The organism is Gaoshiqia sp. US2 (assembly GCF_059705485.1).
In genome coordinates, this window is sequence record NZ_AP048550.1 from 3,690,540 (window position 1) to 3,805,882 (window position 115,343).

Genomic DNA, 115,343 nt, shown 5'->3' on the forward strand with positions numbered 1-115,343 from the left:
TTCTTCGGAATACCCGCTGCCATCACCAAAATCCCAATAAAAGGAAGATGCGCCCCTGCTGGAATTGGAAAAGCTAAAAAACGGATCTGTAATGATTCGTTCGGTCTGGTCGGGCTCAAAACCGGCCAGAGGTTGCGGATATACGTAAACGGGATCTTCGAGCCAGGCGATATCCGGGCAACCCGTTACGGCGGAAGTGGTCCTGACGTATACCGGGAATTCGGCATCAGGCGTTGTAAACGTATGGACCATTTCGGCATCTCCTGAAATATTTTCTCCCTGGCTGAAATTCCATGAGTAGCTTAGTTCATCCACCTGTTCCTTTGGCGAAGCGGTAAAAACCACCGCCAGGGGAGAACAACCGACCAACTGATCTGCCGCTATGCTTACCCAGGGTTTTCGTTTGAATGAAAAATACGCCGTTTCGCTTGCGCAACCATACAACGAAATGACTCTGAGTCCGACTGTGCTTTGTGGTTTGTTTTGCAGGCTGATTGTCAACGGCCCGGCTGTTTGTCCCGGATCCTGTATAATTTCGGTTGCATCCAGCGACGACAAGTCCCAATAGTAAGTATCCTGATTATTTCCGCTACCGGTATAGTTCACTTCAAACTGATGCGGGTAACAGAATCCGGGATCGATATCTGTTTCGACCGTAGGAATTGGCCTCACTTTGATGAAATCTTCAATCAACCCAAAATTTTCGCATCCCTCGGCCGACCGGATCCAAAGCCCGACATCATAAAATCCGTCATCGCGGTAAGTATGTTCAGGGCTTGAAGACCCGCCGGTCTGATTGTCGCCAAAATACCAGGTATACTGGTCGATCGGTTCAGTGGTTTCCGCTTCAAACCTCACGGCTAACGGCTCACAACCATCGGTATAATCGGCCTTGATTTTCAGGTTCGGCGTAATTTTGATATGTTCCCACCTGATCTCGCTCGAACAGCCGTTTTCGCTCACCATAAGGCCTAATTCGCGTTTATCCGACTCTCCGTAACCCAAATTGATCACGGTTTCGGCCAGTCCGATTCCGGAAGCGTACAAGGTATCGGGAAAATACCAGTTATAGCTGGCCGACGATGTGGCATCGCCCAGGTAATGCACCTGAAGGTTATAACCATAACAGGCCATGGAATCAACACTGAAACCGGCATCCGGAATTTTATTAAAATGCAGCCAAAGAGAATCTTCCGTCATGCAGCCGTAGTCGTCGGTTACCCGGGCAAAAACCTGGTATGCTCCCCGGGAAGCCGCCTGTACAGGCGATTGCGTAGCCTCCGGCAAATCAATGGTTAAGCCGGGGGTTTCTGACCACCAGAAAACCGCCCCTTTATCTTTTTCGATTTTCAGTTCTCCATGCAATAAGCCGCAATACAAGGTGTCGGTACCTGTCAGGTCAATTTCAGGGTATTCATGCACCCTTACCCCGATCGCATCCGAGGAAGAACAGGCATACTCGTTGGTTACGTATACCTGGTAATAACCGGTCTCACCGGTCTCCAACACCTGCCCGGTATAGCCGGTATTCCACAGGTACGATGCCTGGGTTCCGGCGTCAAGTCTGACCGATGCTCCCGCGCACAGATGAACATCGTCACCCAAATCAATCACCGGAACCGGTTTAACCTGAAGTTTAAAAAAAGCCGAGTCAACACATCCGTCATAATGCGCCATAAGCTTATAATTGGTTGAATCCAACGGGTATGCTCCGGGGTTTGATGAAAACGGATCATCCAGCCCTTCTTTGGGAAACCATTCATAATCTCCCGGAAACGAATGATTCAGCTTCACCGTATCGTATTGACACATGGTTTGCTCAGTAAGCTTATTAAAAATGACTTTCCGCATTTCAATTTCGAGCGAAGCGGAAAGGCTGATTTCCGGGTCGCCGGTCATCCCTCCGTATTCGATGATATAACCTCTTGGCCGGTAGTGCTCCGAAGTAGGACCATCCCCTTCGTTCCGAAGGTCATTCCACGATTTATCTTCTTTTCCCGGATTTTGGTTGATGTGTGCATAATCTTCACCAATTCCGTTATTTGTTTCTCCATGAGCGTTGGTTGGTTCGCCACTACTCCAAAATGAAAAAAGGCCATTAATTGAAACTCCGTTAGCCAGACCTCTCCAGAATAATGTGCCGGCTTCCGGACCGGTTACCCACCGCCAATCGCCTTCCGCCGCGGCATCAGAAGCGCCGATCCAACCCACTCCTTTTACTTTGGTCCAGATAAAGTCGTTTTCTTCTTTTGAAAGAATGGTAACCAAGTAACCTTTCAGACCATAGTACGTTTTTGTTTCCGCCTCTGCACGGGCTTCAGTCCAGGTAATATCCAGGCGGTTGATAAACTGGTAAAAGTGCCCGGTTGAAGGCAGAAAATCCACATCGGTAAGCGTAATGGCAATATGGCGGGTATCCGGTGTTGGTCGTTCCAACAAGTTCACATACTGAATATTCCGGACTGCTTCCTGGTATTCGGCAGCCGTTGCTTTGCCTTTTAGAAACAAGGTCCCGTTGGTTGCATCCCATTCTGCGAGAACAGGCCCGACGGGATTGTATTTTAACAAGTCTTCACCCCGAAAATAATTGGCAATCGAAATTTTTAAGCCTCCGGTTATCGAATCTCCGGTAATGCTGACGCCATCGCCTAACGCGACAGAATCCTTGCAAAACCGGAGCGGGGTATTGTACGGATTTTTAATCTGGAGCCCGCCATCCTGGCCTGATGCAAACGCGTTAAAAAAAATAAGGTAAAGCAAGGTTAATAAAAGCTGTTTCATCAGGCCGGTTTTATGCGTTAGATCTTATTCGAAAAATATTTCATAAACTGAGATCTTTCGTACAACATCGGATTTTCAATTTTCGCATAAGACAGTCTTCCCCTGAAGTCGTCGAGCTGTTTAAAGTTCCATTTACGCATAAATTTTTCCACATCTTTCAGCATACCATCGATCACCTGGGCCCCGTTGATGTAGATGGTCGAACACACCTGGGCCACCTGGGCCCCGGCCAGTAGTTGTTTGATTACGGCTTCCCCGTCGTGAATTCCGGTTGAAGCGGCAATTTCCAACTTAGGCAAGGCAGCGCTCACCAGGCCAACCCACCGCAGCGTACGGCGAATATCAGCAGGAACGCTGAATACCTCAGATGCCGACAGTTCGAGTTTGTCAAGATTGATATCCGGCTCATAAAAACGATTGAACATGGTAATACCCCGGGCGCCGTTCGCCATCAGTTTTTCGGCCATCGAAATCAGGTTGGTAAAATAAAAACCAACTTTTACCGACACCGGGATTTTTACTTCAGCGGTCACTTTATTTAAAACGTCGAGGTATAATTTTTCAATCGAGTCTGCGGATTCCTTTCTGCCGGTCGGGACAAAAAACAAGTTCAGTTCCAGCGCATCGGCGCCGGCTTCTTCAAATTCTTTGGCAAAACTTGTCCATTCTTTAGACGACACACAATTGATGCTGGCAATAACCGGAATACTGACTTCCTGTTTTGCTTGTTTCACCAAGGCTAAATGCGCTTCAACCGAATGCTGGCGTGTATAATTCCAGATATAATCCTCGGCTTCGGGGTATAAATTCTGCGGGTCTTTGTTGATTAAATGACTAACCTCGCTGTTAATCTGTTCTTCAAACAGCGATTTTAACACCACAGCCGCGGCTCCGGCTTCCTCCAACGCTTTAATCTTATCCACGCTCCCGGTCAGACCGGAACTGGCCACAACAATCGGGTTTTTCAGTTTCAGGCCCAAATAGGTCGTCTCAAGCTTTCCCATAATCTTATCAGTTAATTATCAATCTAAATTTATCCTAACATATCAAAATAAACCAACCGGCTTAGTCGTACTGCCGTTCGCCAAAAATGGAACTTCCTACCCGCACCATGGTGCTACCCTCCTCCACGGCAATCTGGTAATCGCCCGACATGCCCATTGAAATTTCAGAAAAAGAATCATGCCCGCCAAAAAAATCATGCTTAATCTGATTAAATATGTTTTTAAGCTGCTGAAATTCCTTTCTGATCTGCTGTTCATCTCCGGTAAAAGTCGCCATTCCCATGACCCCCCGGATCGTGACAAATTCAAGCGCGTCATATTCTTCCGAACTCAATAATTCGCGGGCTTCAGCCAAACTCAGTCCAAACTTTGTTTCTTCTTCGGCAATGTGAAATTGCAGCAAACAATCGATTTTCCGTTTGTTCTTCCGGCCTTCCTTGTCAATGGTCGTCAGCAGTTTTAACGAATCTACCCCGTGAATCAGCTGAACGAAAGGCGCAATATATTTCACCTTATTAGTTTGCAGATGCCCTATAAAGTGCCATTCAATATCGTTGGGCAATTCTTCGTATTTCTGCACCAGTTCCTGTACTTTATTCTCGCCAAAAACACGCTGTCCTCCCCGGTATGCTTCCAGAATATCACCGTTTGGTTTGGTTTTTGAAACAGCAACCAGGCAAACACCTTGCGGAAGTCCGCTTTTTATTTCTCTTATATGATCTGCAATTCCCATGAGTTTTCCGATTGAATTACAAAACTACAAAAGCACTTGAAAAAGACCGGCCATTTTAAAAGTTTTTTCCGGCTGCACCAGCCTTGGCTGAAAGCTTCTTCCGGCCTTTTTCTATCTTTGTTACGCTCATGAAACCAGATCGGCAACATATTATTTTAAAAATGAATGAATTGGGCAAAGCCAGACGCCCTTTCGTTTTTCTTATTGATTATGAATTTCAGCAAGCTTTGATTTACGAGTGGGAAGAAAGCAAAAAATATTTGCTATGGAAAACACCCAAATACCAAAACTTTGAACCGAAAAACAACGACGGAACCAAACTCCAATGGGATGTTGAGCCCGTTTCTTTCGACCGGTATCAAAAAGCCTTTGACCTGGTTCAGCATCACATCCATTACGGCGACAGCTTTTTATTAAACCTGACCCTGCCCAGCCAGGTAAAAACAAATCTGACGCCCGAAGAATTATTTTACCTCGGCAAGGCACCCTATCAGGTTTATTTAAAAGATAAATTTGTTTGCTTTTCGCCCGAAATATTTGTTCGGATTGAAAACCGGCAAATTTCGTCGTACCCGATGAAGGGCACCATTGACGCAAACATCCCGGATGCAGAAAACCGCCTGAAAACCAGCAAAAAAGAACTGGCCGAACACAATACGATTGTCGATCTTATCCGCAACGATCTCAGCCGGGTTGCCGGCCAGGTAAGTGTAAGCCGTTTTTGTTATATCGACAAAATCCGTTCGAACATGACTGACCTACTCCAAATGAGTTCGGAGATCACCGGGCTGTTGCCGGAAAATTATTACGAACAATTAGGCGATTTATTTGCGCGTTTACTCCCAGCCGGATCCATCAGCGGCGCTCCCAAGAAAAAAACAATCGAGATTATCAAAAAAGCCGAACAATATGAACGGGGATATTATACCGGCATTTTTGGTATTTTTGACGGAACCCGGGTTGACAGCTGCGTGCTGATCCGTTTTTTGGAAAAAGACGGGGACCAACTGATTTTTAAAAGCGGAGGAGGAATTACCCATTTGAGCCAATGCGAAGATGAATACCTCGAACTGATCAAAAAAATTTATGTGCCAATTGCTTGAAACCATCAAACTCGAAGACGGCTGCCTGTACAATATTGCCGGGCATAACCGCCGGATGAATGCGGCCCGCGCCGAATTATTTGACGGGATCGGAGCAATTGATCTGGCTGAAGTTATCCGGATTCCTGAAAAATGCCGTTCGGGCTTATACCGTTGCCGCGTTTTGTGCGGCCGCAATATTGAAAAAATAGAATTCATCAAACAAGTTCCCCGGAAATTTAACAAGTTAAAGGTCGTCAGGCACGACGAAATCGATTATCACCTGAAATTTGCTGACCGGAATATTTTAAACGATCTCTATTCCCAACGCGGGGATGCCAACGAAATCATTATCGTCAGGCGTGGACTGGTGACTGATTGTACCATCGGAAACCTGGTATTTTGGGACAAAAATCGATGGATTACGCCGGACAGCCCCTTGCTAAACGGCACCCAACGGCAATCGTTGCTCGAACAGAATTTAATCGTTGAAAAGAGAATTACCGAGGCTGATTTAGCTGCTTTCAGCCAAGCGGGTATTATTAATGTTTTTTACACTTTGGAAAATATGTCGGTCATTTCGGGAAAAAATATTTTCATTTTCTAAAAAAAGACTTGACTTAAATCCTGTTTTTCAATATTTTAACCAAAAGAAAGGAGAGCATGATCATTTTAGTTGCAATATTTTTGAGATAATGCTTTTCAACCTATTTTTTTATTGACTCATTTTTGTATTTTGCGACCAAATTAAAAACAATAAAAAAGATTGGCCAGAGCCTTACAGGCATTGACTTAATGGAGGATAACAATATGACACTCAGCAGTAAACCCAGGGTAATTAAAGATTACGAAAAACTTGACGACGAGATCAAAGAACAAATAAAATTAGAGTATCCCAATGGTTTTAGCCAACATCTGATCAGTTTCACCAATAAAGACGGTTTGTTGGTTAGCGCGCTGCCATTCGAAACAACCGATAAATATTACCTGGTCAGGATGACGACACAGGAAGCGATCGACATCATCAGCGATGATGAAGATTACGATGATGAAGGCATATTGAAAGAAGAATCCAGGGAAGCTTACGAAGATAAATACTCGGAAGAAATGGATATTCCGGATAACCTGGATGAGGAAGAAGATGATTCATCATACGACGATGACGACGATGATGACATGGATGATGATGAAGATATGGACGACGACGAAGACTAACTGTAATACAGGATAAAAAATAAACCCCGGGGAAATCTCTCCGGGGTTTATTATTATAGCGTGTTCTTCGCTTAACTCAGTTTATGAATAACCAGGCCCGACCGTAATTTAGGTTCAAACCAGGTGGTTTTTGGAGGCATAATATGGCCGGTATCGGCAATCGTGATCAATTGCTGCATCGATACGGGGAACAAGGCGAAAGCGACTTTCATTTCACCACTGTCCACCCGTTTTTTCAACTCGCCAAGTCCGCGGATTCCGCCTACAAAGTCAATGCGGTTGGAGGTACGCAAATCCTGAATGTCAAAGACCGGTTCCAGCACTTGTTTCGACAGAATGGTCACATCGAGCACACCTATCGGATCAGCATCATCAAAGGTTCCTTCTTTTGCGGTGAGGGCATACCAGTTTCCACCCAGATACATACTGAACTCGTGCAACGTCGACGGTTTATAAATCTCCGTTCCCTTCTTTTCGACAACAAATCCCCGGGTCAGTTTTTCAATCAGTTCTGCTTCGCTCAAACCATTCAGGTCTTTCACTACGCGGTTATAGTCGATAATTTGCAACTGGTTGTCGGGGAAATGCACGGCCATGAAATAATTATAGGATTCGTTTCCGGTATGATCCGGATTTTGAGCTTTCTTTTCCAAACCGATACGGGCTGCAGCCGCTGTCCGGTGATGGCCGTCGGCCACGTAGGTAAACGGCACTTTCGTTGCAAAAAGCTGTTCTATCCGGTCATTTACCTCCCGGTTATTGATGGTCCAGAAATGATGTCCAAAGCCATCTTCGGCAACAAAGTCATATTCCGGCTCCTGGTTTTTCACGATCGATTCAACAATGGCATCAATCTCAGGCACTGCCCGATACGAGAAAAATACCGGCTCAATGTTCGCGTTCAGGTAGCGGGTCAGGATCATCCGGTCTTCTTCCTTGTCGGGACGGGTTAACTCGTGTTTCTTAATGATGCCCTGGTGATAATCGTCGCATGCAGCAGCTCCGACAATCCCGTACTGTGTACGTCCGTTCATGGTTTGGGCATAAATGTAGAAACGAGCCTCTTCATCTTCAACCAACCAAGCCTTTTTCTGAAATAATTCAAAATTACCGACAGCCTTTTCATACACTGTTTCGGAATGAACATCTGTTCCTTCGGGACAATCAATTTCTGCACGGGTAATGTGCAGCAACGAATTTTCTTTACCTTCTGCCATTTGAGCAGCTTCCCTGGTGTTCATCACATCATACGGAAGACAAGCCAAAGTTTTGGCAATTTCCCGCGGAGGACGGAGTCCTTTAAATGCCTTTACGTTCGCCATAAATCAACTTTCAAATTTTATTTATTTACACGGAAGGTTTCATCACCTTTTTTTAAAAAAGCCACAATTTGTTCGGCTGCTGCCACACCTGCATTGGTATTTGCTTCTTCGGTTTGCGCCCCTATCTTTTTCGGAGTAAAATAATACCGGCCTTCAAACTTTTCTTTAAACACGGCAGAACAGTCCGGTTCGATATCCGACAAATATTTCACATCGGGCCGCTCTTCCATAAACCGGCAAAGGTCGGCCTCATTCACCACCTCTTTTCTGGCGGTGTTTACCAGTATCGCGTCTTTCTTCAAATGCTTCAGCACATCCATGCTCACAGAACCGATATGTTCGCCGCGGGCCGGAACATGAACAGAAACGATATCCGAAATGGCATATAATTCTTCGAGTGAACCGGTTACCTCAATCCCCTCGGAAGTGGCCTGCGCCTTGCTGAAACGTGTATAAACCTTCACGTCCATCCCAAAAGCACGGGCTATCCGGTGAACATTGCGGGCTACATAGCCGTAGCCATGCAAACCCAGTGTCCGGCCCCGAAGTTCGCCTCCCGACTTGCCGCCAAAAAACTCACGAATACCGTAAATGGCCAGTCCAATAGCGAGCTCGGCCACAGCATTTGAGTTTTGGCCGGGTGTGTTCATCACGACAATGTTTTTTTCTTTTGCATAGTTGGTGTCAACATTGTCGTAACCGGCGCCTGCGCGGACTACAATTTTTAAGTTTGTTCCCGCATCGAGCACCTCTTTATCCACGATATCGCTTCGGATAATGATGGCATCGGCCGTTTTTACCGCGTCAAGCAGCTCTGCTTTCGACCGGTATTTTTCCAACAAACCGAGCTGATAACCAGCCTGGCTGATAACAGCCGAAATTTTTTCAACCGCAATCCCTGCAAAAGGTTTGTCGGTTGCAATTAATACCCTTTTCATACCTTTTAGTTTAAAAAAAAGAAAGCAGGACCCCCATCCTGCTTTTCTTTTCATGCAGATTAATGATTCGCTTCAAATTCTTTCATCGCGTCAACCAGCGCCTGCACACTTTCAATAGGCAAAGCATTATACGTGGACGCCCTGAACCCGCCTACCGACCGGTGGCCTTTCAGCCCAACCATTCCTTTTGCAGTAGCAAAATCCAGGAATTCTTTTTCCAGTTCCTCATAACCCGGCGCCATGACAAAGGTAACGTTCATCCGGGAGCGGTCTTCAGGAGCAGGAACAGTAGGCACAAACAGTTTGTTGCGGTTCAGTTCGCCATAAAGTAATTCAGCTTTGGCAATATTTACTTTTTCCATGGCTTCCACGCCGCCATTCTCTTTCAACCATTTCAAAGTTTGCAGGCAAGCAAAAACAGCAACCGTTGAAGGCGTGTTAAACATGGATTCGTTTTTAATATGAACATCATAATCCAGCATGGTGGGGATAGTACGCCCGGCTTTACCCAGAACTTCATCCTTGACAATCACCAGCGTTGCGCCCGAGGGTCCCAGGTTTTTCTGCGCACCTGCATAAATCAGGTCATATTTGGCCACATCGATCGGACGACTGAAAATATCGGACGACATATCGGCAACCATTTGAACAGGCACATCGGGATCTGATTTGAGCTCGGTGCCGAAAATGGTGTTGTTTGTTGTAATGTGCAGGTAATCTGCATCGGCAGGCACATCGTACGTTTTCGGAATGTAATTGAAATTTTTATCTTTCGAAGAAGCAACTTCAATCACCTCGCCAATCAATTTGGCCTCTTTCATAGCCTTCGAAGCCCAAACACCGGTGTTCAGGTATGCAGCCTTTGATTTCAACAGGTTATACGGAACCATTAAAAACTGAAGGCTGGCGCCACCCTGTAAAAACAAGACGGAATAACCTTCGGGAACTTTCAGCAATTCTTTTACCAGTGCAATAGCCTCATCCATCACGGCAACAAACTCTTTACCGCGGTGGGAAACTTCCATGATAGAGAGTCCGGTGCCGGCAAAATCGAAGGTTGCTTCGGCTACTTTTTGTTTTGTATACTCGGGAAGAATAGAGGGTCCCGCATAAAAATTATGCTTCTTCATCGTATGTTATTTTAGGGTTAAAAATTATTTTTCATTTATGTCGATCCATATTCATCGGCCAAAATAAAGGGATTCGGGAATTTCTTTGCTGAGTTATATCAGCATCGGCCCCGAAAAACACTATTTTAAAAACATGCTTATAAAACAGGATATCAGTCTGATAGAAATCATTATTTCGTTCTGTTTTTTCGTCAAAGTTATGAAACCGGGACCAATTCTCCATCTTTATAAACAGGAATTACCGAAGTAAAATCAGCCTGATGACAAAATGCAATACAATCGTCCAAACCTTTGGCGGCCAGACGGCCTTTTTGGGCTGCTTTCAGTACATATTCATTCAGGTTTTTTTTGGCAATTGACCACAAATCGATTGAAGCCGTAACCGCATCGCAAATGGTTTCGTACTTTCCCGATTCCATGAGTTTTTCGGCAAGCGCTCCGGCAAAAACGGCATCTTCGAGGCTAAACCGGTCTTTCCACGAGGCGCAAAAAATAAGCACCGGCGAATCCTGGCGAATCAGCCAATTGCCAAGCGCCGTCAGGTTCAGGAACGAGCCGATCACCACGGCTTTTGAATGTGCCGCCATATGAATGCAGCGGGTTCCGTTTGTGGTGGAATACACAATTTCTTTTCCCTTTACCTGGTCGGCTGTAAAATTGAACGGTGAGTTTCCAAAATCAGCAAAATCGAGCACGTAGCCATCACGCTCGGACGCCACCATATAACCTTCTTCCTTTTTCTGACGGGCTTCGTCGACTGTTGACACCGGTATAATGCGGAGCACCCCATTGTGAAAGGCCGTACAAATGGCTGAGGTGGCCCGGAGAATATCGACAATAACCACAATATTCGCGTCATCGGCATGCTTTGGGTAAATTGCAGGAGAAAAGCAGGTTTCCAAACGAAACTTGGTGTTCTTCATCATCAGTGAATCTGAAATTTTGCCTTCAAAGATAATCGTTCGGCTACAATAAAAAAACCCGCCAACACAATTGACGGGTTTCAGGCTTAGTAAGTTGTAAGATCCCCCTTTATTGCGGACTTACAAATGGTATTTTTACAATCTTTGCTTTCAGCAATTTGTTTCTCACTTTTACATAAACTTCGGTGCCAATAGCCGAATAGGCTTTAGAGATATAGCCCATTCCGATACCCAGATTCAGCACGGGCGACTGGGTACCCGAGGTGACCAGACCAATTGGGTTACCGTTCTCATCGGTCAGTTCATAACCATGTCGCGGAATACCCCGGTCGATCATTTCAAATCCGCGAAGTTTACGGCTTACCCCTTCCGATTTCTGCATCAGCAACAAATCTTTGTCAATAAATCCGTTCTTCTCGTTAAACTTGGTAATCCATCCCAGCCCTGCTTCGATGGGCGAAGTGGTGTCATCAATATCATTTCCGTATAAGCAATAACCCATCTCGAGGCGGAGGGTATCGCGGGCTCCCAGCCCGATTGGTTTTATGCCGTATTCGGCGCCTGCTTCAAAAAGATCCCGGTAAATTTTCTCCGCCTGTTCGTTTGGAAAATAAAGCTCAAAACCGCCTGCACCCGTATACCCGGTGGCTGAAATAATCACTCCGCCGAAGCCGGCAAAGCGGCCGGTAACAAACGAGTAATACCTGATCTCATCCAGGCGTACATCGGTTAGTTTTTGCAGAACGTTGGTCGCTTTTGGCCCCTGAATGGCCAGTTGGCTGATTTGATCGGAAGCATTTTCGAGCCTTGCGCCAAATTTATTTTGAGAAACGATCCAATTCCAGTCTTTTTCGATATTCGCCGCATTTACAACCAGCATATATTTATCAGGTTCGAAATAGTAAACCAGCAAATCGTCGACAATACCTCCTTTTCCGTTGGGAAAACAGGAATACTGGGCTTGTCCGGGCCTGAGAACCGAAATATCGTTGCTGGTCACATACTGAACCAATTCGGCCGCATGAGGGCCTGTCACCCAAAATTCGCCCATATGAGACACATCAAAAACCCCTACCCCATTTCGTACGGTCAGGTGTTCGTCCTTGATTCCGCTGAATTCAACAGGCATTTCAAAGCCCGCAAATTCGACCATTTTACCCCCGACGTTTTTATGAATCTGATTAAATGCAGTCGTTTTCATCAATTAAACTTTGAATTTGTAAAAATAGAGCTACAAATATCATAAAATCATGAAAAAAGTCATCTAACAAGTCGCGATTGTTTTTTAAGCTGATAAATCTGATCAGGATAATCGTGCCAATTTATCAACATGATTACTTTTTTTATTATACTTGCATACCGAATAATTACAAAAAAAAATGGGAAATCAAAGATTAACCGACCTAAGTTATTTACAAGAGGTAACCGGAGGAGAAAGTGAAATCATCAAAGAATTCATCGAACTGTTTTTAGGGCAAATCGAGGAATTCAGAACCGGTTTGACTACCTGTTTCGAAAATCAGCAATGGAAAGAACTTGGTGAACTTGCCCATAAAGCAAAAGCATCGGTGATGACTTTCGGACTGAACGATTTAGGTGTCAGCCTCAAACAGCTTCAGTTAAAAACCCAGCAATTGGCCGAAATTGAAACTTACGCCGACCATTTGGCCGAGTTTGAAAAAATCATTTCGATCGCCGAAAACGAATTGCTGGAAGATTTGAAAAATTTGAATTAAGGAGCCAGCCCAAAAGTACCTGAAAACAAACACTCATCCGGTTCGGCAATGAGCGGGGTCTGTTTGTGCGATCCATTCAGTCTGGCTCCTCTTATCCTTAGTTGGCCGTAAACTTCAATTCATCATCTTCCACATCAATCCGGATTGTCTGGTCGACACCAAGATTTCCGGAAAGGATTTGTTTAGACAGTTCGTTCAGCACATAACGTTGCAATAAACGGTTTACCGGGCGTGCGCCATGTTGCGGGTCGTAGCCTACCGTCGCCAGCCAGTTAACCACCCGATCGGTCATTTCCAGTTTCAGGTTTTGGCTTGCCATCCGTTTTACAATCCGGTCGAACTGGATCAAAACAATTTCTTTCATATTTTCACGGCTTAGCGGGGTAAACATAATGGTTTCGTCAATCCGGTTCAGAAATTCGGGCCGGATTGTTTTACGAAGCAATTCGAAAACCGCTTTTCGCACCTGTTCGAATACTTCGCCGCTGTTACGTTCATTCACCTGTTCAAAACCTTCCTGAATCAGATGAGAGCCCAGGTTGGAGGTCATAATGATGATCGTATTTTTGAAGTTGACCACCCGTCCTTTATTATCCGTCAAACGGCCGTCGTCCAATACCTGTAACAAAACATTGAATACGTCGGGATGGGCTTTTTCAATTTCATCGAATAACACCACCGAATAAGGTTTTCGCCGGACGGCCTCGGTTAATTGTCCGCCTTCTTCGTAACCGACATATCCCGGCGGAGAGCCAATGAGCCGGGTAACCGAGAATTTTTCCTGGTATTCCGACATGTCAATCCGGGTCATCATGTTCTCATCGTCGAACAGATATTCAGCCAGGGCCTTCGCCAGTTCTGTTTTCCCCACGCCGGTGGTTCCCAGAAAGATAAACGACCCGATTGGCCTTTTTTCATCCTGCAAGCCGGCCCGGCTTCGTCTGACAGCATCAGACACCGCCCGGATGGCTTCATCCTGGCCAACCACCCGTTTGTGTAATTCTTCCTCAAGATGCAACAATTTTTCCCGTTCGCTCTGCATCATCTTCGACACCGGAATACCGGTCCAACGGGCAACCACGCCGGCAATATCCTCCGAATCCACTTCTTCTTTGATCAGCGAATCACCCTGAACAGACTGCAATTCTTTTTGCAGGCGGACAATTTTTTCTTCGGCCTCTTTGATTTTTCCGTACCTGATCTCGGCCACCCGTCCGTAATCGCCCGAGCGCTCGGCCTGTTCGGCTTCGAACTTGAGGTTTTCGATCTCCGTTTTATTTTGCTGAATCCCGTCAATCAATGATTTCTCGAGTTCCCACTGCGCCCGGTACCGCGACTGTTCTTCTTTCAGATTGGCAATTTCTTCGTTTAGCGAGGCCAGTTTCAGTTCGTCTTTTTCACGTTTAATCGCCTCCCGTTCAATTTCAAGCTGTTTGATTTTACGTTCAATCTCGTCCAGTTCTTCCGGAACCGAATCCATTTCAAGCCGAAGTTTAGCAGCGGCCTCATCCATCAGGTCAATGGCCTTATCGGGCAAAAAGCGATCTGAAATATAGCGCTGAGACAGCTCCACGGCTGCAATTATCGCGTTATCTTTAATCCGCACCCGGTGGTGGGTTTCGTAACGTTCTTTCAGGCCCCTTAAGATTGAAATGGCGCTCAGGGTATCCGGTTCATCTACCATGACGATTTGAAAACGCCGTTCCAGCGCTTTATCTTTTTCAAAGTATTTTTGATATTCGTCGAGGGTGGTGGCGCCAATAGCGCGCAATTCTCCCCGGGCCAGGGCCGGTTTCAGAATATTGGCCGCATCCATGGCTCCTTCGCTTTTGCCGGCTCCTACCAACGTATGTATTTCATCGATAAACAAAATCACTTCACCGTTGGCCTTAATCACTTCATTGACCACGGCCTTCAGGCGTTCTTCAAATTCGCCCTTGTATTTGGCGCCGGCAATCAGTGCGCCCATGTCGAGCGAAAACAATTGTTTCGTTTTCAGGTTTTCGGGCACGTCGCCGCGTACAATCCGGTGAGCCAATCCTTCGGCAATCGCTGTTTTGCCGGTTCCGGGCGCTCCGATCAGAACCGGGTTGTTTTTTGTTCTTCGGGAAAGGATCTGCAAAAGCCGGCGAATTTCTTCATCCCGTCCAATCACCGGGTCAAGCTTTCCGTTTTGCGCGCGTTCGTTCAAATTAATGGCAAACCGGTTTAACGAGTTAAACTGATCTTCGGCAGTCTGGCTTTCCACCTTCGCCCCTTTGCGCAGGTCGGCAACTGCCGCTTCCAAGTCCTTGCGGGTGATGCCGTTGTCTTTCATCAGGCCCGAAACCGGATCGCCGGTTTCGAGCAGGGCCAGCAAAATATGCTCAACCGACACAAACTGATCGCCCATTTTCCGGGAAATGTCGGTCGATTTTTGCAGGGCTTTGTTGGTATCTCCCGACAAGTATTGTTCTCCGCCCGAAACCTTCGGGTAAGTATCGACTATGCGGTCGAGGGCCTGTTGAAAAACCGGAAGATTGACGCCGAGTTTCTTTAACAGATAACCGGTCACATTACCGGCGGCATACAACAAACCTTTCAGCACATGGCCGTTTTCTATGGCCTGCTGTTGTTTACCACTGGCTATTTCGAAAGCATGTTGTAATGCTTCCTGCGATTTAATGGTGAAATGATTAAAGTTCATCGTTTTCCTCCTTCATTGCTTCATTTATTCATTATAGCCGTCAACCGGCAGAATCATAAGTTGACGGTTCTCTTTTCATTTCAAATAATCAGCCACAGAAGAAAAACGGGAAACAAAAAGACAAAATGTCTGATGATCAGAAATTAACCTGAAAATTATTCAGGATAACGAAGCTGCCGAGGAATTTCTGACAGGAGATTTAAACAAAAAAGGATGGGGGGCACCATCCTTTTTCTAACTCAACCAAACTTATTCTATGAAAAAAATTATGTATGTAACACTACTTTCTTGCTGAAACAAAGATAAGGCAAACAATCGTTAAGAAGCCAAAAGTAAGGTTAACGAAAGTTAATAGTCAAGGTTTTGGCCTTACAACAAGTATGTTCGTGTTCTGTCAATTCTTTCCGGTTTGTATACTGCCGCTATTATTTTACAATACTGAACTGATAAACAGAACTGGTCTGATATACTTCGCCCGGGTGAAGTATTACCGACGGAAATTGCTCCTGGTTGGGTGAATCGGGAAGATGTTGCGTTTCCAGGGCAAATGATTCGCGAAAATTGAATGTTTTCCCGTACTTGCCAACATCAGAACCATCCATAAAATTACCCCCGTAAAACTGCAATGCGGGCTCTTGGGTGAAAACTTCCATTTTACGTCCGCTGTTTGGCTCCACTACAACCGCCGCCAGAGTCATTTGTCCCGGTTGCGACTGATTTAGCACGAAGTTATGATCGTAGCCCAGGCCATTCTTTAGTTGTTCGTTTTCTGCCTGTAGATGCAGATCCTGCCCGATTGGTTTGGCTGTTCTGAAATCGAACGGAGTTCCTTCCACCGGAGCATTTTCTCCGAAAGGAATCAAAGTTGAATCAACCGGCGTGTAATAATCGGCATTTATCATTAACAAATGGTCGTTTATCGTTCCGCCGGCTTCGCCAGCCAGGTTAAAGAACGCGTGGTTTGTGAGATTTACCGGTGTGCTTTTGTCGGTGGTCGCCCGGTAATCTATTTTCACTTCATTTTTTGAAGTCAGCGTATATTTCACCTCCACAGTTAAGTTACCGGGGTATCCCATCTCGCCGTCAACCGAAAGATAGGCCAACACCACCGACGAATCGGTGACCGTCGTCACCTCCCACACTACGTTGTGAAAGCCGCCCGGGCCTCCATGTAAATGGTTGACGCCGTTATTCAGGGGCAGGCTGTATTCCTCGCCGTTCAGGTGAAACTTACCACGGGCAATCCGGTTTCCCACGCGACCGATCAGCGCCCCGTGAAAAACTTCGTTTGCATTGAGGTAGCCGCCGATGCTGCTGAAGCCGTGAACGACGTCGGCCATTTCGCCATTCTTACCGGGTACGCAAAGCGCCACAATCCTTCCCCCGTAATTGGTAATCGCCACCGAAAGATCTCCATTTTGCAGAAAATACAAATTGGTTTGCTTCCCGTTGATGATGGTCTGAAAATCCTCAGCTTTCAGATTGATACAACTCTCTTTTTTATCTTTCTGTTCGCTGCAACCAACCAGGTACAAACCGGCCACTGCTATGATGAACAAAAATTTCAGGTATTTCATAATTGATGTAATTTTATTCAACAAGGGTTAGACTTTTGATCAGGTTTATTTTTTTCAATTTTCCAGCAATTTAATAAAATATCCGCCCACTACCGAACGAGCCTGAAAACCAACTTGCTTGGCATCGGGGGTTTCGTACCAGTCGCTCATCGGAACCCGGTCGGGCGTTTCGCTGACAAAAGCATGGAGCGGGTCGATAAACTGCCGGAAAGTTTCCTTGTCACTGGCCAGAGTAGCTGTCCAAACAATCCAGTCGCTTTTGGTGTAGGTCCGTCGGTTATCGAGCGGGAGACCGTATTTATTTTGTTTGGTCAGGTAATACGCGATTTCGGTTTGGGCCACTTCTGCGGGGAAGATATCCAGCTTCAGCAGTTTATCCCACACCAGGTTATACTTTTGACTCCAGGTTCCGGGCTGATCGAATGTCAACCGGTAATGGTCGCCGTCATCGGCCATCGTCATCCATTCCTGCGCCATGCGCCGGGCTTCGGACGTGTATTTTTCAGCTATTTCTTCTTTACCCAGCATTTTTGCCAACCGACCGTATCCGGCAATGCCCATGATGGCTTTGACCGACAGGTTGGTATTGTGGGCAAAGTGTCCGGCAAAGTCGTCGGTACACAACTGGTTTTCGGGGTCAAGCCCGTTTTCGAGCAGGTAGTTTGCCCAGGTTGTCAAAGCATCCCAGTGTGCAGCGGCATAATCGGCATTTCCCTCCATCGCAGCAATCGCCGTGTTTAAAATCAGCATATTGCCGCTTTCTTCAACAGGCATGTCGCCCCCGTAGGTTTGGCCGTTGGCCAGCGGATAGGTTCCCACATCGTGCGCTGCAAAAGGCTTGGTCCATTTTCCGCTTTCAGAATAATAGAAAATCGGGTTCAGCATCCCTTTCAACAGATCCGGGTTATATCTAAGATAAAGCGGCGCCGACGGGTAAGTAACATCCACGGTACCATTGGAGCCGTTGCTGAAATTTTCTTTCGATAAAAACAGAATATTTCCCTGTGTGTCTTTCACCAGTTTGTGGGCTGCAACCGACTGACGGAAAGCCAGCACGCACAGGTCGGCATAGTTTTTACCACCTGCTTCAAGCGTTTCGTTCCACAGTTGGTTGTCGAATTTGGCACAGCGGCTCATTACCTCCTTATATTCTGCCGAAGCAGCCTGCAAAGCATCGCTTATACTTACTGTTCCGTTATTGGTCCACCAGCCTTTCAGGTTGTCTCCAAAATACCGGATCGACTCCACATCGTCGTAAGCCAGCATGAGGTAACCGTTTGCCGGTTGCGCCGAAACGGATCCTATATTTTCAACAAAAACCATCGCCGGCATCGAGCTGTTTGGCTTGCCCACTATTTTGCCGTCGCTATCAACAGTTCCTTTTTCGGCAAACGCGGCTTTCGTTTGAAAGTATTCACCTATACCCACTGACGATTTTGCACTTTGATTGGCTGCTAAATAAAAATAGCCCCAATCGATCCGGATATCGTCACCGCCCTTGCCCAAAACCGGCTGTTCGGTGGTCCCGGCTTTCGCATAACGAATGTTGCCGATCTGCCCTTTTGTAACTTCCACCTCCTGGGTGGGTTCGTTCACAGCCCACTCAGGCGTGCCTTCGAAGTAGATTTGCACATCGTGCGGGTTGCCGTCGGTAGCAACCACTTCATAGTTAATATAATTCACCGGGCGCGATAAAAGATTCAGATCTTCGGGCAACAGGGGCGATACAAACTGCAACTTCAGATCAACCGGACCGCAGCTAAAGTGATAATGCGTTTGGGTGGCTGACAGGGAAACCTGATTTTGAATGGCCGGCCGGGCAAAAATCTCTTTGCGGTCACTTTCTGTATAAATCCCAAAATCAACATAAGCCAGGCCTCCCCGATCGTAACAATGAGCGGCAATGACATTTTTGCCACCACTGTTTAGCCATGATGCGTCTATCTTCAGCACCACATTTCTTTTGGCCCGGTTACCGGTATTAACGATCTCTTTTCCGTTCAGAAAAAGTTCGAAATCATCATCGTGCGAATAGACCAGAAAAAGATCTGCTGCCGGTGAAATTTCGGGCAGGTCAAACTCCCGGCGAACCCAAATTTCTTTGGTGTCCCAAACCGTGTTGGCAACCTGGTGACCGGCTGTTCCAAAGGCTCCTTGGCCGGTTAACCATTTCCCGTCGTTAAAGCCAGCTTGTTCCCATCCGTCTCCGGGAGTTTTCAGGCTATATTTCCCGTCCCATTTTTCTTCGACGGCCATTGGTAACAAGGTTTTTAAGGGGATATCCTCTTTCCCGAGGAAACGGTAAACCTCGCCGTCGACCCGGATGGCCCCAATGAGGGAATGGGTTCTCCCGGTCCAGTGGCTCACCGGCCGGTCAAAAAGCCGGTCGGACATTGACCAGGCAGATGTGTACGGATCAATCGTGATCAGCGGATAAGCCGGAGCACGAAGTTCGGTAGTGATTGTTTCCGGACTTGTTTCAGCCGCCGGTTGGCACGACTGGAGCATAAAGCCAGCCAATGAAAAACACAAAACTCTCAACACTAGTGTCTATTAATTTTTGTTAAAATGCCTCATATCTGTTTTATGCACAGCATGCTAGCTTTTCAAAACCTTGTCGCCCTTTTGAAATTTGTTCCTTTGTACTCAGGTACAAATTGGAACAAGTATGAACGTTGGCAAATATGTTTTCGCACAGATTGTGGAGTTTCTCCCGAAACGTTACTTCGAACGACTGGTAATAAAACACAAAGACAGGACAGTCAGAATGGCACCATCCTACTGGAGCCATATGCTGGTTATCATGTACGGCCAGCTCATAGGCTGCCATAGTCTTAGAGAACTCACAGATGTCACTATTGCTCATGCCAAAAGATCTTTTCACCTCGGGTTTGGAAAGGTTCCCATCAACAGAAGCGTTCTTTCCAAAGCAAACAGCCTTAGAGACCATGGGATCTTTGAGAAGTTTGCCTTTTACATTGTGTCTATTGCCCAGGCCAAACGTATCACCAAAGAGTTTGAACTCCACGGAAGGTTCTATGCCATTGATTCCACTACCATCGACCTGTGCATGTCGGTCTTTAGATGGGCAAAGTTTAGGAGCACAAAGTCTGGCATCAAGATTCATACCCAGATTGATATTGCCACTGAAATACCGGTCTTCTACAGAATCAGCCATGCAAATGTGCATGACACCAAGTCTATGGACTGGTTTACATACGAACGGCACGCTTGCTATGTGTTTGATAGAGGCTACTTTGATCTCTCCAGACTCTACGCAATTGAGCTGGCCGGAGCTTTCTTCATCATACGGGAGAAGTCCCGCCCTGATTATGAAATTACGGAAGGAGATGACATGCTTGAAGGAGATGACAATGTCCTGCGGGACCAAACGGTTAGGTTTACAGGAAAGCGAAACAGTGGAAACTATCCGGTTTCGCTCAGACGCATCGTATTCTATGCCCCTGACCTTGGAAGGGCCTTCACCTACTACACCAACAACTTCTACCTCAAAGCAAATGAAATTGCTCTTCTTTACCGTTACAGATGGCAGGTGGAGCTGTTTTTCAAATGGATCAAGCAGCATCTCCGTGTCAAATCCTTTTGGGGAGAATCCGAGAATGCGGTCCGCATACAGATACATGTCGCCATCATCACGTACTGTCTTGTCGCTATTATTGAACACGACCTCAAACTGGGCAGACCTGTTGTGGAGGTCATGCGTATCCTTGGTAATTCCCTGCTGGTCAAGGATCCCATTCAAGAACTCTTGGCTCCGAGGGAAAATAAGGCCTATGATGATAGCGATTGCCAACTGCATTTGGACTTCTAATTGAATTAACATTTTTTAATAGACACCAGTGAACTCTCAATAAATTTTTTCGCATCTTATACATGTTATTTTTCAGGACACCTCCTGTATTTAATGATACCCATATTAAAACAAACCAACCAAATTAACTCATGCGAAACCTCTTTTTTTTTTACACGGTTGTCCGATTAATTGGTATTGCGTCAAAGTAGAAGTAAATACCTGCAGTAAATACGTTATGCCTATTTTCTCCCTTTTTGAAACTGTCTTTTAGCGTCGGGGTGTGTAGCCAGAATGGCTTTTAACGCGGCTGCAACCTTTTTATTATCGCTGTAAATATTTTTAGTTTCCAGCGGATCATTTAAATAATCGTACAACTCATAACCTTTCTCTTCTGCGGGATTATTCAGGCTCGTCCATTCTACCAGCCGATAGCGGTCGGTCCGGATAGCGCGGCCCAGGTATCCGTCTTTGGGGAAAGCATGATAAGCATGATCTCTGACCCGGAGCTCCGTATTCTCAAGAACCGGAACCAGGCTCGTTCCATCCATTGGCTGGGGCACATTGGGCTTTTCCAATCCGGCCAATTCGGCTAAAGTCGGATAAATATCAACGGTTTCGGCAAGCTGACCGGTAGAGGTGTTCGGTTTGGCAACACCGGGGGCCACCATGATTAACGGAATGATATTGGCCTGTTCGTAGTTTGTATGTTTGGTCCAGTAGCCGTGGTCGCCCAAATGCCAGCCATGATCGCCCCACAAAACAATAATGGTATTTTCGAGCATGTTTAAACGTTCCAACTCATCCATCACCCGTCCAAGTTGTGCATCCATATAGCTCATCGAAGCATAATAGCCATGAATCAGTTTCCGGGTTAACGAATCGGCGTAAACGTATTGGCCGACAGGAATGGGGTTAAACTGATCAATTTCGCCACCTCTTTTTGTTGCGTAACGGGGCGCTCCTTCGGGATCTTTTTCGTATTTGGGCATGGGAAGTTCTTCAGGCTTATATAGGTCCCAGTATTTTTTTGGAGCGCTGAAAGGCAAATGAGGCCGGGCAAACCCGATCGCCATGAAAAACGGTTGTTCCGGCTTTTTTTTTAGTTCGCGCAGGCGGTCAATCGCATGCCGGGCCACACGTCCGTCGGCATAAGCGTCGTCAACAACATCGGGCGATTCCCAGGCGGCCCCGCGTGGCAACTCCCTGTTTGGCGGAAAATTTTCGAAATACAGATGTGTATTTTCAAAGTAGGCTTCTTCCCGGGTTAGATCCCGGTTGGTACTTCCGGGAACCAGGTATTCAATGACCTTTTCTTTATAGTGAGGGATACTCCAGGATGCTTCATCATTGGTGTTGCCATGCCCGATATGGTACACCTTTCCCATCGATTCGGCATGATAACCGGCCTTCATGAAATATTGCGGCAGGGTGACGGCATCAGGATAAGCATCGCGAAACTCGGTTCCAAAATTGTAGAGGCCGGTACTTGTTGACCGGGATCCCAGCATGATGTTATAGCGTGAGGCCATACAAACTGCCTGGTTACAAAAGGCTTTATTAAACCGTACGCCTCTGCTTGCCAGCTTGTCGATATTCGGGCTTACGGCAACCGGATCGCCGTAACAACCCAGGTTTGGTTTTAGGTCGTCAACCAAAAACAAAATTACATTTTTGCGATTTTCGTTTGATTTTGGCAAAGCCTGCTGGCCGTAAACCAGACTCATACTACAAAGCAAAACAGCCGCACCAAGCGGCTTTTTGCTGTTGAAAGATAAATTTTTTAAGGTGTTCATAGTTCAATTTACTGTTTTATGAATTTTTCCCTGCAATAGCCTAAGTTCAACCAGCCGATGGTATCCGGTATGTTATTTGGAATCAACAGGTAAGTCCTTGCAGCCTGGGAAATCCGGGACCACAAGGACTCGCTAATAATTCTTAATTCAATCGATTATAATTTGACTGTTCTCCTCATTTATCAATACCCGGAGTTTTGAGTCAGATTCGAATTGAGTTGCCGCTCATTATACGGAATCGGCCAAAGATAGTCCCTTGTTGTGAATTTTTTCTTATAATCATTCGTAATGGTAACAAGTTGCCCGGTGTTCTTATCAACATAGCGCATTCCGGTTATCTGGTTCATATTGCATACGTTTTCGGCAGTTTTCCAACGTCGTATATCAAAAAAACGATTGGTTTCGAAGCATGGTGAAGATAAGAGAAGAGATGTTTTTCCGGCGATCCAATAAATTTTTTTTCTTCCAGAACTGATAAAAAACATCCTGCACCAGATCGTCAGCTTCCTCGGTATTGCGAAGAAAATAATACGCATATTTCTTCAGCCGGGGATAATACAATTTGAATAAATCTTCAAAAGAGAGGAGACTATCTATGGGCGCCGATCCAGTATCCTGTCTGTATTCTTTCATCAATATCCGGATTTAAGCCACCAAAATAATAGAAAAACTAATGACAACCGCAATCTGTCCCGCCACAAACCTTGTTTCTTTTATTTTTCTTTTTGAAAAAGTATTTTTTGACTAAAAAGAATACAGCGGCGGCAACTGCCAGATAGACCAATATTTCCTGTATATCCCACATAAATCAATCCGGTTTTAATTGTCCCTCAACCATTACTTTAACAGCTGGTAAGCCGTCATGGCAACAAGATACGCAAACCCGCTCATAAACATCAATTGAATCAACGGCCATTTCCAACTGTTGGTTTCTTTTTTTACAATCGCCATCGTACTCATACATTGCAGGGCAAAGGCGTAAAAAAGCAATAAGGAAATACCGGTTGGAAAGTTGAACAATTTCTCTCCGGTTCGGTGGTTCATATCGCTTGACATTCGTTCTTTTATGGTTCCTTCTTCGTCGCTTCCCACGCTGTAAATGGTGGCCAGCGTCCCCACGAAAATTTCGCGGGCTGCGAATGAGCTGACCAGAGCAATCCCAATTTTCCAATCGTAGCCCAACGGCCGTATAAGCGGTTCGATTGCCCGGCCAATAACCCCGATATAGGAGTGGCGTAACTGAAAAGAAGCAACGGCTGTTTGTATTTCCTGTTCGCTGAGTTCGCTATTTTCGGATTGCGAACGAACAATTTCATCGGCCCGGTGAAATTCGTCCGAATAGCCGTTGGACGCCAGAAACCACAATACGATCGAAATGGCCAATATAATTTTACCCGCCACCCAAACAAAACTTTTCGTCTTTTCGATCACTGTAAACAGCACATTTTTGAACAACGGCAGCTTATATGCGGGCATCTCAACTACAAAAAATGTGCGGGTTTTGTTTTTTATGATCTTATCTAACACATAAGCCGAAAAAACCGCCATACCAAAACCCATCAGATACAGCGACATCAGCGTTAAGCCCTGAAGATTAAAACCGCCGACGCTCCGGTCGGGAATCACCAAAGCAATGATAATCAGGTAAACCGGTAAACGTGCCGAACAAGTGGTAAAGGGAGTAACCAGGATGGTAATCAGCCGTTCCTTCCAGTTTTCGATGTTTCGGGTGGCCATCACAGCCGGGATGGCACAGGCTGTTCCGGAAATCAGCGGCACCACACTTTTTCCGCTGAGCCCAAAACGCCGCATAATGTGGTCCATCAAAAAAACGATCCGGCTCATATAACCACTCTCCTCCAACAGGGAAATAAACAAAAAAAGAAACGCAATTTGAGGAATAAAAATCACGATTCCTCCTATGCCGGGAATCACTCCTTCGGCAAGAAGACTGGTAAAGGCGCCTTCGGGCAAATGCGTTCCGATCCATTCGCTGAAGAAAGCAAACGACTCATCAATAAAATCCATCGGGACACTGCTCCAGTTATATATCGCCTGAAACATGAGCAACATCACGGCAAAAAATACCAAATAGCCCCCTACTTTGTGGGTCAGAATACGATCCATAACTCCCCGCCAATCGTTGGCCCCGGAAATATCGACCCGGTAAGCATCTTTTAAAAAGCGATTGATAAACAGATAACGGGCAATGGTTTCTTTTTGCTGTAACCGGCGTATTTCGGATGTATTTTTTTCTGAAAATTCATGTACTTTTTTGAGTTCCTCGTCTATCTTCTCCAACTGTAGCGATTGCGACACAACCAGCCAAAGAGGATATATTTCCTGCATCGGAAACTCTTTTTGCAATCGCTCAAAATATAAAGGATCAATATCCGGGATGGACAAACAGCCTGAAACGGGTAATTGCCGGTATTCTTCGATCAATTCTTTTAGATGGTCGATCCCGGTATTTTTACGGGAGCTGACAACTGCCACTTTTGTCCGGAGTTTTTTCTCAAGCAAATCCACATCAATCGAAATTCCGCGGCGCTCCATCTGGTCGGCCATGTTGACCACCAGAATCGCCGGAATCTGAAGGTCTTTTACCTGGGTAAAAAGGATCAAATTGCGCTTGAGGTTCTCCACATCGGTAACGACTACCGCCAGATCGGGATAATCCCGGTGATTTTTATTGAGTAAAAGCTCAACGACCAGTTGTTCGTCGGCCGACGAAGCATTCAAGCTGTAAGTCCCGGGCAAGTCGATGATATGAGCTTTTGACCCGTTTGGTAATTTACAGGTTCCCTCTTTTTTTTCGACCGTAATCCCCGGGTAATTTCCGACTTTCTGATTTAAGCCGGTAAGCTGATTAAACAGCGATGTTTTTCCGGTATTCGGATTCCCAATAAGCGCTACGTTGAGTTGTTTGCCCATTCTGTTTTCACGAGACTTTTGAAATTTCGATTAGCGCGGCAGTTTCCTTGCGGATGGCCAGGTAGTTCCCGTTGATATTCAAAAACAGCGGATCATTAAACGGGGCCAACTGAATTAACTGCACCTCGTTTCCCGGCAAACAACCCATTTCCTGGAGCTTTACCGGAACCAAATCAACTGCGAAGTTTCTGATAATTCCCTTTTCTCCCGGTTTTAGATTATTAATACTTGTTCTCATTTTTCTGTTTTTTGAGCGAAAATCAGTCTCCTTGTCTTAGAAAAACAAAAATACCCTATCCCGGATAGGCGTACAATCCCATTTTATAGTGATATTTTCCCGGCGTAAGGGAGAATACCGGGCGGTATTCTCCCTTATTGTGATGAGGAGTGTAAATATCTATTTGTTCTGTTGTGAGTCGTATTTTGTTGTTGGCCCGTGTACCACCAGGGTCCCGTCATCGAGCACTTCCATGCGATCGATGAATACGAGCCGGTTTTCACCCGTCTTTTCGGTCCGTCCGTGATACACACACAGCATGTCTTTTCCGTTGGGAGCCAGGGTGATTGAGTTATGGCCGGTACCGGTTACTATACCGCCTTGCTCCGCATTCTTTTGCAACACCGGGTTGTTTGCCGCTTTCTCAAACGGTCCGAGCGGCGATTTTGAGGTAGCATAGCCAACGGCATAGTTTTTTCCGCCAAAAAAATTGGCCGAATACATCATATAGTAGGTATCCCTGTTTTTGAAAATGTAGGAACCTTCGGTCCAGCGCCGGTTCACCTCGCCCGAAGTAACCGACCGGCTTTCCCATTCAGCTTGTGTGTCGTCCATGCTCACCGGCGGACGCAGCAGTAATTCAGGCTCGCCGATGATGCCTGAAAAGTCAGGTTTCATCTCCACACCATATATCCAGCTTTCCTCAATTTCATCGAACATCCCCTGCTGGCGGGCCCAGTCGGCTACTTCGCTTTCTACCGGATTTTTATAGCAGCAGCGGGAATAGTAGAGGTATACTTTCCCGTTTTCAAACAGCAGGTTACCATCGATCACCGGATAACCCGGATCAAAAACCGGACGATTGTACAAATCGGTATAAGGCCCTGTTGGCGTTTCGGAAACAGCCACTCCAATGCGGAAATTTTCCAGTTCGTTGGTCGGGTTTTTGCGCCAGTCGGCGCTGAAGAGCAGGTAAAATTTACCGTCAATCTCATATAATTCGGGAGCCCAAAAGTTAGCAATCCCCCATGACTCATCGGTATTTCCCTGGTAAATCCGCCCTTCGTCGTTCCAGTCGGTCAGATCGGTTGAAGAGTACATTTTAAAACCATCTTCCACTCCCCCGGTCCCGATCATGTAATACAAACCATCAGATGCTTTCAGGATGTAAGGATCGCCAAACTCGACCGGTAAAGGGTTTTCGATCTGTACTGTTTCAGGCTTTTGAGTGCATGAAAAAAAACAAAGGCCTGCCATTAGAAGTAAAATCTGCGCTCTGAAATTGATTGTTCGTATCATATCCGATTATTTATAGAGTGTCATTCCAAAACCGGGTTCAGAAGAGGGAATCAACTTCCCGTCCTTCAACCGGTAATTCCCCAAGTCAACATCATCCGAAATACAGGTGACTCCTTCGATGGTGACGGTATTGCCATACGCGCCGGTTAAATGAGCCACCGCATTGGTTTTGATTTGCGAGCCCCAGGCATGCGGCGAAGCAAACACGTTGAGCCGTTTCAGTTCGGGCATTAACTTGCGCCAACCGGTATAGCCAATATCCTGAATATCGGTCAAATGCACATCCATCAACTTCAACTCCATTAACTGCCTCAGAAAATTCTGATCGGGCGATGCTTCTCCGTCGGCCAAAAGCGTTTCAATACCCAGTTCCTTCAATAACGACCTCAGTTTTGTATAATCTTCGATGGTTTCGCGAAAGGGTTCTTCAATCCAAAAAAGCCTGACGCCTTCAATTCCCTTCAGGTATTGTTCAAAATCTTCGAGCGGATAACCGTCATTTCCATCTACCAAAATATCGCAATCAGGAAAAGCATCGGCCACCAATTTGGTGACTTCAATATCCCGCTGAATGCCAGCTGTCTTTGGCATCCATTTGTTGCCCCGGCCAATTTTCAGTTTGAACTGGCGATAGCCCAAATCATAGTCGAACTGACACTCTTTCAGAATGATGTCTACGCCCATCGGTTGATTATAAAAGGGTGTCAAATCATCAAAATAAATCATACCACTGTAACAAACCGCCGTTTCGGGCTGACCTGCCCCCATCAGTTCATAAACCGGTTTATTCAGAATTTTCCCGGCCAGGTCGTGCAGGGCAATGTCAGCATAGGCGCCTTTCGGGTCGATCAATCCAAGTTCGGGAGCAAATAAATCCGACACTTTTTTACCTACCAGGTAGGCGGATGCTTCATCGGCCGAACGGCCCCAAAGGGTGACGCCCCAGCCTTTAGCCCCCTGGTTGGTCACCAGTTCACAAATGGTTTCGTCGTAGCCCCAGCCATGATTTCCGCGAATGGCATTTTTACTGACAAAGCGCGGGTATTGTATCCTGACTTTTTTGGTTAATACCTTTTCAATCGTGTGGTAACTCAAATCATTTTCGCCACCGGTTAAAACCGAATAACCAGTTAAAGGACTGGCCGAAAAACAAGCTGCCGCTCCACCGGTAACGGTTTGCAAAAAATTTCGTCGCTTCATTAGTTTACGCTTTTAGGTTTAATGAGAAGTACCCGATTCAGCTGTTTCAATTTCCACTTCACCCGAAGGGCGGTTAATGGCCTTACCGGCAGGAACGGCGGTTCCAAAGTTGGGCGTCCCATCGGCATTCCAGGTAAACGGTTGCATGCGTACATCGCGGTTCCAACCCGGATTTGTATCTTTTTTGGAGTGATAAATAATCCAGTCTTCGGTATGGTCAGGCGATTTGACAAATGAACAGTGCCCCACCCCGTAAACCTGTGAGTTTCCCTGGAAAACCGGTCCTTTTTTTGTCCAGTTGGCCGGATTCAGTAAATCGGAGTCAGGATCATTCAATTGCAGCATGCCCTGGCGGTATTCGACCAGCCACGACTCGCGGCAGGAATAAACGATAAATACCTTGTCGTCGTTTTTCAGAATCTGTGGCCCTTCATTCAAATTCAGCGGGCCGCCTGATTCCCAGTTTTCTTCGGGCGAAGAAAGCAACACCCGGACGCCTTTCAGCGTGTAGGGATTTTCCATTTCCTGAATATACAGATGCTGAGGTGTTGCATCCGTGTCTTTTTGCTCCAACCAACCCGACCAGACAGCGAAGAGTTTGTCCTGGTGTTTAAACACCGTCATATCAATGGCCCAAACGTTGCTTTGCGGATCGTTTGGCTTATCGCCTGTATACAACATGCCCATATCTTCGTAGTCGCTGAAAACATCGGCTGTCTTAGAGCGCAAAACGCCGGTACGCTGATTGATAAACGGCGAACCGGGGGTACTGCCGGCTGCATAATAAACGTACCAGCGCCCATCGATAAAATGAATTTCGGGCGCCCAAACACTGTGGCTGTTCCAGCCTGTGGCAGGGGCCTGCCAAACCCGTTTCAGTTCGCCTTTTTTAGTCATGTATTTTGAACGCGAAACAACAATACTGTTGTTCGCCGAATAACAATAAACATACTCGTCTCCCTGTTTGGTCAGCCAAGGATCGGCTCCGTCCCAAACGGGGTTGGTAAAAGTCGGTTCGATCTTCTCCTCTTTTATACCTTCTGCTTTTCCGCAGTTTGTACATATAAAAGTCAAAAAAATGAAAACAGCGCTCATGTTGATTTTCTTCATTCAGATAAAATTTGGGTTTAGTTCTATAACGGGCATCGGAGCCATAAGCTGATTTCGGGGCTTACAGCAAACAATCCCGTCAATATGATCATACAACTAAGCCAGCTCATTTACTCACCAATCAACCAAATTATACCGATGATTCATCCATGCCAGCTTCGATAAGACTAAAAATATGCAGTATATCAAAAGCTTACCGATTATCCATCAGTAAGCTTTTCAATTCGTCGATTCCGGAAATGGCATGGGAAGGAAGCTTCTCTCCGTTTTTTCCAAACACCAGCATATTTTCACGTGTCTGGATGGTAATTCCGGATTCATTAACATTCCCTCTTTTATCCTGGATCCGGGTTAAATCCAGGCCCAGATGTTTGGCCAAAAAGGAATAAACAGCCTTTCGTTTTGACGGCCCATAGTCGTGCGCTTCATTCGGGAAGTGAGCATTCTCCGCCATATCGGTTTTGTGATACAAACCGTAGACCTGCTGAATATACGGAAATTCGATTTCAGGGACATGAGAGGTCCAGTCGCCACCATCGGATACAACGAGAAGTGGTTTTGGCGAAACCATAGCCGCCAATTCAGCATTGTTGGTTCCCCATTCGCCGCAAGCATGAACAGGCATTCCGCTTTCGCAGGGACAACCGCCATAAAACCACGATGAAACCATCACGACCGGAGCGCTCACAGCAATCCGGTCGTCGAGGGCAGCCAGCAGAAAAGTTTGCGTTCCCCCGCCTGAAGCTCCGGTCATCGCAATTTTTCCGGCATCCACTTCCGGTAAAAAATATAAAAAATCAAGGGCCCTGATGCTGTTCCAGGTTTGCATGGTTTGCGCCATACCGGTACGGTGATCTTCAAAGGCAAACTGCAATCCGGATTCGCCTTTGGCAAACATATCGTAACTAAACACCACTGCCCCCATACGTGCCAACGAAGCCGCCAATTTTTGCGAACTTTCGTGGTAATGCTGAGCCTCTCCATGGCCCTGGGCCAATAAAACCGCCGGATGGCGCTTTTTAATCTTTGCCGGTTTATATAAGCTTCCACTAAGAAATACCCCTGGAAGCGTTTCAATGGCCACCTGTTCAACCGTGTAACCATTCATGATTAGTTTTGGAGTATAAACCGGGTTCAGAGAGTTTTTCCCGGGCAAGGGAGATAAGTCCAAGGCCCTGAAGATACAGGATCTCAAAGCTTCTTTCCGCTTTTCCCAGGCTGGGAGATCAAGGTATAAATCAGCCAGTTTTTGCAAGTGTAGCCGGCCTTCTTCTACCGGCCTGACGTGATACCGAAACGGTTCAATCCGGTACGAGCCATCTACATTCCTGGTAAAAACCAAGCTTAATGGTGTCAGTACCTGGTGCAATGTTTCGTTCAGGTCGTTCCGGAAACGCCATTGAGCATATTCCACATTCAAGGTATCCACCAGGTTTTCGGCATATTGAAACTTAACACCGAAACGGATTTCTATATCGCCCAGAACACTCCTGAGCGGTCGCTTAAATTGATTATCAACGGGTTGCGCCTGAGCACCTGATATAAGGCTCAACAACAGGAAAGAACAGATTAAACGATACATAGTTAATTCATTTTGAAAAACAGCCTGTCCGTTACCAGATTAAGGATGGAACGTTTTAGCCGTCAGTTTTTTTAGAGATCTGAACGTAAAAATAACTCTTTCCTGACAAATTTTATCCTGCCGCTTCGTATCCCTTATTCAGTCAAAGCAGGAAAAGCCGAAATTCTTAACCGTGCTGCTCCCATTGGGATCAGCTTAATGTCTTCAACCGGTTCGCTGGTTTTTACAGGATATCTTGGGAGAACATCCACCAAACCGTACCGGTCGATACCCCACGAAGGGATTTGACGACCTTTGGCCTGTATTTCGATTGGCGTACTTTCTGCCGAGAACGGGTAGTGATCGGCAGGCCATCCGTTTTTCACAATTTTCAGTGAACCTGAAAGATTGTTTTTATCCAGAATCAGCCCATAGTTCCACGGACTTTTCGGGTCGATGGTAAAAGCCGGCCATTTTTCAGGATCGGCGTCAGCCTGCCATTTTGAATCGCCGATCGCCGACCGGATGCTGCTGATCTTTTTATACTCTTCTTCAATTTTTAATGAAAAAGTCAGCGGCCCGTAATCAACCGACACACTATTCTGGTTGACCTGCCAGGAGCGTGATGACAGTTTCATCGGCAAACTCAGAATCAGTTGATCACCGTCGGACCATTCGCGTTCAAGCCTGACGTATGCACCCGGGCTTGCTTGTATTTTCAGGTTTTTGCCATTCAGACTGACCGAAGCCTGTTCACACCATCCGGGAATGCGCAGATAAAACGGAAACGACACCGTTTCGTTGGTGTGAATAGTAAAACGAACCTGTTCCTCAAAAGGATAACGGGTTTCTTCCACTAAAGTCACGTCAGTCCCGTTTCCTACCTTAGCTGTTGTTTTGCACGAATTATACATGATGGCTGCCAAGCCATTGTCGTTACTGGCCATCACCAGGTTTTGCAGATAATAAGGAAGCGCATGTCCGTGGTTATGCTGGCAGCAACGGCTGCTAAAGGGGTTCATGGTGAGGAAAGGTCCGTGGTTATCGATTCCCGGGTGGTGATTATCGGCATCAGCGGTGACGCCGTTCGGGCAGGTGATGTAGCGTAATGCTTTCATATCAGGGGTAAAAGCGGCCGTAAAACTGTTGAATAAAACATCTTCGCAATGATCGGCCCAGAGCGGGTCACCGGTCAGGCACATCAGTATCCCGTCAGAAGTCATTTGCTCGGCAAAACCGCAGGTTTCTGTTCCCTGTCGCGGATCGATATAGCCCAAGCGGGAATTTTCGTCGGAACCAAACATACCGCCCGGCACCTGTCCGAAGGTACGACGGATCAGGTCATGGACATGATAAGTGGCTTCAAGGTGAGCTGAATCGCCTGATTGCAAGAACCAGGTAGCCGGTTCGCGGAAACATTGGGCAATATTCACATTATGCCAGTTGGGCAGGGTTGATTTCCGGGTCCAATCGGCAGTATTCCGGTGGATCTTTTCGGCCAGTTCCAGTAAAAAGGCTTCTCCGGTCTGGTTGTACAGCCAGTACACACTGTAAAGGTTATCTCCTCCCCGGCTGTTTTCCCAGTAACTCGACAAGAATTCATTATCCGGCACGGTCATTTCAAACCGAAAATACCGGGTCATAAAATCAATTACCCGCTGGTCGCCGGAGTATTCATAATAATTCTGCAAGGTGAAAAGGACAATCATATTCGACCAGTAATCCAGGTTTCCGTTTCCCGAGCGGACTTCGGGGCCAAACCAACCGTTTTCCCGCTGACTGCTCAGGATGGCGTCAATCCAGATCATCGCTTCCTTTTTCATTTCCTCATCGTTAAAGATAAAAGCCATATCGGCATAACCACGCAACCAATAAGGAACTTCTTCCCAACCGTGGTCTCCCCCTTCCGACAGCCAGGCATTGTTGTCTTTTTCGAGCCAGGCGCTGATTTCGCCCAGGTGGCCACATAAGCCGTCTTTCTGTAATTCCAGCAATTTCAAAATCCAGCCTTCGGGCTGAATGCTCCCTAAAGGTAATTTGATGAAGTGGGCCGGCTGCAACGGCGCCCGGTTACTTAAATAAAAATCGTTTTGCTGATTTATTTCGGGACGGGAAACAACGGTTGTTCCGTCATCTTTCCGTTCAGCATTACAAGCTGAACAACTAATCAGTACAGTTAATAATAGGCACAAGTTGAGGCTAATTCGTTTCATTGTTTTAGTTTTACAGAGCAAATAATATTTTTATATTGAATATAGGTCATTCAAAACCAAATCATACGGGCAAGTCTTTTCGGTTGGGTGTCCTGTCGGTTAAGCCGGAAGCAGGATGAATCATTACATCGGCATCTTTTTGAATCCCCTGATCATTTAATGATTCACTTTTGAAGAAAAACCGGTCATCTTTCCACGAGATTAACGGAAGCGGATCGGTATTTGGACTGATCACCAGGCGCGGTTGTCCGGTCTTGATCTCAAATCCGGCGTCCTGCCGATAAAAGGTTGCTTTATATTTAGGGCCTAAAGAAACATCGCTCGTAATTAATTCGGTTCGGTGAGCCAGGAGGGCTTTCCCTTCGATCAAGGTGGTTTCTATGGTCGGATCTTCTTCGTAGGCTTTTACATTGAATTCGGTGCCGACTGCTTTTACCTGAAATCCAAAAGCATCAACCACAAAAGGAAGAAGTTTATTTTTTGTCACCTGGAAATAGGCTTCACCTTCCAGGCTCAGGTTCCGGTTATCTTTATTAAAACTGGTTGAATATCTTAGTTTACTGCCGGCATTTAACCAGACTACCGAATTATCGGGCAGGATCACTCGGGATTTGGCTCCAAGCGGGGCAACAACCTCGCAATAAGATTCCCCTTCATCCTCATTCAACGGATCGCTCAGGAAGAAAACAGCGGTTCCTCCCAGTAAAAAAGAGAAAATAATAATCGCCGCAACACGTATCCGGTTCAGTTCGACGATCAACCTACGAACCTTCCTCTGCCGTTTGTTCAAACTTATTTGATGTTCCAGTTTTTCAAAAAGCCGGTCGCTGTTAAATGCGACAGAACGCTGAGCCTCTTCCTGATCCAGTCGGCGTAACATGTTATCTTTAAGAAAACGGGACAAATCTTCTTCCTGAAAATATACCTGAAGCTCATATAATTCGGCTAACGAACATTCTCCCGCCTGAAATTTCTCAAGCAAGTCGTCAAATTTTGATACGATATTTTGTCTGTTTTTCATTTCACTCTTAATACAATTAAAGCCGATTTTACTACTCATTCAGTTACCAAAAAAATTCAGAGAACGGATTGTCCCGGCGTGTTGCATTCATTTTATAAAAAAGCGCTGAGGAAAAACAAAATACACAGGTATTCATTTTTCATCTGTTCTTTCAAAAATTTATTCGCCCGGTAGATCTGATTTTCAACGGTACGGATCGACAATTCCAGTTTGTCGGAGATTTCGGAATTCGACATTCCTTCCATTCTGCTCATTTGAAATATATTACGCTGCTGTTCCGGAAGTTTTTGAAGAATGCCCTGTATTTTTTGTTCCAGTTCCTGATAGTGCAGCCGGGCTTCGGGACTTTCGTCAAACGACTGACCGGACTGGCTCAGATAGGTTTCATATTTTTTCCGGACAACCTGATGTTTAAGATGATTGAACACTTTATTCACCGTCATGCGGTAGATAAAACTTTTAAATGATTTCTCCTCGTCAATATCTTTCCTGATTTCCCAAATCCGAAGAAATACATCCTGGACAATTTCTTCTGCTTCGTACTGATCTTTCAGGTATGAAAAAGTAAAATGCAAAAGATTTTGACTGTATGCAGCAAAAACTAGCTGAAACGCTTTCATATCACCGCCTTTCAGCTTTTTCAGCAATTGCCTGTCAATATGTTCAGGTGCTTTCGTCAATCGATCGTTATTGTTAGTTCTTTAAAATTAAATATCCAATAAAATTCAATTATCATTCATTTCATAACAAACTACCGGTTTTTCAGACGAACCTGGCGGATATTGACAAATTCATTTGCTTCGCCTTTGGCTGCCAGCCCCCACCTGAAGCCCATGCCCCAGGGAACGTATGCTGAAGCATCAATCGAATCGGCAATCATGTCCCAATTTTGTCCGTTAAAGACCGAGAACTGTAACAAATCGCCGTTTGTAATTTCCATTTTTAGTTCAATCAGATCGCCGTACGCTTTCGAGGGGATTGCCTCGTAAATATTTGTTTCTTTTGCGCAGGTCCTCCAAACTTCGATCAAATCCTGCCCGGCAGAAATCCCAATCCCGGCAACCGGCGCTCCAAAACCATTATTGGTTGCCCCAATCAATACAATCCCGCCATTCACCTTATGCCCGGTCAGGTTTAAATCAATTGTTGCCGTTATTTCAAAGTTTTTCGACCTTACCGGTTGTCCCAGCAAGCTTCCCAACAAATCATTTTCCACGGATGCTGCTAACATCAGTCCGCTTTCGCCGGTTGCATAACTGAGTTGTTGCGTTGCCCTCCATTGCCAGACAGGCGCCAATGCCCGCGTAAAGTCATCCACATAATCGATCTTGCTTTTTTGTGTATTGATCAGGCTTGATGGTTCAAAACGGGGCCAATGATCGTCAGTCCAATGGATTTTCTCCAACAGTCCTTCCCTCCCGATATAATCGCCTCCATCGGCTTTATAGGCATGAAACAACAAATAATAATCCTTGTTCTTTTTCACCACGTTCCCTGTTCCCGGGCACTTCCAGTCATCGTTATCTCTCAGTACCGGATTTGCTTTGTACTTTTCCCAGGGGCCGAGTAGATTTTTGGCCCGGGCCACCCCTATTTTATAGTTACAAGCCTGGTCGCAACAATTGCCCGCCGAATACAACAGATAGAAATAATCGCCTCTTCTGAAGATCGACGGACCTTCAACAATATGCTCTTCCCATTCCTGGTCATTCCTGATGAGTTCATGTTTGGGGCCAATCAGTGTGGTACGATCATCGCTTATCGATTGTGTCCAAATAACAGCCGGCCGGCCCGGAGAATAAATTTCTTTCCAAACTAAATACAAATTGCCGTTTTCGTCCCGCACTTCAAACGGATCAATTGTTTCTTCCAGGTCAAACTTCAATGGTCCCTGGTCATAAAACGGCCCTTCCGGGCTGTCGGCACTAGCCACAGCAATGGTAATTTTGTTTGTACGCTTTACCCGGCCGGTATAATACACATATAACTTTTGCTGCTCCTCATCATAACTTAGTTCGGGGGCCCAAAAGTTATTCTGCGCCCAATCAGGCGCCCCACCCGGAAATACATATGAAATCAATTCCCAATGATGCAAATCGGTTGATTTATAGATCGGGAACAAGGGCGACCATTCATTGCTGGTCGTCGACGCGTAATAGCTGTCACCTATTTTTATAACCGAAGGATTTGGGTTATCTCCCGGCAACACCGGGTTTGATATCACCTTTGTTTTATCAGACTGACAGCTGAACAGCAGCACCATTCCAATAAACAACCATAAAATCCTCACCCCTGTTTTCATAATCAAAACCATTAAGAAATGTTCTTAGAAAGAAACCAATGCGCTCCCGGATCATTCCGTTATACGCATTGGAATCTAAACTAATCAAATTTTTACAAACCGAACTGTAAAAAATACAACCCCGGCCCGAAAACTACTCACTACCTGATCGACTTTTTCCACCTTTTGATTCTTCCGGCATCAATTTAAAAAGGGCAGGTCTGCTCGCAGCGACCGCAATAAAAGCGAAATCCATGAACTATGCGCTGAAAATCGTTTGTCATGTGAGTAAAACAATAAATTAACTTGTATCTAAAAACGAAAGTTAATGACTGATAAAGTCGATATATCTAATAAATGAAAAACTATTTTAACATGAAAAGACCAGTACTACTCATGACATTGGCGCTCCTGGCGACAACTGTTTTTTCGCAAGGTTGGCAACCGGCGGGCGACAAGATCAAAACGGCCTGGGCCGAAAAAATCGATGTCAACAACGTGCTTCCCGAATACCCCCGCCCGTTGATGGAACGTGGTGATTGGGAAAACCTGAACGGACTGTGGGAATATGCCATCACCAAAGCAGGGCAAACAGAACCTACGGCTTATGATGGCCAAATCCTGGTTCCGTTCGCCGTTGAATCCAGTATATCCGGGGTACAAAAAAGAGTTGGCGATGAAAATGAGCTCTGGTACAAGCGGAGTTTTACTGTCCCTGCCAGCTGGAAAAGCAAAAATATCCTGCTGCACTTCGGCGCTGTCGACTGGCAATCGGATATTTGGGTAAACGATGTTAAAGTGGGAACACACGAAGGCGGTTACACGCCGTTTTCATTTGATATTACTCCTTTTCTGAAAAAGTCGGGCGGGCAAAAACTGGTGGTAAAAGTTTGGGATCCTTCCGAGAGGGGTTATCAACCACGCGGCAAACAAACCGGTCGTCCCGAAGGAATCTGGTACACGCCTGTAACCGGAATCTGGCAAACGGTATGGATGGAACCGGTAGCCGAAAAACATATTAAAACAATCCGTACCACACCAGACATTGATAAAAACCGTCTGACCGTTGAAGTAACTTCCTGCGGGACCAATTTCGCCGATATTTACGAAGTAGACGTATTTGACGGAAATACAAAAATAACTACCGTAAAAGCTTCAGCGAATCAGAAAGTTGACATTTCGATTGCTGACCAAAAGCTTTGGAGTCCGGATTCACCGTTCTTATATGATTTAAAAGTCAGACTAATCAGCAACGGAAAAGTTGTCGACCAGGTTGACAGTTATTTTGCCATGCGTAAAGTATCTACAAAGAGAGATGCCAACGGAATTGTCCGGCTGCAATTAAACAACAAAGATCTTTTCCAGTTTGGCCCACTCGACCAGGGCTGGTGGCCGGATGGTTTGTACACCGCCCCCACAGATGAAGCACTGAAATACGACATCATCAAAACCAAGGAGTTAGGTTACAACATGATCCGCAAACACGTGAAAGTTGAACCCGCCCGTTGGTACACACACTGCGACCAGCTGGGAATCCTGGTTTGGCAAGATATGCCCAACGGCGGTCATTCTCCGCAATGGCAACCACGCCAATATTTTAACGGGAATGAGCTCATCAGGAGCGCCGAATCGGAAGCCAATTACCGGGCAGAGTGGAAGGGCATCATGGACTACTTGTATTCCAACCCTTCAGTGGTTTGCTGGGTACCATTTAACGAAGCCTGGGGCCAATTTAAAACTGCCGAGATCGTGGAATGGACAAAAGCTTACGACCCAAGCCGCCTTGTAAACCCGGCCAGCGGGGGTAATCACTATCCGGTGGGCGACATGCTCGATTTGCACCATTACCCGGGCCCCAGCATGTTTTTGTATGATGCGCAACGGGCAACCGTATTAGGTGAATACGGAGGTATTGGATTGGCCCTTGAAAATCATCTTTGGGCAACCGACCGGAACTGGGGATACGTTCAGTTCAAAAATTCAAAAGAAGTTACCGATGAATACGTCAAATACGGGGAAGAATTGCTGAAACTGATCAAAGCCGGTTTCTCGGCTGCCGTTTACACCCAGACAACCGATGTTGAAGGTGAGATAAACGGGCTGATGACTTACGACCGCAAAGTCGTTAAGCTGGAAGAAGACCGGTTAAAGAAGATTAACCAGCAAATTTGCAACTCACTAAAATAGAGAGGCAACCGTTTTTAGTATCCATCTTAATCTTTCTGCACCGGAAGATTAAACATCACAATAAAAACAACAGGCTTACGGAGTCTGTTGTTTTTTTCGCAAATTGGCAAGTGAGTGTCCTCCAGACTATGCGGGAATAACTCCAAAAGGATAAACATCTTCTCGTCTTTTTGAAAAGCCTGTTTCATAAACACGTGATTTTATTCATGTTACATTTCTTTTTATATTTAGCTTGATCTTCAGCTATATGGGATTTCCGCAAGCTTTTACAATAGCTGACTTAAGTTCGTTCTCAGACCTGCTATCATTTGAAAAGAATAAATCCGGCGCCTTTTACAACAACGGCTATCGTGATTTTGACGGTACACCCTATTTGAATGACAATATTTATTCCGGGCGAAGTAAACATTAACAACAGTATCCACATCGAGGATGTGCCATTGAGATACAATATTTTCTCAAACAGGATCGAATTTAGAAATAAACAAAAACAAGTGTTTGAAATTGACAATTCAAAACACATTGTTAATTGAAACAGGGGTCGGGACGTTATATTTTTAAGCAGATACTTATGAAGAAAAGAGTACCCCTAAAGGCATTCCATAAAAAGGCAGCGGACATTTCCCAGCGTAGAAATGCCTGCTGCCTTTTGTTTCCTGATACACAAGGACTGGTTTTATTCCCCTCCTCCATCAAACGTTTTAATCGTTCCGTCTTCGTTGTATTCCAGCTCCGCTACTTTGATGCTTCGCAGCCAGGTTTTACCACCCGATGGCAGGCTGTCGTGAAAAAACAGGTACCATTTTTCGTTGAACTCAACAATCGAATGATGGGTTGTCCAGCCCACCACCGGGGTGAGGATGACCCCTTTGTAAGTAAACAGCCCGTAGGGGTTGTCGCCCACTGCATAGCACAACTGATGGGTGTTACCGGTTGAGTAGGAAAAGTAGTATTTGCCTTGGTATTTGTGCATCCAGGAGGCTTCGAAAAAACGACGGTTGTGGTCGCCGGCTTTCAGTTGTTCACCGTTTTCATCCACGATGATGACTTCACGCGGTTGTTCGCCAAATTCAAGCATGTTGTCGCTTAGTTTCACCACGCGCGATGGCAAAGCCGGCTCATCGTCCTTGGGTTCGTGCCCGCATTCAATGGCTTTGTTGTTCCGGTAGCGTTGCAGCTGGCCTCCCCACAAACCGCCAAAGTACAGGTAAAACGAACCGTCGTCGTCGCAAAACACGCAGGGGTCGATCGAGTAGCTGCCCTTCATGGGCGCATCCCGCGGAACGAAGGGGCCTTCAGGTTGATCGGCGATGGCTACCCCGATGCGGAAAATATCGGTTTGGTCTTTCAGCGGAAAGTACAAATAATACCTGCCGTCTTTGCAGGCACAATCGCAGTCCCACAACTGGCGGCCTGCCCAGGGAATGTCTTTCACATCGAGCGCTACCCCATGATCGGTTACTTCTCCGTCGACATCATCCATTGAAAAAACATGGTAGTCGCGCATATCAAAATGATCGCCGTTGTCGTTCTCGGGAATCCCCGATTCGATATCGTGCGAGGGGTAAATGTACAGTTTGCCGTTGAACACATGCACTGCCGGATCGGCCGTGTACAGGTACGGCACCAGGTATCTTGCTTTTTTCATATGGTTCTTTGTCTTTTACATTTTCAGATGTCAGGCCGAACTTACTTCAGTATCTTCCTTTTATCGCAAAAGATCCTGAAACAAGTTCAGGATGATTCTGTTAAGGACTTTTAATACAGCCTTGCCCCTACTTTTTCGTTAACTCAATCATTTTTTCTACTGCTGATTTGGGCTGATGGTTCCGGTCGAACAGCAGCGGGTAATCGGTACGCCCGCGAACCGGGAAATTGTTTTTCCACGAATCGCCGTCCGAAACGCCCCATAACGTAACGCGGCTTACATCATCCGAATGTTTCAGGAACAACTCAAAGAAACCGAGCATCCGGGCGTCCCACCCGTCTTGTTTTTCCTGCGGGACCAGACCATCGGTGTAAGGGTTCAGTTCCTGCTGATATTCAATATTCGTTGAGATATCTGCTCCTACGTCCCGTCTGCGGTTAGGCAAAATCGACAGATCCAATTCTGTAACCATCACCTTCATGCCTTCATTGGCGTATGCCACGATGGCCGCTTCGTAATCTTCCAACGATGGGCTGTCCATACCAATATGCCCTTGCATGCCGATTCCGTCAATGCGGATTCCGCCGGCTTTCAGGCCGCGGATCATTTGCACAATCGCATCACGCTTTCCGGGGTACCACTCGTTGTAGTCGTTGTAGTACAATTCGGCATCGGGGTCGGCTTCGTGGGCAAACTGAAAGGCCAGCCTGATAAAATCTTCGCCCAATACCTGGTAAAACTTGCTGTTTCGGAAACTGCCATCTTCCAGAATGGCCTCGTTCACCACATCCCAGCCTTTAATCTTCCCTTTGTAGCGGCCAACCACCGTATAAATGTGATTTCTCATCCGCTCAGTCATCACTTCGGCAGAAACGTTATTGCCCAGGCTGTCGGTAAAAAACCACCGCGGAGCCTGCGAGTGCCAGATCAGGCAGTGCCCGGTGATAAACATCCCGTTTTCAAGGCCAAAATCCACAAACCGGTCGGCCAGGGAGAAATCAAATTCGCCTTCGCGGGGCTGAATCTCCGCGCTTTTCATGCAGTTTTCGGCCACAATGGCATTAAATTGTTCTTTAACAACTTGAATTCCGGCAGAATCTCTTCCGGTAATTTGACTGGCATTCAAAGCGGCGCCAATGTAAAATTTACCGGCGAAGGCATCTTTTAGCGCCGGCTTCTTTTCTGCCGGTGTTTCACCCCTGCAGGCTGGAAGCAGCAGAATGGTAACAAACAGGTATAAAAAAGAGGATTTCATTTTTTTCATTTTGAATTGTTTAAGTTTGAAAATTCGGGTTATTCATTTTATTTCCGGCGAGCCGTCAGTTCATTCTGAATCTGCAGTTCCATGTTCTTATTAATCACATAGAAAAACAACAGCCCGGCCGCCAGCAAAAACGGAATGGAGGGGTAAACACTCACAAGCATTTTCACTCCCGCGGTTACTGATTCGGGTTGAACAATCGTTTGACCGGCCTCTGCTGTATCTTTATTTATGTAGCCGTACAGGCCCAGGATCCAGGTTACCAAAGCGCCGCCGATAGCCAAACCGGCTTTCAGTCCGACCATCATGGCCGAGAAAATAATCGCTGTCGCCCGGCGGTTGTTTTTCCATTCAGAGAAGTCGGCCACATCAGCAATCATCGCCCAGAGTACCGGGATGGTAATTCCATAGAAGAAACCATGCAGTATTTGCGAGGCGAACATCAAGCCCACACTTTTGGAGGGGAAGAAGTAGAAAATCAGGATAAACGCGGTCGACACGATTAAGGCATTCCTGTACACATCGCGTTTGCCGTATTTGTCGGCCAGTTTTTTCGACAGGGCAATTCCGGCAATCATGAAAATGATGCCGCCGGCGTTGAATAAACCAAAACCAGCCGAGGTCGGGTCGTTCCCAAAAAAGTTGAGCCCGATAGCCGAAAGCCCGGCCAGAACAGGACTGATAAACTGTTCCAGCACCCGGTGGTCGACATAGTTGTTAAAGTAGTACACATAAGAGCCACCCTTCATGGCCAGGGTTATGAAAATCAGGATGGTAACGGTGAGCATAATCAGCCACGGACGGTTTTTCATCAGGTCAGACAGGTCTTCCTTCAAGCTCGATTCTTGCTCTGCTGTGGGCACAATGCGCTCGCGGGTGGTCAGAAAAGTAATTATCAGCATTAGCGTTCCAACAATGGCCAGCCAGGTCATCACCGTTTCCATACCGGCTGCCTTATCGCCGCCGCCTGCGTATTCAATAATGGGTAACATAAACACCTGAACAAAAAACTGGGCAAACATCACGGCCACAAAGCGATAGCTGGAGATGCTGTTGCGCTCGCCCATGTCGCCGGTAATTACCCCGCTGAGAGCGGAATACGGTAAGTTATTTGAGGCATAAAGCATCAGCAACAGCGTATAGGTTGCCGCGGCGTAAAACAGCTTACCCTGGTACGAAAAATGAGGCGTTGAAAAGGCCAGCAAAGCGACCACGCCCAACGGAACTGAAGTGAACAGAATCCATGGACGAAACTTGCCCCAGCGCGAACGCGTGCGGTCGGCAATGGCCCCGACGATCGGGTTAAAAACGAAAGCGGCAACCAACCCGACAACGAGCATAATCAGTGAGGCATCGTTGTTTTTCAGACCATAAATGTCGGTGTAAAAAAAGGCCAGGTAGGTAATTAATGTCTGAAAAACCAGGTTGGCCGCCAGGTCGCCCAGGCTGTAGCCGATTTTTTCAAGAACAGAAACGTTCTGAGAAGTTGTATTCATTCAGGTTTTATTAATTGGTTTTTAATTTTCAGTTGTAAAGGGTGATGCCGGCAGGTTTTCCTTATTTTTCAGGTTGGCCTCAGCCGGATTATCGTCCCAGCCATAGCGCACCGCGGTGGGATTGCTGACGTTTGGACTCCAAACCTTCACTGTATTTTTTGAAAGTACGACCGCGTTGGCCCATACAAAGCGGCCATCTTCGCCGGCAATCTGGAATCCCCGCAGGAGGCTGTTGGCAAACAAGCCGGACCCGACCGACGAAAAGGTAAGAAGGATGGCTCCGTCTTCCACCTGCATTGACTCGTAAAGCGGCCCGGAGCTTACCACCGCGCCATCGCCGTAAGCCACGCGCCGGGCTTCCAAAGCCAGCCTTCGGCCCACTTCTTTTTTATTTAAAGGATGAATGTCGTTCCACTCGCCCAGGTCGAAAGCCACAGCCATACCGGTATTGGGTAATTCCAGCGCCCGCCGTTGTGCATCGCGCAGGGTAGCCCAGCCGCTTTCAACCGGCTGTTTGCCGGGGATTCCGAGATTAGCCAGTTGCACATACAAAAAAGGCAGCTCGGGCTGGTCAAATTGTCTGCGCCAGTCGGTAATCAAATCCCTGAAAAGCTGCCGGTATTCCAGTCCGCGTCCGGCATTGGTTTCACCCTGGTACCAGATCACCCCCTTCAGGCTGTAACCAAGCGCAGGATGGATGAGGCTGTTATATAAACCTCCGGGCCGAAAACTGCCGCCACCCTGTTCGCGGGGCGGGTTCAGCACAGCGCCGATGTGATAATTCCAATCGCCGGTCAGATCAATGGTTTGCGAACCGATACGGACTTCGTAAGGCTTTTCCTCTACAAAACCACCGCGACCGCCCTGGCTAAACACGCGGACCATTAGCTTATTTTTACCGGGCTTCAACAGACCTTTCGGTATCGAATAAATTCGGGGAGGATATTGATAGGAAACCGTACCCACAAAGCTGCCGTTCACAAAAGCCGAATCGCTGTCGATGATGCATCCCAGGCGAAGGATGGCTTCTTTCGCTGCCAGCGAATCGGCCACCTCAAATTCCTTGTAAAACCAAATGGACCCGTTGCGAAGTTCCACGCCTTTATCTGCCCAGTAACCCGGCAATGAAATGTTTGGCCAGCCGGAAACATCCACCGCCGCTTTCGACCAACGGCCAACCCCCGGATCATGTTTATTCACTTCAAGACCCCAGTTAAAAGGAGGAGTTTCCCCTTCTTCGGCGATGCGTTTGGCACGAATGGAGTCCATCCGGGCCTGGTTGGCCAGCCATTGATCCAGGTAGCCGATTACCGCTTCTTCGCTGAGCCAAGCTTCGGCCGGAGAGCCGCCAATGGCCGTGCTGATGATGCCAACCGGCGCCTGATACTTTTGGTACAGTTCATGGGCAAAAAACCAGGCGACAGCCGAAAAATCCATGATATTTTCCTGCGTGGCGGGCAACCACAAGCCATCGGGATAATCGGCCTGCGCCGTATCCGGTTCTTTGCGGGTGGACGAGCGGAACAGCCGAATGTTGGGGTTGTCAACCTGCCTAATTTCGTCAGCATATAAATCCATCACCCGGCGAATTTGCAGTTCCATGTTCGACTGCCCCGATGCCAGCCAGACATCGCCAACCAAAATGTCGCTGATTTCAAGGACATTCACTTTCATCAGGTAAGGGCCACCAGCGGTCATAGCCGGAAGCTCCAACTGCCAGTTTCCCTGTTTATCGGCTTTGGTTTGGTAACTAAAGTTTCCCACATATATTAAGCCCTATAATTGGGCATGTTAAATTTCATAATTATCTGTTCAGTTGGCAACTAATTATCATGTTATCAAGCTACTACCTGGCAGATGGCAGTTTTGTTGTTATTTTGGTCATTATCATCAAATTCATCCAGTGCCTTGAGCATTGCCAGTAGTTGCCTACTTGTTTGGTCGCTTTGCATTAGTTTTTCTATTAATGCTTCACTGTCAATGTTTAGTATCGCGGCCATCTGGGTCAACATTTTAAAGAATACCTTGACCAGGCGTTCCCACAAAGTTAGTTCGAGCAGTTGCTGTTGTGTTTCCCTGAACAGCTCGCCCATGGTTTCATAAGAACTGAACCGCTTTTGCAGCGACAATATCGTATGGGTTGCCAAGATGATAGTTGCATCTGCAATTTGTCCATCGAAATCAGTGTTCTGGCTTGCGCCCAAACGCAGGTACTGCTTGCATTCCTTGAACAAGACTTCAATGGTCCAACGGATTTGGTACAGTTCAACCGCCTGTACGAAAGACAGGGTCAAATCGGTTGTCAATAGCAATGTCCAGTTCTTTGCATTATTGTAACGTATGAAGAAGAGCCGGACTTTCTCACCTTTGTAATCGACCACGGTGGAGATGTAGGTTGACTTGTATTTTCTGGAATACTTGCTGTTCTTCCTCTGGTTTTTAGTGATCAACTGATGGGCGTTCAATTCCTTGTTGCCAACCATGTATTTTCGCCTGTCAAGCTTGCACATCCCCAGTAAATGCATGGCCCCTTTTTTGATGGCACGGACACTTTTGATCATGTAATCGTTCACAAACCAACTGTCCATCAAAACATAACTGGCTATAATCCCATTTTTTACAGCCCGCCGGAGCATTGAAACAGCAACTTCGCCTTTCTTCATGTCCAATTCTTCGACCCTTTTTTGCCCGGGAGATTTGCCGTCACGCTTTTTTCTGAACTGCGATTGCAACTCTTTCTTTGACAAACCGTAAGTCCCCTTTTGCCCTTTCTCCCGGTGGAGCGAGAAGTCGGTTGCAACCAGTGTCTTTCCGTCCCAAAAACTAAGCAGGAGCATTTTAAAACCCAACGGGTAAAGTTTGGTCACATGGTTGAAAACCCTGCCGATAAACTCGACTGTTTTGCCCGTTTTTTCAATGTCCGTATCATCCAAAACAAAACAAGTTGTCCCTGAAACAGGACCGCCCTTGGCCTTTGCCTGCCAGGCAAATTGTTTGGCAAAGCCCATCAGTAATTTTCGCCAGTCCATCCACTGGTTGTTCATCAAACGATAAAAGGTATTGTCGTCAATGCTTTCAAGAAAATTTTTGCACCGGTTTTGCATCCTGCAAATACTTTCGCTGCGTAACCTGAAAACCAGAAGTGAAAGTAAAAGTACAGAAACGTCGTACCCTTTGCTCTTGAAAGAATTGAAGGAGCCTAAAAACCGGCCAACCCTGAAGGCCGAAAAGAAATGGAGGATCCCCTCATTGGTTTTTTCATCATTGCAAAGAACGCTCTCTAATTCGCTTAAATATGCTATTTTTGATCCCATAAGTAGTGGTTTTGTGAATAAACTGCTTTTTGATGTGTAACTAACTCAAATATAGCAATTTAAATTCTATTTTACCACTACTTATTTAATTTCAATCCTCATATAAATCAACACTTCCCAACGTGGGAAACTTTAGTTTGGTAAGTTTCCCCGACGAACTCAACTTTTACCTTTTCCGAAGGGTCGGCCCAACCCCAAATCGTTAACGGCGTGTCGCGCTGAAGGACCATGCCGCTGCTGATCAGGCGGGGCAAGCTAACAGCGGCATCAGCCTGGAAGGGAGATGCCGCAAGCAAAAGCAGCACAAATAATCCTAAAGCTAACTTGTAGTTATTCATTTGACATTCCAATTGTTGTTACATGCGGCAAGAAAAAAAACTAACCCGAGTATTATCCACGTTAAATATTTTTGTAAGTCAATCATTTCGTTTAGGTTCAGCTTTCATGCGTTTCGAAAAGCAAATTGCTTCCACACGGGAAACGGTTACTATTCCCCGGACAATCAAAAATAGAGGCGCAAAATCCAAATTCATTTTAATTTTGGATATTTGATTTTTAATTTGGGATACATTTCACAAAACGCCCGTCTATAGTTTGTTTTAAGTGAGCGCAATTATATGTGGCCTCAAAAAAAAGAAAGGGGCAGACCCGTAAAAAATTGCCCCTTTCGATACCTGTTTAAGTTCAAGCCAACTTAGTTTCCGGAAAGTCCGTCAGCAAAACCGGCATAAGCAGGTTTCCGACTGTATCCTTCTGTCCACAAACCGATTAGCTCACCAGCCCGCCAGAAAGAACCGGTTGGGCTATCGAGAGGACTCCAAACGGTGATTCCATACCGTTGGCTGGCAGGAATGATTTCAAAATATTTCGTTACCACAAATTGGTACATTTCTCGCTGAGCAGCGTAATGCTCTTCGGTAGCTTCGGTGGTTTTAACACCAACACCCATGTCGAGTTCCGAAATTTTGATCAGTTTTCCGGTAGCAGCCAGTAATTCAAACATCTCTACGATTTTGTTTTTATCCGAATCGATATTGATGTGCATCTGCGTACCGATACCATCAACCTGAGCGCCTTTGCTTTCGATGTATTCCACGTAAGCAATCAGCCCTTTACATTTGTCAATATTATACTCCAGGTTATAGTCGTTGATGAAAAGGATATCATCGGCGTTACCATATTGACGGGCCAGTTTGAAAGCCATCACCGCATAGTCCTTACCCAAATAATCCTGCCAGTAGAATTCATCGGCAGCCATATCTGTTTTACCAACTCCGGTTTTCAATTCATACGGATTGCCATCATCCATAGGCTCATTCACCACATCCCAGGCTTTTACGTATTCTTTGGTCGTTTCCAGTGTTCCGGCAATCCAGTTCTCCAATGCCCAGGAAAGGGTATCTGCCTTTTCTTCGGGTGTCAGCGGCATTTTATCTCCCGACTCCTCAATCTCCCATACAATATCATCAAAATAATACGTATTGGCTTCTGCAAAAACTGCAAGATTAAAAGCTATGGTGTTCATGCCATTAGAGCCTGCCTGTTCGGCTGAAATGATTCCGGAATTGGTATATTCCTGCCATTCGGTAGTCACTGCCGGGCTACCAACCATAGACCAGTGTAAATAGCCCCCTGGATTATTATGCGCTTGAGAAGCGATCGTTGCCGGTTTATCCGCTCTAACCTTCATGCTGAACCGATAGGCTTGGCCTGCTTCCAATTGCTGGGGTGCTTTTACAAAGAACTGGGTATCCCATTCTTCAGCGGGGTTATCTCCCGATTCAACAACAATTGCTCTTCCCACACCATCTGCTCCTGTACCCTCAGCGCCAATTGTGGCGGGATTTGGACCAACTCTTATCTCTGTAGAGAAGAAGCTGGAAACATCATCACTTTCGACATCGCTGTTATTTACCAGGTTTGTCCACCATTTAGCCGGTCCTGTGGCAACAGGTTCAACCAAAAAGGTGTAAGCATGCCAACTCGGTTTTTCCCATCCGCTTGGGCTTTCTTCATCGAAAGTTCCATTTTCAATTAAATTCTCTTCGGAACCACTTGCAGTAAGAACCATGTCATCAAAATAAAGATCACCTGCAAAAGTTCCAAAACAAAATTGCAAAGTGGTTGCATCCATAGTTGGTGTAAATGTGACGGTAGCATCGCTCCAGCTTTCACCAAAGGCGATGTCCGGACCGTAGTTGGTTGTCGAACCATTAGTCCGCCAAAAGGCCACAGTAAATGGGCTTGAGGCTTTTGCACGCATTGTTAATGTATATTCCACGCCCTGTGTTAATGGAGTAGGCAGTATGTAATTAAGTTGCCAATCCCAAATGTTGGCATTCGCATTTGGCGTGGTAACATGCAAACTGTTGTTGGCATCATTAGGATCAGTTTCAATTTCCCGATCAGCAATTATACTGTTCAGATATTCAGCATTCTGGTTGGCATGCCAGGCCAGGGTGTGACCGTAAATGGTGATTCCGGCTTCCCGTGCAGTCGCGATGAAATTTTCGACCCTTGCCAGGTTTAAACTTCCATCATTCTGAACAATACCTCCGTGTTTCATTTCCCAACCGGCAGTCACCTCATCAAAGTTGGACATGATGTGGCTATAGACCAATCCTTGTTTATTGAATTCATCAACCGACACGCAGGCTCCCAACTTAAAGTTGGGATTGGCGCTGCGATCAACATAGGATTTCAATACATCGTAATCATTCAGGTATTCCAGCTTGGCAAGACTTTCCGGCTTCTCTACCATGAAGTCGAGCCTACTATCATCGATACAGGATGCTAAAACCGATAAAACGACAGCACCCAGCCAAAACTTCTTTAAATATTTCATACTATAATAATTTGTTTATTAATGGTAGTATGGAACTCCATGTTGCTGTAAATTATCCTACTTTCCTTGTCCATCGTGAAGCAACATGCTCGTTTCATAATCATCTTGGTTTATCCGATTAGTTTACATGATACGAAGGCGAAAATGTCTCCATGGTAACACCCCGGTCGCGAACTACGAGCGTATCGACCGTATTATAAATTACTTGCTGAATATCGTCCGGTAGTCCAAGTTTAGGATATTTGATTTCTACCTCATACCCGATGTTGTACTGCAGGTACAGGGCATCACGATCTTTATTTCCCCAGCTGTTTTTATCTCCTTCTTTAACGAATGAGCCGTTACCGGAAGTTGTGATGTTATAAACCCGAACGGTATCGTTCAATTGATAAGATGACGCAAATGGAGCAATCGTTACATTTTGATTGGCATCAAAATTCAGTTTTACTTTCATATTCAAATCCTGACCTGCCTTATTGGTAAAATCCATCGGAAACTCAAGATCATTTAAAGAAATTGTACTCAGACGAATCACCTCGTCATTTTCGACATAAGTACTGTGCCGGACAACATTCGTAGTGACGCCATCCATGGTTATAACATCCTTGCCACGGCGCAAATAATTTGCATGCCAGGGGTTGATGAATTTCACGCAATAAAGCACAAAGTCTTTGGGTTCGACATCCCAGTCAGTTGTATTTCCCCTGACAGCACCATCGAATTTTGGATCTCCTGAAAGGATGGAGTCGGCATTCACCACATTGGTCATTTGCAAGGGGATCACATAGGTATTCTTCAGGGATTGCACATCAGCGAAAAACGCATCTGTCAGTTGCACTTCAACACCATCTTGCAGCGTACCATCCAGGGTTATTTTGTTCGCAGCCAAGGTGTAGTAGCTTGACGGCATGGCCTGTATAGGGGAGTCATCTTCGAAAAACAGATTGTTCACCAACGAATTGTTCACCACCACATCAATATCAATTCGTCTTGTGTTCGCGTAAACACCCCCCATCGTAGCATAAATCTTACATTTATGCTCATTGTCCAGGGTATTATCAACGATATCCTCGCCCAGCACAATGGTTCTTACCGGATACTGGTAGGCAAAATAAACCGTGCTGTAATCGAAATCCGGGAACTCAACATCCTGATTTTCGCAAGATGTCGTCAGCAATGAAATGAGTCCGGCAGTCAATATTCCTAAAAAATTAAACTGTTTCATCTTTTTCAATATTTATCATTTTATTATTCAGACAATTACCAACCCGCATTTTGTTCCAAATTGCTCCATTTCTGGATTTCGCCATAAGGTATCGGGCCATGATACATATAGTCTTTATAGTCCCTGATTTCAACATTTAAAGGAGAGTAGGTCAATGTGCCGTTTGGCTTGTCAATTTGCATACCGCGAGCAGTTTCGTTCAGATTTGCCACTTTCCAGCGACGTAAATCCCAGAAACGTTGGTTCTCGAAGCACAGTTCCAGGCGACGTTCATTTCTGATCAGTTGTCTCATTGCATCCTGATCCCCTTTAACCGACTCAAGGTAAGCATCGCTGTTATCGGTTCCGATACCGGCTCTTTGACGAATTGCTTTAATGACGTCGTAAGCCGAATATGCATGTCCGCCATTGCCGGTAGGCCCCCAGGCTTCGTTAGCCGCTTCGGCATAAGCCAAAAACAGTTCCGTATAACGGATACGTGCTGTATAATGCTTCTGCTCGGTATTAAACTGTGGATTCGGGTTACAATCCGAACGCATTAATTTGCGTAAATAATAACCGGTGCGGGTTGACAAACCGCTTTCCTTATTGATCACATCGTTGTTGGTACCATAGGTTCCGATAACAATTGTACTATTGCTTGGCCCCTGCTCGCTTTCATTAACAACAATATACTTTCCCAGACGGGAGTCGCGATTCGCATATGGATTGGCCGGATTATATCCACCTGCCGGGTCGGTAATAGGATAACCATTGACCATTGGGAATGCATCCACCAAATTTTGGGTTGGGTTTACACGACCCCGGCCATACAAAGAGGGCGGGAAATTGTCAGTCTCCAACGTAATACTCTGCCCGATATCACCCCTCCAGATAATTTCGGCGTGATTTTCACCGGAGGCCAGATTTTCAACTTGATTTTTCTCATACCAGATTCCACCATTGGCAGCCAAACCGCTGACACCATTGATCCGGTCGAGTACCGTAGCGGCGAAGTTCGCTGCATCTTCCCAGCTTACATCAGTACCCGCACTGTATGCCGGGCTGGCCGACAACAAGGCTACCTGAGCTCGCACCACTTCAACAATACGACCAGTAATACGGCCCCGCATGTGATTACCGTTTACACGGTTATAATCACCGGCATTGGATACTCCCAAGGTTTTGTATTTGTTGGGGATCTCAGCGTAGGCGATATCTCCGTAATCAAGCGGAAGCAGTTCAATGGCTTGATTGGCATCGGCAATAATCTGGTCAACACATTCCTGAAACGTGTTCCGGGGTTGGTTAAAGTCTGATGAAGCGTTTTCAGGTTCTGTTAGAACGGGCACGCCCAGCAATCTTCCGTCCTGTGTCCAGCCGCCGTGGGCCAACAACAGATAGTACATCTGTACCGCACGCAAACCATAGGCTTCGCCTTTTAAACGGTCATTGTACATGGTCCGGATTACTTCGTCTTTACTCCAAACAACCTGGTCCACATTCTCGAGAAACAAGTTCAGGTATTGAATGGCATTTCTACGGCCCTGCCATTGCGACAAAGGATTGCTATTGGCTGTCCACGAACCGGTAGCCATGGCCAGATAGTTATTGCTATTGTCATTGTTCACTGCATCATCCGTCGCCACATCACTATTGGGTGTACCGGAATAGGGAAGCAGAATATACGCATTGGCTAAAATACCCTGTGCATAAGTCGGTTCATTGTACATAGCTTCGAGCCCCCGGTTGTTCTCAATAGCCGGTTCAAATAAATCATCGCAGGCTGTAAACAGGAGCACAAGAACCAAAAGTGTTATTATATTTTTCATAACTTATTCCTATTGTATTACTCGTTGGTTAGAATACGGCTTTTACACCGATGTTAAAGAATCGCGTTTGAGGAGCGCTTGTCGTGTTCATTTCCAGGATTTCACGTTCTTTGGAAAGGGTCAACAAGTTCGCACCACTAACGTAGGTCGAGATTTCTTTGAAAAGGAAATTCTGCAACAGGTTTTTCGGTAGATCATAAGTAACCTGAACTTTCTCCAGATTAAACCGGTCGGTTTTATAGATCCAGAAATCAGATGCACGGAAGTTGTTGCTTCCGCTTTCAGTAGTCAAACGAGGGTAAGTGGCTGTTGCTTTTGTACCCTCGGTCCAGCGATCACGTACTACTTCAGAGTATTTCCGATCACCGTAAACCCAGTGGTAAGAATTGTCCTTCATGGCATAAGCTCCAAAATTACCGGTGCCTAAGGCAAAGAAGGTGAAGTTTTTCCATTTGGCAGTCAGGTTTACACCCATCGTGAAAGGTGCTCCGCTCCATCCGCCGCGGCCCAGGTAAACGACATCTTTATCGTCGATCACATCATCATCATTTTGATTTACATATTTGATATCCCCAGGCTTTACGGTACCACCGAATTTCTGTTCCGGAGAACTGTCAATTTCGTCCTGGCTTTGGAACAAGCCTTCGGTCTGTAGTCCCCAGATACCATCAATAGGACGTCCTTCTCTTTTTTGGTAATCGTAATCATAAATTTGGTCGCGTTGTGTAGCCTTGGTGGTATAATAAGTGCCGCCAACGCCCAACGAGAAGTCAACTTCGCCAATTTGCTTGTTGTACGTAACGTTGAAGTCGAAACCGGTTCGTTTATCGTTGTTGAAGTTTACGATTGGGATAAACGATGCCGTCGGGTAATAAGTGAAGAAATACTCCGGATAGAGTGTTGATGGTTCAATAAGTAATCCCTCCATCGTATTGATAAAGAAAGATGTATTGACCGTGAAGAGTTTTTCCCAAAGCGAAGCCCGAACATTGGCAGCAAATTCTTTCCGCTTGATGAATGTCAAATCTTCATTGCTGCCTCGTTTCGAATTGGTTGAATGCTCTACGGCGCCATCATACCAGCCCCACCAGGCACCATCGGCCTGATCATATTTGGATGTATACAGGTAGTACTCAGCGCCTTCATATACGATATCCAAATCGGAATGCAGGATGCTACCCGAAGCGCTCAACACCAATTCATCAACTACCGAAGAGTTTGCCAGGAAATTCTCCTTGTTCAGCTTCCATCCAAACGTGAGCGAGGGAGAAAGCGCACTGCGATGGCCTGGGGCCAACTTAGCTGAATGAATGGCCGCAAGTCCAAAATCGGCGAAATATTTCCCTAAATAGTTATATCCCAACTGTAAGCCAAGGTTCGCATTGCTGGTGCGGTGGTACATTTCGGATTGTGTTTGCTGATAACCGGCTGCTATCAACATGGCATTGAAGTAATGAGCATTGTTAATAGCAGATTCGTACTTAAGATACCCGGAAAACGCGATGGTTTGCCGGCTGGTACTACCACTGATATTCTGCACACCCGATTTTTCGTCATTCCTAAACTTCGTCAATCCGGCAATCACATCTGCGCCATTGTAGTTATACCACGAAGGGGCGTAAACCGCATAGGTGTTATTGTAGGATGTTGTGTATGAAGTCGCGTAATCTACAGCAAACTGGGTGTGAAAAGTGAGACCTTTCAGCACACTGGCCAAATCGAAATTAATACCCGTATCAAACTGGAACTGACGACTGGTCCATTTACTGTAACCTCCGGCATAGTAGTCAGCAAACACATTGGTCATATCCACCTGGGTACCTCCCATAAAATATTGACCACCAATCAGGTTGTTACTACTGTTGATCATACTCCATGAGGCCAGATCATTCGGGGCGATATAACTTAAGGGGATCAAGGGAGCGACACGATTCGGACGCATAGTAGTAGCATACGTCCAATAATTGTCTATATTATTATCATCGTCATAATCATTATTGTCATTAGGATCCGGGTCACTGTCAGTAGCATTAGCGCTCCTTGCATTATAAAAAGTGGCATTGGCGTTGATATAGGCACTGATGAAGTCATTTATGTTCAGGTCGATATTACCGCGAATATTCAACCGGTTAACATTGTTATCTTTCGCTTCTCCAAAATCAAAGACATCTCCCTGAGTGTAATACCCGATATTTGAATAGAAACGGGCACGGTTGTTTCCGCCTGTAATCTCTGTTGTTACATCGGTACGGTTGTACGCTTTCTTCAGATAGTCGGATGAATAGAAATCGACATCGGGATAGCGATAGGGATTGGTTCCGGAAGCATGATTGTAAATAGCCTCATTGCTGTATGAAAGCGATAAACCGTCGTTCGTACGGGCCTCGTTATAAAGCGTCATATATTCGGCTGAACCTAAATACTCAGGATAGCTCTTTGAAACGAGATAACCGGTATTGGCGCGAACATTGATTTTCAGGGGTTCCAATTTACCTCTTTTCGTAGAAATGTAAACTACTCCTTTTGCAGCGCGGCTGCCATAAAGCACAACGGAAGAAGCTCCTTTCAAAAAAGTGATCTCCTTAATTTCAGTTGGCAACACATTATTGGCATCACGAGGGACACCGTCAATCAATACCAAATAATCACCCATACCCCACAAGGAGTTTCCGGTCCAACCGCCGATATACCCTTGCAGATTATCCAAACTATAGGTATTATAATTCTTCTTTGTCAATTCTTCCATGTTGATAACAGAAACTCCTCCCAACAGGTCACTTTGTGCTACCTTACGGTATGATACCTGCACCAATGGGTCTTTAGCAGTAATTAGCGAATCAGTTTCATTTCCTGCAACGGTCTGTGCCTCCATCAGAAATGGAAAGAAAACAAACATTGCAAATAAAATGAATCGTGTTTGTATATGTTTCATTGCTTATTCATTTATAATTACACAATACTTTAACTCAATTTGGATTACCACCCCGGGTTCTGTCCGAATTCCGGGTACATGGATGTATCGGAAATCTTCAGAGGAAACCAATAGTGTTTGGCACCAAACTGACGTGTTAAAATAACTTCTTCCCTAAAGTTGGCCACCCGGGCATCTCTGGGATCATTTTCCGTGAAGAAGTCAACATTTTCTACCCGGTCAAACTCCTGAGAGGTTTTCACATTGTACGGATACTCTGTCAACAGCAGCCAACGTTGCAAGTCGCAAAAACGAAACCCTTCGAACGATAACTCCACCGCACGTTCCCGCCGCACTTCGTCAATGAATTTTGTCCGATCAGCAGTGTATTTGGCGTTCACATGCCCTGCGCCCACACGGTCGCGTAGTGTGTTGATGGCTTCTTCAGCCGTTTTGGAAAAATTAGAGGATTTACCGGCAGCACCCCCGAATGCAGCACAGGCTTCGGCGTACATGGTATAAACATCACCTAAGCGCATGTAAGGCAGATAAGTATGCAGGTTAAAACTCCAGTTGTATGCCCCGTCATATTTATTAGCCGTATGCGGAACCAACTTCTGGATAAAATAACCCGTACGGCTGCCATCAGCAGCATTTCTCATGGTTCCACCCGAATGAAGACCGGTATAGCGTAAATATTCCATATCGGAAGGCATCGTTGAATTAATGTACTTAAAGCCATCAAATACAATATCGTGATAAAAGCGCGGGTCACGGTCCCTGAAAGGATATTCGGGATTAAAGCCGGATTCCGGATCATTCAAAGGCAGGCCGTTGGCCATTCCGTAGTTTTTCACATAGTTGGCCGTTGGGTGGTGGATAATGTTATCATGTTCCACAAGACCTTTAACCTTTGGACCGAACGTTTTCGTTGTATTCCAGTTACTGCCGTTATAATCGGTTGAAGGGCCACGAAAAATAGCTTCTGTTGATCCCGGCATTAACCAGTTTTGCCCGGTAGTATAAAATATATCGCTATACTTCGACGTTGCACTGCTGGTTTTTTTATGATTATACACATCGTCATAATCAAATTCAACCAATGCATACTGTGTTTGACCACTTTCAACCAGATTCAACAACTCACCGAAGGCATTGGCGGCCTTCCGGCAATAGTCCTCATCGTAGTTGTAGGTTAGGGCACCACCGGTTTGGGCGCCATTTTTCATCAACGGACTGCCCGCCCACAGAAAATTTTTGCCTAAATAACCCAATGCCATAATCTTGTTTGCTCGTAGCTGATTCTTGCCCAACGTGTTCTTACCCACTGTCGTTTTATCCCAGTCAATGGGCAATAAATCGGCAGCTTTCGCAAAATCGGCTCCGGCCTTGTCGGCACATTCCTGATAATTCAAGCGTGGCAGCGTTGGTTTTTCACCGGAAGGCAATACCTCATCAACATAAGGTAACCCACCAAAATACTGCATCATTTCGAAGTGCCACCAGGCCCTGAAGAAATATAACTGGCCTGCAATAATATTCTTTTCCTCAGGAGTCGCCACCACCAGTTTGTCCAGGTTGGCAAGTCCCATATTGGCCTTACGAATGGCGTACCAGGCATGCGCCCACAAACCATGTCGGAATTTATCGGTTGACGTAGGATCGGCGTTGTCATCGTCCAGCCAAATACTTGATGAGTTTTGCCAGGCCCAAAAGTTACCAATATCAACCTGGTTGGTCATGTGCCAGCTTCCTTCCAGGTTAAACAGCTCATCATCTCCCCAGTTCCAGGAAGTCGTCCAGTATTTTTTTTCTTTATCCGGGATACAATTATAGATTTCCTCGATAAAGCCCTGAAAATTTGTAAAATTCTGAAAGGCCACCTCCTCCGAGATGATCGATTCGGGCTCCTTTTCCAAATAATCTTCACAGGAAAAAAGCCCCAACGTCACGGACAGCAAACTGCCCCATAAAAGAGTCTTATATATCTGTTTCATAGTTTTCAATGTTAAAATGTAAATCTGACACCCAAATTGTAACGTTTCATTGTAGGATAAGCACCCTGGCCACCACCACCTGCGAAATTGGATTCACGGTCGTCCGGCATTTTTGATTTTACCCAGAGGTTGTTACCATTAACGAAGACCTTCAAAGCGCTCAGCCCGATCGTCTTGACCCAGTTCGTATCGAACATGTAGGCTAATTCAGCATTTTTCAAACGGATATACGAACCGTCAAACAAGTATTGGGTCCCGTTATTATAACTCGGACGGGATAACCAACGGGGCACAGTTACATCTGCACCGGGATTGTCAATTGACCACCAGGTACCCATATCATAAACGGTGTTCAGTTGACTGCCGAAACTGGTGAGCGTTACTTCGCGGGTGACGTTACTAACGCCGTAAAATTGCACAAAGGCACTCCACCCTTTCCATTCGAAACCTACCGTGCTGTTATAGGTATTTTGCGGAGCAGAAGAATAACCGTAAGGAATCCGGTCTTTCGCATCAACAACACCATCGCCGTTAAAATCAATGATATAGTAATCGCCCGGCACTTTATACCCATCATTTGTATCATGCGCAGGACTACCGTAAAGGGCATCGTACGTGTTGATATAGCCGGCATCTACATATGTTCTGGTTTGATTGATACTGTAACCTGCTTGTTTGCGGTAGTCCTCATACAAAGCCGGATCATCCCTTTCGAGGATTTCATTTTTCGCATGGGTCATGCTCATTTCTGCCCACAAGCGCAAACCGTTCGACAACTGCTTTTTGAAACGCAACTCAATTTCATAACCTTCGGTACGCACTTTACCCAAGTTGGCCGTAGGAGGCGTGGCACCATAATAAGAAGAAACGGCACGGTCGGTACCTTTCACCAGGATATCGACACGGTTATCGCGGAAGTATTCAACGCTACCGGCAAACAAACCATCCAGGAACGCGTAGTCGGCGCCAAGGTTGAATTTCCTCACGGTCTCCCATCGTACATCGGGGTTACCAACAGCAGATTCCCGGTACCAGGTATAGGGGCTGGTCCCATGGTTCAAATCAAGGGAAGAGTTTCCGCCGTAAGCCCATTGAGTCATGTATAAGAAACGGTCGCCGTAATCGTCACCGATCTCCCCGTAAGATGCTCTGATTTTTAACATATCCAGAAACCGGAGGGACTGCATGAAAGATTCTTCAGAAACCATCCAGCCGATAGCGCCTGAATTGAAAAATGCAAACCGATAATCTTTACTGAACTTCTCGGAACCGTTATAGGCGCCATTATATTCCAAAAAGTACTTGGAGGCATAATCATAGGTTGTACGGAAAGCCCAGTCCTCGCGATAGGTAGGAATCATGCTACCGCGCGCCTGCTCTTTGCGGCTGAACAATCCCATAGCAGTAATGCTATGCTTTCCAAAGTCACGCACCCAGTTTAACTGAAGCTGATAGTCGAGGTTACGCTGAGTTGACCAGTTTTGAACGGTACCACCGGAAATATTCCACAATACTCCCTGCATGAAATCGAATTTGTTATTATTCTCAAATTCTTTCTTATAGGTAGCAATACCGGTTTCCGGGTCAATCCATTTTTGCTGTGCATCGTTATAGAGGTCATTCACCCCCCGGTTATATTCTACAAAAGTGTTATCCCAAGCTATCGTTCCCCTAAAATTCAACCCATTTGTAATAAAATCCAATTTTTGTTCTAAAATGAAGTCAGTATTAATGCGCGTGTTGGTAGTGGTCATCACCCCGGCCAGCGCCAGGTTAGCAGCCGAGTTGGTCACATTCGAAATATTGGGATAAAACCCCCAGGAACCATCTGCATATTGTGGCAGGAACACATCGGGAGCAATATTATAAGCGCCGGCCCATTGCTGAGCCACTGCCCAATCGGATGAATTCGTTTGGTTCCAAGGGCTCTTTTTGGCTCCGCTCGAACCGGAAAGGTTAAGCTTAAACAAGGTTGTTTTTGTCAATTGAAAGTCCAGGTTGCTGCGCACATTGATCCGATTGTAGCCATATCCCGACTGATAGTCACGTCCATTATCGAAGATTCGGAAAAGGTCCCCTTCGTGTGCAAAGTCGGCCGAAGTAAAATATTTCACGAACTTGGTTCCACCTGAGACATTGACGTTCGCATTGTACGACATGGCGTAATCCTTGAAAAGTACATCCTGCCAATCCACGTTCGGATAGCGTTCAGATTCTTCCAGGTTGGCCGGATAACGGTATTTGTTAATAATATCTTGTGGCATAATGTATTCCCAGGAGTCCGGATAAACGCCTAGTTCATGTTCGATGGCGATATTACGCGCCATAAGCGCATCATAAGAATCTAACTTATTCGGCAACTTTGATGGGGCTTTTACAGTCATGTTAGCCGATACATCAATCCGTGCTGCACCTTCTTTACCACGTTTTGTTGTAATAAGAATGACACCGTTGGCACCTTTAACACCATAAACTGCTGTTGCTGATGCATCCTTCAACACCGAAACGGATTGCACAGAACTGACATCCACACTGCTCATCGGACGTTCCACACCGTCGACCAATACAAGCGGTTCACTATTGTTCCACGAACTGGCAGAACGAATCAATATCATTGGATCTTCTTCGCCGGGCAAACCAGAACTGGAAATGGTGATGACACCCGGAAGGTTACCGGTAAGCGCAGACCCAATATTGGTAATACCCGCCGCACGCTCCAACACTTCACCCGTGGTTTGTGTGATGGCACCTACAACGCTTTCTTTTTTCTGCTGACCATATCCAACAATGACAGTCTCTCCCAGTTCCACGCTTGATTCTTTTAATGTAACTGTAATATTGTCCTTACCGGTTACATTCATTTCCCGCGTTTCCATCCCAATGAATGAGACAACAATAACCTGTTTACCCGCTGGGATACTCAGGGTAAATGTTCCGTTCACATCCGTTCCAGTGCCTACACCTGGAACGCCCTTGATGGTTACGGTAGCTCCAATAACCGGATTGTCCAGTTCATCCAATACCTTCCCTGTTAACAGTTTGGCATCCTGAGCAAAGCCTGACAGAGAAATCAAAACAACCCACAAAAGCGCAAAGCTTTTTAACAGGCCAACCCTTACATTCACCAATAAGGATCTTTTTTGAGATAAGAAATTAAATGTTTGTTTCATTACGTTCTCAAATTAAATTGATAAAAAGTTCTAAATTCCTGAAGGACTACAATTACCCATACCAATGACAATCAAGAACATACTCCCTCCATAATCAGTAAGAACACCGACAGAGAGGGAATGAAATACGGACATCTTTCTTAAACGATTTTTAGTCATAAGTTCATAATTTAGTAGTTAATACTTTACATTTTCATAGATCACTATTCAAATAGTTGGTTCATTAATTATTGAATTCATAAGATTTGCTGGTAGCATACAAACCAATCGTGGTTCCGGTAAACCCAAAGGATTGGGCAGTTGAGAGATAGTATGCCTCCACGCCTTCGGACAGCAATTTCCATTTGCCGCCATCTGTCATATAGTAAAAGCTGAAATGGGTTCCTGTTGAAGTAACTTTTAGATCGATGGGGCCATTCGTAGTAGCCACAGGCTGAAAAGCCAACGTTTCAACCCCATCGGCTTTTATCTTTTTCAGGCTGATTTGCAACTGATTCCCGTCTCTCCCAACGGCCATGAAGTATTGATGACTTTCATCTTTGTACAGCAACATTCCTGCTAATTCGGTATCGGATTGGGGCCTGAAATACATGCTGGTCGCGCATTCAAATTTGTGGTGCTGTAAGCGCCGCCCAACAAAGGCTGGTGTTTTCAACTCATTCGACGCCACATCGGCACACTTCAGGGTTAAAAATCCCGGGTTATCATTCAGGGAATACAGGTCGGTGCCCGGGCCACGCAAGGTGATCCATTCCATCCCCGGTTCCGGCGTATCGAAATCATCGTTTTTATCAAAGTTCCCGAAAGTGGTGTTGGCCTCTCTTTTCACCCCATCCATCCGGATGATTCCCGGTATGACTTCGTCGCCCTTGGTCATGTATGGGAAGCCATCCTGACTCCAGCGAACAGGCATTAGAAATGTTTCGCGCCCCAGGTTTTCAAATTGATTGTCAATCGGACGGCAGGCCAGGAAAACCGACCACCATTGCCCGTTATCTTTTTGAATCAGATCGGCATGCCCGGCACAGGTAACCGGCAGCGAACGGCTGGTCTCGAGATGCAACTGGGTAAGAATCGGATTTTTATCCCAGGGACTGAATTTACCCATCGGCGAATCACTCCTGAAAATTACTTCGCGGTGATCTACCGAAGTTCCTCCTTCGGCACACATCAGGTAATAATTCCCTTTTATTTTGTATAGATGAGGCCCTTCGATCCAAATGGGCTTCTCTCTCAAATTAACCCCGCCATTGACAAGCATCACGCTCGGACCAAAGGTTTTTTCTGTTTCCACATCAAACCGGACAATACGAATGGCCCGGTGCCCTTCATAATCTGAACCGCCATCCGGCACATCGTTATTGACAATATAGGCCTTGCCGTCATCGTCGAAAAAGAAAGAAGGATCGATACCTCCTACTTCGGGCAACCAAACCGGATCAGTCCAAGGGCCAAAAGGATCTTTAGTTTTCACAAAGAAATTGCCCCGACGGATATTGGTGGTAATTATGTACCAGGTTTGGTTGTGCGGGTTGTAACTGATGGCCGGAGCAAAAATGCCTTCACTGGTTCGCTGTCTGTCGAGCGGCAACTGCCCGGGCCGGTTGAGCACATGGCCAATTTGTTCCCAGTTAAGCATATCGGTGCTGTGAAAAAGGGGTACCCCCGGAAAATAGGAGAATGTAGAAGTAACCAGAAAATAATCTTTCCCGTTGGTACAAACGCTTGGATCAGAATACCAACCCGGCAGGATCGGATTGTAAAAATAATCATCACCTGGCAAAGGATTTTCCCGGTAAAAGTCATCGTCGCCCCTATAAGTGAAATAGTCGAAATGTGCAACCAGACTATCAGAAGTAAAATCTGGTATCTCTGCCCTGGCTCCAGAGGTGCAGGAAAAAAAGCGAACAGATAAAGCTGATAACAAAACAACTCCACAAATCATTGAAATGGAGAAATTACTCTTCATTTTATTTTAATCGTTTAGGTGAATAGCTAGATTACTCTTATGTGAGAATCTCACCAGTTCAGCATTGAAAAGGCTTTTTACTTTCTCACAAATCAAAAGTAAACGGAGCTATCGGTGATGACTTCTAAATTTGGATATTTGATTTTCAATTTTGGATACAATTCAGAACGGAACAGAACAGCCATTGATTAACAACAACTTACATCCAATAATATTTAAGATTGAATTGACCGGTCAGGGAACAGACCGGCGCCCATACCCAGGTTAAAAAATAAATAGACCGGGTGTGTTCTTGCTTTAGAACCACCGCTGGGTCTAAATGAAGCTGCTATTTAATCAATTTGAGTCGGCGATTTGCCGTAGTGCTTTCGGAAGACTGTACCGAAATACCCAACGCTGGCAAATCCGCAAAGTTCGCTGACCTCGGTAATGGAATACTTTTTTGTATGCAATAATTCCAGTGCATGATCCAATCGTACCGATTTGATAAAATCTGTTGGAGACTGATCGGTCAATAATTTAATCTTCTTATACAAAAGCGAAGGACTAACATTCATGGCCGATGCAAAATCGTTCTTGGAAAATTGAGTATTTTCCAGGTTTTCCCGGACAACAGTAACCATTTTTTTCAGAAATTTATCATTCAAAGCATTATCCACGATGGGCTCATCCTCATTCATCTTAATTATTTTCAATGCCTTACCTCTCACAACTTCGCGATTCTGAATAATGGTGCGGATCCGTTGTTGAAGCAAGGTGACATCGAAAGGTTTTGTTAAATAATCATCAGCGCCAAGTCCTAAGCCCTTCAATTGCTGTGCTTTTCCTGATAAAGATGTCAGCAAAATAATTGGTATATGCGAAGTCTCGTAGGTTGATTTTAGTTTGCTGCATAATTCAAAGCCATCCATATTCTGCATCATAATATCCGAAACCACCAGGTCGGGTAACTCTTTCTGGATTAGGTCCCATGCCTCTTGTCCGTCTTCGGCCAATGAAATCTGAAACAGCGGATCCATAGCTGATCTTAAAAACTCACGCAGGTAATCATGGTCCTCAACGATTAATACCTTCATTTTTAGATTGGCTCCAGACTCAGTCTCAGGAAACATGGCCGATTGAAGTTCCTTTTTCCGGGACAAAGGTTGAACGACCTTTTCATCCGGTGATTTTTTTCTTATTTCAACTTCATCAATCCGCTTTACAGGCAAAATAACCTGAAAGGTTGATCCTACATTTTCCTGGCTGAAGCAACTAATTTTTCCATCGTGCAAATTCACATAGTTTTTCACCAGCAGCAAGCCGATTCCCGACCCCACAATTTTTGAGTTTACGGCATTATCGCCCCGGTAATATTCATGAAATAATCGCCGTTGTACTTTTTTACTGATGCCAATTCCCTGGTCCTTCACTTCCAAAATCCATTTATTTGAAAAGCATTGCAAGTCAACCTGCACCGGCCTGTTGGGATAGGAATATTTAATCGCATTGGAAATCAGGTTGTCAACTATCTTTTCAATCATGGATTCGTCCATGGCAGTCACAAATTTAGAAAAGTTAGTGGTAAACCTTAATTCGATATTCTTATGATTGGCGTATGATTCAAACATCATGACCCGGTTCCCAATGATCTGAACAATATCGACCATTGATAATGAAAGCTTTTCCTTCCCAATGTCAACTTTCTGAAAATCCATCAGTTGAGTAACCACCTTTGACAAACGTTGCGCTTGTTCGGTTGCCCAGTGTAAATATTGCAGTCCCTTTGGGGATAGCCCGGGCTCTTTATTTAATTCCTCAATCGGTCCGCTAATTAGGGTTAACGAGGTCCTGATGTCGTGAGCCGTATTCGCAAAAAAACGGATTTTGTCTTCTGAATGCTGTTTTTTCAGGCGGTCAATATAATAGGAAAACAAGAAAACACCCAGTCCAATGATAAAAGTTAAAATCAATATTTTAAACCACCATTCTTCCCAAACCGGTGGAATGATGTGCAGGGTGATGGTTCGTTCGGCAATCAGGGTGGTTAGGGAACTGTCAATCATCCGGATCTGAAGGGAATACGTTCCACTGGGAATGTTGGAATAAGACAAAATCCGGTTGTTGGCTGGTTTGCTCCATTCCTGGTCCAGGCCTTCGAGCTTCCATGAGAACCGGGAGCCTGGCGATGTAACACCGAGGGGGATCAATTCAAGACTGACTGTATTCTGATAATATTTAAGAGACAGTTCCTGCAAACTGTCCAAAGGATGTTCGAGCTGAATGTTGGAGGATTCGCGGATTGATCGCCCGGAAACCGTGAGGTCCTGATAAAAAATCTTTCCTTCGTCCTGTTTGGGTTGTATTTCATCCGGGTTAAAAATCACGGCTCCAGAATTGGTCCCCCAGATCAACTTACCATTCCGAAGAGTAAAATGGGCGTTTTGGTTGAAGGAAATGTTGCTAAGATCTGGTAACGAATTGAAAGTCAAAACGGTATTCTCCTTTTCATCTAACCGGCATAGACCTTGTTCCGTCCCGATCCAAAAGTATCCGTTCGAAAACACGATGCTGTTGACAAAATTCGAGGGCAATCCTGAATCGACCGAATAACTGCGTATCATCTTACTTTTCAAATCATACCGAATAAGCCCGTCACCGCTGGTACAAAGCCAAACCACATCGCTTTTCAAAAAAATATCCTGCACCAGATAACCTTCGACTAAAGTTTCGGTATGCCCGCTTTTTTTATCAAACAGCAACAAACCATAGGTGGTACCAATCAAAAGCTTATCCGGGCCCAAATCCACCATCGCTTTTAGCGTAAAGTTTTTAAACGATCTGAAGCTGTTTTTAGCAGGGTGGTAACAAATTAAGTCGCCGCGAACACCTCCCATCCAAATATCACCACGGGCATCCCTGTAAATATCAAAGATGAAATTGCAGTCAAACTCTCCTGCGCTTACATCCTGACTGTAATGGGCCAACTCATTCCCTGTTTTACGATCCAATAAATAAACCCCGGAAGAATAGGTGCCGGCCCAAATGCGTCCCTGATCGTCCTCACACAAGGACAAAAAAACCTGGGCATGTTCTTTTTTATTGTGGTAGAAAGATTTCCAGCGATTGGCAGCGACATTCCAGTAACTGATCCCATTGTTGGTTGCAAACCAAAGATTCCCGGTTACATCTTCCAAAACACAGTTTACCTCATTATTAATCAACGAATTGGGATTATTAGCGACATGATTAATCCTGGTCACAATCGGGTTTGCCTGATCAAAATAAGAAACTCCGCCACTGTAAGTACACACCCACACACGATCATTCTGATCGCAATAAATATCATAGACCCCGTTACCTTTCAATGAATTTGGATTATCCGAGTCCTCTTTGAAGATATTTAATATCTTTCGTTCATCCTTATTGATCTCCCAGATACCTTGCCCGTCAACACCGATCAACATGGTTGAATCAGAATTGACCTCGATTGCCAGAATCGGTTGGTTCGGAATTTCAGCAACCGGGGACAATCTTAAATTTCCACTCTGGTCCGTCAGGTAAAAAAGTCCGTCAGCCAAGGTACCTATCCAAAGTGTATTTGACTTATAATCGAAAAATAAATTCGAAATATAATAATTTCGTCCTTCGGCGTAACGGAAATAATCGTGAGACGAAAAGTCCAGTGTGTTGTAAAGCCTGATCTGTCCGTCAATGGCATAAAAAAATCGGGTTGCATCAAACCATTCCAGGTAGTGGATGTTTTCGGTCTGAGCCAGTGATTTCAATCCGGTTCTCCGATCATAGCCGTACATCCCAAAAGAAGACGACATCCATAATCTCCCCTGTCCGTCAACAAGAAGCCGGGTGACTAAAATATACGGATTTCGCAATTCTCTCCGGAGATTTACAACCATCTCAAAATTATCGGAAATTGTATTGTATTTAAAAATTTGCCCATTGTTGGTATATGCATATAAAATACGATCCCGGTAAACAAGCCGAACGGTAAGAATATCTGCAGTTTCGTACGGCAACTGATAAATCCGGATGTCATCCTCCGTGTAACGGACAACCCCCATCTTTGATGAGATCCAAATAAAACCATCTTCATCGCTGCAAACCTGGTTGGTTTCACGGATAGAAATTTCATATTTGTCATTCAGGTTATAAAACTGAACGTTATTGACTCCACGGGCCAAAAACGCAACGGTATTCAGTAAAAGGACGATACCGGCAATAAGGATATTGAACTTCAAATTCATAAATGGGGTCAGGTTTTCATTCCATAAAACGATAACAAAACAATTAAAATATTGCCAACCCAGCAATTATTTAAGCATGATTATGATGAGCGTCTCCTTACTTTTTGCCTCTTCCCTCAAAACGTCAGAAAGAAACCTGCCAAAATTAATACCCAAACCCACACTCAAAAACTTTTTGCCTACCGACAATATATATTCCGGCCCGAAGCCCTTTTGTTGCATTTTCGCGGGTCACCTTTGAACGAAGTTTGACTCCCATAACAGAATATACATCGACCAATTCCGGTTCGTCGTTGTCTCCTGCGGAAGGTTCTTCATTTTCCCCGGCAGAGGGTTCTTCCTCTTCGGTTGGGATGTTCTCATCTGCCGCGTTGGTCAAATAAACATCGTCAATGGAAATAGAACAATTCCCGTAAGACCAAAATCCAATGATATAAAGGTGCGAAGGGTCAATGTTGGCATTTGCGCCGTTAAGCATCGTATGCAGGGAAACCACCAGATCGGTTTTGTTCTCCAGGTCGTAGGCGGCAGGGGCGCTCCAGTAATTGTTTGAGTCGAACAGGCGGAACGAAGCGCCACAGGCACCGGGGCTAGCCAACTTTACGATCAGGTATTTATAGTCTGACAGATCGATTCCGGTGCTGTACTCCCATCCGCCAAAACCATACTGACCGGTTACCAGGGTTTTTGTCAATTCATCAAAAGTGCCGCTGGCCCAAATGGAAGGGTTAAACAGCTTGTTGGTCAGCGGAAAAGTTGACGCCGTCACTTTGAACTCACGGGAAACCGGGTTCCCCAGGCCTCCCTGATAGGTTACAGTAACGGTTACTTCTCCGTCGGCTTTGGCCATGATGTTTCCGTTGACAATTTGAATGATTTCGGGGCTAGGATTATGGTAGGTAGCGCCGATAGAAACATCTTCCGTGTGTCCGTCGGCATAAACGGCTTTAACAGATAAACTGGCTGTACTGCCGGTTAGCAGTTCCACATCGCCCCCTTCAATGATCAGGTCCGTTAACGTCAGCGATTCTTCGCTGTATCCTTCAAAGTAATCATCGTAAAACATTTCCTCAGAATAAAATTCCTCGGTCGAAAACCAGTCAACATCAACATAACCGCCGGTTTGAACCGTTGCAAAATTGAAGATGCAAAACTTGTTTCCGGTAAACACCGAAAGGTTGAATTTCATATCCAAATCCGTTCCAAATTTCGTGTATGTTTCATTATCCAGGCTGAAATAAAAGCTGGCCTTGCTGGTGTTGTAACTTGCCACAGCACGCAGATAGACTTCGGAGTCTTCAATTGCTTCCCCGGCAATCAATGTGCCGTCATTCATCATCACCAATACTTTTTGTCCGTCAACTACCTTGACCCCAACATAAGCATACGGATCCTGGAAAACGGCCAATCCGGCCACATCGCCTTCCTGCATATTTTCGATATCAACTTTGATGGTACCAAAAGAATTGGCCAAATCGGAAGGGTATCCAAAAATCCGCTGGGTCAACGTATTTCGGGCTTCGGATAAATCGGTTACCACACTTACTGTTTTTAGCCGTAGGTAATCCGGACGCTCAGTCAACGACCATTTCGTATGATCCGGGTTGTGGTTCCACCCCCATTGCATGCCCGGTTTATAGTTCCTGAAATTGTCGTTAGTCAGAAGAACTTTTACCGGATATTCCTGGCCAACATTGGGTTTGGTATAAGTGGTAACGCCCTTTCCGTCAACGCCAATCTCCGGCCAGCCATCCACCCAGGTTACCGGTTGAAGGTTGGGCAAACGTCCAAAAGCGCCTTTGTCGTAAAACATAACCGTCCACCATTCGCCTGTTTGGGTTTCCACCAAAGCGCCCTGATGGATATTGTCATCATCCAACAATAGTTTTTCTTCGTAAGGGCCGTAAATATTGGCCGAACGCAAAGCCACCTGGTAAGCCGGCCATCCGCCGTAGGTTGCATAAATGTAGTAGTACCCATTGATCTTGTACAAATGGCTGCCCTCCAATCCTTCTTTTACGGTATAACTGTAAACGTCCTGTTCGGAGCCGGGAATAACTAAAAAACCTTCATCCAGTTCAGCAATTTTAAGTGTATTAATCCCATAGACTACATAGGTTTTCCCATCATCATCGAAAAACAGGCCCGGGTCGTAAAAGGTACCGGCCAGTTTTTTCTTTTCCCAGGAACCCTCCGGATTGGTAGCCGTAAGCAGGTAACTGCCTTCATCCAGTGTTGTAAACAGCAGAAAATATGTGCCGTCGTTGTATTTCAGGCTGCTTGCCCATTGTCCGTGACTGTAACGGTTACATCCATCCAAATTGAAACAGGGTGACGATTCAATTTTTTCCAGCGGGTTGCTGCAATATTCCCAGTTTACCAGGTCATACGACTTCAGGATCGTGGCCCCGGGAAAAATATGCATGGTTGTAGAAACCATGTAATAGATATCGTCAACGCGAATGACATCCGGATCGTGGAAGTCGGCAAAAATCAGTGGGTTGGTATAGGTTCCATCGCCATTATCGCTGTGTGATTGGTATTGAAAATCGGGTCGCGGGTAGTTTTCACTGGCATACTCCTGATACCAATGATAAATTGGCCACGGACAAGCTTCCGGGTCATTCAGGAACGTGTAGGGCTGGCCGGGTTCGGGCACTTCGTCTTTAAACCGGGCCAGTAAATGAGGGCTTGTAAAAAGGAGCCAGCTTACATTGCCGGTTTCATCCATAATTTTTTTGAAATTAGCGCCAAAGCCATCGCCCCCCGCTGTTCCGGTGTAGCTTTTTCCCCAGGAAGAATCGTACTTTTCCGGGGCCCAATCCATTTCGGTGATCACGATGGGAGCAAAGTCAGCAACTGGTTTTACCTGTTCGTTCCACTCCTTCTTAAAAACGTCGTAACCATCGGCGCTGCCAAACCAACCGGGGTAAACATGCACTGCGTAGCCGATATTCTCACCTTCAATCGGGTTTAACGCAAAACCTTTGTATTGCGATTGGTATCCCGAACCCGGAATCCAGAGCACATTGTGAAAGCCGTTTTCGCGTATTTTATTGACGATTGGCTGGAAAATTTGTTTGAGGACATCAAAATGCGCCTGGGCATTGGAACCTTCGGTTCCATCGGCCAGGCGAATCCGAACCGGCTCATTGGCCAGCTCAAGCATGATTTCGTCGCTATTCCGTATTTTGGGATGTTTTGAAACGATGTCCCAAACCGTCATCAGGTATTGTGCATAGTTATAATTGTCTTCTGCCCCGATTACTTCAGGACAGACCCCGGGAGGACGAATGATCACATACAATCCTTTCGATGAGGCATATTCCGCCATTGGGACAAAAACTTCATCCAGGTATTTTTTGAACCGGTCTTCGTTAAAGCAATTCGGAAGTTCGTGGCCATCGGGCGTACAACCGGGCGTATTGCTCCAATAGGGATCCATGTGCAAACGCAAAAAGTTCATCTTCCAGCCGGCATCCAGGATATCATCAATCAAGCCTTGATTATAGGCCAAACAAGCATTCACATCATAATTGGTCCATTTGGTTCCCTGCTCGTTGAACCAGGGGCTATACGTCTGTGCAAAACCATGCAAATTGACCAAATTACCATGCGGGTCTTTCACCTGAATAATTCATAAACTTTAAAAAGGTGAATATTTGATTTTTTCAGCCGTGGGATTTAATAACCCATATGCTGAAAAGAAAATTTGTTGTCTGCGATTGTTTTCGATTGGTCATTTTAGAGGTTGGCCTGTTTAGTTTTAGACCAAAAATTGTGTGTATTTTCTTCACAGAACATAGGTATTTTATCTTGTGCTTTGCAAGTGCCTGATTAATATGTATTTTTGAATATAGTTGGGTTGTTGCTAACGGCGCAACTGTCCGATTTCGAGGAAGTAATTCTCAAGCAGTTTGGCTTGCGGGCATGAAGCTGGAAATTCCACTTTTATTTTTGTCTTCATTTGTCTAACCTGGGCAGCAATTTTAATGAACCTTTCACGTAATGTCTTCATCGTAACAGCTGCCAACCCCTTTGTTTTTAGCATGTTCTCCTGCAACGAGTGCATCAGCACATAAGCGGCTGAATGCAAGAATAACCTGAACTGATTGGCATAAAAGCTATTGCACGACATCCGGCCTGATTGCAGGTAGTTTTTGTGGTCTTTGATATTGAGTTCCATCCTGCCCCGTCCGCAGTACCCTTGTTCGTAAAGTGCCTTTGTCCGGTATTCCCAAAGGTCGGTTACAATAAAACGAATATTGGATCCTTTGCTTGTCACTTCGATTTTAACAATCACGCGTTGCTGGTTTTCCCAACTACCCGCTTTGTAGCCAAATGAGTGATAACGCTTTATGGGTTTGGCATATCTGGCAAATTCATTTTCGCAACTCTTTACAAGAGTTTCAACACTCGAATTCAATACGCTGTTTCCGGTCAAGCCAGTTATAAAATGGATATTGGGTTGTCCAACGCACCAGTCCATCAACTCTTTGCTGCAAAAGTGGCTGTCGCCCCGAACAATGATCACCGTATTTTTCCACGATTTGCGCAAATGGGCAACAAGCCTTTTGAGTATCCCAAAAACATTGGCACTTTTGCTGCGCCTGCCTGGTTTGAGTATGGTGGTAATCAGTTTTCCCGACAAGCCTTCATAAATGTGAAGGGGCATGTAGCAATACTCTCCGTAATAGTTATTGAACAGGGTTAACTGCTGCCCCCCGTGGGTATCAATGTTGGTGTCATCGCAATCGATAATAATCACAGGAGGTTCCGAAGGGTAGGATTCAATAAACTTATTGGCAAAGGCATACGCGATGTTGTACAGTTCACTGGCTCTTGGGGTGTTCTCAAAACGGGTCATAGTTGATTGAGATGCCAAGGCATTCCCTGTCATGGGCAAACGTCCAACACTCATTTTCAGGATCGTGTCATCGCGCAAGGTATTGCAATCATTGGCATCTTCATATCCAGCAACAATCTGATATACCCGCTGTGCAGCAATCTCTTCCAAAGAGTGGTCAACATAGCTTTGATGCCGGATGTCCTCAATACAAGTAACCAGCGACTTGATGATGCCAATCCGGCTCTCGATATCTTTGACCAACAGCAAACCACCATCTGAAGAAATCTCAGATGCAGTAAAACTTACCTCAATACGCTTATTGTCAATTGGTTGTAAATCGAAGAGTTTTCCCTGGCAAATTGCAACGTCTGTTTGCTTGTCCAGAGTTTTTTCGGTAATTTTATTTTCTGAAGAGCTCATGGAAATACGGTTGTAAGACGCTGTAAGATAGTAATTTATCTTTAATTTTCGTGAGCTTTTCTTCGTTTTTGTGAATTATTCAGGTTCAGAAACCGGCCTTCAACGTGTAACTTGGGGGTGGTCATGCCTTCCCAGGCACTAACATTAGAAGCCCATAAAAAAAGCAGTAGCAGGAACAATCGTTCCGGTAATCGTTTTCTCATAAGTCAGGTTAAAATCAGGTTCAATTCAAATTCAACCTAACAATGATAACTCCTCCATCCCCGATTGTTATTTGATATTGAATAAATGAGTTTTAAATTTAGATACGCAGAAGTATAATCACTAAAATAAAGCAACTTGAATCACCTAAAAATGACTTTAAAACGCCAGTTTCGTTATGCCGGAAGAATGGCCCGATACTTTCCGCTCAGGTTCATCAAACTAAACAGGTACATGAAGCCATCAAAATATGGATCGAAGTAGCCGTCTTCGTAAGGTTCCAGTTTTTCATTCCACAGCTTATGCACAAAATCGAAGTCCGGATCCACTTCATTGATGAGTGAAACCGTTGCAACGGTTGAAATAAAGCCCAGTGAGTGCCGCAACTTTTGGAAACCGCCCGCTTGCAAAATAAACCCGGGAGTCGTACCATCCGGATTATACTGGTCAACAAAGTCGTTGATGCCTTCTTTCCTTAAAAATCCTTGAAAACGAGAAGCATAATCTTCCTGCCAGGCTTTATCTTTGCCAAACCACACGTAATCCATGGCAATATTCATCGGAACGCGCCACGAATCGTAACGGAAACCCGCCGGCATCCAACGGGTCGGGTGAGCTGTCCCATCAAAATTGGTGTAATCGAAATTTAAGCCGGTTTTGGGGTGGCAGGCGCGGTGCAGAAACACGCGCGAAGTATCGGCACAATCGCGGTAAAACTGCTCGTGCCCGTCATTCGCAAAATCGGCCCAAAACTCCAAAAAAGCCGGAACATGATACGACGGATCGGTCCATTCGTATCCGCCACCCTCGGGCACAAAACTGATTTGCTTTTGTCCCAAATTGATCACATGGTGAATTCCGCCGGCACCATCTTTTGCCCACATGGCGTCCAGTATTCTCCGGGCTTCGGCATAATAATCAATGCCTGTGTCATTCCCCCAGCGGTTCGATGCGAACAAAAGCGTGGTCACAAAAAACAGTTCGCCGTCCGACGCCGAACCTTCCGAGTTTTTCACCATGGTTTCGGGGTTGATGCTCCAGGCAAAATAGCCATCGCGCGGGCCCCCTTGATGCTGGGTGTATTTTTTTGTCCACCGCCAAATCCGGTCAAAAACCTCCTTTTTGTCCAACTGAACAGCCACCATCATCCCATAGGAAAGTCCTTCGGACCGGGCGTCATGATTCTTTAAATCCGACACGTAAGCCATCGAATCGCCCACCTCGAAATAAACCCGGTTGGGTCCTTCAAAAAGATCGTAATAGGCTTTGGCCAATTTCGAATCAATTTCCTGCTGACTATAACCAGCTTCAAGCAAAAGATTGGGATAATTGCCGGTATAATAAGCGCCGGTTCGATTTTCAAACCGGATCCAATCGACCACAACCGGGCTATCCGCTTTGCTGACAACAACCAGGTTCTGAATCCCCGGCTGAAATACGGTCAGCTGGGCATCTACGACCGTCCATTCCGAACTTTCAGAGATATTCACCTCCGCCACGATTGGCCCATTCGCATGATCTAAGCGAATTTGAAGGTTGCCACCTTGTTTCGCCAAAGCCCTGACCTGAACCGACGGTAGCTTTCGATCGCCAAAATCGACGGAATTGTACTTAATCCAGGCATCCTTGCTTTCGAAAATGGTTTTCCAGCCTTTGAAAGGATTAACGGCATCCATAAAATCGATCGTTGCACCGGAATTGCTGATGGCACTATAACGGTCGATTTCGATGTTGTTTGTTGCCTTTGTCAGCCCCACGCCGCGTAGGGTTGGCTGCACTTTTTGAATGGTTCCGTCAGCATTAAAAAACAGGCTGTCGACACGAACAGAACGATTTTTATCAAAGTGTGGAGAATAATCGTTGTGATGGTAAAACAGGTACCACTGCTTGTTGTATTCAACAATGGAATGGTGGTTGGTCCAACAACCGGTCGGCGATTCGTCCATAATGGCCCCCGTCATTTTAAACGGCCCCATTGGATTATCGCCAATGGCGTACTCCAACCGCTCCGTATTGTTTTCAACATGCGGAAAGGTCAGGTAATACATACCGTTGCGTTCAAAAACCCAAGGCCCTTCTTTTAGACCTTTCTCTGGAAGATTCAGAATGATCATGGGTTCCGAAGCGAGTTCCAGCATGTTTTCTTTCAACTTGGCCACATAAATATGCCCCTGCGACCAATAAATGTACGCTTGCCCGTCTTCGTCGATCAACACGTTGGGATCAATTCCTTTGATACCTTTAATCTTTTCTTTTTGGGCAACATACGGCCCTCCAGGCCGATCGGACACCGCTACCCCAATGCCAAAACCTTTTCGCCCGTTTTCGTCAACGACATTCGTATTGGCCGGAAAATAAAAGTAGTACTTACCGTTTCGCTCCACACAATCGGGCGCCCACATGCTGTACGATGTGGAATCGACCCAGGGGGCATCATACTGGCTGACAATCAGGCCATGATCGGTCCAATCAGTCAGGTTTTCCGACGAAAACACGTGGTAATCCTCCATGCAAAACCAATCTTTCCGAAGATTTTTACCCTCGGGCGACGGTATATCGTGTGACGGAAAGACATACACTTTCCCATTGAAAACCCGCGCCGATGGGTCAGCGGTAAACTGATTGCGAATAAATGGGTTTTGTGCTGAAACGTTCGCATTTTGAACAAAAAACACAACCACCAGCATGGAAAGTAAAGTGTAGAAAGCGGATAAGTTGGTCATCTGGTTAGATTTAAATTAATGACTCTGTTTTCTCTGTGGTTTCTTATGGGTTATTCCTGAACAAGCAAAACCCCGCCGTTGGTCGGAATCTGCACCTCAATTTCCTGATTCTTACTCAGTTTAACCGATGCCACTTTGCCGTTCAGCTGTGCATCGTCGGTATAGGCGTTCAATTCAGAGTTCGCCTGAAGCATGGCCAAATTCAGCTTCAACTTCAGGGATTCATTTTGGGCGTTGACTCCGGCGATGTACCATTTTTCTCCTTTGCGGCGGGCCATCACCACATATTTTCCGGGATATCCGTCGATGAATTTAACTTCGTCCCAAATTGTTGGCACGTTTTTCATGAAGTCGATGGCCCATTCGGGAGCGTCAGTCAGGTTGTTGGGCGCCAGGGCAAAATGCTGCACGCCACTTTGGAACAGTACGGCCGTAGCCAAAGCAAACACATCGGAAGTCTTTCGTTTTGAACCTCTATCGGGTGTGTTGTTGGCGTTGTAGAATTTATTGAGCGCGCTGCCGCCAAAATCCATGCTACCCACGGTGTTGCGAATGAACGGGTGAATGCAGGCATTGAATGCCTCGCGATCGCAACTGCCCTGTCCAAAGTGTAGATTCTCGCTGGCCAAAACGGCCTCACTTGAAGCAAAATTGGGATACATACGCTCCCAGCCACGAGGCAGGGTACATCCGTGAAAAATAACCATGATCCCAAAATCGTTGGCATCGTATAAAATATCTTCATACAATTTGATGGTCGTTTGTTTGTCGCCACCAAAAAAATCAACTTTAATCCCTTTCACGCCAATGCTTTTCATCCAGGCCATTTCTTTTCGGCGGGCAATGGTGTTGTCCATAATACCGCGCGGGCCTTGAGGGGCATCGTTCCAATAACCGTTGGAGTTATACCACAAATAGAGGGAAACGTTTTTGCTTTTTCCATACGCAGCCAGTTCTTCAATTTTATCGTAGCCAATTTGAGTATCCCACAGTGCATCAACGAGTATCGTTTCATAACCCATTTCGGAACTGAAATCGATGTATTGTTTTTGAACGTCGAACACCGTTCCGCCATCCATTTTCATGATCCAGCTCCACGAACCTTTGGTGTATTCGTAGGTTTTCGATGCTTCGTAGCGCGGCTCCACTACATCAAAAGGAACAGTGGTTTCAACAATGGGCTTCAACGTTTCGCCAACGGTAATGGTACGCCAGGGGGGTTCGCCCGGCAGCGGAATGCCCGGAGCCGAAGTTCCGTTTCCATTATTTTCTCCTTCCTGCGGAAAACCAACGGTGTATAACCCGTCAGGATGGCCGATCAGCCGGCTTGCGCAATAGCGGCTGTCAACGCCAGTTTCAGAAATCAGCACCCATCCGGCGTCATTCACCCTGAAAAGACAAGGGAACGTGTAGCCATTGCCCCAACCATTTTGCCCCATGGGAGCGTCGGCTGTGTAAGGGGTTTCGTAACTGGGCGATGTACGCGCAAAGCCACCCATGGGAGCGCTCTGCGGACAAAGAAACGTGGTGGTTCCTTCGGGAAATACAAAGCCGGAAGCTTCTTCGTTCACAATACAGCTCTTCCTGTCTTTTTGCGGATAAACATGATACCGGAATGCCACATCGTTGTTGCTCACCCTGAAAATGACATCGAAAGCCGGTTTTTCATCTTTTAAAAATGAAAATACCTGTTCATTGGCCTGGTAGTGTACCTCGCTTTTTTTGATGTTTGGCAACGAATAGGTCTTATCAAGCGTTTTTCTGCTCACATTTTCGCCAGGCGCTAATCCGTGGGTGAAATCGCCCACGTTGGTTTTCATTCCAAGGGGCGATGGCTGCAAGAAGGTTTTTCCATTAAAGGTAACGTTGTACGTTGGTGCGCCGTTGTTGACCGAAACAGTAACAAGCAGTTTCCCGTCGGGACTGGAAATTTGGCTGCCCTTTGCGTCCCAAATAGCTAAAGCAAAAATGAGTATCGACAGTATTTGATTTATTTTTTTCATATGATTTGAACTTATCTTTTTGACAGGTATTTATACATTAAATACCTGATTCAATTACCTTTTTTGAAATCTGATCGCTGGTGCGGAAGTAATCGAAATCGGCATACCCCCCGGTGTTTTTAGTGGCGTAGTTGAATACGCCGAAGCGGTAGCCCATAAAATGTTCCATAAGAGTGTATTCCATTTTGAGCTGGTTGCCAATGGTTTTCCATGTTTTTCCATCGAGACTGTAAAAGAATTCGGCGATATCAGCTTTATTTTTGAAATCGCATTCAATTTTCAGGTAAACCGAGTTTTGTGCCAGCGGAATGCTTTCAATTTCGGTGGGCACGTCGGTTTGGTTGCTCACCATGAAAACATGCTTTTGCCCGTTGATCATTTTCACCCCAACCTGACCGAATTTGCGTTGAAAAGCCGTCATTCCGGCAAAGTCTCCGTCTTTCAGGTTTGAGACATCGAGCAAAGTGGTGCCCGAGCAAACGGGGCCAAAGGTGCGCTGGGTTAAGGTGTTTCGCGATTTCAGAAACAGGCTGTCGATACGCGCGGTTTTCAGACGAAGGAATCCCTCGCGCTCAGTTACCGACCAAAGTGAATTGTCGGGGTTGTGGTTCCATTGCCATACCAACGGCAAGGCTGGTTCGCCCTTTTTCCGTTTGAACTCGTCGTTGGCCACAATGCCGGGCATCAATCCTTTGCTGGCAGGCAAGTCGAGGGTTTCGGGCACTTTGCCGTCGATGCCCAGCACCGGCCAACCGTCGACCCATTTCATCGGTACAAGGTATGGGATACGGCCAACGGATCCGTGATCCTGAAATAAATAGGCAAACCACCTGCCATCCGGAGTATCAATGATACTACCTTGTGCCACGCCTTTATCTTGCAAGGCTATACGACCTTCCCACGGTCCCATGAGATTGTTGGCACGGTGAACAAGTACGGTACGCATACCACCCCGGGGCCAGGAAATATTAAATAAGTAATACTTGCCTTCGTGTTTAAAAAGCTGTGATCCTTCGGCCTTAAGCATATTGGGTTCAGTGGGAGCACTTGCATTTTCAATAAGAACCTGATTGAGACCACCTTCTTTAACACCGGTCAAATCATCGTTCAATTCAATGATATTCAACCTTCCTCCACCCGTGATCAAGTAGACATGACCATCGTCAAAAACCAGTGTGCAGTCGTGGTAACCTGGCTTGAACTCGTTCATCTTCCAATCACCTTTTTCAATATCGTTGGTCCGAAAAATATAGGTTTTGTCCGTTGTTTGAGCATAGGTTGCAATGTAGTACATACCATTGTGGTAACGCAAACTGCTTGCCCAAGTGCCCTTGCCGTAATTGCTTTTTCCATTCACAAGGCTCAAAGCATCGTCATCGCCCAGTTTATCGTAGGCATAATTAAGCATTTCCCAATTTACAAGATCCTTCGATTTCATGACGGGAACACCGGGGCACATATGCATGGTTGTGCTGGCCATGTAATAGGTGTCGCCCACGCGAATCATCGACATATCGGGCACATCGGCCCAAATGATTGGATTGTCAGCCTTTTGAGCCTGAGCAAATGTTGCACTTACAAATAACAGTGCTGACAGGATGATTAGACTACTACTTTTGATTTTCATTTCATTTAGTTTACTGATCTGCAATTCAGGTGTTTCGTTCTGATTGGCAGGATACCAACATTCCTTCGATCCTGCCAATTGAAAAACGTAAATATTTAAACGAACTATCCCAAAGTTATTCAGGAATGGCATCGTTGGCCGAAGTGGCATACAAGCCGAGCAAACAACCGGTGAACCCACCGGCCACGTTGGTCGAAAGGATATCTCCGGAAACGGTGCTGCCCAAAGTCACAAAGTCGGTTCCGTTGGTTGAATAGCTGAACTCGTAATCATCGCCATTGGCCTGCACTTTTAAACGGACTGGATTTTTGATATCAATGACCGTACTTGCAACAATTTTTGAACTCACTTGCCGGCTTCTTCGCGGCTTTTCGTTCCGTTCGAGTAAAAGATAATATTCTTCGCCTTTCTTAGTGATTCCAAATACATAGTTTGAATGTTCATTTTGAAGGGCAACAAGACCAGCCAAATCTTTTTCCGTAGCCGGTGTATAATTGAGCGTCGTTTCAAACGAAAAGTTCTTATGCTGTTGGCGGTGGAACAAAGTTGAAGTTGGCTTTACCTCTTTGATATTTACCGGAAAGGGATTAATCTGCAAACCACTTTTAGTAATTGTCATAAAATCTTCGCGAGGCCCCCGCAGCCCAATCCATCGGTAGTCGAGTTTTTCAGAAGTGAAGTTTTCGGTGATGGTAAAGTTGCCATTGGGGAAAAAACCATCTTTCCCGCTTTTGTTTTCCACGCCTTTTGGCATTTTCAACTTGGGCTCCATGGGAACCAGCCCGTTTTCGAATACCGGAAATTCACCCGACCAGTCGACGGGCAAGATAAAGGTTTCGCGACCGGCATTCACCCGGTCCTTCTCGTTGGGGCGAATGGCCAGAAATACGCCGTAATAGTTGCCATTGGGGCCTTCAACCAGGTCGGCATGGCCCGCCCAATCGACTTTATTTGCGCGGTCTTCGGGGAAGTGGCGTTGCGTCAAAATCGGATTACTGGGCGCAGGCTGATATGGTCCCCGGGGATTTTCGCTGATAAAAATCACTTCGCTGTGCCAGCCGCCTGTTCCTCCTTCGGCACACATCAAATAGTATTTACCATTTTTCTTGTAAATATGAGGCGCTTCAATCCAGATGGGTTTTTTGGACAGGTCAACTCCGCCGTCAACAATAATTTTATCGGTGCCGGCAATGACCTGGTCCTTTTCCACATCATACTCCCAAATTTTGATCACCCGGTGCCCGTTGTACAATTCTTTTCCGGGGTCAGGTGCATCGTTGTGCACGACATAAGCTTTTCCGTCGTCATCGAAGAAAAGCGATGGGTCAATTCCGTTGAATTGTAGCTTATACGGATCGCTCCACCCTTCAAATGGATCTTTGGTTTTCACCACTATGTTTCCGAAATCACCGGCAAACTGGGTGGTAATCATATAGAACGTGTCGTTATTGGGATTATACTTGATTGCGGGGGCATAAACTCCGGCGCTAATACCCGTATCGTGAACTTTTAACTGCGATGTGCGGTCGAGTACATGCCCAACTTGTTTCCAGTTTACCAAATCATTGGAATGGAAAATGGGCACACCCGGAAACATGGCAAACGACGAGCTCACCAGAAAATAATAGTCGCCTTTTCGCGTAATGGCCGGGTCGGGATAACAACCTTGCAGAATGGGGTTGTAAAATTCATCGGCTTTTAACGGATAGTCCTTATACACCTGATCGTCACCTTGATAAACAACCTGAGTAAATACAGGTGTATTCTTGGCTTGACCCGCTTTTTGCTTTTTGCTTTGACTAAATCCTGCCAAGGTGAACAAGATCAAAAAAACAGACAGTAAACTAATTTGTTTTCTTTTTATGGACGTTCGTCCACCAAACTTTACTCTTATCATCTCTAACTAAATTTATTATTTTAACGTGAGTTTTGGGTTAAGCGACTAATGGTAAATAGTTCAGGAATAAATACTCCCGGAACCTTATATTCTTATTTTTAACCGATGGTTTATGGTCAAGGAACGAGTATGCAGCAAGGCCTGCCAGGACATTGACCATCGCATTTACCGGGCTTCTGTGTCTTGAATGCTCTATATCACAGATATGCTTTAGCAGATCGATGACCGATTCGATCACCCCCCGGCTTTGCAGCCACCTCTTGTCTTCGAAAAACATTAACTTATTTTTCATGTTCTTTTTGGTTTTTGTAATCAACAGGAGCCCTTGTCTTGCCAATGCTTCCCGGAGCTTTTCACTAATGTAGCCTTTGTCCCCGAAAAGCTTTCCGCACAGACCTTTACATAGCTTGACGCCCAATTCAAGGTTGTTGTCCGCCACATTTCCGGGGGTTATAATGAAGGAAACAATCTCCCCAAACTGGTTGATGGCCAAATGCAGTTTCAAGCCAAAAAACCAACCTGTCGAGGTCTTCCCCCTTTTGGCCAGCCCTTTAAAAACCTTGTGCGAATGTATCCGCAGGTTATGGCAAACCACCAGTTTGGCCGAATCAATGTAATAAGTTCCGGTAACTGCCCCCATCCTGCAGGCCAGCAAAAAACAAAAAAGGTATAGCAGCATCCTGGGTTTGAGTTGGACAAAACGGTTGTAGGAAGGCAAGCCTGGAAAATAGCCTTTCAGGTGTACCTCTACAAAGTACCTGTAATAATATTTGAAACATTTGCTCCCCTGTAAATGGTAAAACATTTCAACGGCCATCATCTCACTCATTGATAACCCGCAGGGGACTTTGGATTTTTTGTTTTGCAATACCACGGGTATTAATTTATGCTCTATTTCTTTCTCAAATTGTTGGCAGAAATCATCGGCACAACAAAAAATTTCAATTAATTTTAGTTCCAAATTTTCTGTCATGGGAGCTTTGTTTTATGTTTTGCACTTAAAAGCTCCCATTTTTTTAAATACAATCTCTATTAAACTATCATAAGTTATTAACTAATAGCTGTTTATATCCAAAACTCACGTTATTTTATAATCAACTATTTAATCACTACAGAATAGGTCTTACCCGCTTCGGTGGGTAAATCGTATAAATGTGTTTGCTTGATATTCATCTCGTTCAGTTGGGCAGTCTCTACAATCAGCGGTTCTTTAACCTGCGCTGTTGTGAAAAATGGATTTGGATTGGCGCCCGTTGCTGCCACCAACTCACTACCCACCGCTTGAACAACTTTATTTGGAACCCGAATACGGCAGTTTCCACCCAATTTCGATAGAATTTCAATTTTCTGGACTTCACCATTTTCCCACCTGAAGCTTACCTCGAAACCTCCGTGGGCCCGAAGCCCGGTTATTTCACCTTTTTTCCATTCATCGGGCAAAGCAGGCAACAAATGAATGGCCCCGTCGTGGCTTTGCATCAGCATTTCGGCAATGCCGGCCGTGCAGCCAAAATTCCCGTCAATTTGAAAAGGTGGGTGTGCATCGAAAAAGTTGGGATAGGTTCCACCGTCTCTTCCTCCATTCACCGGGTCAACCAGCGTTAATTGATCTTTGATCAGTTTCATGGCATGGTTGCCGTCGAGCAAGCGGGCCCAGAAATTGACCTTCCACCCCATCGACCAGCCTGTTGACACATCGCCACGGTGAATCAAGGTTGTGCGCGCCGCGTCAAACAATTCGGGAGTGGCATAAGGGGTGATTTGATTACTTGGGTAAAGACCATATAAATGGGAAACGTGCCGGTGTTTGTCGTTCGGATTATCCAGATCTTCCATCCACTCCTGCAACTGTCCGTGTTGGCCAATCTGCATGGGTGGCAAACGGTCGAGGATTTTCTGAAAGTCGGCCATCAGCTCACGGTCTTTACTCAATAAAGAGGCCGCTTTGATTGTCTTCGAAAACAAATCGAACAGGATTTGATTGTCCATGGTTGCCCCGGCGGTGACCGATGGGCGGCCGGCCGGCGCATTTTCGGGCGAGATGGACGGGCTCACCACCAGCCAGTTGTGCGTCGGTTCCTCAACCAGAAAATCCTGATAAAATTCGCAAGCCGATTTCAGGATGGGGTAAACCGATTCGAGGTACTTCAAATCGCCGTTGTACAAATACGGTTCCCACAAATGTTGCGAAAGCCAGGCACCGCCCATGGGCCACATGCCCCAAAAAGCACCATCGACCACGCCGCTGATTCGCCAAATGTCGGTATTGTGATGGGTGACCCAACCTTTGCTGCCGTACATCTCGCGCGCCGTTTGCTGTCCGGTTTCTGAAAGTTCTTTCACCATCTGAATCAGCGGTTCGTGCAGTTCGGTGAGGTTACATTTTTCGGCCGGCCAGTAATTCATTTCGGTGTTGATATTGATGGTGTATTTACTGTCCCACGCCGGATTGGTGCTTTCGTTCCAAATTCCCTGCAAATTGGCGGGTTGTCCGCCGGGCTGCGAGCTCGAAATCAATAAATACCGTCCAAACTGGTAGTACATCGAAACCAGCTCGGGATCGTAGCTTGTCGAAAAATTCTTGATGCGCACATCGGTTGGTTGCTGTGCTGCCGGCGAAGTTCCCAGGTCGAGACTGGCGCGGTTAAAATATTCCTGGTAAGCTTCAATATGGTTGTCAAGCAGCTTGTTATAGGGAACCTCTTCGGCAGCTGCCAAATAGTTTGAACATTTTTCGGTTTCGTCGGCCGTAAGCGTTTTGTAATCGACAAAATTGGTCGCTATTGAAATGAGGATCAGCACCTCGTCGGCACCGCTCACGTTAATCTTATCCGACCCGGCAGCTATTGTGCCGCCCTTATTGACAATCCTGGCGCGGGCATTAAACTTCACTTGCCCTGTGATGCCTTCGTGGGTAGCGGAAAGACCTGTCATTTCGAGCGTATTGGAATCCAACGCTGTAGTTGTTTTTTGCAGCGGACCATTTAACCCTGCAGCAAAGTTCAGCTTGCCGCGCTTGTCGGCTATTAAGCGAACCACAATCACCTGGTCGGGCTGCGAGGCAAACACTTCGCGGGTGTAGGTTACGTCATCTACTTGGTAGGTTGTTTTGAAAACGGCCCGCTCCAAATCAAGTTCGCGGTAATAATTGGTGAAGTTCTCATGTCCGGTAAAATTCAAGATCAAATCGCCAACAACCTGATATTTTGAACCATGCAATTGTGTCATCATGTTTTGGTTCACCAGGTCTTCTGCTTCTTTGAACTTTCCTTTGAAAATCAGTTCCCGAATTTTCGGCAACGCTTCCAATGCTTTGGGACTGTCGTTTCGCAACGGCCCACCCGACCAAAACGTTTCTTCGTTCAGCTGAATTTTTTCGGTTAGCGGATCGCCATAAATCATAGCCCCCAATCGGCCGTTTCCTACCGGAAGTGCTTCGTTCCAAACCCTTGCCGGCTTGTCGTACCACATTTTCAGTTTTCCGCCCTTGTTTGCTGTTGTTTGACAACTAAACAGAAAAAAATATGTAAAAAACAGAACTATTAATTTCAATTCTAATTGTTTCATTTTTTAAGTCTTACTAACCGTATGTAATAAACTGCCCCGGCGGTATTACCGGGCAATGCCTGAAATTTCACCCTGATATTTTTCTTGTTTTTAACTATCGAGTCAGGGATTGTATATTCCACATCCTGAAATTTCGATTGGTTCCAACGTCCGGTATTATCTTCGGTCAGCAGCTTTTCATCATCAATGTAAATATCAAATTTGCGGCCTCCCCATTCAGCGCCCCAATAGCGAACGATCAGGCTGAGGCCGGTTTCTGAATTTGTTTTCATCTCGTAGCTGAAATAGCCACCCCGGCTTGCATCGCGGTAGAATTCGTTATGTGTACTGCCCGAATTCGAGTTCTCTTTTTGCATGGCATGGTCGGTTTCGGGCTGTTGTTCGCCGGTAGCCACAAAGTCGATGGTTCGCTTTTCAAGGGCAATCTTTTCTTTTTCACTGGTTGATAAAGAATCCATATACGACTGGTAGCCGCTGTTTGTGAGCGCCAGCCAGTAAATCATGTACCGGGCATCGTGAATATTTGCAAATGGCTCCAGTTTCACATCAATGGGATTTTCCATTTTAACGTTCAGCCTGAAATGCAATGGCTCGTCCTTAACAGGAACCAATTTATTTGCAATGTTTTCAATATCATCTTCAACCAGAATAGGGGCCTCGTCAACAGGCAGCATTTTGCCGCCCGGATATTGCGCCCAACGCCCATCATCGGCCAGCAACCCCCTTAAATCGTCGGTTCCGGTTTTGGCGCCAAGCAAAACGGGGCCGTGCATAAATGCAATGTAATTGGGCACGTTGGGCAAATGCTCAATGGTGTTGTGCATGGGCAATTCCACTTCTATCACATCGCCTTTTTTCCATTTTCTGTCGATACAGATATAAGAAGAAGGAAGGGCATCGTGCTCAACTTCATTCCCGTTTACAGAAATTTTTAATGCACCTTTTTTTACCCATCCGGGATATCTGACCATCAGCTTAAAACCCGCAGACCCTTTTGTTACGGTCAGTTTTGTTCGTTCTTCGTAAGGAAAATTTGTCTCCTGTTTGATTGATATGTCTTTATTTTTCCAATTGAGTTCCGAAGCAATAAAGAGGTTGAGAAACAATGAATCGGATGAATGGGTGTAGATAAACTGGTTGTATTTGCCATGGTTCTCCATGCCAGTACCCACGCAACACCACATGGCCTGGTTGGGCGTAGAATAAACCCGGTAATGGCGCGGGCGTGCAGTTGTAAAATACACATATCCGCCATGTTCTGGATGTTGGGTCGAAAGAATGTGGTTAAACACCGTACGCTCGTAATAATCGGAATAATGGACCGATGGTTGCATACGGAACAAATCTTCGGTCAGTTTCAACATGTTGTAAGAGTTGCACGACTCGGGGCCGTCAACATCGTTAATAAAATCGCCACATGATGCTACGCTTGGGAAGTGCTCCCGGCGGCTGTTCCCCCCAAACGCGAGGGAGCGGTTTGCCGTAATGGTTTCCCACGAGAAACGGCTTGCGTTTTCATACTTTTTGTCACCGGCAAGTTCTGCAATCCTCGCGAAGCCAATAAATTTTGGGATTTGCGTGTTGGCATGTTTGTTATCCAGGTTGTCAATCCCTTGCGACAAAGGGTCCAGAAACAGGTTGTGCGAATACCGTTTTGCAGCTATCAGGTATTTTTCATCGCCCGTTATTTGGTAAGCATCGGCAAAAATCTCGTTCATCCCGCCATATTCATGGTTAAGAACCGATTGCATCTGCTCCTCGTTAAGGGAAGAAGTAATGTCGATGCCCCAATCGCAAAATTTTAAGAACATAGCCTTCGCCTCTTCGTTGCCGCAATAGAGCCAGGCGTCCCTAAGCCCCGCATACATTTTATGCAAATTATAATAAGGCGCCCAGGCAGAATAATAAACGCTAAAATCGCCTTTTTTGAAGGCCGGCCACAGTTTTTTACTGTTTGGGAAGCCGCCCACGTAGCCAACTCCCCATTCAGAATTGTTGATGGCATTTGCTTCCTGACAGGCTTTGAGTTCAGAAAGCATATATTCCATGCGCCTTTTGAACTCATTATTGCCCATAGCCGCATAATTCATGGCCATGGCAGAGAGGTAATGCCCTGCCACGTGGCCGTCCAGGCCATCCCAATTGGGATATGTTTTAGCCTTTTCGGGTAAGCCGGCTTCCTTGCGGTAAGGCGCCAATAAACGGTCAACATCGTATTGCAGGAGCACCCGAAGGTTCAGGTCGCGGGCATGTTTAAACGGCCCGTCGAGCAAGCTTACATCCGATATCGGGAATTCGTTTTTATAAAGCTTTTCCTGCGCCTGCACTGAGCTGCAAGAAATTAATAAGCAAACAAATAAGCCAAACTTTATTCTTTTCATCCGATTCAATTTTATTTTGTCGTACTGGTTCCTTCGTCTTGTTTATTCAATTTCAACCTTAAATACAGTGGCTAAATTCGATCTGTACCGGCAAATACTAATTAAACTTCCAGTAATCGAGGTTGAACAATTCACCATCCCCGCCTTTAAAAACAAAATACAAATCATGAACGCCACCGTGTTTACTGACTTTTGTGGTGAAGATTTTCCAGTTATTAGGGTCACCGGTATTTGCTATTTCGCAGATTCCCATTAATAAACCATCTTTAGCATTCAGCCGTATTTCAATTTTTCCTCCGGCCAAAGAAGCTGCGCTGACCTCGAATTTTTTAGCCCCTTTGCCAAAATCGACATTACGTACCTTGATGTAATTGCCATTTTCTATTTTGCTGACAAAAACCCCGGTTTGGCTATCGGTATCTGTTTTCACCCCTTCGGACCAGGCGATGGTTTCGGCTTCTGTTTTTTGGAAAGGATTCAAATTGGATACGCTTTCTTTCACACCTTCTTTGGTGGGCAAAATCAGTGGAATAGTGCCATCTTCATTATACTTAAATTGCTCAACACTAACCGACCTTTTGAAACCTTCGCCTTTTGACAATTCGTGTGTGTGGTAAAAGAAGTAGGAGTTTCCTTTATAATCAATTATGCCGGGATGGTTGGTGAAAGCAAGACGATCAGCTCTTTCCATCATAAAACCTTGATACATCCAGGGCCCTTCAGCTGACGGGGCAGTGGAATAAGCAATGTATTCGGGAATTCCTGCTGCAGCGTAAACCATGTAATAGCGCTCGTTGCGTTTGTATATCCAGGGCCCTTCGGTGTAGGTTGTGCCCATTTTGCCGTCGCGTCCTTTTTTTTCACCAAACGATTCGGTAGTCATAGCTACGGGAACAATTCCGTCTTTACCAACGCTGCGGTCGTAGGAAATCATGTCTTCGTTGAGCTTCACGTAATAAAGTGCAGGATTTCCCCAGTACAGGTACGCTTGTCCATCGTTGTCAATCATTACAGTCGGGTCGATATCGTGCCAAATATTTTCGCCATCGACTAAACGCTTGCCCAGCGGATCGTGAAAAGGGCCGGTAGGTGAATCGGCAACCAAAACAGCCACGCCATCGCCATGTATGGGACAGTACAGGTAAAACTTCCCGTTTCGCTCAATACATTGCGGCGCCCACGCTCCGTTTGTTTTATCCGACCAGGCAAAATCGTTGAGTGAAGCCACTGCACCGTGATCGGTCCAGTTCACCATGTCGGTTGTCGAGTAGCACCGCCAGTCGTACATGGTGAAAAAGTTATTGACCGTTTCATCCTCATCATGGGTTGTATAAAGATAAACCGTGCCGTTGTACACCATGGGCGCCGGATCGGCCGTGAAATAGGTTTGAATGATCGGGTTTTGAGCTAACCCAATCATTGGTAATAATGAAACAAGCACCAATATAAAAGCGATTCTATTGATCATCTGAAGGTAGTTATTGGTTATTTGTAAATTGGTTATTAAGTCTTTCATTGCTTATTGGTTCCGGTTAATCTATGGCAAATTCTTCTTATCAACTTTCCAAATGGTTGATTGGGAAAGCTGGCAAGGATTCCCGGTAAACAATTGACCGGCTTCATGATCACCCTTCAATTGCCATTTAAACCAGGCTGTTGCCACTTTTGCAAACTCGCCACCATGGGGCTGACCGTAGGTTCCACCATGACCAACGTCCATGTTTGCAACAAATACCGGAACATGGTTAAGTCGGTTATAGTCGTCCATTCCGTTATTGTAAGCAATATCTGTTTCGCCCCCGAGCAAATAGAGTGTTGGGGTGTGCAACTTCACCAGGTGTTCTTTTTTTAAACCAGGCATACCCGGCATTCCGCCTCCTGGGTTACCCAATATGCCGCTATTACACACAACCGCGGTGGTCACGCGTGGGTCGGGCGCTACTTCGAGCGTTTGTAAACCACCACACGACATACCACTGACCGCTATTTTCGAAGTATCGATTTTTTGATACAGAACACTTGACTCGTCGCTGTTTTGCGCAATTGCCCAGTCAATGGCGTCCAGCAATTGGGAAGAAGTTGATCTCCCGCTGCCACGTTCCCCTTCCTGCGGCATCGGCCCAATGGCAATCGTCAGAAAGCCGTGCGAGGCCACTTCCGACAAAAAGTTGATGTGTTCCCATGGCGAATTGGCACAAGCCCCATTGCCCCAAGCTATAATTGGCAACTTATTTCCCTCCCCAAAAACGCTCAGGTCTTCAGGGCGGAATATGGTATGAGTCGGTAAAGAGCTATCGGTGTACATAATGGCGCTATAAACTCCTGTTCCACCATCTTCAACAATTCTTTGAGTCGGTATTAATTGATTTTTCCTGAGTAATGAGAGCATCTTTTCCCCGTACCTTCTTCCCAATACACGATAACCTTCTGATGTAAAATGAAGTCCGTCAGGCATCCCCGGACATCCTTCAGATGAAATAACATGGGCGTTTGGAATAACATCGGGCAATTGAGCGATAAACCGGTTAAACCCGGCACACCTGCCATTAAATTCGGCACTTAACAACTCTCCGGCCAACAAGGGCGTTTGCAGTGGGTTGAGGTTCAGGTCGGACAGCAGGTTGTCGTAAATCTCCTTCACCTTTTGTGTCCACAAGGTATCGTTTGGATTTGACTCGCCCTGATGCATCAAAATGCCTTTGATAACACCATCTTTCTGTGCCAGTTTGGCCATTTCAACAAGCCTTCCATACGGATTTTCACCATAATTTTTGATCCAGTTGAGCATCCAGTCGGGCACGGTTTCAACATACGATTGGTAGTTTTCCTTATCGAACAACTCGATACGACAACCACCAACCGAAACATTAATAACTCCAACCCTGATGTTTTCGGGTAGATTGGCAACCAGGGTGCGGCCAAAGTAGTCAGCCGGCGAGATCCCTGCGTTACAGTCGCAAATGGGTGGTGTTGCCGTGTACCAGTTACCCATTTTTCGTCCTTTATCCGGGCAATCCATCGCGCTCATCATTTGAAAGCGTGAGCCTACCACGGAATCTTGTGCTTCAGCACGGGCCGCTCCGGCCATATTCGATTGGCCAAAACACAAGTATATATGAAAATTGGGATCTTGAGAATAGGTGTAACTAGCTGGCAGCAAGAACACCATAAAAATGAATAATTTAAACTTCATATCGCAAAAAATTACAGGTGATTTCATTAAACTACTGAGCCCATTCTTTCCCTTCGGATGAACGCCGCCACTCAAAATATTTGTCTATTATCTTAAGAGAAGCTTCATCGGGAACCGGCCCTAAACGGGCGTCGGGCCCAAGGTACATTACCACCGGATTAGCATCGCTAAATGCCGGCCATTCAGGCACTCCTTCGCCATTTGGGTGGCCATATTTGGCAAAGTTGGTCCAGTAGGTACCCATGATTTCCGAAATGGCCAAATCCGACTCACTGATCTGCGGACTTTGAGGATTGATGTGCATAAACACGTATGGCACATCGACACCGTGCGGCGTTCCATGATCAAACTGTGGCGAATCTTCCGGATGCACGGGGTGCTGGTCGAAATAGTAATAATACACCTCTGACTTTCCGGTTTTTGATTGAAGCCTTGCCCAACTCCAGGTATGCCAGCCAAACGCTGCATCGCGCATCAGGTTGCGGGCCGACCGGGTCACACTGTTTTCGCCAACCTGATAAGCTCCTGTTAATAAATCGGCAAAAGGACCGAACCTGCGTTCAACCCCGGCCAGATATTCTTCGGGTGTACGGCCGGATGGAAAGCTTAAACCTTCGTCGGAGTTATAGCCGATCAGGACAGGGACGTCGTTATATTTTCCTTCCAAATACAATTGGTACTGGTCATCGGGGATGACGTAACCGTCAACAATGGGCCAGCCGCCGGGCATTGTCCATCCCTGAGGTATCAGTTTTTCAGCTTCAAGGTTCCGAAGCTCTGCGATAGACGAGAGTCCAAAATTGTTGAGATAGGCAACTCCATCACGCTCGGCCTGTTCCAAGGTTTTCATATTTTCGCCCGGAAAGGTAGTGGTACGTGTCGGCCCAAACGAGCCGCCGCTTTGCGAAATAGCACCGTGGAACAAACCTTTGGCCAACGGCGAAGCGCACAGCATACTCACTGCAATTCCGCCGGCCGATTCACCAAAGATGGTCACATTACCGGGGTCGCCGCCAAAAGCCGATACATTGTTTTGGATCCATTGCAGGCCGGCAATCTGATCAAGCAAACCGTAGTTGCCTGAAACACCATTGGGGCTTTCGGCGCTCAGTTCGGGATGCGCCAGAAAACCGAGTTGCCCCACACGGTAAGCAATGCTCACCAGCACCACGCCTTTACGGGCCAGATGTTCGCCGTTATGAACGGGATCGGAGGTAGAACCAAAGCTGAATCCGCCGCCATAAATCCAGACCAAAACAGGTAGTTTTTCTTTCGGGGATTTTGCCGGAGTCCACACGTTCAGGTAAAGACAATCTTCACTCTTGCCCGATGCAGGATTTCCGCCTTGCATAGGTGCGGGTGCATATTCGGTGGTTTGCGTCACACCTTCCCAGGGTTCAACAGGCTGGGGAGCTTTCCAGCGCAAATCGCCCACCGGCGGTGCCGCAAAAGGGATTCCCTTGTAAATGGTCAAATCTTCGGTAACTGTACCCTGTATCCAACCACCTTCAACCTGGACAAGACCGGGCTGTTGCTTTGTGCAAGCAGCTATAACGAATGTAAGCATTGCAATAAGCAGAAAGCTGATTTGTTTCATTTGATATTCATTTATTGTTTATTTTTTTGCCAAAGGTTTGGCAGGAAGCGGAAATACAACAGGTGCCGCCAGGTACTCCAGTCGTGGCCACCATGCCCGCCAATGTAATATTCGTGTTCAATTTTATGGTGATCTAAGGCTTCATGCAGTGCCTGGCACCGCTGATTAAAAAAACCCTGGGCTTCTTTTGTCCCCTGTCCAACGAACAGGTAATCAACTTTGTCATTAATTTTCGGATCGTTCAGAAAATCTTTCAGTGAAACTTCAGGATTGGTATCGCCGGCACTGAGGATGCCAAAATTGGCGAACAAACCGAGCGAGCGGAAGCCAATAAACATGCTGTGGCGGCCACCCATCGACAAACCCGAAATGGCTCTTCCCTGAGGCGATTGAATGGTACGGTAAGTCTTGTCAACCAGCGGAATGACATGTTCCCGAAGTTCTTTTTCAAAAATATCGAAAGTGAGTTCGGCGTGTTGAGGATGATTCCGGTGAATTACCTGGTTGTTGGGAAGGACAATAATCATGGGTTTGGCTTTCCCTTCGGCCAACAGGTTGTCCATGATAAAATTTACGCGCCCATCGTACATCCAGTTCGATGGAAGTTCGCCACTTCCGCCCAGTAAATACAAAACCGGATATTTTTTCTTCAGATCGTACCCGGGAGGTGTATAAACGTACAATTCACGTTCACCTTGAGTAACTTCGGAATGGTAAACGTGCCGGGTTACATTGCCGTGTGGTACATTTTGAGCATCGTAATATGCTGGCCCATCTCCGTGTACCACCAGCTGACTGTATGGCGGCATCGCCGTAAAAGCAGCGCAGGTATTATTCGGATCGGCAATCTGAACACCGTCAACCAACAAATGGTAGGCATACATGTCAACAGGCAACGGGCCAATGGTCAAAGTCCAGATGCCGTCCTCTCCTTTCACAAAAGGAAGTGGCTCGCGCCCCTTGTCAAGCGCGGTATGAATGGCCCCCGCAGGTAATTCAACTTTTTTCGCATCGGGTGCCTTTAAACGAAAAGTAACCGTCCGGTCGTCGTTCACTTCGGGCGAATTCACGGCCGCACTGAAAGGAATTAAGCCTTCGGTGTTTTTCTGGGGGTGATAGTCGAGATTGACATTCGCTTGTTGCGCGCTGCCGGGCGCTGAGATTAAGCTATATCCAATTGCTAAAACGACTGTTAGAAAGCTGTGTTTATTCATCATGTGGTTCATTTGCTGTCAAATTCGGTTTTTCAGTCCTGAAAAAGCAACTGTGCGTATTGATAAAGACTGCGTCGCCAGGTCTGCCATTCATGGGCTGTTTCCGGCGATTCATAAAACACGTGTTCAATTCCTTGTTTGTTGAGCATATCGCGAAAAGCGCCAATGGACTTTGGAAAAACTTCAGGCTCTTTGGTGCCCACTCCAAGCCACAGTACTTTTAATTGCTCATCTACCTTTTTACCGTTTTTGAATGCGCCGTTCAGAAATGTTTCGACATCAATTTTTTCCGAAGCCGGATAATTTGCCGTGCCGCTAAAACCACCGTAATAAGCAAATTGATCAAGATTGGCCATCGCAATGCGCATGGTTTGGTTAGCGCCCATCGAAAGGCCTGCAATGGCGCGGTGATCGCGGTCGCTCAACGTGCGGAACCGGGCATCAATCATCGGGATGATCTCCTGCATCATCACCTCTTCAAAGACCATGGCCGGCCGGCTTGGATTACGCACTACCTTTTCTTCATCCGGCTTAAAAGCATAGCCGTTGTCCATCACAATGATCATGGGAACGGCTTTTTTTTCTGCTATCAAATTATCGAGAATCAGGTTAGCTTTGCCTTGCTGCGACCATCCGGTTTCGTCTTCAAAACTCCCATGCTGAAGGTAAAGAACCGGGTAACGTTTGTTTGTGTCTTGTTCGTAGCCTGGTGGTGTGTACACAAAACAGCGTCGCCATAATCCGGTGATTTTTGAACAATAAATATTTTCGCTCAGCAGCCCGTGCGGCACATCTTTTAGTTCATAAAACCCGCGGTCGTGCGCCGGGATTTCTATGCCACTGCCCCATCGGCCGGCACCATAAAAATAGTTGGTGCCGGGATCAGGAACAGATGCGCCGTCGATATTGAGCTGATAATAGTGAAAACCTTCGTCTTGCGGGGCCGATTCGCCGATCCAAATTCCACTGGTATCTTTCATCATGTCGTATTTTACACCACCAATGTCAAGCTGTACCAACCTGGCTTCGGGAGCCGAAATTTGTGTACGTACGCGGCCTTCGGAGTTCACCTGGGGATATAGCTTCCCGGGTTGGTTGACTTCCGACGGTTTAAAATCTTCGGTCACTTGTGTGGTTTGAGCAAAACCGACGCTGCCCAGCGCCCAAACGACGACTGCCGCCATCAGCATTATTTGTTTCCTATTCATCATGCTATTCTGAAGATTTAACTACTTAAAAAGCAACTGGGCAAGCTGGTGCAAACTGCGTCGCCAGGTATGAAATTCATGGGCCGTTCCTTCCGAAATGTATAATTCAGCTTTAATCCCGGCGTTTTGCAGATCGGCCACAGCACTTTTTACACCTTCCGGACGTTCTTTACTTCCACAACTCAGGAAGATCAGTTTCAATTTGTTATGTCCTTCGATTTCTTCCGGCTTATAAACACCACCGCTAAACAAGCCATAATATGAAAATACATCGGGCCTGTTCAACGTAACCAGCCGTGTTTCAAAACCTCCCATCGAAAGGCCGGCCATGGCACGATTCGATTGGTTGGCCAACGTCCTGAAATTAGCGTCAATGTATGGAATCAATTCATCAATCAGGACCGTCTGAAATGGTTTGATATCGAAATCGCGCAGTCCTCCGAATTTGATCTCATTGGTCATTCCGTATGTCATTACAATGATGAAGGGCTTGGCTTTTCCTTCCGCAATCAGGTTGTCCATGATGAAGTTGGCACGCCCCTGAACGGGCCACGAAGTTTCATTTTCGCAATAGCCGTGCTGAAGGTACAGCACCGGGTACCGTTCCGACGATTTTTCGTAACCGGGAGGGGTGTACACAAAAGCCCGCCGATCGGTTTTGGTACTTTCCGAAGGGAAATAAATTTCGTGTACATGGCCGTGGGGAACGTCTTTCATAGCAAAAATATCCTGATCGCCGGAAGGCACCTCGATACCGCTTCCCCAACGGCAAGCACCGAAAAAGAAAAGGCTGCCGGGATCGGGCACCGAAGCGCCGTCGATGTTCAACTGGTAATAGTGAAAACCTACGTCTTGCGGGGCTGATTCGCCGGTCCACAGCCCGTTTTCATCTTTTACCAAATCGTATTTCACTCCGCCAATGTCGAGCCGGACATAGTTGGCATCGGGCGCCAAAATTTGGGTACGCACACGACCCTCCGAATTTACCTGGGGATACTCGCTTCCAGGTTGGTTAACCGGAGATGGTTTAAAGTCGTCAACCACTTGCGCATTCAAAGGTAAAAGCGCAACAACACACAATACTGTTAATAAAGAAGTTAGAATAGCGTTTTTCATTTTTAAGAATATTAGTTGATGATTAATCAGGCTGAACTATAAATGATATTGAAGAAGCATTATTGAATCTTCACCGTTAAATATTTTAAATCTTTCGTATCGGAACTATTCCCATAATACACTTCATACTCGCCGGGTGTAACTGCCATGTTCCGCTGGGCCCAATCGTAAAATTCAAATGATGAAGGAGCAAGTTCAATGGTTGTTTGCTTTGATTTTCCGGGGGCAACTTCCACCCGTTGAAAACCGCGCAAAGTTTTTAGCGGGCCTTCAAGATCGTTTACTTTGCGCACATAAACCTGCACGATCTCTGTACCGTCGCGTTTGCCGGTATTTTTTACAGGGATGGTCAATTGTAGCGTTTCATTGGCTTTGATCATAGTTTTACTGATGGTGGCATTGCCAATTTCGAAATTGGTATAGCTCAAACCAAAACCGAATGGGAAAAGGCAATCGGTTGTGTAGCGGTAGGTGCGCCCCTTCATCGAGTAATCTTCGAAATCGTCCAAACTATCTGAATTTTTATAGAATGTTATGGGAAGTTTTCCGGAAGGGTTATGATCGCCAAAAAGCACATCGGCAACAGCTTGTCCGCCCATTTCGCCCGCATACCAGGCCTGAAGGATGGCATCGCAGCTTTCGGTTTCGGGCGCCAGAGCAATGGCCGAGCCCGAGCAGTTTACAAAAATTACCTTTTTACCGGCAGCTTTTAACGCTTTCAGGCAATTGCGCTGAACCGAAGGAAGTTCTATATTGGTGCGGTCGCCACCTTTAAATCCGGGGAACGAAACGGGCATCTCCTCACCTTCGAGCTTACCCGAAAGGCCGCCCACAAACACAACCGTCTCAATACCTTTCAATTGATTAATGAGAGCGGTATAATCGACATCCACTTCTTTGCCGAAATCAAGCTCGATGTTGGCCTGCCAGTTGTTAAGCTGTGCATATCGGATTTCGATTTTGTATTTTTTCCCTGCTTCAACTTTTAAAGGCATACGAGCCGGAAGGGTTCGCCAGTTGTTGTAGCGTTGCAATGATTCACCATTAACAATCAACTCGAAATAACCGGTTGCCCCGCCTTTAAACACCAACTCTTCTGACGTTTTGGGCGTAAATTCAGCTTCGAACAAGGCCGAGAAGCCTTCGAGTTTCACGCCCGAAGCAAACTCGTGCTGGCCGGCAGTAGTTTTTTTGATGGGACTTGTGATTTGCTGCAAAATCACCGCCTTGCCCTCTCGTTCAGGATTGTTCCAATAAGTAGCTTTGAACCCTTGTTTCCCTTCGAACGACAGTTGCGAAAAATAGCTCTGTGTCACTTTGTCCTCCACCAGATTGCAAGCTTTGTCGTAGAAGATTTTATTTTCAGGAAGTTTCGTTTTGATCCCATCCAGAATGCTAATGGTATGAATGGGCGTGCCATTGTAGTTGCCCCAAAGCATCTCCTGATCGTCAGCATTCGGTCCGATCACCGCAATTTTCTTAGCAGATTTCGACAAGGGCAAAATGTTGTTGTTATTTTGAAGCAGGGTCATCGACTGCTGAGCCATTTCGCAGGCAAGTTTCCGGTGCTTTTCACTGTTGAGAACTGATTCAGGTATTTGCGCCCAGGGCACCAGGGCATCGTCGTCGAAATCACCCAGTTCGAAACGGCCAATCAGCACACGCATCAGGCTTTTGTCAATAACTTCGTCTTTGATTAGGTCCCGCTCAACGGCTTCAGGCAATGTTTTATAAGGATAGTTGTCCCAGACGCATTCCACGTCGGTTCCGGCCAGTACACCTTTCGATGCAGCATGAACCGGGGTTGACGATACTTTGTGCGTGGTGTAAAAGTCGGTGATGGCGCCACAATCAGACACCACCAGGTGTTTAAAGCCCCACTCGTCGCGCAAAATACGCTGCAACAGCCGGGTACTTCCGCAACAAGGTTCATCATCCAGACGTTGGTAAGCGCACATCACCTGGCGTACGTCGGCTTCCTGAACCAAAGCTTTGAAGGCGGGCATGTACGTTTCATACAATTCGCGGGGGTTCACATCGTTGAGGTTCAGTTCGTGACGGCTCCATTCGGGGCCCGAGTGCACGGCATAATGTTTGGCACAGGCCAGCAATTTTCGGTATTTGGCATCGGCAGGACCCTGCAAACCTTTTACCACCTGAATACCCATGCGTGAAGTGAGGTACGGATCTTCGCCATAAGTTTCCTGCCCACGCCCCCAACGCGGATCGCGAAAAATATTCACATTGGGCGTCCACACCGAAAGGCTCAGAAAACGTTTGTTCTCATTCCCCCTTCTCAGCCATTGGTGGTATTTGGCGCGACCTTCGTCCGATACCGCCTCGTAAATATGAAACAACAATTCATCATTGAACGAGGCGGCCATGCCAACAGGCTCGGGAAATACCGTTACGCTGTCGTTGTTGGCGTAGCCGTGCAACGCTTCGCTCCACCAGTTGAATTTGCGGATTCCCAAACGGGGTATGGCATCGCTTTGATCGCACATCAAGGCTGCTTTTTCTTCAAGAGTCAACCGCGAAATCAAATCGTTGGCCCGTTCTTCGAAACTGAGAGCCGGGTTTTGGAAAGGGTATTGTTGGGCGGAAGCTTTTACTGTGCAAAACACGCATATTAAAAAAAACAGCCCTCTTGTTATGCCGAAAAAAATTGTTTTCATAATTAATACTGAGCATCATATCATTTAAACAGCAGTTGCGCAAAATTGTACAGGCCATCCTTCCATACTTTGAAATCGTGATGTCCGCCCGGAATTATGTGATAAATATGAGGAACCTGGTTTGCCTGCAAATAATCATGGGTGCGACTGCTAAACCGGATCAGATTATCCTGGTCGCCGCATGAAATATATAACAATTTCAGTTGCTTCTTCGCTTCATCGGGATTGGGCACCAGTTCTTCAGGCACTTTGGTATTGGGCGCCGAAGAAAAACCACCCACCCAGGCAAACTGGTCGGGATTGCCCAAACCGAAGTTGAGCGACTGCCCTCCCCCCATTGATAAACCGGCAATAGCGTGCTGTTCGCGGTCTTTGACTACCGGATAATTTTTCTCCACGAAAGGAATCAGGTCATCAAGCAAATCTTGCTCAAATGCGGCAAACGCCTGCACCTTATCCGCCGCCATAATATTTCCGCTAGCCCGGTCATCTTCCATGGCGCGGCCATTGGGCATGACCACGATCATCGGCTCCGCGTTCTTATCAGCATAAAGATTATCGAGGATCACCTGGGGTTGGCCGCCGTTGAGCCATTCCTTTTCGTCGCCTCCAATACCGTGCAATAAATAAAGTACGGGGTATTTTTCATTTTCTGAGAAACCGGGAGGAGTATAAACCAACGCTTTTCGATTGGTCCCAACGGTTTTTGAGACATAAACAATGGTGTCGATTTTCCCCTGCAGAATATCTTCACGGATCAGGTCAAAGCCTTGCGGGGCTTGTTCAACTTCGCCCTGCGAATAAGCAGTCAGACCAAACAGCAAAAGAAAATAAGCGGAAAGAACGATGTGTTTCATAGTTATTTTAAGTTAGTTTTATTGGTAACACACAAATACTATATTATCCTGCGCATACAAAGAATGAGGACAAAATACCATGTATAAAATTCAATTGTTCATACGCCACACACCAAACAGATTGTATGTACCTGAACAAAATGAACCCTAAGGTTATTCTGTGTAAAGTTAGGGCCTTAACGTATCGATGAATTTCAATTTTAGATATATGATTTTAAAGTTTGGATAATTGCACCGTTGATATTTAATATCTGAAAAGAATATCCGTCAGAAAGAGAATGCCCCATCGTTCACAACTTAGAAATTCAACATGTGCTTCCTTATTTAATAAGATTAAGGACCGCATTCACCAGAACCATATATTCGGCAGAGCCGCCAATGGTAACTTCATTTTCGCCCCACAAAAACGGCCAATCATCTTTATTTTCGGGAAAATCCGGTTTCAGCAACAGCAATCCCGGTACGATTCCTCCGGCAATAGTCGTAAAATCAGCGCGGTTAATTCCATAGGCAACCTTTTTGGAGCGGGTTCCAACGGCATTGACAAATGAAATGTTTGAATAGGGGTGACAACCAAAAATAAAGTTTAGCCCTCGAAAAACATGTTCCTTATCAATAATTTCGGGGAAAGCTTTGTGCGCGTAATAGCTGGAAATGGCCGCGTTAACAATCATTCCGCTTCCGCCCCAACCACTGCGCGATATCGGTAAACCATAGGGATTATTTTTCTCCATTTCCGCTATCGATTCTTTGTATTTAATGATATAGCTCTCCAATTTAGCCTTGTACGAATCATCCATATACGGTATTGCTTTCAAGGCAGGATTAAGGCCTCTGCCCGCAAAAAACATCTGACCAAAATCGCGCTCCTGACCGGATTGATCAAGTAAGGTCCAAATCCTTCCCTCAAAACGGTCCAAGTATTTCTTGTCTTTCGTGGTCATGTACAATTGAAGTACCGTGTTCAAATCTGCACCTCTGGCCATCAATCTCATCCAGGGTTCGTCGGAATCATTGCCGGAATTCTTCATGGCTTCATCTGCTTCTTCCAACAGTTTTTCTGCATAAGTCAGGCACTTATCCGCAAGTTCATCGTTATAGCCCTTCAATGCTCTGCTTGCTGCGGCCAGGCTTGCTGCGGTCTGGTAATCCAAAAAGGAACTGCGGTTAGTAAACGCCCAGCGATCGTCGGGGGTGCCGCTCGATACGCCATCGGTTTCGTACGGCTTTAGATTCGGATTATACGGAAGGTTATCCGTTTCAGTGGAAGCGTCTCCCAGGTGATGGTATTGGTGGAGTTTCGGGACAATAATTCCGCGGACCGGGTGACCGATATTTTCAACCTGCGCAACCAGGTTCAGAACTCCATGTTCAATTTGCTGTAAAATATCGGGGTGTCCGTCGGGGCGATGAATATCAACATAGCGGGTTTTCTGATCGATGTATGTTTGATCCCGTTGCACGTTAAATTCCTCCCATAGTTCGACAAAACTGGAAATAACGCTGTTGTGCGAACCGGTCTGAATGTCGAAGTCTCCGGCATCAAACCAACCGCCAACAGCCATTCCGGGAATCCGTTCAAGTGGTTTGTACTTCGTGTCTGTTGTCGGCCCCTGCGAATATCCGTCGAAATGCTGATGATTGGTTGGCGCCTGCAGACAATCATCTTTATACGGCTCGCCATGCCAGAGGCGATAGGCTTCGTTCACCTGCATGTGATCCATTTGAACCGGGAACCATACATCAAGGGTCGGATGCCAGGTATCGGCGTACACATCCGGCCCAATCGGGAAAATGTTCGTTTTTTGATCACCGTACTGAACACAATAGATTCCAGCTTCTGTTACCGCACTGAAATCAAATTTCGAGTAGTTGTAGCGCAGGTAATCACCCCATTCAACGACTTTGCCTTTAAACACTTCGACATATGTTCCATCTTCGGTAACTTTAACGATTGATGCCGTTTTTAAGGGAATATCATTTTTATCCAGTTCGATGACGGCGACTTTTTCCTGGTCAGGAACATACCCCACCTGTGAGAACCCAACAACCGGTGTCCTTATCCAATCCGGCATGGCATTGGGTTCGAGGTACCAGGTCAGTACTTTTCCGGTTTTGCCTGACGGAAGCAGGCTTCGCACAACAAACCATCCGTTTTGTGCCAGGTTACGTCCATCAAACAGCCTGATTTCATCTTCCGACTGAATTTTAACGTAACGCTCCGGATCTTCAGGGGCTAAAACAATCGTATGGCCTGAAGCCAGAGGGAGGGGAACGATAAATTCGTCGCGTCCCCGGTCGTCAAAGGTTGTGTGACCTTCGAACTGGGAAATTTTTTTATATGCAGGTTCAACTTTCGTATTGCCGGAAGGATATTTTGGAAATAAACCAGGCTTGCCGTCCACCAGGTAAGTCTTTTCAAAATAAGAAGCCGGGAGAAATTCAAGGTTAAAACCTGCTTTTCCTGCAAGCTCATCTGGGAGTGGTTTATCGAGACAGACATGTATCTCGATCCCGCCGTTTTTAGGCGTAACACCGATCTTTGAATTGAAATCCAACGCTTCGTATCTCAATTCAACTTGTATCGTGTTATTCTCCTGATCAACTGTGCGACTCACAAGCGAAGGAACCAAATCCCATTGCTCCGGAGTATCCTGAAGCCGGATCGCTCCTCCGGTCGAAGTTCTTACTCCGTGATGAATAATTTCGATGCCGGCTGTTTTCTCGTCGAAAAACATACCATTGTATTCGTTGCTGAATACCAGCACATTCAAGCCCTTAGTTTCAAAATATTCCAGATCATTCAATTGCAATTTCTGTCCGTAGGCGCTACCCGATAAAAACAGTAAAGCAGAGAAAAAAGCGATTACAACCCCCTTACAAGGGCTTGTTGTTCTATGCAGATCAGATTGACGATCTACCGTATTTTTATTTTTGTTCATATTAAACTACGTGTTGATTAAGACAGAAATATTCCGGTAGACTTGAAGTATATCTCAGTCTACCGGAATCAAGAATTACTGCCAAAATTAAATTCTCAGGTACAATACTCAGCCGTTAATTGCATTCCCGCAGTTGCGTCAGATGCAGTCTATCTTTTAACACGATTATTTATAAGCGTCGTTTTGATCGCACAACGGGTTTTTCAATATCTCATCCGTTGGGATTGGCATATCCATCCTATTGAGAACGAAATCAAAATTCCTGTAAGTATTCCACACATCTTGTTGAGCATTAGGATCTGGAGAACCTACGCCTTTTGGATAACTGATGTTAATGTGATCCTCAATAAACCCGGAACGTATCAAATCCTGGGCAAGGCACCATTCAGCATTAAATTCTTTACGGCGTTCCTGCCCCAAGGCTACCAACCATACCGGAGAAGCAAAACCTTTAGAAGATTTTAACGAGGTATAATAAGTCTTCGCATCAGGAACAGTTACAGTGGTTGTATTGAATGGAAGAGGATAAGAAGTAGGCTTTACGATATCTGTAGCGCCATTATCTATAAAGAATTGGGCCATGTTTTGATAATAAGGAAGGTAAGTAGCAGTTAAAGCAGCTTCCTTACCAACTTCCATATTTCCCCACGCACGCTCACGAATTTGATTAATATATCCCCAAGCGGTTGCATCATTTTCACCATTCAAGTGGAACAGGCATTCTGCATAGTCTAACAAAACATTTGCATAACGTTTAAAATAAATCTGTTGAGGGCCCCATGGAGCCTGATAGTTTGAACGGGTTGTACGCCAATACTTCAAAGTCCAAATTGAAGGAGCTGCTTCACCCCCCATTAAAAAGTGATAATGTGTATTTAATCCATCACCAACTGTAAGGCTCTGTTGCAGGTAAGGATTGTAACCGTAATTGGTGGCAGATTTCCAGGCAGGATCAATATTTGTAATAGCGCCGGTTACAGCAGAAGCTTCGCGACGTTTATCGCCTGGTTCGTAAATACTCCACCATTCCCAAGAGAGGTACAAGGTGCCCCATCCACCGATAGACGGAGGAGCCACAAAATGGATCATCCAGTTGTGGGCCTGGGACAGGTTCCCCCATTGGTTCCATTGCGAACCCTCATCAAGAACTTCTTCCCAAATACATTCTTTTGTCCAGACAGCTCCCGGATCAAATAAAGTGGTGTAGGAAGGATTTAATTCGTATTTGCCGCTCTGGATTACTTGCAATAAAGCAGCAGCCGCTAACGTGTAGTTTTCATTGGCTTGCTCAGGAACACGGTATGCTTTCCACATATAAGCTTCGCCCAAGTATGAAAGGGCGAAACCTTTGGTAATACGTCCATACTGTTCGGACAATGGATCCCGGGAAAGTTCATCAACTGCGACTTTCAAATCATCAATGATGAAATCCCACATTTCTGTGAAGGTCTCTGCCCGGGCTTTTGCCGGGGTGTTGATATAAGTTTCGCCCGTTGCCAACATGGGCACACGGCCGAAAGCTTTTGCAAGCCACATATAGAAAAAAGCACGGATGCCCCTGGCCTCACCGTCAAGTGTAGTTTTTAACGCAGGAGTAATATTCTCGGCAGCTTCCAAACCGGCGAGAAAATCGTTGCAACGGGAAATTGCGGTATAGGCTTGTTTCCAACCGCTTAATAGCTCAGGGCTACCTGGCGTCCATTTTTGCGAGTTCCAGTCCTTGTCCCATCCCGTTGCCTGGGTATCCATTGTTGGGTGGCCACCTATAAACAAGTTTGGTTTGATGCCCCAGTCTCCGTTGACATCATTCGGAAGCATCATTGTGTAACAACCAATAAGACCAGCTTTTGCATCATCATCTGACTTAAACATTTGATCGGCAGCCAAAATGGAATAATGGTCTACCGACAAAAATTCCTCGTTGTTGCAGGAGCTAATTCCTATCAGGAAAAACCCACTGGCAAGTATGAATATTTTTGATATATTTTTCATAGTATTTCTATATTTTAAGTGCAACTATTAAAATTGGATATTCAAACCACATGAATAGGTCCGTGGCATAGGATAACGGCCTGTATCCAAACCTGTATAGAGCACACTTCCCTGTCCTGTTTCAGGATCGCCATATTTGTTATAGCTGGAGAAGCAGGCCAAGTTTTGAACAGATACGTAAAGGCGTGCATTTTCAATTCGTAACGGCCTCAACATTACCTTCTTAAAATTATACCCAACCTGAACTGTACTGATTTTCAGGAAATCACCTTTTTTTACCCAATAGTCAGAACCGCGCATGTTGTAATTCAAATCCAGGAATGACAATCTGGGTGTTGTGGTGCTTAAATTATCAACAGTCCAGGCATTTTGAGCAACCTCCGTTAAGATGTTAGGGGTAGTACCATTATCACTCGGGAACATGTTGGATAATGTCATTGCAGAGTATGAATAGATCTGTGCCCCAGCTACGCCATAAGCATAAATCGAGAAGTCCCAATTTTTATATGAAGCGTTTAAGGTCACACCGTAGTTTAATTTAGGGAAACCATTTCCTAATATCGTCATATCCTCTTCACTAAGATGTCCATCACCATTAAGGTCTTTGTACTTAAAATCACCAGGAACAGTACTTGACCCATTATTGTATCCACTAGGGTGGCCAGCAGCTATAGCTGCAGCGTTGGCAGCATCTATCTCTGCCTGACTTTGGTATATGCCCTCTACCCTGTAACCGTAGAATGAGCCTACGGCATAACCCTCGCGACTTATTGAGTGGCCGTTCCAGTGCGTGCCCGAAGGAGCTCCTACTGCGCCCACGTTAGAACCATCATTGGTTGTTTCTGTGTTTTCACTGAACAAATCAGCGCCCATTTTTAAAACTTTGTTTTTTAAGGACGAACCTGTCAATGAAGCGCTGATATTCCAATCCTTATCAATTTGCTTCTTATAGCTTACTGAGAATTCAATACCTTTATTTTCGATTTCACCGTAGTTGGTATAGACCTGGGTATAACCTGAAGAAGGACGTATCGACTGGTAAATCAACAAATCTTTAGATTTCCGGATAAAATAATCTACGGTTACATCCAAATTACTATTGAAAAGCCCCAGGTCAAGGCCCACGTTACTTTGTTCATTGGTTTCCCATTTCAACCTGGGATCAGTTAATGTGGGAGCATAACCGGTAGCTAATTGCCTTGAAGTATTCATGCCTGCTTGACCATTCTGCCCATAAAAGAAATATTGGATTTTATCTGAAGTCAATGCTGTAACAGACAGATCTGTCGGACCTCCTGAGTTACCTGTCTGGCCCCAACCTAAGCGAAGTTTCAAATTACTGATCGTCGGACTGTTTTCCAGGAAATCTTCCTCTGAAATCCGCCATGCTGCTGCTGCTGACGGGAAATTGGCCCAACGGTTATCGGCACCGAAGTTAGAAGAACCATCACGGCGCATCGTACCTGTTATAATATAACGATCCTTCAAAGTGTATTGAAACCGGCCAAAATAAGATATTCCGCGAGAATCAAGATTATAAGCACCGCTGCCACTTCTTGCCGCAGGATCGTTAGTCAGACTAATATCACGGATGTTATCCCCGGGGAAATCATTTCCTGCAGCATTACTCCAGTTGCCGAAGCCTTTGCTTACAGAATTACCTGCCATTAAAGTCAAATTGTGAATGTCATTCTTCCAATTGTAAGTCAAATAATTTTCAATTGCAAGATTGTTATAATTACTATTGTTGATCCCTAAATAATATTTGGCATCGTAATTATACAAATTAACGAGTGTGCCGTCTGGAAAGTAACGTTTTTTGTTGCCCCAAAAGTTATACCAATTGCCCGCAGTAAAATTATAAGAAGCTATTGATTTAAAAGTTAAGCCTTTAAATAATTTAATATTGGCATAAGTACTGAGAAGTGCCTGGTTATTTTTGGTTATACCGGTATTTTCCATCTGTTCAGCATAAATGTTGTTTGACAAATTTGAATCGTTTGAACCGACATCGCCTTGCATAGGGGCACCATAAGTCCCGTTATCGTTTATAACGTTAGGGCTTACTATCTTATTCGTTACCGGGTCCACATAATCCATAGTGGGAGCCATGAAAGCCCAGTCACGTAAAGAAGAAAGGTTGCCGTTATTTCCAAGACCTGCATTACTGCCGCTTGATTCTGAATGAATGAAATTGATGTCACCACCGATCTCCACGAAATCAGCCACTTTGGTAACTACGCTGGCACGCGCAGTCAAACGTTTGTAATTAGTATTGATTACAATACCGTCATTGTTCAAATAACTTAACGAGAAGTTAGACCGGGTCTTTTCCGTGCCCCCTGAAGCAGAAAGATTGTATTGTTGTTTAAGGGATGTACGTGTCATTAAGTCTTGCCAGTCAATATTATTTCTTTGGCCGTCATATTGCGCAGCGAAAATTTGATTAGCCAGAATTCCACCATCGTTAATACGTGCTTGACGGATATTTGCTGCATACTGGTCAACATCACCAACATCCAATGTTCTCGCTAAAGTTTGGATACCATAGTCTGCTGAAAAAGTAACACGCGTAGAACCTACCGTGCCTCTTTTAGTTGCAATCATGATAACACCGTTAGCACCTGCTGCTCCATATATCGCGGTTGCTGAAGCATCTTTTAGAACTTCAATGCTCTCTATGTCGCCAGGGTTAATGAAATTGGCATTAGTTCCAACCTGTACGCCATCTACAACATAAAGCGGCCTTGCGTCTCCGTTGATGGTTGCAACACCTCGAATGCGGATTGCTGCATTTGCATCCGGGGCGCCGTCTTGTGCTATAACCAGTACACCCGCGGCTTGCCCTTTTAAGCCTTCCAAGATATTCGTCGGGGATTTTCTCAGCATCTCTTGGGTGTTAACTGAAACAACTGAGCCGGTAATATCGCTTTTCTTAACCGTACCATAACCAATAGCCACCACCTCTTCAAGTCCAAATGTTTCTTCGACCATCACTACATTGATGACCGTTCTGCCGGCAACAGGTACTTCCTGCGTTTTCATTCCTACAAAAGAGAATTGCAACGTGGCAGTGCCTGGCACATCGGCCAGACTGTATCTCCCGTCTAAATTGGTGATACTACCTGTGGCAGTGCCTAATATCACCACAGTCACGCCAGGCAAGGGAAAACCAGATGAATCGGTCACACGCCCGGAAACGGAATGCTGTTGCTGGCGGTTCGCGTAATCATACCCGCTCTCTTTTTTAACTAAAATCTGGTCCCTGACAATCACGAACGACAGTCCGGTTTGTTCCCGGATAAGCAACAGGATATCGTCCAGTGACATACTGTTGCTGCTCAAAGACACTGTTTTCCCAATATCCAGGACATCACCGCTATAAAAGAACGTCAATCCGGTTTGGCTCTCAATATCATTCAGAACTTCCTTGATTGCCGCCTGTTTAAAATCCACCTTTAACCTTGCTTGCTGTGAATATACACTCGCGGAAAGTTGTGCGGCGAAAAACAACACAAAAAAACATGTAAACCTCATCTTAAATAATAGTTTAGTGAGATGATCCTTAAACAAGGACTCCCTCAATTCACATTTTTTTTTCATAAATTTGAACTGTTTAAATAGTTACTTTTAAGTAATTTGATTATGGGTGGCGGGAAATGGGCAAACATTTTCCGCCATTTTTTTATTTTATGGTTATTAATCTTTTCTCGTTATCTGTTTCGAAACTGAACTTTACAGGAGAGGTCTCCTTGATCAGATTCAGAATTTCTTCGAGCTCTTCATGAGGCTTGAATTGTCCGGTATACCTGATTTTCTTATACATTTCACCGATAATTTCAATCCTGACATCAAACCTTCTTTCCAGTATTTTGCGTATTTCTTCCAGGTTCAAATCTTCGATTACGATGACATCTTCCGACCAGAGAAATGATTTATGCAAATCGTCCACACGAATGACAGCCTTCTCTGATCCGCTGTTATAACTGAATTTTTCACCCGGATGCATTTCATATTCCTGATTCCCGGCATAAATGGTTACTTCCCCCGAATGTAAGGTCAAACTATTAACTGCATCTTCGTTGTAAGAATTCAGGTTGAAGGATGTTCCGGTTACTTTAACCTGAAATTGAGGGGCTTCTATGATAAACGGTTCTTTCTTGTTCGTGGCAACCTCAAAAAATGCTTCCCCGGCCAGGAAGACTTGCCGTGTGCCCTTCAAAAAGCTTGTCGGGTATTTAAGCCATGTGCCTGAATTTAAATAAACTTTGGTTCCATCCGAAAGCACGATCTGGGCTTTTTCACCATACGGAACAATTACCTCATTGAGAGCAGCGTTTTTTTGATTTTCGGGTACCAGATAATTGGCAAAGAAACCTGAGACCACTGCAAATACCACAAGGGCTGCAATTTTAATCCAATCCGGGACTTCAATTCGTGGTGTTTTGTTTTTAGTGACTTGCTGCCTGATTCGACCCTTCATTCTGTCCCAAGCCAGGGCAACCCCATCTGAGGGTAACTGCGCAAACTCATTTTTAGCGATATAATCCCTAAAGTCCTTGTAATTTTTCTCCGACAAGCCTGTCCAATTTGATAGTTCTATTTCCTCCGGCTTTGATAAGTTCCCCTTTAGGTAACCTTCAAACAAATCCGTTTTATTTCGAGAATTGGCATTCATAAGATTGATGACTTCTTATCAGTAATACAATTCAGCCATCAAATACCGACCCCCTGTTTTGAAAAAACTATTTTGGAAACTCGTTGATCAGGTCAAGGACTGTAATAGCAATCAAATAATGTGCAGACAAATGGGTCTTCAGTTTTTCCAAAGCCCTTGTATTATGCTTTTCAACAGTACGGACAGATATTTTCAGGACTTCTGCAATTTCAGCGTTTTTTAGTCCTTCGAAGCGTGAAAGCCGAAATATTTTTTGTGTCTGAACAGGAAGATGTTGCATGATTTTTTCAATCTCATGTTGGACTTCATTGAAAATAGTCTGATGCAATGGATCACTGAAAAAGTCAGCATAATAAAGTCTTTCCTCCTTGGATGTGTCTTCTAATTCAGCACGATGTCTGTCAACTATCTGGCTATGTTTGATATGATTGAGGCAAGCATTGCGTACTAACGTAAACAGGTAAGGTTTAAATGTATCTTCTCCAATTGAATTTCTGTTTATCCAGACCTTCTCAAAAACGTCCTGAATAATATCTTCTGCGATGTTGGGTTCTGAAACAAATTTTTTGGAAAAAGCCATTAAACGCGGGAAATACGCTTTAAAGATAAACTCAAACGCTTTCTCATCATCCAAAAAAGGTTTGTTCGCAGTATTATTATTTCGCAATACTTCCATAATTTACAAAAATAGGAATTTTCCAACATATTATCTCATATAATAATTTGGGAGGCTATTTTCCCGTTTTGCCACAAAAAGCATTTAACATCAGTCAATTACAATACAATAACATAACACAAGATGTTGATTAAAATGGGATACAAGCGATTGTTATAAACCAGCCGCAACGGATTTCCGACTTAGGCAGACGGCGGGGGCAAGGATAGCCGCCTGCTACCGTTGATTAAGTCAACAACCAAATCTCATTTCCTTTCCCCATCCAACGTGTTTCTACCTTCCTGTAATATTCCGGGAAATCCGGTTTTTAACCATTGGGTAACTTTTCTTCAAAATGTGATCGATTCCCGAATTAGAGACTTTCACATTTTTGACATAAAAAAAAAGCACCTAAATTTTTAAATTTAAGTGCTTCTGATTTGTGCCCAGAACAAGAGCATCTGTTTGTATTTTAATGCGCTTATATTCAAGTCATTATCGATCAAATTTTTGACTGGTCTCGATAAGTTAGCTGCAAAAAGACGAAGAACATTTTTTATATTTCGAAGATACTAAATCTTAGGATATGAAGCAAAATAAATGGTGGTCTTATTTTTTAACTTGTCTTGGAGAAAAATGTAGATTTAAGAGAATGTCTTGTAAATTTTTTACATAAATTTTCGTTGCCTTGGTTTTCCTTCTAAGGTGAAATGACTGGAATATTGGTCCCATTCAATTCGGAACTCTGAAGCCAATTCATCAAACTCTTCGGGTGAAAAACTTGTGAGATTGAGCATTTTTGCTGGGTTTTTTCTGCGCTTGTCACAAGTTTTAATCCTATAGTTATTGTGTCTATGGGCCACAAATATACGTAAAAGAATGTGGTAATATTTTATTCTATATAATCTCTAAAAATCAACTAAAACTTCATGAATGAAATACATGTTTAATAACATTTCTTTTTGTTTTAAATGCTCACGTGAGCATTGTATATTTGAATAATTTTTTAATAGTGAAATATGGAAAGCACAATGTCCGTGATTAATTAGTCCAATATCAGAAAGACATTAAAAAAGTTGAATGAAATTTTAATAATAATATTCAACCGTTAAGAACTTAATAGTTTACAACTAAAAATAAAATTATTAGCCTATGGGAAAAAACATATAAATAAAAGTACAAAAGGGAGTGCGACCAACACTCCCTAAAAACACAGTTAAATAACTATGCTAATCTATTCAAAACGCTAATTTATGAAAAAAGAATTGAATTATGCCCTTAATAAAAGGATAGAGTATTTTTTATTTGTTTTGAAAATTACGATCCTATTATTTTTGTTTGGAATTATTCGCGTATATGCAAGTGCTTACTCTACAAATACTAAACTATCTCTAAAATTTGATAATGTTAGCATTGATAAAATGCTAAACTACATAGAGAAACAAAGTGAGTTCAGGTTTTTATACTCGTCTAATCTCTTTGACGATAAATCAAAACTAGATATTGATGAAAAATCTCAAACAATTGATGCTATTCTCGAGAAGTATATTGTCCCTATGGGGTTTGTTTACAAAATTGAAGATCGTACAATAGAGATTAAGGATCGTAATTTGGCGAATAGCCAGCAGTCGCCATTTAGAGTAAATGGAAAAGTGACAGATATTGATGGGCATGCTTTACCAGGTGTCACAATTACTGTTTTGGGAACTGCCCGGGGAGTAATTACCGATAATGATGGAAGTTATTCAATAGATGTAGAACAATCAAGCAAGTTAGTTTTCTCTTTTATCGGAATGGAAAACCAGATTGTTGAAGTAGGACTTCAAAAAACAATTGACGTTAAACTTAAAGAAAAGACTGAAGAACTTGCAGACGTAACAGTTGTTGCTTTCGCAAAACAAAAGAAAGAAAGTGTTTTGGCATCTATTACAACTGTCGATGTCGGCGAATTAAAGATTCCATCTAGTAATATGACTACAGCTTTGGCTGGTAGGATGTCAGGGCTTATTTCCTACCAGAGAAGCGGAGAGCCAGGTAAGGATGATGCGAGCTTTTTTGTCAGAGGTGTGACATCATTTTCTTATGCCAGCAGTCCACTAATATTAATTGATGGCGTTGAAATGTCTTCTTCTGATTTAGCCCGGCTTCAACCTGATGATATTGCTAGTTTCAGTATTATGAAAGATGCCACTGCAACTGCACTATATGGTGCTCGAGGTGCAAATGGAGTTATCATGGTAACAACCAGGGAAGGGAAAGAAGGGAAAGCTCAAATCTCTTTTCGTTATGAAAGTTCATTTTCGTCTCCAACAAAAAGGATTGAATTGACGGATCCCATTACTTACATGAAACTAAATAATGAAGCTATTGTCACGAGAAATCCTGTAACTGGAGTTGAATTTTATCCCCAGGAAAAAATCGAAAAAACAGCAGCCGGAGCGAATCCCAATGTTTATCCTGCAACAGATTGGTATAAAACATTATTTAAAAATGTAACCATTAATCATCGGGCAAATTTCAATGTAAGTGGTGGCGGTAAAGTGGCCAGGTATTACATTGCCGGAACTTTTAATCAGGACAATGGTGCATTAAATGTTGATAATAAAAACAATTTTAACAATAATATTGAACTAAAACGGTATTTACTAAGATCAAATGTAAATATCAATATCACAAGTACTACAGAGGCAGTAGTTCGTTTGCACGGAGCATTTGATGACTATTCCGGTCCAATTGACGGTGGTTCTGACCTTTACAGCAAAGTAATGCGAACTGATCCTGTTCTTTTTCCTCCATTTTATGCACCGGATGAACAGTATACATATTCAAAACATATTTTGTTTGGAAATAGTGGAACGGGAAATTACATCAATCCCTATGCCGATATGGTAAAAGGATATAAGGAATACAGTAAATCAACCATGTTAGCACAATTTGAAGTTAAACAAAACTTGGAATTTTTAACGAAAGGATTATTTTTCAGAGGATTGTTTAGCACGAACCGTTATTCATACTTTGATGTTTCAAGGTATTACAATCCGTTTTACTATTCCATTGGGTTATATGACAAATATACAGATACTTATAGCTTAACTCCACTAAATCCAACAGGGGGGACAGAATATTTATCTTACAACCCAGGAGACAAAATAGTCAATACGACGACCTATTTTGAAACTACTCTTAATTATGATAAAACAATTTCAGAAAAGCATTCTGTTAGCGGTCTTTTGGTTTATACAATGCGAAATTATTTAACAGGAAATGCTTCGACTTTGCAATTGTCATTACCTCACCGGAATTTGGGACTTTCCGGACGTTTTACTTATTCTTATGACAAACGTTATTTCTCTGAGTTTAACTTTGGGTACAATGGTTCTGAACGTTTTGCTAAAAAAGAGCGTTTTGGCTTTTTCCCTTCAGCAGGTGTTGCTTGGTTTGCATCGAATGAACCATTCTGGAATGACAATTTAAAAAGAATAGTATCAAAATTGAAATTTAAAGCCACTTATGGATTGGTTGGTAATGATGCAATTGGTTCAGAAAATGACAGGTTCTTTTATCTTTCTGAAGTCAATCTCAACAATTCGTCAAAAGGCCTCATTTTTGGAGAAGATTTTGGATATTCAGTAAACGGAGTATCAATTTCAAGATATGAAAACGATAAAATTACCTGGGAAACATCAAAAAAGATGAATCTTGGAGTTGAGCTTGGATTGTTTAAAGATTTTGAAATATTAGCTGACTTCTATACAGAATATCGGACGAATATTTTGATGAATAGGCAATATATCCCCGCTTCGATGGGACTACAGGCAGTCCCCCAATCAAACGTGGGAGAAGCATCAGGTAAAGGTATTGATCTTTCGATAGACTATCAACACAGTTTTCAAAATGGGCTGTGGCTTTCTGCAAGAGCAAATTTCACATTTGCAAAATCAAAATATGAAGTATATGAGGATCTGGATAATACTAAAACTCCATGGCTCTCAAGAATTGGAAGACCAATTAGCCAGCAATGGGGATATGTTGCAGAACGACTTTTTGTTGATGATGCCGAAGTTGCAAATTCGCCGATGCAAACATTTGGCGAATATATGGGAGGAGATATTAAATATAAAGACATAAATGGAGACGATCAAATAACCTCTCTTGATATGGTGCCTATTGGCTACCCAACTGAACCACAAATTGTGTATGGGTTTGGTTTTTCGTCAGGATATAAAGATTTTGATTTCTCATGCTTTTTCCAGGGACTTGCAAGAGAGGCATTTTGGATTGATGCCAAGAAAACTTCACCATTTGTTGATTCCCAAACAAGTGAAGAAAGAGCTAAAGATCCCCGAATTTCTAAAAATGCATTATTGAAAGTGTATGCTGACAATCACTGGTCTGAAAATAATCGGAATATTCATGCACTTTGGCCAAGGCTTTCTGATCGTTTGATTTCAAACAATACTGTAAGAAGCACCTGGTTTATGAGGGATGGTTCTTTTCTAAGATTAAAATCACTGGAATTCGGCTATTCGGTCCCTCAGAAAAAACTTGAAAAAATTAAGATAAAACAGTTTAGAATTTATCTGAGCGGAACTAACCTGTTTGTTCTAAGTAAGTTTAAATTGTGGGATCCTGAAATGGCTGGTGAAGGACTGGGATATCCTATTCAGAAAGTTTATAACGTTGGACTTCAAATTTCACTTTAAAACAACATGACTATGAAAAGAATATTTCTTTTAACAATATGTATTCTAATTTCCCTTTACTCCTGTAAAGATTATTTAGATGTTGTTCCTGACAATATCCCGACAATTGCCCATTCCTTTACCGATCGGGTTGGAGCTGAGCGTTTTTTAACAACCTGTTACTCTTACCTTCCATATTTTGGAGATGCAAGTCTGGACCCGGCCATGCTCGGATCTGATGAATTCTGGTTGCATGAGAATCAATCGTATTACAATCAGTATTACAATCAGTATGGAATTAACCTAAAAAAGAATCTCCAAAATGTTACCAGTCCTATTTATAATTTTTGGGCTAGCGGAAATGGAGGGTCTAATCTTTTTATAGGAATACGCGATTGTAATACCTTTCTTGAAAAGATTGGTGAAGTTGGTAATGACTTAAATGATCAGGACAGGGCAAGATGGATTGCAGAGGTCAAATTCTTAAAGGCTTATTATCATTATTATCTTTTAAAATTATATGGCCCTATTCCTTTAATTAAAGAAAATTTACCTATTTCTTCAAGTGTTGAGGAGGTGCAGGTTTTTCGCGAGCCGTTTGACGATTGCGTAAATTACATTGTAAAATTAATAAATGAAGCAATACCCAATTTGCCTTTGATGGTTGATAGCAGGGCAACAGAATTGGGGCATATTACCCAACCTATAGCACTTTCAATAAAAGCCGAAGTGTTGACAATGGCTGCAAGCCCTCTTTTTAATGGGAACACTGATTATGCCAATGTTATCGACAAAAAGGGGAGAAACCTTTTCCCAACTTTATACGACAAAGAAAAATGGCATAAAGCAATGATAGCCAGCAAAAATGCCATCGACACTTGTTTGCTCGGGGGGCATAACTTTTACATTTACAAAAACGCCTTATATAAATTGTCTGATACTACCAAGTTGGTAAATTCATTACGTACGGTGGTTACTGATAAATGGAATAGTGAATTGATTTGGGCCAGTTCCAGATGGGTAATGAATTTATTAGAAAGGATGTCTATCCCATATTTTGAGAGTACGAGTTATAATGCAACAAGTGTAACTTCAAACTTAGCCCCTACGCTTAATATGGCTGAACTTTTTTATACCAATCATGGAGTCCCTATCGAGGAAGATAGGACTTTTGACTATTCCACCAGATACGAATTGACAACGGCCACTATTGATCACAAATACTATGTCTCCACAGGTTTTCAAACCCCTAAATTACATTTAAACCGTGAACCCCGGTTTTATGCAAATCTTGGCTTTGATGGAGGAGTCTGGTATGGCAATGGACGGTACAATGATGTTGGAGTTGGTGCTGTAACTACTCAACCATGGGTTTTGCGAATGAAAAAAGGAGAGGTTTCGGGAAATACGCAAAATTTACGATATTCTATAACTGGTTATTACCCTAAAAAGCTTACTCATATAGAGACAATTCACAATCCAACTGCCGGCGGTGCTCCGGTACAGGTTCGAACAACTTTCCCGATTATGAGGCTATCTGCTTTATATCTGCTTTATGCGGAAACGATGAATGAGTATTACGACCAGCCAACAGCAGAAGTATATCATTATATAGATATAATTAGAGAAAAAGCGGGGCTTAAAGGCGTAAAAGAAAGTTGGACCAATTATTCTGTAACACCAACAAAACCTGATACAAAAGAAGGAATGAGAGAAATCATACGTCATGAAAGGCTCATTGAACTGGCTTTTGAAGGACAACGTTTCTGGGATTTACGGCGCTGGAAATTGGCTCACACTTATTATAATATGCCAGCAAAGGGCTGGAATACAAATGGGACAAGCACGGATTTTTATATTCCAAAAGTATTGTGGACATATACATTTGGAACAAAGAATTATCTGTGGCCGATAGCCGAAACTACGTTGAGAGCTGATCCGAACCTTATTCAAAATCCTTATTGGTGATAATGCAACTAACTTTTAACCAATCTTTTAAATGACTAATAGTATGAAAAAAATATTTTATGCTTTAATTGTATTAATGATGTCTTGTTCGGAGGACTATATTGGTCAATATCCTGTCGATAAAGTTTCGCCAGGGAAAGTGAAAAATCCTACGATCACTAATTTTGCTGGGAAAAGTGAAATTACATACGAACTCCCTTCCGATGAAGATTTACTCTATGTAAAAGCACTATATACATTGCCAAATGGA

General features: G+C 45.0%; 72 protein-coding genes (2 of these 72 cut by a window edge). 9 read left to right on the plus strand and 63 right to left on the minus strand.

Features of this window, described 5'->3' with window-relative positions; translation table 11 throughout:
* From AC6H3C_RS14875 to AC6H3C_RS14885, 3 genes are all read right to left on the minus strand, one after another.
* Positions 1-2,781, minus strand: the 5' portion of a protein-coding gene (locus AC6H3C_RS14875) for a PKD domain-containing protein (RefSeq protein ID WP_497516191.1). It extends 396 nt beyond the left edge of the window; only the first 2,781 of its 3,177 coding nucleotides appear in the window; the start codon lies at positions 2,779-2,781; the stop codon falls past the left edge of the window.
* Between the two features lie 17 nt (positions 2,782-2,798).
* The gene (locus AC6H3C_RS14880; RefSeq protein ID WP_497516192.1) at positions 2,799-3,785 is read right to left on the minus strand and encodes a dihydroorotate dehydrogenase-like protein; all 987 of its coding nucleotides are present in this window, start codon (positions 3,783-3,785) and stop codon (positions 2,799-2,801) included.
* A 61-nt stretch (positions 3,786-3,846) separates the two neighbouring features.
* Entirely contained in the window at positions 3,847-4,518 is a 672-nt protein-coding gene (locus tag AC6H3C_RS14885; RefSeq protein WP_497516193.1) for a YggS family pyridoxal phosphate-dependent enzyme, read from the minus strand.
* Between the two features lie 161 nt (positions 4,519-4,679).
* Here AC6H3C_RS14885 and AC6H3C_RS14890 point away from each other — a divergent pair, with 161 nt between their 5' ends.
* The 3 genes from AC6H3C_RS14890 (at position 4,680) to AC6H3C_RS14900 (ending at position 6,815) form a co-directional block, all read left to right on the plus strand.
* Positions 4,680-5,621, plus strand: a complete 942-nt coding sequence (locus tag AC6H3C_RS14890; protein ID WP_497516194.1) for an aminodeoxychorismate synthase component I — start codon at positions 4,680-4,682, stop codon at positions 5,619-5,621.
* Positions 5,605-6,207, plus strand: coding sequence for an aminotransferase class IV (locus tag AC6H3C_RS14895; RefSeq protein WP_497516195.1), 603 nt, complete (start codon positions 5,605-5,607; stop codon positions 6,205-6,207). Before AC6H3C_RS14890 ends, AC6H3C_RS14895 begins: the two co-directional genes overlap by 17 nt.
* 203 nt (positions 6,208-6,410) lie before the next feature.
* Positions 6,411-6,815 carry a hypothetical protein gene (locus tag AC6H3C_RS14900; protein ID WP_497516196.1) on the plus strand — a complete coding sequence of 135 codons (405 nt, stop codon included), beginning with the start codon at positions 6,411-6,413 and terminating at the stop codon, positions 6,813-6,815.
* 71 nt (positions 6,816-6,886) lie between these two features.
* On the opposite strand, the gene AC6H3C_RS14905 is transcribed toward AC6H3C_RS14900, so the two are convergent.
* The 5 genes from AC6H3C_RS14905 to gcvT form a co-directional block, all read right to left on the minus strand.
* Positions 6,887-8,137: a DUF1015 domain-containing protein gene (locus tag AC6H3C_RS14905; RefSeq protein ID WP_497516197.1), complete on the minus strand. Its 1,251-nt coding sequence runs from the start codon at positions 8,135-8,137 to the stop codon at positions 6,887-6,889.
* A gap of 17 nt (positions 8,138-8,154) precedes the next feature.
* The gene (locus tag AC6H3C_RS14910; protein ID WP_497516198.1) at positions 8,155-9,075 is read right to left on the minus strand and encodes an NAD(P)-dependent oxidoreductase; all 921 of its coding nucleotides are present in this window, start codon (positions 9,073-9,075) and stop codon (positions 8,155-8,157) included.
* Positions 9,076-9,134: 59 nt separating this feature from the next.
* A complete protein-coding gene (serC, locus tag AC6H3C_RS14915) occupies positions 9,135-10,205 on the minus strand; it encodes a 3-phosphoserine/phosphohydroxythreonine transaminase (RefSeq protein WP_497516199.1) in 1,071 nt (356 codons plus the stop codon).
* Between the two features lie 197 nt (positions 10,206-10,402).
* Positions 10,403-11,131, minus strand: a complete 729-nt coding sequence (locus AC6H3C_RS14920; RefSeq protein ID WP_497516200.1) for a 2-phosphosulfolactate phosphatase — start codon at positions 11,129-11,131, stop codon at positions 10,403-10,405.
* Between the two features lie 106 nt (positions 11,132-11,237).
* Positions 11,238-12,329: a glycine cleavage system aminomethyltransferase GcvT gene (gene gcvT, locus AC6H3C_RS14925; protein ID WP_497516201.1), complete on the minus strand. Its 1,092-nt coding sequence runs from the start codon at positions 12,327-12,329 to the stop codon at positions 11,238-11,240.
* Positions 12,330-12,507: 178 nt separating this feature from the next.
* On the opposite strand from gcvT, the gene AC6H3C_RS14930 reads away from it, so the two are divergent.
* Positions 12,508-12,864, plus strand: coding sequence for a hypothetical protein (locus AC6H3C_RS14930; protein WP_497516202.1), 357 nt, complete (start codon positions 12,508-12,510; stop codon positions 12,862-12,864).
* A 97-nt stretch (positions 12,865-12,961) separates the two neighbouring features.
* On the opposite strand, the gene clpB is transcribed toward AC6H3C_RS14930, so the two are convergent.
* The 3 genes from clpB to AC6H3C_RS14945 form a co-directional block, all read right to left on the minus strand.
* Positions 12,962-15,550, minus strand: a complete 2,589-nt coding sequence (gene clpB / locus AC6H3C_RS14935; RefSeq protein WP_497516203.1) for an ATP-dependent chaperone ClpB — start codon at positions 15,548-15,550, stop codon at positions 12,962-12,964.
* A 425-nt stretch (positions 15,551-15,975) separates the two neighbouring features.
* Positions 15,976-17,127, minus strand: a complete 1,152-nt coding sequence (locus AC6H3C_RS14940; protein ID WP_497516204.1) for an aldose epimerase family protein — start codon at positions 17,125-17,127, stop codon at positions 15,976-15,978.
* Between the two features lie 54 nt (positions 17,128-17,181).
* Entirely contained in the window at positions 17,182-19,671 is a 2,490-nt protein-coding gene (locus AC6H3C_RS14945; RefSeq protein WP_497516205.1) for a glutaminase family protein, read from the minus strand.
* A gap of 124 nt (positions 19,672-19,795) precedes the next feature.
* On the opposite strand from AC6H3C_RS14945, the gene AC6H3C_RS14950 reads away from it, so the two are divergent.
* Complete coding sequence (locus AC6H3C_RS14950) at positions 19,796-20,959, plus strand: IS4 family transposase (protein WP_497515873.1); 1,164 nt, start codon at positions 19,796-19,798, stop codon at positions 20,957-20,959.
* A 221-nt stretch (positions 20,960-21,180) separates the two neighbouring features.
* Here AC6H3C_RS14950 and AC6H3C_RS14955 read toward each other — a convergent pair whose 3' ends face one another.
* From AC6H3C_RS14955 to AC6H3C_RS15020, 14 genes are all read right to left on the minus strand, one after another.
* Positions 21,181-22,734 (minus strand): sulfatase, encoded by a 1,554-nt coding sequence (locus tag AC6H3C_RS14955; protein ID WP_497516206.1) that lies wholly within the window; start codon positions 22,732-22,734, stop codon positions 21,181-21,183.
* A 182-nt stretch (positions 22,735-22,916) separates the two neighbouring features.
* Positions 22,917-23,219, minus strand: coding sequence for a RagB/SusD family nutrient uptake outer membrane protein (locus AC6H3C_RS14960; RefSeq protein ID WP_497516207.1), 303 nt, complete (start codon positions 23,217-23,219; stop codon positions 22,917-22,919).
* Positions 23,119-23,367 (minus strand): sigma factor, encoded by a 249-nt coding sequence (locus AC6H3C_RS14965; protein WP_497516208.1) that lies wholly within the window; start codon positions 23,365-23,367, stop codon positions 23,119-23,121. Before AC6H3C_RS14965 ends, AC6H3C_RS14960 begins: the two co-directional genes overlap by 101 nt.
* A gap of 37 nt (positions 23,368-23,404) precedes the next feature.
* Positions 23,405-23,539 (minus strand): FeoB-associated Cys-rich membrane protein, encoded by a 135-nt coding sequence (locus AC6H3C_RS14970; RefSeq protein ID WP_497516209.1) that lies wholly within the window; start codon positions 23,537-23,539, stop codon positions 23,405-23,407.
* Positions 23,540-23,571: 32 nt separating this feature from the next.
* The gene (gene feoB, locus AC6H3C_RS14975) at positions 23,572-25,668 is read right to left on the minus strand and encodes a ferrous iron transport protein B (RefSeq protein WP_497516210.1); all 2,097 of its coding nucleotides are present in this window, start codon (positions 25,666-25,668) and stop codon (positions 23,572-23,574) included.
* Positions 25,669-25,675: 7 nt separating this feature from the next.
* Complete coding sequence (locus AC6H3C_RS14980; protein WP_497516211.1) at positions 25,676-25,906, minus strand: FeoA family protein; 231 nt, start codon at positions 25,904-25,906, stop codon at positions 25,676-25,678.
* Between the two features lie 159 nt (positions 25,907-26,065).
* On the minus strand, positions 26,066-27,184 hold the full coding sequence (locus AC6H3C_RS14985) for a glycoside hydrolase family 43 protein (protein WP_497516212.1): 1,119 nt from the start codon (positions 27,182-27,184) through the stop codon (positions 26,066-26,068).
* A 6-nt stretch (positions 27,185-27,190) separates the two neighbouring features.
* Positions 27,191-28,384 carry an enolase C-terminal domain-like protein gene (locus AC6H3C_RS14990; protein ID WP_497516213.1) on the minus strand — a complete coding sequence of 398 codons (1,194 nt, stop codon included), beginning with the start codon at positions 28,382-28,384 and terminating at the stop codon, positions 27,191-27,193.
* An 18-nt stretch (positions 28,385-28,402) separates the two neighbouring features.
* Positions 28,403-29,494: a glycoside hydrolase family 43 protein gene (locus tag AC6H3C_RS14995; RefSeq protein WP_497516214.1), complete on the minus strand. Its 1,092-nt coding sequence runs from the start codon at positions 29,492-29,494 to the stop codon at positions 28,403-28,405.
* A 193-nt stretch (positions 29,495-29,687) separates the two neighbouring features.
* The gene (locus tag AC6H3C_RS15000) at positions 29,688-31,076 is read right to left on the minus strand and encodes an alpha/beta hydrolase family protein (RefSeq protein ID WP_497516215.1); all 1,389 of its coding nucleotides are present in this window, start codon (positions 31,074-31,076) and stop codon (positions 29,688-29,690) included.
* 134 nt (positions 31,077-31,210) lie between these two features.
* Positions 31,211-33,268 (minus strand): beta-L-arabinofuranosidase domain-containing protein, encoded by a 2,058-nt coding sequence (locus AC6H3C_RS15005; protein WP_497516216.1) that lies wholly within the window; start codon positions 33,266-33,268, stop codon positions 31,211-31,213.
* 61 nt (positions 33,269-33,329) lie between these two features.
* Entirely contained in the window at positions 33,330-34,289 is a 960-nt protein-coding gene (locus AC6H3C_RS15010; protein WP_497516217.1) for a FecR family protein, read from the minus strand.
* A 92-nt stretch (positions 34,290-34,381) separates the two neighbouring features.
* Positions 34,382-34,969, minus strand: coding sequence for an RNA polymerase sigma-70 factor (locus AC6H3C_RS15015; RefSeq protein WP_497516218.1), 588 nt, complete (start codon positions 34,967-34,969; stop codon positions 34,382-34,384).
* 71 nt (positions 34,970-35,040) lie between these two features.
* Complete coding sequence (locus tag AC6H3C_RS15020; RefSeq protein WP_497516219.1) at positions 35,041-36,591, minus strand: family 43 glycosylhydrolase; 1,551 nt, start codon at positions 36,589-36,591, stop codon at positions 35,041-35,043.
* Positions 36,592-36,945: 354 nt separating this feature from the next.
* Here AC6H3C_RS15020 and AC6H3C_RS15025 point away from each other — a divergent pair, with 354 nt between their 5' ends.
* On the plus strand, positions 36,946-38,757 hold the full coding sequence (locus AC6H3C_RS15025; RefSeq protein WP_497516220.1) for a glycoside hydrolase family 2 protein: 1,812 nt from the start codon (positions 36,946-36,948) through the stop codon (positions 38,755-38,757).
* 26 nt (positions 38,758-38,783) lie between these two features.
* Here the strand turns inward: AC6H3C_RS15025 and AC6H3C_RS15030 are convergent, their stop codons facing one another.
* The 38 genes from AC6H3C_RS15030 to AC6H3C_RS15215 form a co-directional block, all read right to left on the minus strand.
* Positions 38,784-38,945, minus strand: a complete 162-nt coding sequence (locus tag AC6H3C_RS15030) for a hypothetical protein (RefSeq protein ID WP_497516221.1) — start codon at positions 38,943-38,945, stop codon at positions 38,784-38,786.
* 488 nt (positions 38,946-39,433) lie between these two features.
* Positions 39,434-40,405, minus strand: a complete 972-nt coding sequence (locus tag AC6H3C_RS15035; RefSeq protein ID WP_497516222.1) for a glycoside hydrolase family 43 protein — start codon at positions 40,403-40,405, stop codon at positions 39,434-39,436.
* A 127-nt stretch (positions 40,406-40,532) separates the two neighbouring features.
* Positions 40,533-41,669, minus strand: a complete 1,137-nt coding sequence (locus tag AC6H3C_RS15040; RefSeq protein ID WP_497516223.1) for an endo-1,4-beta-xylanase — start codon at positions 41,667-41,669, stop codon at positions 40,533-40,535.
* A 38-nt stretch (positions 41,670-41,707) separates the two neighbouring features.
* On the minus strand, positions 41,708-43,162 hold the full coding sequence (locus AC6H3C_RS15045; RefSeq protein WP_497516224.1) for an MFS transporter: 1,455 nt from the start codon (positions 43,160-43,162) through the stop codon (positions 41,708-41,710).
* Between the two features lie 21 nt (positions 43,163-43,183).
* Positions 43,184-44,926 (minus strand): sialate O-acetylesterase, encoded by a 1,743-nt coding sequence (locus tag AC6H3C_RS15050; RefSeq protein WP_497516225.1) that lies wholly within the window; start codon positions 44,924-44,926, stop codon positions 43,184-43,186.
* Positions 44,927-45,000: 74 nt separating this feature from the next.
* A complete protein-coding gene (locus AC6H3C_RS15055) occupies positions 45,001-46,476 on the minus strand; it encodes an IS4 family transposase (protein ID WP_497516226.1) in 1,476 nt (491 codons plus the stop codon).
* Positions 46,477-46,583: 107 nt separating this feature from the next.
* Positions 46,584-46,814, minus strand: coding sequence for a hypothetical protein (locus tag AC6H3C_RS15060; RefSeq protein WP_497516227.1), 231 nt, complete (start codon positions 46,812-46,814; stop codon positions 46,584-46,586).
* A gap of 356 nt (positions 46,815-47,170) precedes the next feature.
* Positions 47,171-49,321, minus strand: a complete 2,151-nt coding sequence (locus AC6H3C_RS15065; protein ID WP_497516228.1) for an endo-1,4-beta-xylanase — start codon at positions 49,319-49,321, stop codon at positions 47,171-47,173.
* Positions 49,322-49,439: 118 nt separating this feature from the next.
* Positions 49,440-50,546 carry a DUF5627 domain-containing protein gene (locus AC6H3C_RS15070; protein ID WP_497516229.1) on the minus strand — a complete coding sequence of 369 codons (1,107 nt, stop codon included), beginning with the start codon at positions 50,544-50,546 and terminating at the stop codon, positions 49,440-49,442.
* Between the two features lie 35 nt (positions 50,547-50,581).
* Positions 50,582-52,357, minus strand: a complete 1,776-nt coding sequence (locus tag AC6H3C_RS15075) for a RagB/SusD family nutrient uptake outer membrane protein (RefSeq protein WP_497516230.1) — start codon at positions 52,355-52,357, stop codon at positions 50,582-50,584.
* Between the two features lie 28 nt (positions 52,358-52,385).
* Entirely contained in the window at positions 52,386-55,289 is a 2,904-nt protein-coding gene (locus tag AC6H3C_RS15080; RefSeq protein WP_497516231.1) for a SusC/RagA family TonB-linked outer membrane protein, read from the minus strand.
* Positions 55,290-55,333: 44 nt separating this feature from the next.
* Positions 55,334-57,265: a RagB/SusD family nutrient uptake outer membrane protein gene (locus AC6H3C_RS15085; protein ID WP_497516232.1), complete on the minus strand. Its 1,932-nt coding sequence runs from the start codon at positions 57,263-57,265 to the stop codon at positions 55,334-55,336.
* An 11-nt stretch (positions 57,266-57,276) separates the two neighbouring features.
* Complete coding sequence (locus AC6H3C_RS15090) at positions 57,277-60,435, minus strand: SusC/RagA family TonB-linked outer membrane protein (protein WP_497516233.1); 3,159 nt, start codon at positions 60,433-60,435, stop codon at positions 57,277-57,279.
* A 223-nt stretch (positions 60,436-60,658) separates the two neighbouring features.
* Positions 60,659-62,404 (minus strand): glycoside hydrolase family 43 protein, encoded by a 1,746-nt coding sequence (locus AC6H3C_RS15095; RefSeq protein ID WP_497516234.1) that lies wholly within the window; start codon positions 62,402-62,404, stop codon positions 60,659-60,661.
* A 332-nt stretch (positions 62,405-62,736) separates the two neighbouring features.
* The gene (locus AC6H3C_RS15100) at positions 62,737-66,648 is read right to left on the minus strand and encodes a hybrid sensor histidine kinase/response regulator transcription factor (protein WP_497516235.1); all 3,912 of its coding nucleotides are present in this window, start codon (positions 66,646-66,648) and stop codon (positions 62,737-62,739) included.
* A 145-nt stretch (positions 66,649-66,793) separates the two neighbouring features.
* Positions 66,794-70,276, minus strand: a complete 3,483-nt coding sequence (locus AC6H3C_RS15105) for a family 43 glycosylhydrolase (RefSeq protein ID WP_497516236.1) — start codon at positions 70,274-70,276, stop codon at positions 66,794-66,796.
* Between the two features lie 243 nt (positions 70,277-70,519).
* The gene (locus AC6H3C_RS15110) at positions 70,520-71,917 is read right to left on the minus strand and encodes an IS1380 family transposase (RefSeq protein ID WP_497516237.1); all 1,398 of its coding nucleotides are present in this window, start codon (positions 71,915-71,917) and stop codon (positions 70,520-70,522) included.
* 41 nt (positions 71,918-71,958) lie between these two features.
* Positions 71,959-72,120 (minus strand): hypothetical protein, encoded by a 162-nt coding sequence (locus AC6H3C_RS15115; RefSeq protein WP_497516238.1) that lies wholly within the window; start codon positions 72,118-72,120, stop codon positions 71,959-71,961.
* A gap of 174 nt (positions 72,121-72,294) precedes the next feature.
* Positions 72,295-74,841 (minus strand): glycosyl hydrolase family 8, encoded by a 2,547-nt coding sequence (locus AC6H3C_RS15120; RefSeq protein ID WP_497516239.1) that lies wholly within the window; start codon positions 74,839-74,841, stop codon positions 72,295-72,297.
* A 50-nt stretch (positions 74,842-74,891) separates the two neighbouring features.
* Entirely contained in the window at positions 74,892-76,844 is a 1,953-nt protein-coding gene (locus AC6H3C_RS15125) for a glycoside hydrolase family 97 protein (protein ID WP_497516240.1), read from the minus strand.
* A 37-nt stretch (positions 76,845-76,881) separates the two neighbouring features.
* Complete coding sequence (locus AC6H3C_RS15130) at positions 76,882-78,471, minus strand: glycoside hydrolase family 43 protein (protein WP_497516241.1); 1,590 nt, start codon at positions 78,469-78,471, stop codon at positions 76,882-76,884.
* A 115-nt stretch (positions 78,472-78,586) separates the two neighbouring features.
* Entirely contained in the window at positions 78,587-80,284 is a 1,698-nt protein-coding gene (locus tag AC6H3C_RS15135) for a glycoside hydrolase family 43 protein (protein WP_497516242.1), read from the minus strand.
* A 121-nt stretch (positions 80,285-80,405) separates the two neighbouring features.
* Complete coding sequence (locus AC6H3C_RS15140; protein ID WP_497516243.1) at positions 80,406-81,341, minus strand: IS982 family transposase; 936 nt, start codon at positions 81,339-81,341, stop codon at positions 80,406-80,408.
* Positions 81,342-81,466: 125 nt separating this feature from the next.
* The gene (locus AC6H3C_RS15145) at positions 81,467-83,935 is read right to left on the minus strand and encodes a glycoside hydrolase family 95 protein (protein ID WP_497516244.1); all 2,469 of its coding nucleotides are present in this window, start codon (positions 83,933-83,935) and stop codon (positions 81,467-81,469) included.
* A complete protein-coding gene (locus tag AC6H3C_RS15150) occupies positions 83,932-86,316 on the minus strand; it encodes a glycoside hydrolase family 127 protein (RefSeq protein WP_497516245.1) in 2,385 nt (794 codons plus the stop codon). The genes AC6H3C_RS15145 and AC6H3C_RS15150 overlap by 4 nt, the downstream gene beginning before the upstream one ends.
* Before the next feature lie 97 nt (positions 86,317-86,413).
* Positions 86,414-87,832, minus strand: coding sequence for a glycoside hydrolase family 43 protein (locus AC6H3C_RS15155; protein ID WP_497516246.1), 1,419 nt, complete (start codon positions 87,830-87,832; stop codon positions 86,414-86,416).
* Between the two features lie 21 nt (positions 87,833-87,853).
* Positions 87,854-89,509 carry a sialate O-acetylesterase gene (locus AC6H3C_RS15160; protein WP_497516247.1) on the minus strand — a complete coding sequence of 552 codons (1,656 nt, stop codon included), beginning with the start codon at positions 89,507-89,509 and terminating at the stop codon, positions 87,854-87,856.
* Between the two features lie 31 nt (positions 89,510-89,540).
* On the minus strand, positions 89,541-91,106 hold the full coding sequence (locus tag AC6H3C_RS15165) for a carboxylesterase/lipase family protein (RefSeq protein ID WP_497516248.1): 1,566 nt from the start codon (positions 91,104-91,106) through the stop codon (positions 89,541-89,543).
* Positions 91,107-91,117: 11 nt separating this feature from the next.
* The gene (locus AC6H3C_RS15170; RefSeq protein ID WP_497516249.1) at positions 91,118-92,323 is read right to left on the minus strand and encodes an alpha/beta hydrolase-fold protein; all 1,206 of its coding nucleotides are present in this window, start codon (positions 92,321-92,323) and stop codon (positions 91,118-91,120) included.
* A gap of 29 nt (positions 92,324-92,352) precedes the next feature.
* On the minus strand, positions 92,353-93,531 hold the full coding sequence (locus AC6H3C_RS15175; RefSeq protein WP_497516250.1) for an alpha/beta hydrolase-fold protein: 1,179 nt from the start codon (positions 93,529-93,531) through the stop codon (positions 92,353-92,355).
* Positions 93,532-93,549: 18 nt separating this feature from the next.
* Positions 93,550-94,644: an alpha/beta hydrolase-fold protein gene (locus AC6H3C_RS15180; RefSeq protein ID WP_497516251.1), complete on the minus strand. Its 1,095-nt coding sequence runs from the start codon at positions 94,642-94,644 to the stop codon at positions 93,550-93,552.
* Between the two features lie 59 nt (positions 94,645-94,703).
* On the minus strand, positions 94,704-97,319 hold the full coding sequence (gene xyl3A, locus AC6H3C_RS15185; RefSeq protein WP_497516252.1) for a xylan 1,4-beta-xylosidase: 2,616 nt from the start codon (positions 97,317-97,319) through the stop codon (positions 94,704-94,706).
* A 20-nt stretch (positions 97,320-97,339) separates the two neighbouring features.
* Positions 97,340-98,176: an alpha/beta hydrolase gene (locus AC6H3C_RS15190; RefSeq protein ID WP_497516253.1), complete on the minus strand. Its 837-nt coding sequence runs from the start codon at positions 98,174-98,176 to the stop codon at positions 97,340-97,342.
* Positions 98,177-98,496: 320 nt separating this feature from the next.
* The gene (locus tag AC6H3C_RS15195) at positions 98,497-101,118 is read right to left on the minus strand and encodes a glycoside hydrolase family 9 protein (RefSeq protein ID WP_497516254.1); all 2,622 of its coding nucleotides are present in this window, start codon (positions 101,116-101,118) and stop codon (positions 98,497-98,499) included.
* 165 nt (positions 101,119-101,283) lie between these two features.
* Positions 101,284-103,110, minus strand: a complete 1,827-nt coding sequence (locus AC6H3C_RS15200) for a RagB/SusD family nutrient uptake outer membrane protein (protein ID WP_497516255.1) — start codon at positions 103,108-103,110, stop codon at positions 101,284-101,286.
* Positions 103,111-103,137: 27 nt separating this feature from the next.
* Complete coding sequence (locus tag AC6H3C_RS15205; RefSeq protein ID WP_497516256.1) at positions 103,138-106,713, minus strand: TonB-dependent receptor; 3,576 nt, start codon at positions 106,711-106,713, stop codon at positions 103,138-103,140.
* A gap of 82 nt (positions 106,714-106,795) precedes the next feature.
* Positions 106,796-107,788 (minus strand): FecR family protein, encoded by a 993-nt coding sequence (locus tag AC6H3C_RS15210; RefSeq protein WP_497516257.1) that lies wholly within the window; start codon positions 107,786-107,788, stop codon positions 106,796-106,798.
* A 67-nt stretch (positions 107,789-107,855) separates the two neighbouring features.
* Positions 107,856-108,464, minus strand: coding sequence for an RNA polymerase sigma-70 factor (locus tag AC6H3C_RS15215; protein ID WP_497516258.1), 609 nt, complete (start codon positions 108,462-108,464; stop codon positions 107,856-107,858).
* A gap of 1,232 nt (positions 108,465-109,696) precedes the next feature.
* On the opposite strand from AC6H3C_RS15215, the gene AC6H3C_RS15220 reads away from it, so the two are divergent.
* The 3 genes in view from AC6H3C_RS15220 to AC6H3C_RS15230 are tightly spaced (at most 43 nt apart) and all read left to right on the plus strand, a layout consistent with a single transcriptional unit that may run on beyond the window.
* Positions 109,697-113,146 (plus strand): SusC/RagA family TonB-linked outer membrane protein, encoded by a 3,450-nt coding sequence (locus AC6H3C_RS15220; protein ID WP_497516259.1) that lies wholly within the window; start codon positions 109,697-109,699, stop codon positions 113,144-113,146.
* Between the two features lie 12 nt (positions 113,147-113,158).
* Positions 113,159-115,093, plus strand: coding sequence for a RagB/SusD family nutrient uptake outer membrane protein (locus AC6H3C_RS15225; RefSeq protein ID WP_497516260.1), 1,935 nt, complete (start codon positions 113,159-113,161; stop codon positions 115,091-115,093).
* A gap of 43 nt (positions 115,094-115,136) precedes the next feature.
* Positions 115,137-115,343, plus strand: the start of a protein-coding gene (locus AC6H3C_RS15230) for a DUF5000 domain-containing lipoprotein (RefSeq protein WP_497516261.1). The gene runs 972 nt beyond the window's last position; 207 of the gene's 1,179 nt are visible here — the first part of the coding sequence; it begins with the start codon at positions 115,137-115,139; its stop codon lies off the right edge, out of view.

Excerpts from the sequence above, each read along its gene's own strand:
- AC6H3C_RS14880 (WP_497516192.1), bottom strand. The coding sequence starts at position 3,785 with ATGGGAAAGCTTGAGACGACCTATTTGGGCCTGAAACTGAAAAACCCG.
- AC6H3C_RS14885 (WP_497516193.1), bottom strand. The coding sequence starts at position 4,518 with ATGGGAATTGCAGATCATATAAGAGAAATAAAAAGCGGACTTCCGCAA.
- AC6H3C_RS14890 (WP_497516194.1), top strand. The coding sequence starts at position 4,680 with ATGAATGAATTGGGCAAAGCCAGACGCCCTTTCGTTTTTCTTATTGAT.
- AC6H3C_RS14895 (WP_497516195.1), top strand. The coding sequence starts at position 5,605 with ATGTGCCAATTGCTTGAAACCATCAAACTCGAAGACGGCTGCCTGTAC.
- AC6H3C_RS14900 (WP_497516196.1), top strand. The coding sequence starts at position 6,411 with ATGACACTCAGCAGTAAACCCAGGGTAATTAAAGATTACGAAAAACTT.
- AC6H3C_RS14905 (WP_497516197.1), bottom strand. The coding sequence starts at position 8,137 with ATGGCGAACGTAAAGGCATTTAAAGGACTCCGTCCTCCGCGGGAAATT.
- AC6H3C_RS14910 (WP_497516198.1), bottom strand. The coding sequence starts at position 9,075 with ATGAAAAGGGTATTAATTGCAACCGACAAACCTTTTGCAGGGATTGCG.
- serC (WP_497516199.1), bottom strand. The coding sequence starts at position 10,205 with ATGAAGAAGCATAATTTTTATGCGGGACCCTCTATTCTTCCCGAGTAT.
- AC6H3C_RS14920 (WP_497516200.1), bottom strand. The coding sequence starts at position 11,131 with ATGATGAAGAACACCAAGTTTCGTTTGGAAACCTGCTTTTCTCCTGCA.
- gcvT (WP_497516201.1), bottom strand. The coding sequence starts at position 12,329 with ATGAAAACGACTGCATTTAATCAGATTCATAAAAACGTCGGGGGTAAA.
- AC6H3C_RS14930 (WP_497516202.1), top strand. The coding sequence starts at position 12,508 with ATGGGAAATCAAAGATTAACCGACCTAAGTTATTTACAAGAGGTAACC.
- clpB (WP_497516203.1), bottom strand. The coding sequence starts at position 15,550 with ATGAACTTTAATCATTTCACCATTAAATCGCAGGAAGCATTACAACAT.
- AC6H3C_RS14940 (WP_497516204.1), bottom strand. The coding sequence starts at position 17,127 with ATGAAATACCTGAAATTTTTGTTCATCATAGCAGTGGCCGGTTTGTAC.
- AC6H3C_RS14950 (WP_497515873.1), top strand. The coding sequence starts at position 19,796 with ATGAACGTTGGCAAATATGTTTTCGCACAGATTGTGGAGTTTCTCCCG.
- AC6H3C_RS14955 (WP_497516206.1), bottom strand. The coding sequence starts at position 22,734 with ATGAACACCTTAAAAAATTTATCTTTCAACAGCAAAAAGCCGCTTGGT.
- AC6H3C_RS14960 (WP_497516207.1), bottom strand. The coding sequence starts at position 23,219 with ATGTTTTTTATCAGTTCTGGAAGAAAAAAAATTTATTGGATCGCCGGA.
- AC6H3C_RS14965 (WP_497516208.1), bottom strand. The coding sequence starts at position 23,367 with ATGAAAGAATACAGACAGGATACTGGATCGGCGCCCATAGATAGTCTC.
- AC6H3C_RS14970 (WP_497516209.1), bottom strand. The coding sequence starts at position 23,539 with ATGTGGGATATACAGGAAATATTGGTCTATCTGGCAGTTGCCGCCGCT.
- feoB (WP_497516210.1), bottom strand. The coding sequence starts at position 25,668 with ATGGGCAAACAACTCAACGTAGCGCTTATTGGGAATCCGAATACCGGA.
- AC6H3C_RS14980 (WP_497516211.1), bottom strand. The coding sequence starts at position 25,906 with ATGAGAACAAGTATTAATAATCTAAAACCGGGAGAAAAGGGAATTATC.
- AC6H3C_RS14985 (WP_497516212.1), bottom strand. The coding sequence starts at position 27,184 with ATGATACGAACAATCAATTTCAGAGCGCAGATTTTACTTCTAATGGCA.
- AC6H3C_RS14990 (WP_497516213.1), bottom strand. The coding sequence starts at position 28,384 with ATGAAGCGACGAAATTTTTTGCAAACCGTTACCGGTGGAGCGGCAGCT.
- AC6H3C_RS14995 (WP_497516214.1), bottom strand. The coding sequence starts at position 29,494 with ATGAAGAAAATCAACATGAGCGCTGTTTTCATTTTTTTGACTTTTATA.
- AC6H3C_RS15000 (WP_497516215.1), bottom strand. The coding sequence starts at position 31,076 with ATGTATCGTTTAATCTGTTCTTTCCTGTTGTTGAGCCTTATATCAGGT.
- AC6H3C_RS15005 (WP_497516216.1), bottom strand. The coding sequence starts at position 33,268 with ATGAAACGAATTAGCCTCAACTTGTGCCTATTATTAACTGTACTGATT.
- AC6H3C_RS15010 (WP_497516217.1), bottom strand. The coding sequence starts at position 34,289 with ATGAAAAACAGACAAAATATCGTATCAAAATTTGACGACTTGCTTGAG.
- AC6H3C_RS15020 (WP_497516219.1), bottom strand. The coding sequence starts at position 36,591 with ATGAAAACAGGGGTGAGGATTTTATGGTTGTTTATTGGAATGGTGCTG.
- AC6H3C_RS15025 (WP_497516220.1), top strand. The coding sequence starts at position 36,946 with ATGAAAAGACCAGTACTACTCATGACATTGGCGCTCCTGGCGACAACT.
- AC6H3C_RS15030 (WP_497516221.1), bottom strand. The coding sequence starts at position 38,945 with ATGAAACAGGCTTTTCAAAAAGACGAGAAGATGTTTATCCTTTTGGAG.
- AC6H3C_RS15035 (WP_497516222.1), bottom strand. The coding sequence starts at position 40,405 with ATGAAAAAAGCAAGATACCTGGTGCCGTACCTGTACACGGCCGATCCG.
- AC6H3C_RS15040 (WP_497516223.1), bottom strand. The coding sequence starts at position 41,669 with ATGAAAAAAATGAAATCCTCTTTTTTATACCTGTTTGTTACCATTCTG.
- AC6H3C_RS15045 (WP_497516224.1), bottom strand. The coding sequence starts at position 43,162 with ATGAATACAACTTCTCAGAACGTTTCTGTTCTTGAAAAAATCGGCTAC.
- AC6H3C_RS15055 (WP_497516226.1), bottom strand. The coding sequence starts at position 46,476 with ATGGGATCAAAAATAGCATATTTAAGCGAATTAGAGAGCGTTCTTTGC.
- AC6H3C_RS15060 (WP_497516227.1), bottom strand. The coding sequence starts at position 46,814 with ATGAATAACTACAAGTTAGCTTTAGGATTATTTGTGCTGCTTTTGCTT.
- AC6H3C_RS15065 (WP_497516228.1), bottom strand. The coding sequence starts at position 49,321 with ATGAAATATTTAAAGAAGTTTTGGCTGGGTGCTGTCGTTTTATCGGTT.
- AC6H3C_RS15070 (WP_497516229.1), bottom strand. The coding sequence starts at position 50,546 with ATGAAACAGTTTAATTTTTTAGGAATATTGACTGCCGGACTCATTTCA.
- AC6H3C_RS15075 (WP_497516230.1), bottom strand. The coding sequence starts at position 52,357 with ATGAAAAATATAATAACACTTTTGGTTCTTGTGCTCCTGTTTACAGCC.
- AC6H3C_RS15080 (WP_497516231.1), bottom strand. The coding sequence starts at position 55,289 with ATGAAACATATACAAACACGATTCATTTTATTTGCAATGTTTGTTTTC.
- AC6H3C_RS15085 (WP_497516232.1), bottom strand. The coding sequence starts at position 57,265 with ATGAAACAGATATATAAGACTCTTTTATGGGGCAGTTTGCTGTCCGTG.
- AC6H3C_RS15090 (WP_497516233.1), bottom strand. The coding sequence starts at position 60,435 with ATGAAACAAACATTTAATTTCTTATCTCAAAAAAGATCCTTATTGGTG.
- AC6H3C_RS15095 (WP_497516234.1), bottom strand. The coding sequence starts at position 62,404 with ATGAAGAGTAATTTCTCCATTTCAATGATTTGTGGAGTTGTTTTGTTA.
- AC6H3C_RS15100 (WP_497516235.1), bottom strand. The coding sequence starts at position 66,648 with ATGAATTTGAAGTTCAATATCCTTATTGCCGGTATCGTCCTTTTACTG.
- AC6H3C_RS15110 (WP_497516237.1), bottom strand. The coding sequence starts at position 71,917 with ATGAGCTCTTCAGAAAATAAAATTACCGAAAAAACTCTGGACAAGCAA.
- AC6H3C_RS15115 (WP_497516238.1), bottom strand. The coding sequence starts at position 72,120 with ATGAGAAAACGATTACCGGAACGATTGTTCCTGCTACTGCTTTTTTTA.
- AC6H3C_RS15120 (WP_497516239.1), bottom strand. The coding sequence starts at position 74,841 with ATGACCAACTTATCCGCTTTCTACACTTTACTTTCCATGCTGGTGGTT.
- AC6H3C_RS15125 (WP_497516240.1), bottom strand. The coding sequence starts at position 76,844 with ATGAAAAAAATAAATCAAATACTGTCGATACTCATTTTTGCTTTAGCT.
- AC6H3C_RS15130 (WP_497516241.1), bottom strand. The coding sequence starts at position 78,471 with ATGAAAATCAAAAGTAGTAGTCTAATCATCCTGTCAGCACTGTTATTT.
- AC6H3C_RS15140 (WP_497516243.1), bottom strand. The coding sequence starts at position 81,341 with ATGACAGAAAATTTGGAACTAAAATTAATTGAAATTTTTTGTTGTGCC.
- AC6H3C_RS15145 (WP_497516244.1), bottom strand. The coding sequence starts at position 83,935 with ATGAAACAATTAGAATTGAAATTAATAGTTCTGTTTTTTACATATTTT.
- AC6H3C_RS15150 (WP_497516245.1), bottom strand. The coding sequence starts at position 86,316 with ATGAAAAGAATAAAGTTTGGCTTATTTGTTTGCTTATTAATTTCTTGC.
- AC6H3C_RS15155 (WP_497516246.1), bottom strand. The coding sequence starts at position 87,832 with ATGAAAGACTTAATAACCAATTTACAAATAACCAATAACTACCTTCAG.
- AC6H3C_RS15160 (WP_497516247.1), bottom strand. The coding sequence starts at position 89,509 with ATGAAGTTTAAATTATTCATTTTTATGGTGTTCTTGCTGCCAGCTAGT.
- AC6H3C_RS15165 (WP_497516248.1), bottom strand. The coding sequence starts at position 91,106 with ATGAAACAAATCAGCTTTCTGCTTATTGCAATGCTTACATTCGTTATA.
- AC6H3C_RS15170 (WP_497516249.1), bottom strand. The coding sequence starts at position 92,323 with ATGATGAATAAACACAGCTTTCTAACAGTCGTTTTAGCAATTGGATAT.
- AC6H3C_RS15175 (WP_497516250.1), bottom strand. The coding sequence starts at position 93,531 with ATGATGAATAGGAAACAAATAATGCTGATGGCGGCAGTCGTCGTTTGG.
- AC6H3C_RS15180 (WP_497516251.1), bottom strand. The coding sequence starts at position 94,644 with ATGAAAAACGCTATTCTAACTTCTTTATTAACAGTATTGTGTGTTGTT.
- xyl3A (WP_497516252.1), bottom strand. The coding sequence starts at position 97,319 with ATGAAAACAATTTTTTTCGGCATAACAAGAGGGCTGTTTTTTTTAATA.
- AC6H3C_RS15190 (WP_497516253.1), bottom strand. The coding sequence starts at position 98,176 with ATGAAACACATCGTTCTTTCCGCTTATTTTCTTTTGCTGTTTGGTCTG.
- AC6H3C_RS15195 (WP_497516254.1), bottom strand. The coding sequence starts at position 101,118 with ATGAACAAAAATAAAAATACGGTAGATCGTCAATCTGATCTGCATAGA.
- AC6H3C_RS15200 (WP_497516255.1), bottom strand. The coding sequence starts at position 103,110 with ATGAAAAATATATCAAAAATATTCATACTTGCCAGTGGGTTTTTCCTG.
- AC6H3C_RS15205 (WP_497516256.1), bottom strand. The coding sequence starts at position 106,713 with ATGAAAAAAAAATGTGAATTGAGGGAGTCCTTGTTTAAGGATCATCTC.
- AC6H3C_RS15210 (WP_497516257.1), bottom strand. The coding sequence starts at position 107,788 with ATGAATGCCAATTCTCGAAATAAAACGGATTTGTTTGAAGGTTACCTA.
- AC6H3C_RS15215 (WP_497516258.1), bottom strand. The coding sequence starts at position 108,464 with ATGGAAGTATTGCGAAATAATAATACTGCGAACAAACCTTTTTTGGAT.
- AC6H3C_RS15220 (WP_497516259.1), top strand. The coding sequence starts at position 109,697 with ATGAAAAAAGAATTGAATTATGCCCTTAATAAAAGGATAGAGTATTTT.
- AC6H3C_RS15225 (WP_497516260.1), top strand. The coding sequence starts at position 113,159 with ATGAAAAGAATATTTCTTTTAACAATATGTATTCTAATTTCCCTTTAC.